Genomic DNA, 115,343 nt, shown 5'->3' with positions numbered 1-115,343 from the left:
TTCTGAAGGAACAGGGCTACGACGTCGTCGGCCTCTTCATGAAGAACTGGGAAGACGACGACGACGGCGAATACTGCTCGACCCGGCAGGACTGGATCGACGTGGTGTCCGTGGCGGACCTGATCGGCATCGATGTGGAAGCGGTGAACTTCGCGGCCGAATACAAGGATCGCGTGTTCGCCGAATTCCTGCGCGAGTATTCGGCGGGCCGCACGCCCAATCCCGATGTGCTCTGCAACGCCGAGATCAAGTTCAAGGCGTTCCTCGATCATGCGATGTCGCTCGGTGCGGAAACCATCGCGACGGGCCACTACGCGCGCGTGCGCGAGCATGAGGGGCTTTTCCAGTTGCTCAAGGCGACCGATTCGACCAAGGATCAGTCGTACTTCCTGCATCGGCTGAATCAGGCGCAATTGTCGAAGACGCTGTTCCCGCTCGGCGAAATTCCCAAGACCAAAGTGCGCGAGATCGCCGCGCAGATCGGCCTGCCGAACGCGAAGAAGAAGGATTCGACCGGTATCTGCTTCATCGGCGAACGGCCGTTCCGCGAATTCCTCAACCGTTATCTGCCGACCAAGCCCGGCCCGATGAAGACAGCAGAAGGGAAGGTCGTCGGCGAGCATATCGGTCTCGCGTTCTATACGTTCGGGCAGCGCAAGGGCATCGGCATCGGCGGAGCGAAGGACGGCAGCGGCGAGCCGTGGTTCGTCGCGGGCAAGGACATGGCGAGCAATACGCTCTATGTCGTGCAGGGCCACGATCATCCGTGGTTGCTGTCGCCGGAACTCGTCGCGGGCAATACGAGCTGGGTCGCGGGCTTCGCGCCAGAAGAAGGCGCAGCGTGCGGGGCGAAGACGCGCTATCGGCAGCAGGACGCGGCGTGCCGCTTCGCGCGTGCGGACGAAGGCCGCTTCGCGCTGCATTTCGACGACGCGCAATGGGCCGTGACGCCGGGGCAGTCCGCCGTGCTGTATCAGGGCGATGTCTGTCTCGGCGGAGGCGTCATCGAGCAGGCATCGGTTGGGCAGAATGCGGCGCAGGCGGCGGCCCTTTCGGCGGGGCGCTAGTCCGATACGGCGTCGGTTCGGAAAGAAAAAGCCCTGGCTTCGGCCGGGGCTTTTTCTTTCCGGCGCCGTCCTTCAAAAACCTATCGATCCGATAAAAGCTTTTTTGATACAAGCGTTTGACTGTCTATCTAGCGATAGATAAATTACGCAAGTCGCACGTGGATGGGGACATGGAAATGGACAGGAACACGGTACGCGAGGCGCTGCTTGAGCATGCCCAGACGCTGCTGATGACGCGCGGCTACAACGGTTTCAGCTATCGCGACTTGTCGGAGCGGGTCGGCGTGAAAACGTCGAGCATCCACTATTACTTCCCGGCCAAGGAAGATCTGGCGCTGGAAACCGTGAACGCTTACAGCGCGGACGTGATGTCGACCATCTACGCCATCGACAGCTCCGCTCCCGCCGACAAGAAGCTCGACCGCTATGCGAAGCTGTTCGGCCGGATCATCGGCGATGGCAATCAGATTTGCCTGTGCGGGATGCTGGCTTCGGACATCGATTCACTGCCTGAGAAGGTGCGGCACGCGGTTCAATCGTTCTACAAGGCGAACGAGAACTGGCTGGCCAAAGTGCTCGCGGAGGGCGAGGCGCAGGATACGCTCTACGCCGGCGGCAAGCCCGAGTCCACGGCGCGCGCGCTTTACGCGGCATTTCAGGGCAGCTTGCTGTCGAGCCGGCTGTTTCAGACCCGCGCGCGACTGGATGAAGTCGCGGACACGGTTCGGCGGTAGATAAGCCTGTGGATAACCATGTGAAAAAGCGCTGAATTGGCGGTTGATTATCTACTGATGAGTAGATAGATTTTGACCGGCAATTGAACTTCTAAGCGGGCCCGGATGGTTTCGTCCTTTGATATGTCCCGTTCTCGCAGCATTGTCGCAGTCGAACGCAGTGTTGGGCTCATCATATGGTTCGACCGTACGGATTCCTCTATCTAGTGATAGATGCAATTTGGCGGCTGATTTTTCTGAAATCTCATATTTTTCAGCCGATCTCTCGATGACAGATCGATACGCTCCCGCCGCGCGCGGGAGCACTCGAGCAGCAGATCAAACGGGCGCGGTATCGACGAACGACTGCCGCTGCGAGAGTCTGGCGAAATATTTGTCGAGACTCGGTTGCGCCTCGCGCCAGTTCAGCTCCGGCATGCGGAAATCGAGATAGCCGAGGGCGCAACCACACGCGATGTCCGCCAGCGTGAAGCGGTTCGCGGAGCACCATTGTTTCGCACCCAGGCCGCGCGCCATTGCCCGCAGGCCGTCTTCCACCTTGTGGCGCTGACGCTCGATCCATGCCTCGCTGCGATGCGCTTCGTCGCGCAGCACGCCTTCGAGGCGGATCAGCACGGCCGCGTCGAGCATGCCGTCGGCGAGCGCTTCCCAGCAGCGCACTTCGGTGCGTTCGCGACGCTCCTGCGGCAGCAGCTTGCCGACCGGCGTCAGCGTGTCCACGAACTCGCAGATGACGCGCGAATCGAACACGGCTTCCCCGTCGTCGAGAATGAGGCAGGGCACCTTGCCGAGCGGATTGTAGTCGTGGATCTTCGAATCCGATGCCCAGACGTCCTCGAGCACCAGTTCGCAGTCGATTTTCTTTTCCGCCATGACGATTCGTACCTTGCGGACGAATGGGCTGGGGCGCGAACCAATCAGTTTCATCATCTATTCTTTGCGGTTGATTCGGAATGCGGGCGACGACGATCTTAACCGGGCGCACCCGACGCATCGGCAAATTCGAGACAGCGGCGCGCGACAATGTCGCGAGCGGACAACATCACGCTCGCGAGCGCAACCTCACGCTTGTGAGAATTCGATGTGCGCCCGGCGCGAAGCCGGGCGCCGGAGCCGTCACTGCGCGCTGGCAGTCGCCGATGTGCTCGTGACCGGGCACGGCAAGACGGGCGCGACCGGGCTGCGCGTGCTCGCGCCGCCCCTGTTCTTCGCGGATGCGACCGGCGCGCCGGGCGCCGGAGGTGTCGCATGTAGTGCGCTCACGCTGCGCACGCCGGCGGAGATCGCCGAGGCGAGTTCGTCGACCGCCTTGCGATGGCCCGCGACGAGCGCGTCGTAGCCCGAACCGACGCGTTCCCGCGCGACCGTCCTGCAGGTCAGCACCGAATCCGATCCGGCGGCGCGCACGCTCCACACGGCATCGAGCAAGGCCTGCGAGCCCGGCCAGGACTCGAAGCGCTGCACGTTCACCTTCACGCGATACACCGGCACCGAAGCGGGACGCGGCGTGTTGTACACATCGATCGCGCCGAGCTGCTGCGTGAGATCGGCGGACAGCGCGCGCCGCACTTCGTCGCCCGGCAGCGACGCCCAGCGTTCTTCTTCCAGCACCTGCACCTGCGCGGGACTCGTCTGCACCACCAACTGATTCTTCGCGACCTGCTGCGGCATGTCGACGGGCGCGAGCTCGAAATAAAACGATGGCGCCGTGGACGGCGTCGGGCGCGCATCGTCGCCGCCGAGCGTGTAGAAACGGCTCGTCGGCGAAGCGCAGGCTGCGAGCATCGCGGCCGCGCCCAAAGTGATCAACGCGCCGAACTTCATGGTTTGTCTCCCGATTTACCGCGCAGCAACGATTCCGGATGGCGTTCCAGATAATCCGCCAGCGCATTGAGCGATTGCAGGGTGCGCGTCAGTTCCTGCAGCGCCTGATGCACGTCGGACTGGAGCGGCGAATCCTGCTGCAACGTGGATTGCGCGTCGCCGAAAGTCTTTTTCGCCTGCGTGAGGGTGTCGCGCATTTCCGGCAACACTTCGCGGTCGAGCTTGTCGAACAGCGCGTTGGCGTTCTTCAGCGAGCCGTTCAGGTTCGTGCCGATCTCGTCGAAAGGAATCTTGTCGATCTTGCGCGCGATGTCGGCGATCTGCAGCTGCAGCTCGTCGAGCGTGTTCGGCACGGTCGGCAATTCGAACGGATCGGCGCTCACGTTCACCTTGACGGGCGCCGCTTTCGGGAAGAAGTCGAGCGCGATGTACAGCTGGCTCGTCAGCAGATTGCCGGTACGCAACTGGCCACGCAGGCCGCGCTTCACGAGCAGTTCCAGCATGTCCTGGCTCGCCACCGAACCTTGCACCGGCAACGCGTTCTTGGCGCGCCTGCCGAGGCGATCCGGATAGAGATCGATCGTGACCGGCATCAGGAACGAATGCGACTTCGGATCGTATTGCACGCCGATGCCCGTGACCTGCCCGAGCACGATGCCGCGGAAATCGACCGGCGCGCCCACCGAAAGCCCGCGCAGCGACTGATTGAAGTTCATCACGACATGCACCGCCTGGCCGTCCGGATCGCGCATCGCGTCGGCCTGATCGCCGGCCAGACGGAAGGTCGCGTTGTTTTGCGCCTGCGGGCCGGACTGCTGATTCGGCGGCGTCTGGAACGCGATGCCGCCGAGCACGACCGTCGCGAGCGACTGCGTGTTGAGCGTGAACCCGCTCGAATCGAGGCGCAGGTCGACGCCGCTCGCGTGCCACCAGCGCGAGTTGGTGCCGACGTACTGATCGTAGGGCGAGGTGACGAACACTTGCAGGGTGACGCCGGTGCCGTCCTTGTCGAGCGAGAACGCGACCACCTGGCCCACCTGAACGCGCCGGTAATAGACCGGCGAGCCGATATCCAGCGAGCCGAGCGACTCGCCGTGCAGCGTGAAAGTGTGGCCCTTCTGATCGCCGGTGACGGCGGGCGGCGTCTCCAGGCCGACGAAGTAGGTCTGGTCCTCGGTCGACTTCCCGGCATCGACGCCGATGAATGCGCCGGACAACAGCGTCGAAAGCCCGGTCACGCCGCTCGCCGCCACGCGCGGACGCACGACCCAGAAGCGCGTGTCCTTCACGGCGAAATCGGTGGCTTCCTTGGTGAGCTGCACGTCGACCAGCACGCGCGAATGATCCTTCGACAACGTGATGGTCTTGACCGTGCCGATATCGACGTCCTTGAACTTCACCTTGGTCTTGCCGGGCTCGAGACCTTCCGCGCTGACGAAGCTGATGGTGACGGTCGGCCCGCGGCTCGACACCGTTTTCACGACCAGAATCACGCCGATCAGCGCCGCGACCAGCGGAATGACCCACACGAGCGAAGGGAGCCAGCGGCTGCGCGGCTCGATCACGGGCTCGGGCAGGTTCGGCGGCAGGCCGCCTCCGCCCTGGCCGCTGTTGCCGTTGCCGCTGTTTGCGGGCGGGGCGGGCGGCGCGGGCTGCTTCGGGTCGTTCGGACCTTGGGCGCTAGTCATATTTCTTTCCTGACGGTTCGATGTTGTCCCAGATGAGGCGCGGGTCGAATTGCATAGAGGCGATCATCGTGAGCACGACGACCGACGCGAACGCGAGCGCGCCCGGCCCCGGCGTGATGACGGCGAGCGACTTGAAGCGCACGAGCGCGATGGTGAGGGTGATCACGAAGACGTCGAGCATCGACCAGCGGCCGATGCCTTCGACGATGCGAAACAGCGTGGTGCGCTGACGCGGCCGCCATGTGGAGCGTCGCTGCACGGTGATGGTGAGAAAGGCGAGCGTGACGAGCTTCAGCATCGGCACCAGAATGCTGGCGATGAAGATGACCGCGGCGAGCGGATAGTCGCCGTCGTTCCAGAACAGCGCGACGCCGCTCATGATGGTGTCGTCCTCGGAGCCGAGAATCGACGACGTGTGCATGATCGGAAAGAGATTCGCCGGAATATAGAGAATCGCTGCGCTGATGAGCAGCGCCCACGTGCGCACGATGCTGTCCGGATGGCGCCGATGCACGACCGCGTCGCAACGCGTGCAGCGTTGCTTCTCGACGGTATGAGCGAGCGGCTGCACGAGCCCGCACGCGTGACAGGACACGCAATGCGCGCGCGACGCCGTAGTGTAGGCCGCGCTTGCGTATGGCTCGCCGGTTTTCGGATCGATGGAATCGCTCACGATTTCTGCCTCGCGTCGGAGTGGATGCGCGTCGCGCGTCTGGCTTCGCGTGGGCCGAGCCGGCTCGCGATGTCCCACAGCGCGCGCGGATCGAAACTCACGACGACGGCGAACATCAGCGTCAGCGCGCCGAACGCGAAAAGCGCCGCTTCGGGAATCACGCGCGCGATACTGACCATCTTCACGAGCGTGACCAGCACGCCGAGCATGAAGACTTCGATCATTCCCCACGGGCGCACGAACTGGATGCCGCGCAGAAGCCCGTTGAAGCCTGGCGGCACATAGCCCGCGCGCAGCGGAATCAGCACATAGAGCAGCGCAAGCAGTTCGCACAGCGGAAAGAGAATGGTCGAGCAGAAGACCAGCACGGCCATGATCTCCATCTGCTCGTTCCACAACGCGACGATCGCGCCGATGAGCGTCGTCTCCGAGGTAAGGCCATTGGCGTCCAGCTCGACGATGGGAAAGCCTTGCGCGATCACGAACGTGACGAGCGCGGCGAGCGTCATGGCGCAGATCTTGTCGAGATTCGACGAAATGCTTCGGTAAAGCAGCGACCCGCAGCGTGGGCATTTCGCCGACGTGCGCTGAGGCAGCTCGCGTTTTTGGAAAAGCGCGTCGCATTCGTGACACGCGATCAGATCATCCGGTTCGTTTGCGTTCATGAACGAGGCCCGAGGCTTGTCGAGCATAGAATTCGGGCGCCGCCAGAACCGGCTCCGACGGAGCTTAGCAAGCAGCGGGCCAGCGCGTTTGGTAGCAGCATGGTATCAAATGACGCGTTTACGGCGGTTCGTGCGGCAGGCTTCCTCGCATGCGGAATGAAATCGCCGTTTCGCTCGTTAATACGTCAAGGCCGTAATCGATCAGGGTTCGAGTCGCATAGTCGTGCCTTCATCGACCGTTGCACGCGTGGAATAGTTCGTTGCACACGTGGCACACGAGCTCGGCGCGAGCGGCATCGAGTACCCGCAAAGCCCCGTCTCATAAGGCTTTTTCGACCTTGCGCAGCCCTTTCGAGCGGCGCTGGCAAATGCACCGCGTTGCTGTAGCATGGCGGCCGTGAATATGTGTCGCCCGTCGAAGGCGGTCCGGACGGCATCGAACCTTGGGATGAAAGCACTATGGAAAGCAGCGCACGCATCGCGACGACAGCGCCGGCGCAACGATACAGCGCCACGGCGATCGGCCTTCACTGGCTGATCGCATTGTTGATCGTATGCGGGTTCTATCTCGGCTGGATCATGACCGACATTCCGGGCATCACGCCGACGAAGCTCCGCTACTTCTCGTATCACAAGTGGATTGGCGTGACGGTATTCGCGCTCGCCGTGCTTCGGCTCCTCTGGCGCGTCTCGCATCCGGGCCCGGCGATGCCCGAGGGCATGCCGCGCTGGCAGCAGGGCGCGGCGCATCTGACGCACTTTCTGCTTTATGTGCTGATGCTCGTCATTCCGGCTTCGGGCTATCTGTACAGTTCGGCCGCGGGCTTGCAGGTGGTCTATCTCGGCGTGCTGCCGTTGCCGACGATCATCGGTCCGGACAAGGCGCTCAAGGCGACGCTGCGCATCGTGCATATCGTGCTGAACTATACGCTGCTGTTCTTCGTCGTGATGCACGTGCTCGCCGCGCTCAAGCACCATTTCGTCGATCGCGACGGTTTGCTCGGACGCATGTTGCCGTTTCTCAGATAAGCGTCCCGATTGTTTCCTGGTCGTTGGCAGGGCGTTTCCCGGCGGCTGATTGTTCTCGCGTTCTTTTGATTTCCAATAGCGGTTTATTTCCGATGCCGGTTTATGACCGTTCGAACCGTTTGAATAGGGCACACATGAAAGTGAAACTGAATCGCTGGATGATGGTTACGGCGGCGTCGCTCGCCATGGTCGCGGCGGCGCACGCGCAAGTGGACATGAGCAAGAGCACGGTCATTGCCACGTCGAAGCAGATGAACGTGCCCACCGACGGCAAGTTCAACAAGTTCACCGCGCAGATCGCGTTCGATCCGGCAAAGCCCACGGCGGGCACGGCGAACATCACGATCGATACGGGTAGCTACGACCTCGGCGACGACGACTACAACAAGCAGGTGCGTGGCGCCGAATGGTTCGACGCGGCCAAGTATCCGACCGCGACCTTCGTGTCCAGCACGATCGCGCCGGCCGGCGCCAACAAGTACAACGTGACCGGCAAGATCACGATCAAGGGCAAGTCGCAGACCGTCACGGTGCCGGTCACCGTCACGCAGCAGGGCGCGACCGAGACCTTCGACGGCGTGCTGCCCGTCAAGCGCTCCCAGTTCGATGTCGGAACGGGCGAGTGGAAAGACACGTCGATCGTCGCCGACGATGTCGCCATCAAGTTTCATATCGTCGCCGCGAAGAAGTGAGTGGCGCGTTCAAACCCATCTCACGCATGGTTTGCGTATCTAGTCAGGAGAAGAACTTGAAAAAGCTTTCGATCATCGCTGCGGGCGCGCTCGCGCTGGGTCTGTCCGTCAGCGCATTTGCGGCCGACACGTACAAGCTCGACCCGAACCACACCTATCCGAGCTTCGAGGCCGACCACTTCGGCGGCATCTCGACGTGGCGCGGCAAGTTCAACAAAAGCAGCGGCGAAGTCGTGCTCGACCGCGCGGCCAAGACCGGCACGGTGAACGTGACGGTGGACATCGCTTCGGTGAATACGGGCAACGAGAAGCTCAACGAACATCTGCAAAAGGCCGAGTTCTTCGATGTCTCGAAGTACCCGACGGCGGAGTACAAGGGCACGTCGATCAAGTTCGACGGCGACACGCCGACTGAAGTGGTCGGTTCGCTGACCATGCACGGCGTGACCAAGCCGCTGAATCTGAAGATCGAGCACTTCAAGTGCTTCGTGAACCCGATGATGAAGAAGGAAGTGTGCGGCGTCGAAGCGACGACGACCTTCGATCGCGCCGACTTCGGCATGGACTGGGGCAAGTCGTATGGCTTCAGCACGAAGACGGTGCTGCATATTCAGTCGGAAGGCGTGAAGCAGTAAGCGCTTCAAAACGCATCGAGCGGTATGAAACCGCCTCGCGCGTCGTGCGCGAGGCGGTTTTTTTATGCGGCGGGCCGGCCGCGCGAGATCCGCCGATCGCACCGCGGCTGGCCCGCAAACGGTGAGCATCCAATCTTCGACCATGGATTCGCGGTTCGGCGTCCCGTCGAACGCGGCGGCGCACTATCTGATCAATGGTGCGATCGTCAAGAGCGGTTCCCCTGCAAAAATAGCAGTCACCTAGAACGGCGATGACGTCGAGATGACCCGCTTCGCCGCAGACGGCAGTACGCCCGTAGCAACCGTGCGTAGCACGAGCTACATGGCCGTCAAGCTGACCGGAGCTATTTCCGGTTTCCCAGACGAGTTGTTCAGGCGCACCGACGTGGGCGCGCTCACGAACACGATCAATGGAGCGCGGCTATACGACGCGAATGCGCAATGGCAGTCTGGCGCCGCGTATTTGAAGGAAACGGTGCGGTTCGTCGGCGATACCGTGCGGCTCGACAATTGCACGTTCGCCCAGCCAACAAGCAGTGACGTGCTTCCGTGCGAGAGCAGGGCGTCGAGGCTGGAAGATTTCTTTCCCCACTTGAGTCTTCTCGACGGCAAGAGATATACGCTTGACGACGGCCGGATCATGACGCTTGCTGGCAAGCGTGCATGGGTGGCCGGCGCTCAAGACGATCAGGCCGCCGTGTCAAGCCGCGTGTATTTCGAAAGTGAAGGGCGAATCTTCAGTGCGCTCCTGATGCGCGATGGCGCTTCGCCGAGTGCAACGCAGCCGGGCAGCACAGTATCCAACAACTCCGTTATCTACTTGAACAGCGCAGCCGTGAATTCAATCGCGAAAGCGATCACGTTCTGAGCGGCTCCAAAGCAAAACGGCCGGTCTTCCCAGACCGGCCGTCTTTTCACGTCCTCTTGAACCGTAGCGCAGCGCTCAAACCTGCGCGCCCGCGTTCGGATCGTTCGGGTCGTACTTGTCCTTCTTGTCCTTCACGAGGTCCTCGCGCTTCACGCCGAACCACATCGCCAGTGCCGCGGCAACGAACACCGACGAATAAATGCCGAACAAAATACCCACCGTCAGCGCCAGCGCGAAGTAATGCAGCGTCGGGCCGCCGAAGAAGAACATCGAGAGCACCATCATTTCCGTACAGCCGTGGGTGATGATGGTACGCGACATCGTCGAGGTAATCGCGTGGTCGATGACTTCCTTGACGGTCATCTTGCGCTGCTTGCGGAAGGTTTCACGAATCCGGTCGAAGATAACCACCGACTCGTTCACCGAATAACCGAGCACCGCGAGAATCGCCGCCAGCACCGAGAGCGAGAACTCCCACTGGAAGAACGCGAAGAAGCCGAGAATGATCACCACGTCGTGCAAGTTCGCGATGATGCCCGCCACCGCGTACTTCCATTCGAAGCGGAACGACAGATAAATCACGATGCCGATCACCACGCACGCGAGCGCGAGCAGGCCATTCGTCACCAGCTCCTTGCCTACTTGCGGTCCCACGAACTCGACGCGTTGCAGGTTCACCTGCGCATCTTCGGCCTTGAGTGCGGTCATCACCTGATCGCTCTGCTGCGCCGAGGTCAGGCCTTGCTTGAGCGGCAGACGGATCAGCACGTCGCGCGAGGTGCCGAAATTCTGCACCTGCGCGTCGGCATAGCCGAGCTTGGCCATGCTCGCGCGAATCGGCTCGGGCGAAATGGCTTGCGGATACTGCACCTCGACGACCGTGCCGCCGGTGAACTCCACCGACAGATGCAGGCCCCGATGCACGAGGAAAAACACGGCCACGAGGAACGTCACGAGCGAAATCACGTTGAAAATCAACGCGCGCTCCATGAACGGCAAGTCGCGGCGAATACGGAAGAATTCCATTTTCTAAATCTCCGGACGCAGCGGTTTCAGCGGGACTGGCCCGGCTTTTGTTGATCGATGCCCGGGCCCGAGCGACGGCGCACGGTCGGCTTGCCGGTGCGCGCGGGCGCCTGCTGGGCCGCCTGAGCGCGCGGTGCGGGCGCGGCGGTCTTCGTCTTGCCCTTCGCGGTCTTCACGATTTCGTCGACGGGCGATTCGTCGCCGCGCTGCGCCGCGAGATAGGCGGCCGCGGCAGCTTCGGCGTTGGTGCCTTCCGGGCGCCACACCTGGCCGATCGCCAGCGTCTTGAGCTTCTTCTTGCCGCCGTACCACAGGTTCACGAGGCCGCGCGAGAAGAACACCGCCGAGAACATCGACGTAAGAATGCCGATACAGTGCACGACCGCGAAGCCGCGCACCGGACCGGAACCGAACGCGAGCAGTGCGAGACCGGCGATCAGCGTGGTCACGTTCGAGTCCAGAATGGTGGCCCACGCGTGCTTGAAGCCTTCCTGGATCGCGGTCTGCGGCGGCGCGCCGTTACGCAGTTCCTCGCGGATACGCTCGTTGATCAGCACGTTCGCGTCGATCGCCATACCGAGCGCGAGCGCGATAGCCGCAATGCCAGGCAAAGTGAGCGTTGCCTGCAGCAGCGAAAGCACCGCGACCAGCAGCAGCAGGTTCACCGACAGCGAGATCATCGAGAACAGGCCGAACAGCAGGTAGTAGGCGATCATGAAGACGGCGATCGCGGCGAAACCGTACTGCACCGAATCGAAGCCCTTCTTGATGTTGTCCGCGCCGAGGCTCGGGCCGACCGTACGTTCCTCGATGATGTCCATCGGCGCGGCGAGCGAGCCCGCGCGCAACAGCAGCGCGAGGTCGGTTGCGGCCTGCGCGCTGCCCTGGCCGGTGATCTGGAAGCGGTCGCCCAGTTCGGACTGGATGTTCGCCACCGTCAGCACTTCACCCTTGCCCTTCTCGAACAGCACCATCGCCATCGGCTTGCCGATGTTGTCGCGCGACACGCTCGCGACCGCACGGCCGCCGGCCGAGTCGAGGCGGATGTTCACCGACGGACGCTGATGATCGTCGAAGCCCGTCGATGCGTCGATGATGCGGTCGCCGGTGAAGATCACCTGCTTGCGCACCAGCACGCGACGGTCGCCCTGCTTGAACGCTTCGTCGCCCGGCGGAACGGGATCGTTCGGACCGATGTAGGTATTGACCGGATCGGCGAGACGCGCTTCGAGCGTCGCCGTGCGGCCGATGATGTCCTTCGCCTTCGCCGTGTCCTGCACGCCCGGCAGCTCGACCACGATGCGGTCCGCGCCCTGTTGCTGGATCACCGGCTCCGCGACGCCCAGTTCGTTGACGCGGTTATGCAGCGTCGTGATGTTCTGCTTGAGCGCGCTGTCCTCGACCGCCTTCTGCGAGCCCGGTGCGAACGTGCCGACCACCTGGAAGCCGTCGCCGCCCTGACGCGTCGTCCATTGCAGTTCGGCGACGCCGGTCTGCAACAGCGTGCGCGCATTGTCCGCGGCCGCCTGATCCGAGAAATTCACGACGACCGATTGCCCAACGCGGTTCACGCCGCCGTCGCGGACGTTGCGGTCGCGCAGATAGGTGCGCGCGTCCGATGCGTCCGAGTCGAGCTTCTTGTTGAGCGCGCCGGCCATGTCCACTTGCAGCAGGAAGTGCACGCCGCCGCGCAGGTCGAGACCGAGGTACATCGGCAGCGCGTGCATGGCCGTCAGCCAGGCCGGCGAGGCGCTCTGCAGGTTCAGCGCGACGATGTACTGCGGGTCGGTCGGGTCGCTGTTGAGCGTCTTGCTGAGCAGGTCCTTCACGCGCAATTGCGTGTCGGTGTCTTTAAGGCGCACGCGGATGTTCGCGTTCAGCTGCGAATTATCGAAGCTGACTTCGTCGGCTTTGATGTTGTTCGCGGCGAGCGCGCCTTCGACGTTCGAAAGCGTCGTCGAATCGAGCTTGACGGTCGCCTTGCCGCTCGACACCTGAACGGCCGGCGCCTCACCGAAGAAATTGGGCAGCGTGTACACGAGGCCGATGACGAGCGCCACCAGCATCACGACATACTTCCAGAGGGGATAACGATTCATGGGGATGGCCGACCGGAAAGTTGGCTTCGGGGGAGAGAGCGTCCGGCGATGTGCGCGATGAGCCGTTCGGAAGACTCGGGTGGCTCGGTGAGCGAGGCCGCGCCGGACGCGAAAGAAACGAGTGGCCTTACAGCGACTTGATCGTGCCCTTCGGGAGAATGGTCGTCACGGAAGCCTTCTGCACGGTGATTTCCGTGCCTTCCGCGATTTCCACGCCGACATACGCATCCGACACCTTCGTGACCTTGCCCACGATGCCGCCGTTGGTCACGACTTCGTCGCCCTTCGCCATGGCGGAGAGCATGTTGCGATGCTCCTTCTGACGCTTCATCTGCGGACGGATCATGATGAAGTACAGCACCGCGAACATCAGGATCAGCGGCAGGAAGCTCATCAGCTGGCTTTCAGCGCCACCCGAGGTTGCGCCTTGTGCGAAGGCATTGGAAATGAACGACACGTTGGTCTCTCCGTTAAAACGTCAAAATACGTTCGAAAAACTTGAATGGAAATTAGCCCGACATTCTACCACTCGCCCACGCCGCGACACCCCGGGAATGCGCTTTGTCATCAAGCCGTTACGGGGCTCGCGCGGCGTCACGCGCAAGTAATGGAAAGGCGATTGTAATGCTTGTGGCGCCGTTTCGAGACCAGGCTCAATCGACGCCGCGCGCGCGGTTTTCGGCAAATGTCTTGCGGAACGCGTCGAACGTGTGATTTTCGATCGATTCGCGCACTTCGCCGATGAGTTGCAGGTAGTAATGCAGGTTGTGGATCGTGTTCAGCTGCGCGCCGAGAATTTCGCCCACGCGATGCAGGTGATGCAGATATCCGCGCGTGAAGTTCTGGCACGTGTAGCAGGTGCAGGACTCGTCGAGCGGCTTGAGCGAATTCTTGTGCGTCGCGTTCTTGATCTTGAGGTCGCCGAAACGCGTGAACAGCCAGCCGTTGCGCGCGTTGCGAGTGGGCATCACGCAGTCGAACATGTCGACGCCGGCCGCAACGCCCGCGACCAGATCTTCCGGGGTGCCGACGCCCATCAGGTAATGCGGCTTGTCGGCGGGCAGCTTCGGGCCGATGTGATTCAGCACGCGCATCATGTCTTCCTTCGGCTCGCCGACCGACAAGCCGCCGATCGCGAAGCCATGGAAACCGATGTCGGAGAGACCCGCGAGCGACTCGTCGCGCAAGTCTTCGAACATGCCGCCCTGCACGATGCCGAACAGCGCGTTCGGATTGCCGAGCCGGCTGAATTCATCGATCGAGCGCTGCGCCCAGCGCATCGACATGCGCATGGAATCGGCCGCGTCCTTGTGCGATGTGGGCACCCCGTTGGTGGCGTAGGGCGTGCATTCGTCGAACTGCATGACGATGTCGGAGTTCAGCACCTTCTGGATCTGCATCGACACTTCGGGCGACAGGAAGAGCTTGTCGCCATTGATAGGCGACGCGAACGTGACGCCATCTTCGGTAATCTTGCGAAGATCGCCCAGCGAAAAGACCTGAAAGCCGCCGGAGTCGGTCAGAATCGGCCGATTCCAGCCCATGAACTTGTGCAGGCCGCCGTGCGCGCCGATGACTTCCAGCCCCGGACGCAGCCACAGGTGAAACGTGTTGCCGAGAATGATCTGCGCGCGGATTTCTTCGAGTTCGCGCGGCTGGATCGCCTTGACGGTGCCGTAGGTGCCGACCGGCATGAAAATCGGCGTTTCTATGACGCCGTGGTTGAGCGTGAGACGGCCGCGGCGCGCCTGGCCGTCGGTGGTCAGCAGTTCGAACTTGAGCCCGTTCTCGGGCGGGGTATGGTGACCAGCGGTCATCTTTTTATGCTCCTGCAACCGGAGAACAGTCCGGCGCAAAGGGTTGAGAAAAACTTAGGACTTGCGCGTCAGCAGCATCGCGTCGCCGTAGCTGAAAAAGCGATAACGCTGCTTGATCGCATGACGATACGCGTCGCGGATCGTGTCCATGCCGGCGAACGCCGACACGAGCATCATCAGCGTCGACTTCGGCAGATGGAAATTCGTCACCAGCCGGTCGACCACGCGGAATTCATAGCCCGGCGTGATGAAGATATCGGTTTCGGCCTGCGTCGCGGATAACGGGCGTCCGGCTTCAGCGGCGTCGCGCGCGGCGGCTTCGAGCGCGCGCATCGAGGTCGTGCCGACCGCGATCACCTTGTTGCCGCGCGCTTTCACGGCCGCGATGCGGTCGACGAGCGACTGCGGCAGGTCGTACCACTCGCTGTGCATCTTGTGCTCGGCGATGTTCTCCACGCGCACCGGCTGGAACGTGCCCGCGCCGACGTGCAGTGTGAGCGTCGCGCGCTCGACGCCTTTCGCGTCCAGTGCGGCGAACAGCGCGTCGTCGAAATGCAGGCCGGCGGTGGGCGCGGCCACCGCGCCGGGATTCGCCGCGTACACCGTCTGATAGCGCGTTTCGTCGTAGGCGTCGGCGTCGTGCTCGATATACGGCGGCAGGGGCAGGCGTCCGTACTGCTCGATCAGCGTCAGGCATTCCGCCGGAAAGTGCAGCGTGTAGAACGGCTCGACGCGCTCGCCGACGGTCACGTCGAAAGCATCGGCCAGACGGATGGTGGTCCCGCCGACGGGACTCTTGCTCGCGCGGATCTGCGCGAGCGCCGTGGTCGCGCCGGTCAGGCGTTCGACCAGCACCTCGACGCGCCCGCCGCTGGCCTTCTGGCCGAAGAAGCGCGCCTTCAGGACTTTGGTATCGTTGAAGACGAGCAGGTCGCCCGCATCGAGCAGACCGGGAAGCTCGGAAAAACGCCGGTCGATGAACGTGGTGCCGGACACATCGAGCAGACGGCTCGCGCTGCGCTCGGCGAGCGCGCTCTGCGCGATCAGCTCGGGCGGCAGATTAAAATCGAAATCGGAAAGCGTGAACATGGCGTGAACAAAGCACGAACGAGGCGATAATTTTGCAAAAAGCGCGCCGAACAAACCTCACATTGTACTTGCGAAGAGATTAGATGCCCTTGTCCGACCGCCGCGTGGCCTCACACGATCCGCTGACCGAAGAGGAAAGCCCGGCGCCGCGCGCCGTCGCGCCGGCGCGAAAGAAGGCGAAAGCGGAGGAGAAGCCGAAGGAAAAAGCGAAGCCGGTCGTCAAGACCGCCGACAAGCTCGCCAAGCTCGGCCTGAAGTCCGACATCGATCTCGTCCTGCATCTGCCGATGCGCTACGAGGACGAAACGCAGCTCACGCCCATCGGCGAACTGATTCCCGGCGATATCGCGCAAACCGAAGGCGTCGTGTTCGACAACGAGATCGCCTATCGGCCGCGTCGCCAGTTGCTCGTGAAAATCCGCGACGACGCCGGCGACGAGCTCACGCTGCGCTTTCTCAACTTCTACGGCTCGCAGGTCAAGCAGATGGCCATCGGCGTGCGGCTGCGTGTACGCGGCGACGTGCGCGGCGGCTTTTTCGGGCTCGAGATGGTGCACCCGAGCGTGCGCCCGGTCGATGACGACACGCCGCTGCCGCAGGCGCTCACGCCGGTTTATCCATCGACGGCGGGGATTTCGCAGGGCTACTTGCGCAAGGCGATCGACAACGCGATCACGCGCGTCGATTTGCCGGAATTGCTGCCGGAACCGATCGCACGCGCGCATTTGCAGCCGCTCAACGTGCCCGGCCTGCTCGATGCCGTCAAGACGCTGCATCATCCGCGCGCGGATTCGGACGAAACCGCGCTCATCGACGGCACGCATCCGGCGTGGACGCGCATCAAGTTCGAGGAATTGCTCGCGCAGCAGTTGTCGCTCAAGCGTGCGCACGAAGAACGCCGCACGCGCGCCGCGCCCGCAATGCCGCGCCGCTTGCCGGACGACGAAGCATCGCTCGTCGTGCGTCTCTTGCGCGCGCTGCCGTTCGCGCTGACGGGCGCGCAGCAGCGCGTGGTCGCCGAAATCGCCGGCGAACTGACACTCGCGCATCCGATGCAGCGGCTCCTGCAAGGCGATGTCGGCAGCGGCAAGACCATCGTCGCGGCGCTGGCGGCGGCGCAAGCCATCGACGCGGGTTACCAGGCCGCGCTCATGGCGCCGACCGAAATCCTCGCGGAACAGCACGCGCGCAAGCTGCGCGGCTGGCTGGAGCCGCTGGGCGTCCAGGTCGCGTGGCTCGCGGGCAGTTTGAAGGCGAAGGAAAAGCGCGCTGCGATCGAAGCAGCGGCGCTCGGCACGGCGAAGCTCGTCATCGGCACGCACGCGATCATTCAGGATGCGGTGGAATTCGCGCGCCTGGGGCTCGTGATCGTCGACGAGCAACATCGCTTCGGCGTCGCACAGCGGCTTGCGTTGCGCGCGAAGGCGCTGAACGCGGCGGACGGCAAACAGGACTTCCAGCCGCATCAGCTGATGATGTCCGCCACGCCGATCCCGCGCACGCTCGCCATGACCTACTACGCGGACCTCGACGTTTCCACCATCGACGAATTGCCGCCCGGCCGCACGCCGATTCTGACGAAGGTCGTCTCCGACGGCCGCCGCGACGAGATTATCGGCCGCGTGCGCGAGGCGGCGCTGACCGGGCGTCAGGTGTACTGGGTGTGTCCGCTGATCGAGGAAAGCGAGACCCTGCAGCTTCAGACCGCGGTCGAGACTTACGAGACGCTCGTCGCTACGCTGCCTGAACTGCGCGTCGGTCTGGTTCACGGACGGCTCGCGCCGGCCGAGAAAGCCGCCGTCATGGACGCGTTTTCGCGTAACGAAGTGCAACTGCTCGTCGCGACGACGGTGATCGAAGTCGGCGTCGATGTGCCGAACGCATCGCTGATGGTGATCGAGCACGCGGAGCGCTTCGGCCTCGCGCAGTTGCATCAGTTGCGCGGACGCGTGGGGCGGGGCAGCGCCGCGTCCGTGTGCGTGCTGATGTATTCGAACCCGTTGTCGCAGACGGCGCGCGCGCGTCTGCAGACCATGCGCGAAACCACCGACGGCTTCGAGATCGCACGGCGCGACCTCGAAATACGCGGTCCCGGCGAATTTCTCGGCGCGCGGCAGTCGGGCGAGGCGATGCTGCGCTTCGCGAGCCTCGAAAACGATGGCTGGCTGATCGAGCCGGCGCGCGAAGCCGCCGCTCAGATGCTCAAGTCCTTTCCCGATGCCGTCACCCGTCATCTCGCGCGCTGGCTCGGTGCGCGCGAGCATTACTTGAAGGCCTGACTTTTGAACTCAGGCGGGGCTTGTCGGTCCCTATTTAGCCGACGCGCGCCCGCAATCCGGTAAAAGTTGTCGAACGGCGGTCCGCAGGTGTATAACTCAAACCTATTGAATCAATGTCTTTCATTGGCCTCCAATGACGCTCACTGAACTGAAGTACATCGTCGCGGTTGCGCGCGAACGGCATTTTGGCCGCGCCGCCGAGGCGTGCTTCGTCAGCCAGCCGACCCTGTCGGTGGCTATCAAGAAGCTCGAAGACGAACTGAACGTGCAGATCTTCGAGCGCGGCACGAGCGAAGTCAGCGTGACGCCCATCGGCGAGCAGATCGTCACGCAAGCGCAGCGCGTGCTCGAACAGACGCTCGCCATCAAGGAAATCGCCAAGCAGGGCAAGGATCCGCTCGTCGGGCCGCTGCGCCTGGGCGTCATCTACACGATCGGGCCGTATTTGCTGCCGACTCTGGTCAAGCAGATGATCAAGTCGGTTCCGCAGATGCCGCTGATGCTCCAGGAGAATTACACGCTGAAGCTGATCGAGCTGCTGAAGCAGGGCGAAATCGACGTCGCCATCATGGCGCTGCCGTTCCCCGAAACCGGTCTGATGGTGCGCGCGCTCTACGATGAACCGTTCGTCGTCGCGATGCCTTCCGGTCACGCGTGGGAGAACCGCCCGAAAATCGATCCCGACGATCTCAAACAGGAAACCATGCTGCTGCTCGGCAGCGGTCATTGCTTCCGCGACCACGTGCTCGGCGTGTGCCCGGAACTGATGCGCTTTTCGCAGAACGCGGACGGCATCCAGAAGACCTTCGAAGGCTCGTCTCTGGAAACGATTCGTCATATGGTGGCGAGCGGTGTCGGCATCACGGTGCTGCCGCGCATGTCGGTGAGCGAGGTGAAGCCGCACGCGCCGGGCATCGATTCCGGCCTGCTCAGCTACGTGCCGTTCGACGATCCGGTGCCCGACCGGCGCGTCGTGCTCGCGTGGCGCAAGAGCTTCACCCGCATGGCCGCCATCGACGCGATTTGCGAGGCGATCGCCAATTGCGATCTGCCAGGCGTCAAAAAACTCGATATGCCTGTCGCGGTCAACTGACCGCGTCATCCCGGTGCCCATCGCGCGCCGCGTCCGGCTTCCGGACGCGGCGCGCTGTCATTTGCAGTGCGCGATTGCGGTCATGACATTCTTTATCGAATAAATAAGATTTATTAACTTATAGAGATGGATAGTTTTAGTTAAGCTCCTCCCATCGGTCCGCGAGCACGACGGACACGACGGAACCACCACGCGCTTTGCCGTCCGCTGCGACGCGCTTCGACATGTCGCGGAAACGTGCCCGCCGATTTCGCCCGCGCCGCCGCCTGAGCGCGCCTGACATGATCCAACGCAAACGCATAAACAGGAGCTTTACGATGACGACTCAACGACTCACGACCGCCGCGGGCGCACCCGTCGGTGACAACCAGAACTCGCAAACCGCTGGTCCGCGCGGTCCGGTCACGCTTCAGGACTTTGGCTCATCGAGAAGCTCGCGCACTTCGACCGCGAAGTGATTCCCGAGCGTCGCGTACACGCTAAGGGCTCCGGCGCATTCGGCACGTTCCGCGTGACGCATGACATCTCGAAGTACACGAAGGCCAAACTGTTCGCGGAAATCGGCAAGGAAACACCGATCTTCATCCGTTTTTCCACGGTCGCGGGCGAACGCGGCGCGGCGGATGCCGAGCGCGACGTGCGCGGCTTTTCGATCAAGTTCTACACCGACGAAGGCAACTGGGACATGGTCGGCAACAACACGCCGATCTTCTTCATCCGCGATCCGCTGAAGTTTCCCGACTTCATCCACACGCAAAAGCGCGATCCGTACACCAACCTTCGCAGCAATATCGCGGCATGGGATTTCTGGTCGCGTCATCCGGAGTCGCTGCATCAGGTGACCATCCTGATGAGCGATCGCGGCATTCCGAAGAATTATCGGCAGATGCACGGCTTCGGCTCGCACGCGTTCTCGTTCATCAACAAAAACAACGAGCGTTTCTACGTGAAGTTCCACTTCAAGTCGCAGCAGCCGCTCGAGAACTACACAGATGCCGAAGCCGCCGCCGTCGTTGCGAACGATCGTGAAAGTGCGCAGCGCGATCTCGTCGCAAACATCGACAAAGGCAATTTCCCGCGCTGGAATTTCCGCATCCAGGTAATGACCGAAGAGCAAGCCGCGAAGTCGCAAGTGAACCCGTTCGACGTCACCAAGGTCTGGCCGCACAAGGACTATCCGCTGATCGACGTCGGCACGATCGAGCTGAACCGCAACGCGGAGAACTATTTCGCGGAAGTCGAGCAGGCTGCATTCACGCCGGCGAACGTGGTGCCGGGCATCGGCTTCTCGCCGGATCGTATGTTGCAGGGGCGTCTGTTCTCGTATGGCGACACGCAACGTTATCGACTGGGCATCAACCATCACCAGATTCCGGTGAATGCGCCGCGCGCGCCGATCGCGAACTCGTTCCATCGCGATGGCGCAATGCGCACCGACGGCAACCTCGGCGGCCGCGTGAACTACGAGCCGAACCGCTACGGCGAATTCGCGCAGGATCGCAACGCGGACGAGCCGCCGCTCGCGGGCGGCACGGTGTATCGCTACGATCATCGCGAGGACGAGGACTACTACAGCCAGCCGGCCGCGTTGTTCGCGCTGTTCGATGAAGCGCAGCGCGAGCGCTTCTTCGGCAACATCGCCCGGCATATTCACGGCGTGCCGAACGAGATCGTCGCGCGGCAGATCGGGCATTTCCGCCGTATCGATCCGGCTTACGCGCAGGGCGTCATCGACGCGCTCGCGAAGCTCGGCCAGCGAGTCGAAGAGCAGGACACCGCCGCCGTCTGACGTCGGCATACGCAAAACACGGGAGAAAACATCATGTCTCAAGCGTTGAACCACATCGCGACGGTCGTCGATCAGATCGAAGCGACCAGCCGCGGCGCCTCGCGCGGCGTGCGCGTTCGGCATCGTCGCGGCGGCTTATGGGATCGTCGTGGCAGGCGGTGTCGTCGGCGCTTGAGCGGCAATACGCGCAATGAATCGTTCCCCGTTTCTACGATAAACTGTCGAACGCTCGAAACGCCGCGCGGCAAGGCGAAGCGCGGCGTTCGCACCGTTCGAATCACTCTCTCACGGAGTCATCATGGCGAAGAAAGGCACGGCACCCGCCGTCAATATCGGCATCAGCGACAAGGACCGCAAGAAGATCGCCGACGGGCTGTCCCGGCTGTTGGCCGACACCTACACGCTGTACCTGAAGACCCACAACTTTCACTGGAACGTGACGGGCCCGATGTTCAACACGCTGCATCTGATGTTCGAGACGCAGTACACGGAACTCGCGCTCGCCGTTGATTCGATCGCGGAGCGCATCCGCGCGCTGGGCGTTCACGCGCCGGGCAGCTACAAGGAATTCGCGAAACTGTCGTCGATTCCGGAAGCCGACGGCGTGCCGGCGGCGGAAGAGATGATCCGCCAATTGGTGCAAGGCCAGGAAGCGGTGGTGCGCACGGCGCGCGAAATCTTCCCGGCAACGGAAGCCGCGAACGACGAGCCGACCGCCGACCTGCTCACGCAGCGCATGCAGACGCATGAAAAAACCGCGTGGATGCTGCGCGCGATGCTTGCCTGAAGCGCCTGCAGTTTTCGGTGCGATGAAACCCCGCTACTACGCGGGGTTTTTGCTTTTCAGGCGTCTTGAACGCGCTGTTCTAAAATAGCCGGATCGCGTTTCTCCGCTCCTTCCGCCATGCTCGCCCGCCTTCCGCTCTACATGCGCCTCGTGCGCCTCGACAAGCCCATCGGCAGTCTGCTGCTCTTGTGGCCAACGCTCAACGCGCTGTGGATCGCCTCCGAAGGCCGGCCATCGCCGATGCTGCTCGTCATCTTCATCGTCGGCACGATCCTGATGCGCTCGGCGGGTTGCGCGATCAACGATTACGCCGATCGCGATTTCGATCGTCATGTGAAGCGCACCGCCGAGCGTCCGATCACCTCGGGCAAGATCAAGGCCTGGGAGGCGGTCGCGCTTGCCGCTGCGCTGGCGCTCGTCGCATTCCTGCTGATTCTGCCGCTCAATGCGCTCACCAAGGAACTGTCGGTGTTCGCGCTGTTCGTCGCGGGCAGCTATCCGTTCACCAAGCGCTTTTTCGCGATTCCGCAGGCGTATCTCGGCATCGCGTTCGGCTTCGGCATTCCGATGGCCTTCGCCGCCGTGCTGAACCACGTGCCGATGCTCGCGTGGCTCATGCTCGCCGCCAATGTGTTCTGGTCGGTCGCCTACGACACCGAATACGCAATGGTCGATCGCGACGACGACATCAAGATCGGCATCCGCACGTCGGCGCTCACCTTCGGGCGGTACGACGTGGCCGCCGTCATGTTGTGCTACGCGGTGACGCTGGCGATCTATGTCGGCATTGGCGTGGCGCTCGGGTTCGGCTGGCTCTACTGGCTCGGCTGGCTCGCGGCGGCAGGCTGCGCGGTGTATCACTACGGGCTGATCCGCAATCGCGAGCGCATGGCGTGCTTCGCTGCGTTCCGGCACAACAACTGGCTGGGTGGCATGTTGTTCGCGGGTATCGCCCTGCATTACGCATTCTCGGGGTGACAGTGACCGCGCCCGGTTTCAGCGCGGCGCGTGCTTGCTATTTTTTGACATTCATCGGGTCGCTTTCGCATTGCATAGTGCCGGGCGAGCAATAGAATCATTGGTATTGCTTATCAATGGCCTATGCAATGTCCCTTCCCAATCGCCCTGTCGCGTTCGTTCTCGCTGCGTCGAACCACGGAACCATGATCGTCAACCGAAATGATGTTGCCGTTCAAGATGGCTTCGCCTATGGTGTCGGCCATCAATTGCTCAACACGTCCTGCTTCGATCCCGGCGAAGTCGCGTTCGTGCTGAAGTTGCTCGAGCTGCGTCGCCGTCATTTCGGCGATGAGGTATTCGCAATCGACGGCGGAGCGAACATCGGCGTGCACTCGATCGAATGGGCGCGTCACATGCACGGCTGGGGCAAGGTGCTGAGTTTCGAAGCGCAGGAAATCGTGTATTACGCGCTGGCGGGAAATCTCGCGCTGAATAATTGCCTGAATGCGCGCGCCAGACTGGCGGCGCTCGGCGACACACTTGGCGAAATCGTCATTCCGCAGCCGGACTATTATTCGGCGGGCAGCTTTGGCAGTCTCGAATTGCGCGAAACGAACAATGTGCTCGGCATTGGTCAGAACGTATCGTACGATCCCGAAAAAGGCGTCGCGGTGCCGATGATCAATATCGATTCCCTGAAACTCGAGCGCCTCGATTTTCTAAAAATCGATGTCGAAGGAATGGAAATGGACGTGCTGAGAGGCGCCGTGGGAACGCTGAAACGATGTGCGCCGATTCTGCTCGTGGAAACAATCAAGGGCGACGAAACAAGCATCCGCGAATTCCTGTCCGCGGCGGGTTACGCGGACTTTTACCGCGTTCATCCCAATGCGCTCGTCATCAGCGAGCGCGATCCGGTCCGTCAGCACGTCTCCGAGCGTGACGGCGTGGTTTATATCGGCGGCTGATTCCTCAGCCGCCCGTCAGTCCGAAGCGCAGCGATTTCTCAAGCCGCGCCCAGTTCATCCCCCATCTCTTTCGCGCGCGCCTCTGCCGCCAGCGCGCCGCGCACGATCGCGTCCTTCACGCCCTGCGCATCGAACGATGAGAGTGCCGCCGCCGTCGTGCCGCCCTTCGACGTCACGCGCTCGCGCAGCACGCTCGCGGGTTCACCCGATTGCGCCGCGAGTTGCGCCGCGCCGGTGAAGGTCGCGACGGCGAGCGCGCGACCTTGCTCCTCGTCCATGCCGAGCTGGCGCGCCGCTTCCTGCATCGCCTCGATGAAATAGAACACGTACGCCGGGCCGCTGCCGGAAATCGCGGTGACGGCGTCGAGCCTGGATTCGTCGTGGAACCAGACCGCCGTGCCGACCGCTTCCAGCACCTGCGATGCAAGCGCCTTCGCCGCATCCGAGACGCCGGGGAGGGCGGCCAGACCCGTCACGCCCATGCCGATGAGCGCGGGCGTGTTCGGCATCGTGCGCACGATTTGCGCGTAGCCGCCGAGCCAGCGCGAGAGATCCGTCGCGCGGATGCCCGCCGCGATGCTGATGATCGTCTGCTTCGACAGATGCGGCGCGAGCGCCTCCGCCACGCCCTTGAGCACTTGCGGCTTCACCGCGATCACGATGGCGTCGTAGCCGGCGAGTTTCTCGTCGATGGCGGCGCCGGTCGCGATGCCGAACTGCTTGCCGGTGCGCTCGCGCGCTTCGTCGTTGATGTCGATGGCGTAGATGCCGGCGGGCGCGACGCCGCGCTTGATGAGACCGCCGATGAGCGCCGCGGCCATGTTGCCGCCGCCGATGAATGCAATCTTCATGATGAGTGGAGTGGTCAGTTGGTGTAAGTACGCTTGCCGAAAATCGCGGTGCCGATGCGCACCAGCGTCGCGCCTTCGAGCACGGCGGCTTCGAGGTCGGCGGACATGCCCATCGAGAGCGTGTCGAGTTGAAGTCCGTCCGCGCGCAATGTGTCCATCAGTTCGCGCAGACGTGCGTGCGGCGCGCGTTGCGCATCGAGCGTCTCGGCGGGCTCGGGAATCGACATCAGGCCGCGCAGGCGCAGATTCGGCAGCGCGGCGACCGCATGCGCGAGCGCCGCGGCTTCGTCTGGCTCGACGCCGCTCTTCGACGCCTCGCCGCTGAGGTTCACCTGAATGCACACTTCGAGCGCGGGCGCGCCTTCGGGACGCTGTGCGGAAAGCCGCTCGGCGATCTTCAGGCGGTCGATGGAATGCACCCAGTCGAACTGCTCCGCGACGACCTTCGTCTTGTTCGATTGCAGCGGCCCGATGTAATGCCATTCGATCTCGCCGCGCACATCGGCGAGTTCGGCGATCTTGGCGATGCCTTCCTGCACGTAGTTTTCGCCGAACGCACGCTGGCCGGCTTCGAAGGCGGCGCGCACGTCGCTGGCGGGAAACGTCTTGGAGACGGCGAGCAGGTGCACGGAAGACGCATCGCGCGACGCGTCGTGCGCCGCTTTCGCGATGCGTTGCCGGACTTCTTCGAGTTGTTGAGCGATGGACATGCTTGGGCGTTCAGGGCGATCGAGCCACTCATTATACGAAGCGGCTTCAGCCGTATAGCAGATGCTCCAGCAACTGGATCCAGTGCGTCACGGGCGTCGACGTGCCGCTTTGCAGATGCGCGATGCAGCCGACGTTCGCCGACACGATCACTTGCGGCTCCAGCTTCTCCAGCCTGTCGAGCTTCTGATTGCGCAGCGTGTACGAGAGCTTCGGCTGCAGCACGGAATAGGTGCCCGCCGATCCGCAGCAGAGGTGGCTGTCCGCTGGCAGGCGTACTTCGAGCCCGAGCGCGGTCAGCAATTGCTCGACGCGTCCGCGAATCTGCTGCCCGTGCTGCAGCGTGCACGGCGGATGGAACGCGACCGTGTGGACGCCGCGACGGCGCGCGAGCGAGACGAGTTCTTCTTCGTACATCGGCAGGATTTCGGCCAGATCGCGCGTCAGATCGACGATCTTCTGCGCCTTTTCCGCGTACTTCGGATCGTTGCGCAACAGATGCGCGTACTCCTTCACCGTCGCGCCGCAGCCTGACGCGTTCATCACGATCGCCTCGACGCCGTCTTCCACATACGGCCACCATGCATCGATGTTGTTGCGCACGTCGTCGAGCGCGTCGTCGTTGTAGCCGAGATGCAGGCGGATCGCGCCGCAGCAGCCCGCGCCCGGCGCCGTGACGATCTCGATGCCGAGCGCGTCGAACACGCGCGCCGTCGCCGTGTTGACGTTGGGCATCATCGCCGGTTGCACGCAGCCCGCGAGCATCAGCATCTTGCGCTCGTGCTTGGCCGTCGGCGCGACGAGCGGCCGCTCGGGCACCGGAATCTTCGCGCGCAGCTTGCGCGGGAGGATGCCGCGAAACTGCTGGCCGAGCTTCATCGCTGGCGTGAAGAGCGTGCTATTGGGCAGGAAGCTCGCGAGCAGGCGCCGTTGCAGCCTATGCCGCATCGGCCGCTCGACCTTCTCCTCGACGACCTTGCGCCCGATCTCGACGAGCCGTCCGTATTGCACGCCCGACGGGCAGGTGCTCTCGCAATTGCGGCAGGTGAGGCAGCGGTCCAGATGCAGTTGCGTGCTCCGCGACACTGGCGCGCCTTCGAGCATCTGCTTCATCAGATAGATGCGCCCGCGCGGCCCGTCGAGCTCGTCGCCGAGCAACTGATACGTCGGGCAGGTCGCCGTGCAGAAACCGCAGTGCACGCACTTGCGCAGGATGGCGTCGGCCTCGTCGCCATCGGCCGTGCCGCGGATGAAATCGGCGAGATTGGTTTGCATCGAAGCGCCTGGAAGTCGGGAAGCTAAAAGTCGGGATACAAACGCGCGCGATTGAAGATGCGCGCCGGATCGAATGCGGCTTTCAATCCACGATGAATCTTCATCAGCGGCGCGGGCAGCGGCGTGAACACGCCCGCGTTGCGGTCGTAGGCGGAGCCGGCGCGGAAAATCGTCGCGTGGCCGCCCGCCTGCTTCGCGCTGATGCGTACGGTTTGCGGGTCGGTGTCGGTGATCCACCAGCGCTGCGCGCCGCCCCATTCCATCAACTGCGCGCCGGGCAGATGCAGCGGCTCCGCGATCGACGGCAGCGCGAGGCGCCACAGCGCCGAACGCGGCTCGATCACGGCGAAAAACGGGTCGGTCTGCTCGCGCATGCCGATCCAGAAACGGTCGGCCTCCACAGCATCGACCACTTCGCCGCCGAGCGTATTGCGCGCGGTTTTCACGGCGGCTTCGGCGCCCGCGAGACGCAGCGCCAGCGTACCGTCGCGCCACGCGCTGCCGGTGATCGGCAACGGATGGCCACCCCATTCGTTGAGCTTGCGCACGCCGTCGGTCGCGTGCATGTCGAATTTGAGGGTGGCTTCGGCGACCGGGCGCGGCAGCACCTTGATCGACAATTCGAGGATCAGCCCGAGCGTGCCGAGCGATCCGGCGAGCAGGCGCGAGACGTCATAGCCCGCGACGTTCTTCACCACCTGACCGCCGAAGTGCAGCACCTGACCGTTGCCGTTCATGACGACGGCGCCGAGCACGAAGTCGCGCGGCGCGCCGGTCCAGGCGCGGCGCGGCCCGGCGAGCCCGGCGGCGATGCAGCCGCCCAGCGTCGCGTTGCGCCCGAAGTGGGGCGGCTCGAATGGCAGACACTGGTTGTGCTCGCGCAGCGCGGCTTCGATTTCGGCCAGCGGCGTGCCGCTCTTCGCGGTGATGACCAGCTCCGCCGGATCGTAGGCGATGATGCCGCGCCAGGCTCGCGTGTCGAGGATCTCTCCCTGGAGCGTCTGGCCGTACCAGTCCTTCGTGCCGCCGCCGCGAATGCGCAGCAGCGTGCCGGTTTCGGTGGCCCGGGCGATCCTCTCCGACCAGCCGGCGACGATGTCGTCCTGTTCCATGGATGTTCCGCTTGTTCGTCGATTTCTGTATTCGACTTCGGTTTCGGCTGACTTACGGCTGTCCGGTCGATTGTACCGACCGCTTAACGCCGTCGCACTCGGACAAACGTGGATAGCGGAACGCGCGCCGGGCTTCGCGCGCCTTTTTTCGAAGGCTCAGAAGCGCGGCAATTCGGGATGCGGCAATAGCCCGCCCCGGATATGCATCTTGCCGTATTCTGCGCAGCGAGCGCGCGTCGGAATGCCTTTGTCGGGGTTCAGCAGGCCCGGTGGATCGAAGGCGCGCTTGACCGCGAAGAACGTGTCGCGCTCTTCCGGCGAGAATTGCACGCACATCGAATTGATCTTTTCGATGCCCACGCCGTGTTCGCCCGTCACCGTGCCGCCCAGCTCGACGCAGCATTCGAGAATGTCGCAGCCGAAAGCTTCCGCGCGATGCCATTCGTCGAGATCGTTGCCGTTGAAGAGGATCAGCGGGTGCATGTTGCCGTCGCCGGCATGGAACACGTTGATGCAGCGCAGCGCGTATTTCTTCTCCATCTCCTCGATGCGCTTGAGCAGCGGCCCGATCGCGCGGCGCGGCACGGTGCCGTCCATGCAGTAATAGTCCGGCGAGATGCGGCCCGCCGCCGGGAACGCGTTCTTGCGGCCCGACCAGAATTTGAGGCGCTCGGTCTCCGAGCGCGAAATCTGGATGCGCGCCGCGCCGTGCTCGCGCAGCACCGCCGTCATGCGGACGATTTCCTCGGCCACTTCGTCGTGCGTGCCGTCGGATTCGCACAGCAGGATCGCGGCGGCGTCGAGGTCGTAGCCGGCGTTGACGAACTCCTCGACCGCACGTGTCGCGGGTTTGTCCATCATTTCGAGGCCCGCAGGGATGATGCCTGCCGCGATGATCGCCGCGACCGCGTTGCCGCCTTTCACGACATCGTCGAAGCTCGCCATGATGACTTGCGCCGTCTGCGGCTTCGGGATCAGCTTGACGGTGATCTCGGTGACGATCGCGAACATGCCTTCGCTGCCGATCAGCACGGCGAGCAGATCGAGACCGGGCGCATCCGGCCCGAGCGAGCCGAACTCGACGACATCGCCGTCCATCGTCACCGCGCGCACGCGCATCACGTTGTGGACGGTGAGACCGTATTTCAGGCAGTGCACGCCGCCTGAGTTCTCGGACACATTGCCGCCGATCGTGCATGCGATCTGCGACGATGGATCGGGCGCGTAGTACAACCCGTACGGCGCGGCCGCTTCCGAAATGGCGAGATTGCGCACGCCGGGCTGCACGGTTGCCGTGCGCGCATACGGATCGACTTCGACGATCTTGCGGAAGCGCGCCAGCGACAACACGATGCCGTGACGGATCGGCATCGCGCCGCCGGACAGGCCGGTGCCCGCGCCGCGCGGCACAATCGGAATGGAAAGACGCGCGCAAATCTGCACGACGCGCTGCACCTGCGCCTCGGTTTCGGGCAGCGCTACCGCGAGCGGCAGACGCCGGTAAGCGGCGAGGCCATCGCATTCGTACGCGGCGGTATCTTCCTCGCGGAACAGCAGGCAATGCGTGGGCAACACCGCCATCAACGCCTGGACGACCTCGCGTTGACGCGCGGCGAGTTGATCCTCGGAGAGCGCGGGCGCTTCCTCGTGTGGCAGGTTGGGCGACATCTGCCCGGGTTTGAGCTCGTCGGGTGCGTTCATGTCTCCTCCTTTTCGTGCCTGCGCTGTCCGTGCTTTCAGTGCGCTTATCTCATGCGTGCATCTTGCGCGACTTCGTCAGCCTTCGAAAGTGAAGATTTTCCCCGGGTTCATCAGGTTCTTCGGATCGAGCGCCTGTTTGATGGCGCGCATCGTGTCGATGGCGTCGGCGCCGTGCTCGTCGATCAGAAAGCCCATCTTGTGCAGTCCCACGCCGTGTTCGCCGGTGCAGGTGCCACCCATTTTGAGCGCGCGCGCGACGACGCGCTGGTTCAGGCGCTCCGCTTCTTCCAGTTCCTCGGGCTTGTTCGGATCGAGCAGCATCGCGACGTGGAAATTGCCGTCGCCGACGTGGCCGACGATCGGACACGGCAGCGGCGATGCAATCAGATCCCTTTCCGTTTCCTCGACGCATTCGGCGAGGCGCGAGATCGGCACGCAGACGTCGGTGGTGACGGCGCGGCAGCCGGGCTTCAGTTGCAGCATCGCGAAGTAGGCGGAGTGGCGCGCGTTCCAGAGACGGCTGCGGTCTTCGGGGCGCGTGGCCCATTCGAAGTCTTCGCCCTTGTTGTCCGCGACGATGTCCTGCACCGTCTGCGCCTGTTCCTTGACGCCCGATTCGGTGCCGTGGAATTCGAAGAACAGCATCGGCGATTCGCGCAGCGTCAGGTTCGAGTGACGGTTGATCGCGCGCACCGCGAGCTTGTCGACGAATTCGACTCGCGCGATCGGCACGCCCATCTGGATCGTTTCGATGACGGCGCGCACGGCGTCGCCCATCGACGGGAACGCACAAACGGCCGCCGAGATCGCCTCGGGTTGCGGATAGAGACGCACGGTGATTTCGGTGATGACGCCGAGCGTGCCTTCCGAGCCGACGAACAGGCGCGTCAGGTCGTAGCCCGCCGACGATTTGCGCGCGCGCGTGCCGGTCTTGATGATGCGGCCATCGGCAAGGACGACGGTGAGCGCGAGGACGTTTTCGCGCATCGAGCCGTAGCGCACGGCGTTGGTGCCGGAGGCGCGCGTCGCGGACATGCCGCCGATGCTGGCGTCCGCGCCGGGATCGATCGGGAAGAAGAGGCCGGTGTCCTTGAGCGCTTCGTTGAGTTGCTTGCGAGAGATGCCGGGCTGGACCGTCACCGTGAGGTCTTCGGCGTTGATCGAGACGACCTGATTCATCTCGGACAGGTCGATGGAGACGCCGCCTTGAACCGCGAGCAGGTGTCCTTCGAGCGATGAGCCGTTGCCGTAGGGGATGATCGGCACGTTGTGCTCGGCGCAGAGCCTGACGATCGATTGCACTTCTTCCGTGCTGCGCGCGAAGACGACAGCGTCGGGGAGCTCGGGGTCGAACGGAGATTCGTCGCGGCCGTGGTGTTCGCGAACGGCCTGCGCGGTGGATACGCGGTCGGCGAATTTTTGCTTCAGGGCTTCGAGGAGCGCGGCGGGGAAGGGGCGCTTCTGGAGCGACTGGTGTTCGGTCGGGTGGTTCACGTGCGTGTCTCCGGGCGAGGCGGCTTTTGCGCTTTGTGTTGTTGGTTGTGCGGCTTGGTTCTGCGGTTGCGCTGGTCTTGCGTGCTTGCTTGACGGTCGCGCTTGGTATGGGTGTTGCGGGTTTCGCGTGATGTGGTCGGGTTCGCTGGGTTGAATACGGGGTGTGCTGCGTTTGGCGGGTTGTCGACTCTTGCCGGATTGCCGCTTTTTCGCCCTTTCTCCCGTCGTCTTTCCAACTCGCCGTTCTCGATTCGCGCGAAAGCTTTATCTCATTTTACGCGTTTGAGGCGTGGGTCGGCGGGGCGGGGTTTTGCCGGCGGAGGCGCGGCGGTTTGGGGCGATTTTCCGGACGCGGTTTTAGGGCGCTGGGGCGTGCCTATAATGGGTCGACCTTTTTGTCTGCTTTTCTTTGATTCGGGGAGTCTGTGATGGGTCACCGCTTGAGCAAGATCGCCACGCGCACCGGAGATGACGGTACGACTGGTTTGGGCGATGGTAGCCGCGTGCCGAAAGACGATGCGCGCATCGCCGCGATCGGAGATGTGGATGAGTTGAATTCTTGTATTGGCGTTCTGCTTTGTGAACCGATGCCTTCCGATGTCCGTGATGCATTGACGCGGATTCAGAACGATCTCTTCGATCTCGGTGGTGAGTTGTCAATTCCCGGACATTCGATGATTCAGGAATCGCATCTCGCACGCCTCGATACGTGGCTCGCGGAGTACAACGCGACGCTTCCGCCGTTAAAGGAGTTTATTTTGCCGGGCGGGTCGAGAGCGGCGGCCCTTGCTCACGTTGCGCGGACGGTTTGTCGGCGGGCGGAGAGGGTAATCGTGGCGCTGGGGCGCGTCGAGGCGGCGGGAGTGAATGAAGCGCCGCGGAGATATGTGAATCGGTTGTCGGATTTGCTATTCGTCTTCGCGCGGGTGTTGAATCGCGCGGATGGCGGCAAGGATGTTCAGTGGAAAACCCGACAAGGAACCGATGCCTGAATGTTCGCCGCCGCTTTCTGATAGTTTGCCGGGGAATAGCTGGCGGTCGCGAGACTTCCGCGACCGCATGCGCCGGTTAATTACCGCCGCCTCGCACCACCCGCCGCTGCTTAACGGCTTCCGCCAATCCCTCCAACACCCTCACGCTCTCATCCCACCCAATACAGGCATCCGTAATGCTCTGCCCGTAGATCAATTCGCATCCTTCCTTCAAATCCTGCCGCCCAGCAACAAGATGCGATTCCACCATCACTCCGACAATCCGTTCATCGCCTGCGGCGAGTTGACGGCCGATGTCTTCGCACACGGGAATCTGATTCTCATGCTTCTTCGAGCTATTAGCGTGACTCGCATCGATCATCAACCGCGCCGCTAATCCAGCCTTCCCGATATCGCTACAAGCAGCATCGACACTCGCCGCATCGTAGTTCGGCGCTTTACCGCCACGCAGAATAATGTGGCAATCCTCATTCCCCGCTGTCGAAACAATCGCCGAATGCCCGCCCTTCGTCACCGACAGGAAATGGTGAGGCTGCGACGCCGCCTTGATTGCATCGACGGCAATCTTCACATTCCCATCCGTGCCATTCTTGAACCCGACCGGGCAGGACAAACCAGAAGCCAACTCGCGGTGAACTTGAGATTCGGTCGTCCGCGCCCCAATCGCCCCCCACGAAATGAGGTCAGCGATGTACTGCGGACTGATCATATCGAGGTATTCCGTTCCAGCCGGAAGCCCCATCTCATTGATATTCATCAGAAGCTCGCGAGCCTTCCGCAAACCATCGTTGATCTTGAAGCTGTTATCCATATACGGATCATTGATCAGCCCCTTCCAGCCGACCGTCGTTCGCGGCTTCTCGAAGTACACCCGCATCACGATTTCCAGCTCACCGGCAAAGCGCTTGCGCTGCTCGATCAACCGTCCCGCGTACTCCATCGCCGCCTTCGGATCATGAATCGAGCACGGCCCGACGATCACGATCAACCGGTCATCCATCCCATGAAGAATGCGATGCATCGACTGTCGCGCGTTGTAGATCAGCTCGGAAACAGGCTCGGCGCAAGGGAACTCGCGGATCAGGTGCGCGGGCGGGGTCAGCTCTTTGAGCTCACGGATGCGTACGTCATCGGTATTGTGCGGGGGCATTTCTGTTCTCCTACAGCGCGTGTGATTCGAACTAAAAAGGGCGAAAGGGCGAAAAAAAACCGCCAGACTCGCTGGCGGTTTTTCGGGAATTCGGTCTGTTCGACCTGTGTAAGACTTACCCCTCTCGATCCGCCAGCGGCTTGAGATGCCAAAAGAAATAAAAATAAAACTTGGCGGACATGATGGATCGGAAAGGAATCGAACGTCGGTCGAAAAAGTTGTGACTGCTTTTATAACCGCAAACCTGCGGCGCTGACAACCCTGCAGTGGTGAAAACGCGGATATTCCGCATCGGAGCGAGCAAACACGCCAGAAATGCGCCCCGACAATGCGGAATTCCCGCGCAACCTGCAAAACCTCAAACAGTACCACCCACCGTCATCTTCTCGATGCGCAAGGTCGGCTGACCGACGCCCACCGGCACGCTCTGACCTTCCTTGCCGCAGACGCCCACGCCGCTATCCAGCGACATGTCGTTGCCGATCATCGTCACGTACTTGAGCGATTCCGGACCGCTGCCGATCAGCGTCGCGCCCTTCACCGGATACGTGATCTTGCCGTTCTCGATCATGTACGCCTCGGACGCCGAGAACACGAACTTGCCGTTGGTGATATCGACCTGACCGCCGCCGAAATTCACCGCGTACAAGCCGTTCTTCACCGACGCCAGAATCTCCTGCGGGTCCTTGTCGCCGTTGAGCATGTACGTGTTGGTCATGCGCGGCATCGGCAGCGCGGCATACGACTCGCGGCGCGCATTGCCCGTTACGGGCATCTTCATCAGGCGCGCGTTCAGAGAATCCTGAATGTAGCCCTTGAGAATGCCGTCCTCGATCAGCGTCGTGCATTGCGTGGGGTTGCCTTCATCGTCGATATTGAGCGAGCCGCGACGATTCGGCAGCGTGCCGTCATCCACGACCGTGACGCCCTTCGCCGCCACCTGCTCGCCGATGCGTCCCGCGAACGCCGACGATCCCTTGCGGTTGAAATCGCCTTCCAGACCATGTCCGACCGCTTCGTGCAACAGCACGCCCGGCCAGCCCGGCCCGAGCACGACGGTCATCGCGCCAGCCGGAGCGGGGCGCGCTTCGAGGTTCACGAGAGCGGCATGCACGGCGTCATCGACGTACTTCTGCAGGATCGCATCGGTGAAATAGCCGTAGTCGAAACGTCCGCCGCCACCTCCCGTGCCGATTTCGCGTCGTCCGTTCTGCTCGGCGATCACCGTCACCGACACGCGCACGAGCGGGCGCACATCCGCCGCGAGCGCGCCATCACTGCGCGCGACGAGCACGACGTCGTATTCGCCGGCCATGCCGGCCATCACCTGCGTGATGCGCGGATCTTTCGCGCGCGCCATCTGCTCGACGCGCTCCAGGAGCTTCACCTTCGCGGTGGCCTCGAGCGAATGCAGCGGATCGGCGGCCAGATAAAGATCGCGGCCCGACACGCCGGTGAGCGAACTCGCCGGTTTCACGCGATGCTTGCCGCCGCCGGCCTTGGCGATCGCGCGCGTGGCGATCGCCGCCTGGCGGATCGACTCGGGCGAGAGGTCATCGGAGTAAGCGAACGCGGTGCGCTCGCCGGACACGGCGCGCACGCCCACGCCCTGATCGATGCTGAAGCTGCCCGATTTGACGATGCCTTCCTCGAGGCTCCACGCTTCGCTGCGCGTGGACTGGAAATAGAGGTCGGCGTAATCGACGCGATGTTCGAAGATCTCCGCGAGCGTGCGCGTGATCAGCCCTTCGTCGAGGCCATAGGGCGTGAGCAAAACGTCCTTCGCCGTGACCAGGTTGCGAATGCCGGGTTCGATGATGTTCATGCGGTGCCTATTGCGAGTTCTGTGACGTTCGATGATATTTCAGACGAATTGCAGCCTATTCTAAGGGCTGATTCTGTCAGGGTGATGTGCGGGGGGAAACCCGCGTCTTCAAGTTGCGCTTCAGCCGATCACGCGATGCCGGTACGCCGGCAGGCTCTGCCGCACGGCGGCGATGCGTTCGAGGTCGATGCCGCCGATCACGACGCCCGGTCCCTCGTCCTTTACATCGACGATTTCGCCCCACGGATCGATCAGCATGCTGTGACCCCAGGTGCGTCGCCCGTTCTCATGATTGCCGCCTTGCGCCGCGGCGAGCACATAGCACTGGTTCTCGACGGCGCGCGCCTTGAGCAGCGTCTCCCAGTGCGCGCGTCCGGTCGTGTAGGTGAACGCGGACGGCACGACCATCAGCGCGCAATCGCCTAGCTTTCGATACAGCTCCGGAAAGCGCAGGTCGTAGCACACCGACAAGCCGACGCGCCCGAACGGCGCATCGAAGGTTCGCACTTCGCTGCCCGGGCGGATGGTGCGCGCTTCGTCGAACTTGTCTTCGCCTTTCTCGAAATTGAACAGATGAATCTTGTCGTAGCGCGCGACCTGCTTGCCGGACGGATCGAACACGAGCGTCGTGTTCAGCACGCGATCCGCTTCCTCGGATTGCAGCGGCAGCGTCCCGCCGATGATCCATACGCGATGCTCGCGCGCCGCGTCCGCAAGAAATTGCTGGATGGGACCTTTGCCCGGCGTCTCGCGGATCGCGAGTTTGTCGGTGTCCTTCATGCCCATGTAGCAGAAATATTCGGGCAGGAGCATCAGTTGCGCTCCGTCGCGCGCAGCCTGCGCGATGAGTTGTCCGGCGTCGGACAGATTGCGGTCACGATCCGGCGTGCTGACCATTTGCAGCGCGGCGACCTGAAACGGCTTGCCCGTGTTTTCGCTCGATCTTTCGCTCATGTGTGAAGTGCGCTGATAAAAATGGGGACGAAAACGGCGTCGCCGACGCGCTCGGTAACGCCCGTTTTTCAGCGGGCAGCGGACGGAGCCACGGCGGCGGCGGGTGTTTCGATCTTACCCTGATCGCCACCCAGCCGCTGGACGACGGGTTTGCTCCACGAGCCGGTGATCGAATAGTCGAGTGCGAAGGCTTTCTGAATCGATGCGGACAATGCGAGATCGGCGGCGAGCGCGCCCAGGCCCAGCAGCGGATTGATGACGGCCGCGCCCAGCGCGACCGCGCCTGCGCCCACTGTGGGGATCACCTTGACGTGCAGGTCTTGCGTTTCCTTCGGCATGTCGACGATGCCCTGCATCTGCACCCGCGCGGGCGAGGTGACCATCAGGAAGTCGTCCGTACGGCTGATGCCATCGGTGATTTTGGCGTTGCCGGTGATCTTCTCGAACGGCAGACCCTGCCCGACGACATCCTCGAAGTGCAACGTGAGCAGGTTCGTGAGGCTGCGCAGGCTGAAGATGCCGAGCCACTTCGCCGCGCCCGGCGCGCGCAGAATCTGGCCGTGGCGCAGATCGACCGCGACGTTGCCGTCGAGCGTGTTCACATCGACGGTGGTCGGCCCGCCGTTCCACGCGGCGTGCCCCGCGATCGTGCCGCTGCCCGAATTGACCACGTGTGGCGCGCCGAAGCGGTCGACCAACTGGCCGCCGTTCTTCACGTCGAGCTTGAAATCGAGCGAGGTGCGGCGCGCGATGCCATCGTCGGTGTCGTAGGGCATCGCGTTGTTGTCGGGTTGGGCGGCCTTCACCACACCGCCCGGCAGCGTGCGCCACGTCGCGTTCGCGGTGAGCGTCGCGTCAGGGTTGGCGAGCTCGAACTTGTCGAGTGTCCAGATCGGTTCGTCGGCGATGACTTCGTTGCGTGCGTCGACTTCGAGACGCCCGAGGCTGTGTCCGCGAAACACCAGCTCGTTGACGATCAGATCGATGGTCGGCATGTTGCGCGGCGGCCGGCGGACCACCTTGCCGACCAGATCGTTTTCCGTCTTCTCCGGAATCACGACCTTCGCGAAACGCGCCTGCAACGCGCCGGGGCTGTCCTTCGTCGCGCCGGGCATCCACGAGACGTAACCCGACACCTGATTCGACGCGACATTCGCCTGCCACTTGCGATCGGCCTCGCTCGCCCCGATCACGACATTCTCCCAGCGCCGGTCGAGCAGCCGCAGCGTCGTGACATGGACGGCGGCGCGCGTCGGGATGAACTGTTTGACGTTCTCGCTCAGCGGCGGGCGCGGCGCGTTCACGGCGGCGGCATCGGCAGGGGGCGCGGACGCGCTGATTTCGGCGAAGACCTTGCGCCATGCGTCGGCATCGAATTCGTTCAGGTCGGCGACCGCGCTCACGCCTTCGGCCGGCAGATCGGCCGGCTTGTTCACGGCGATCGCGCCACGCGCGACCTTCAGTTGCGCGCGCATGTTCATCGGCTCGGCGGCGTTCTCCGGATCGATCTTCACCTGCGCGCGGCCGATCTGCTGAAACAGGTAATGCGCCTGCACGGGCCCGAACACCAGTTTCGCGTCGTGCAGATCCGACGCCTCGCCCGGCGCGGGTCCGAAGGTGAACGAGAGCGGCATCGGCGCTCCTTGCGCCTTGCCGAACGGCGCAGGCAGATCGATGCCGAGTCCCGTCAGATCGGAGTTCGCCTGCACGGTCGGCAGCGCGTTCCTCGCGCCGCGCACGTGCAGATCATAAGGCGCGGCGCCGTTGATGCGCTTCATGAATTCGGCGGCCTGCGGCGGGATGCGCTTGTTGAGCCGCCCGGCCGCGTCGGCGCCGATGCGGCCGTTCACGTCGATCGCATAGCTGCCGTCCGGCTGCACGCCGCCTTTCGCGCGCACATCGCCGCCGAGCAGTTGCGCGCTCAGGCCGTCGAGCGTGACGGTCTTCGCGGCAAAATCGGCGCGGCCGCGCAGATGCGTGAGCGGCGGCAGATTGCCGTACGCGATCTCGTTGTCGGCGAACGTGAGCGAACCCTTGTATTCGGTCTTGATGGGCGGCTGCGGCGCGGGCGGGCGATAGCGGGGAATCCCGAGCGTGAGCGCGAGCGCGGCGTCGCCTTTCGCGTCGAGCTTGCGTGTCGCGTGCTTGGCCATCACGCCGAGCGAGCTGTCGTCGACGTACTGGAGCATGTCGGCGAGCGGGCCACGCGCCTTGCCGTCGATCCACAGCTTCGTCTCGCGATTGCCCGTATCGTCGATCCGTCCGACGACCTTCGAGACCTTCACGCCGCGATAGTGCCCCCGGTCGATGTCGAAGCCGAGCTTGTTCTGCGCGAGCGTGAAGGTGCCGTCGATGCCTTCGAACGCAGGCCAGAAATTCGGCACGCCGTTGGCCATCTTGCGCGGCGGGAAGGGCGTCGGATCGAACTTGCCGCCCGTGAAGGGCGCATTGATGCGGAAGATGCCCGCATCGGGAAACTTCGCGTAAGGGAAGCGCGTGAGGTCGCCATGCACTTCGATGGTCCCGTTCTTCGCGGTGCCCGCCTGCAGCGCGTGACCGAGATAGACGCGCACGCGCTCGTTGAGGCTCGTCGGCAGATAGCGCACGAGGCTCGTCACCTTCAGGTGCGCGACCTTCGCCTTCAGATCGAGATTGCCGCGCCCGTGGCCCTGATTCCAGTAATCGGCGGTGACTTCGCCTTCGGCGTCGGCGTTCTGTACGTGCAGCGTCTCGAGATGGATCGTGAACGCGCGGCGCAGTTCGCCCGGCGCGATTGCATCCGCCACGTTCCAGCGCGCGTTGCCGCGCAGCGTATCGAAGGTGAGGCGCGGATCGTCGAACGCGCCGGGAATGGTCACCGCCACATTCTTCGTGTCGATGGTGATCCGGCCTTCCTTCTCGTTCGCGTCGATATTGCCCCACAGATTCTCGACGCCCGGAATGCCCGCGCGCGGATGGTTGTTGATGGTGAGTCCGGGCGGCGGCTCCTGCGCCTGCACGCTGATGCCCTGAAGCTCGCCCTTGAATGCGTAGTGCAGAAGCGGCGCATCGCCTTTCTCGCGCTGGCGCTTCGCTTCTTCCTCGGTCTTCGGCGGCGCGCGCTCGGTGTAGATGGTGTAGTCGGCGATCTGCCCGCGCGGATTGAAGCGCACCAGTTCGTTGAGCACGCGCGCGGGCACGGGCAGCGCGCGCAGGAATTCCGCGAGCACGCCCAGATCCACGCGATCGCCTTTCACGTTGAACATCTGGCCGTGGCCGACCGACGCGGGCCGGTAGACGCCCGTGAGCGTATGCGAGGCGAGCAGGCGCGAGACAGGCGTATTGTCGAGCGGCGGCTGGCCGAGCTCCGCCTGGAGATCGCGCAGGACGAGCGTCCAGGTGCCGTCCTTGTTTTCCACGTTCCAGTTCAGGCGCGCGATCGGCAGATCCAGACGCGGTTGCGCCGCGCCCACGCGCAGCGCGATCTCGCCGCCGCTCAGTTCGCCGGCCGCGCTTTGCAGATGTCCGCGCGCGAAATTCACCCAGATGCGGTTGTCGATGCGCCCGCCGTACATGGTGAACGGCAGCTTCACATAGCGCGCGAGCGTCGGCAGATCGACCGGTCCCGTCGATACATAGACCTGGCCGGTCCAGTTCGCGGGCGCGCCCATCGCGCTGAAGGGTTCGTGGCGGAAGTCGGCGCGCAGATCGAGCGGGCCGTGCAGCACTTCGCCGTCGGCGGGCGCCTTGAGCGCGGCGCGATGGCGCGTGCCGTCGTTGACGATCGCCAGATGCAGCCGCTTGAACGCGATCTCGGGCGCCGTGCGTTCGGCGTCACGCCAGCGCAGCGTGCCGTCGCGCAGAAGAATGTGGTCCTGCCCGAGCAGCCAGGTCGTGAACGCGTTGGAGCCGGTGCGATGCGTCGGAATCGGCACGCCCGCGACGCTCAACGCGCCGTCTGGACCGCGCGCGATGATCACGTCGGGACCGTCGACGGTGAGTTCCGCGAGCTTGGGCCGCAGATGAATCAGCGAGCCCCATGCGATGCTCGCGCTCGCGTGCGGCACCGCGAGTCCGGGCGAGCCATCGGCGGCGTCGATGCGCAGGTTGTCGATATCGAGCGTCGGCGTAAGCCCCGACCAGCGCGCCGAAATCCGTCCGATGTGCAGTTGCGCGTGAATCTGCGACGAGACCATCTGCTCGATGCGCGGCCTGAACGAATCGACCTGCGGCATCACGAGATAGCGCAGACCGACATACACGCCCGCCACCACGAAGTACGCGATGGCCGCGATCACCAGAACGATTTTGAAGACGCGCGACAGCACGCGCTCGGCGTTGCCGCTGGGCTTGGCTTGTCCAACTTCGGTCGGGTCGACGGATCGTCTGCTGTCGGACATGCTGCGGCTGTTGGGCGATATGGTAGTTTTGTGTGTTAGACGGTGAAATGTAACACGGCGTCTTATGGACGACGGCGCTGCTGCGCGCGTGCGCGGGGCGCGTCACCGGAAGCGAAGAACCAAGCAACGAGCGAGCCAAACATTAAATGACCGACGCGACTCTTCTCAGTTCCAACTATTCCAACTATGCGGCGCGCGCGTATGCGGCGCGTCCCGAACTGGCGTCGGATGTCGCGCAGTGGGCGCAATCGCGTGTGACGCGCGAATGGATCGAAGCGCGGCTCGACGAGCACTGCGCGCCCTGCGCCAAAAACGGCGTGCTCGATGAAGCCGCGCTCAAGACCGCGCTGCGCCGCTTGCGCACCGACGTGTTCTGCACGGTGATGGAGCGCGATCTGGCCGGCGCGGCCGACGTCGCCGAAGTCACCGGCGCGATGACGGATCTCGCCGAAGTCACCGTGCAGCGCGCGCTCGCGGTGCTTTCTGCGGATCTCGAAGTGCTGTTCGGCGAACCGCGTGGGCCGAACGGCGAGCGCCTCACGCTCGGCGTCGTCGGCATGGGCAAGCTCGGCGGGCGCGAGCTGAACGCGTCGTCGGACATCGATCTGATCTTCGTCTATGAAGACGATGGCGAAACCTCGGGCGGCACGCGCTCGCCGCTCACGACGCAGGAATTCTTCACACGGCTCGGCCGCCGCCTGATCGGCGCGCTCGCGGAGATCACGCAGGACGGCTACGTGTTTCGCGTCGACATGCGGCTGCGGCCCAACGGCGATTCCGGTCCGCTCGTGTGCAGCCTCGGCATGCTCGAGGAATATTTCTACGTGCAGGGCCGCGAATGGGAACGCTACGCCTGGATCAAGGGGCGGCTCGTGTCGGAGACGCACAGCGATTCGGCGAAGCGCCTCGTCAAGCAGCTCGAATCGATCGCGACGCCGTTCATCTACCGGCGCTATCTCGACTACGGCGTGATCGCCGCGATCCGTTCGCTGCATCAGCAGATTCGCCAGGAAGCGCGGCGGCGCGCGTCCATGCGTCCCGATAAAGCCGACGACATCAAGCTCGGGCGTGGCGGCATTCGCGAGATCGAATTCAGCGCGCAAGTCTTCCAGTTGATTCGCGGCGGACAGGCAGCGGATTTCCGCATTCGGCCGACGCTCGCGGTGCTCGATCGCGCGGCCGCGCACGGCCTGCTCGCGCCGAACGTGTGCGCGGCGTTATCCGACGCGTATCTGTTCCTGCGCACGGTCGAGCATCGCCTGCAATATCGCAACGACGCGCAGACGCACGCGATGCCCGTCGCCGACGACGAACGCGCGCTGCTCGCGCAGTCGCTCGGCTTCGCGGACTACGCGGCGCTGATGCAAAAGCTCGACGCGCATCGCGAGCTGGTCGAGCAGCAGTTCGACGCGATCTTCGCCGACAAGGTGAGCGGGGAGGGTGGCTGCGGCGTCGCGGACGATTCGGCGGCGTCGTGGATCTGGAGCAGCGCGCTCGCGGATGAATCCGCGCAGGAAGAGCTCGCCGCGCGACTCATGGAACTCGGCTTCGCGGACCCGGCGCCGGTGCTTGCGCGCCTGACGGGCGTGTGGAATTCGGCGCGTTATGCGGGCTTGCCGTCGCGGAGCCGCGAGCGCTTCGACATCGTCGCGCAGCGCGCGCTCGAAGCCGCGCGGTCCGTCGATGCCGCGCGTCGCGGCGACACCATCACGCGTCTGTTCGATCTGCTCGAAGCCGTCAGCAAGCGCGGCGCGTATCTCGCGCTGCTGACCGAATATCCGGCGGCGCTGGAGCGCGTCCTTTCCGTGCTGTCGGGGTCGCGCTGGGCGGCGGGCTACCTGATCCGCCATCCGCAACTGCTCGACGAATTGCTCGACGATGAAGCCATCGCAAGCCCGTTCGACTGGGCGGTGTTCAAACGCTCGCTGCTCGCGCGGCTCGACGCCGACGAGGACGCGGAACATCAGATGGATTTACTGCGGCACGCGCATCAGGCCGAAGTGTTCCGCATTCTGCTGATCGATCTGGCCGGACGTCTTTCCGTCGAGCACGTGAGCGACCGGCTGTCCGAACTCGCCGACGCCGTGCTCGACGTGACCGTGCGGACCGTCTGGAAGCAGTTTCCGAAGCGGCATCGCGAGACGCCGCGCTTTTCGGTCATCGCGTATGGGAAGCTGGGCGGGAAGGAACTGGGCTATGCCTCGGACCTCGATCTGATCTTCCTCTACGACGACCCCGACGATTCCGCCTCCGACATCTACGCGATGTTCACGCGCCGTCTCATCACCTGGCTCACGGCGGCCACGGGCGCGGGCACGCTGTTCGATGTCGATCTGCGGCTGAGGCCCAACGGCGAATCGGGCCTGCTCGTGACCGATCTCGCATCCTTCCGCCGCTATCAGATTCGCGAAGGCGACGCGGCGAACACGGCGTGGGTCTGGGAACATCAGGCGCTCTCTCGCGCGCGATACAGCGCGGGCGATGCCGAAATCGGCGCGCAGTTCGAGGCGATCCGCGCCGACGTGCTCGTGATGGAACGCGACGCGGCCACGCTCGGGCGCGAGATCGTGTCGATGCGCCAGCGCGTCGCCGACGGCCATCCGAATCACAGCGAGTTGTTCGATCTGAAGCACGATCGCGGCGGCATGGTCGATATCGAATTCATCGTGCAGTACTGGGTGCTGCTGCACGCGCGCGAACATCGGGAGTTTTTGCGCAACGCGGGCAATATCACGCTGCTCAAGATCGCGGCGCAGAGCGGTCTGATCGCGGAAGAAGAGGCCGATGCGATCGGCGCGGCGTACCGGCACTATCGCAAGCTGCAGCACACGCTGCGGCTCGACGGCATGGAGAAGGCGCGCGTCGATCCTTCGGCGGTTCAGACCGAGCGCGACGCGGTGACGGCGTTGTGGGAGCGGGTGTTCGCGGTGGCGGCCGACGCCTGACGCTCAGGCCGCCAGCATTTCCTTCGCGTGCTTGCGCGTGGTCGCGGTGATTTCCAGGCCGCCGAGCATGCGCGCGACTTCCTCTATGCGCTTCGACTTGTCGAGCGGCGTGACGGTGCTGACGGTGCCGCCGGTGTCGTCCGGAGACTTCGCGACCTGAAAGTGCTGATCGCCGCGCGCGGCCACTTGCGGCAAGTGCGTGACGCACAATACCTGACGATCGCGCCCGAGCTGATGCAACAGCCGCCCGACCACTTCCGCGACGCCGCCGCCGATGCCCGTGTCCACTTCGTCGAAGATCAGCGTGGGCGTGGGGCTTGCGGTGCTGGCGATCACGGCGAGCGCGAGACTGATACGCGCCAGTTCGCCACCCGAGGCGACTTTCGCGAGCGGCCTGAGCGCGACGCCCGCATGACCCGCGACGCGGAATTCGATCTGCTCCAGCCCGTTCGCGCCGCCTTCGGCGAGCGGCACGAGCGCGACTTCGAAGCTGCCGCCCGCCATCGACAATTCCTGCATACCTTCGGTGACGGCCTTCGACAGATTCTTCGCCGCCTTGGCCCGCGCCTTCGACAGCACTTTGGCCTGTTCGAGATACGCGTTCTTCGCCTTGTCCGCGACGGCGTTGAGCGCGTCGAGATCGGCGGCGGCGTCGAGTTCGGCGAGTTGCTTGCGGCGCGCGTCGTGTTCTTCGGGCAGCGTTTCCGGCTGAAGGCGGAACTTGCGCGCGGTCGAATGCAATTGCTCCATGCGCTTTTCGACCTGGGCGAGCCGGTCCGGGTCGAGTTCCAGCCGCTGCGCGTAGTGCGACAGCGAATACGACGCTTCCTGCAACTGGATCTCCGCCGGTTCGAGCGACGCGAGCACGTCGGTCAGCGCTGGGTCGATGTCGGCCAGGCTGCGCACCTTCGAGATGATCGCGCCGAGCTGCGAGATCATCGCTTCGTCGGATTCGGAGAGCGCCCCGAGCGCGCCCTGCACGCCGTCGATGAGACTCGCCGAATGCGACAGCCGATGATGCTCCGCGCTCACTTCTTCCCATTCGCCCGGCTGGGGTGCGAGCTTGTCGAACTCGCTCAGTTGCCAGGCAAGACGCTCGCGTTCCAGCTGCAATTCGCGATCGCGGCTTTGCGCGGTTTCGACTGCCTGCTGCGCTTCGCGCCACGTGCGCCACGCGCGGTTCACCGCGTTTGCCGTGTCGAGCAATTGCGCGTGCGTGTCGAAGAGCTCGCGCTGCGCGTCGGGCCGCATCAGCAACTGGTGAGCGTGCTGGCCGTGGATATCGACGAGCATTTCGCCCACTTCACGCAGTTGCCCGAGCGTCGCGGGCGTGCCGTTGATGAACGCGCGCGAGCGGCCGCCCGAATCGATCACCCGGCGCAGCATCACCGAATCGCTGTCCTGCGACAGCGCGTGCTCCTCCAGCCAGCGCGCGACTTGAGCATGCGTGTCGAATTCCGCCGTGATGTCGGCGCGCTGCTGGCCGGTGCGCACGACGCTGGCGTCGCCGCGGGCGCCGAGAGTTAGCGCGAGGGCGTCGATCAGAATGGATTTGCCTGCGCCGGTTTCACCCGAAAAAACCGTGAAGCCTGGGTCGAAATCGATATCCAGCGTGGCGACGATGACGAAGTCTCGAATGGACAGATGACGGAGCATGGACGCTTCGGGAAGGAATTCTGGCGAATATTCGTGCGGTTCAGAGCGCGGACGAGTCCTGCGACGGATGCTCGTTCCAGTGCAGCTTCTTGCGCAGCGTGGCGTACGAGCTGTAGCCGACCGGATGCAGCACCGGCACCGTGTGCTTGGAGCGCCGCACCTCGATGGCGTCGTTCAGCTCGACGGCGGTGAACGACTGCATGTCGAAGTTCACGTTCACGTCGCGCCCGCCGATGATCTGAATGGTGACCTTGGAATCGTCGGGCAGCACGATCGGACGGTTGGAAAGCGAATGCGGCGCGATCGGCACGAGCACGAAGCCGCCCAGTTGCGGATGCAGAATCGGCCCCGCGGAGGACAGCGCGTAGGCGGTCGAACCGGTCGGCGTTGCGACGATCAGACCGTCCGAGCGCTGGTTGTACATGAAGTGGCCGTCCACTGAGACGCGCAGTTCCGCCATCCCGGAGAAGCCGCTGCGGTTCACCACCACGTCGTTGAACGCGAGCGCGTGATAGATGGGTTTGTCGTCGCGCACGATGCGCGCTTCGAGCAGGCTGCGCTCCTCGCGCTCGAACTGGCCGGCGAGCATTTGCGGCACGATCTCGCGCATGGCCTTCAGCGGAATGTCGGTGATGAAGCCGAGCCGCCCGTGATTCACGCCGATCAGCGGCGTCTTGTACGGCGCGAGCTGCCGGCCGATGCCGAGCATGGTGCCGTCGCCGCCGAGCACGATCGCGACATCCGCGCGCGCGCCCATTTCGGCGATGGAAAGCGCCGGGAATTCCGTCACGCCGACATCCTTCGCGGTGCCCGCCTCGAAGACGACTTCGAAGCCCTGGCTGCCGAGGAGATCGGCGAGCGCTCTCAGCGGCGCCTCGATGCCTGGCGTGTTGGTGCGCCCTACGAGCGCGACGGTCTTGAATTGGCCAATTTCCATGCCGGCATTACACCATAGTCAGAGAGCGAAAAGAACCGTGGGCGATGACGCGCGGGAGCGCCGCGCCGGAGCCTCGCGACGCCGCACCAGCGCGCGCGTTGTTTCTCGCTAGAATGGAGCGGACGTTGAACGCAGCGCACGCGGCGCGGCTGGCCGCCATCCGACTCGTTGAGCTAAAATTTCCCCATGCTAGACCCACGTGCACAAACCCTCCTCAAAACGTTGATCGAGCGCTACATCGCCGAAGGTCAGCCGGTCGGTTCGCGCACGTTATCACGTCATTCCGGTCTCGAACTGAGCCCCGCGACGATCCGCAACGTCATGTCGGATCTCGAGGAGCTCGGGCTCGTCGCCAGTCCGCATACCTCTGCGGGCCGCATTCCCACGCCGCGCGGTTATCGGCTCTTCGTCGACACCATGCTGACTGTGGAAGCCCCGCAAGACGAAGCGATGACAACGGCGGTCAAGACCCGCCTGCAGGGCGAGGAGCCGCAGAAGATCGTCGCGGCGGCCGCGAGCGTGCTGTCCAGCCTGTCGTCGTTCGCGGGCGTCGTGCTCACGCCGCGCCGCAGCCACATGTTCCGGCAGATCGAATTCATGCGGCTTTCGGACAAGCGCATTCTGCTGATCATCGTGACGCCCGAAGGCGACGTGCAGAACCGCATGATGGCCACGCAGCGCGACTATTCGCCCGCCCAGCTCGTCGAGGCCTCCAATTACATCAACGCGCATTTCGCGGGCCTGTCTTTCGACGAGGTGCGCCGCCGTCTGCGCGAGGAAATCGACCAGTTGCGCGGCGACATGACCGCGCTCATGCAGGCGGCCGTGGTCGCGAGCACGGCCGAGACGGACCCCACCGACACCGTGCTGATTTCCGGCGAGCGCAATCTGCTCGAAGTAGCGGACCTTTCCTCCGACATGGCGCGCTTGCGCAAGCTTTTCGACCTGTTCGACCAAAAGACCTCCCTCCTGCAATTGCTGGATGTATCGAGTCACGCGCAAGGCGTGCAGATTTTCATCGGCGGCGAGTCGAACCTCGTGCCGATCGAGGAAATGAGCGTCGTGACGGCGCCGTACGAAGTCAATGGGAAGATCGTCGGCACGCTCGGTGTGATCGGTCCGACGCGCATGGCCTACAACCGCGTGATCCCGATTGTCGATATCACAGCGCGCCTGCTCTCGATGTCGCTCAGCCATCAATAGCGCTGCATTCAGGTCTATCTTGGCGCGCCGGACACGGCCGCGCCACTAGGCCATTCGGCCAATGATGCGTTTTCGAGGCCGCCGCTATAATGGTCCTCACCTTTTCGACGCCTTTTCTCAGCCCGCCCGTTCCTATGCGTTTCGACCTCGAGTTGCCGTCGCAGCCCAGCGCTTCGCATCGCGTCGCGGTGCTGCTGATCAATCTCGGCACGCCGGACGCGCCTACGCCGCGGGCCGTGCGCAAGTATCTGGCGCAGTTTCTGTCCGACCCGCGGGTCGTCGAGATTCCTTCGTTTGTCTGGCAAATCATCTTGCGCGGGCTGATTTTGCCGTTGCGCGGCCGCGCGTCGGCGAAGAAATATGCGCAGGTCTGGATGCCCGAAGGTTCGCCGCTGCGCGTGTTCACGGTGCGACAGGTCGAGGGCTTGCGGCGGCTGTTCGCGGCAAACGACTATCACGTGATCGTCGACTACGCGATGCGCTACGGCACGCCCGGCATTGGCGCGATGCTCAATCAACTGAAGCTCGAGGGCGCCGATCGCATCCTGCTGCTGCCCATGTATCCGCAATATTCGTCGTCCACCACAGCCACCGCGTTCGACGACGCTTTCACGGCGCTCAGGCGTGTGCGTAACCAGCCGGAAATCCGCACGATCCGTCACTACGCTGATCATCCGGCGTATATCGGCGCGCTCGCCGAGCAGGTGCGCGATTACTGGCGGCATCACGGTGCACCGGATTTCGCCGCCGGCGACAAGCTCGTGCTGAGTTTTCACGGCGTGCCGAAGCGCACCATGGACCTGGGCGACCCGTATCACGACCAGTGCCAGCTGACCGGCTCGCTGCTGACCGCCGCGCTCGGCCTTACGCCGGTGGAGTGCCGCGTGACCTTCCAGTCGCGTTTCGGTAAAGCCGAGTGGCTTCAGCCGTACACCGCACCGACCCTCGCGGAGCTAGGTGCGGGAGGCGTCGGGCGCGTGGACGTGTTTTGTCCCGGTTTCACGGCGGATTGTCTCGAGACGATCGAGGAAATCGGCATCGAGGTGCGCGACGAATTTCTGAAGGCGGGCGGCAGGCATTTCCACCGGATTCCCTGCCTGAACGCGTCGCCGGCGTGGATCAAGGCGCTTGGCGAGATTGCGGCGCAGCATCTGCAGGGCTGGCCTGTGCAGACCGTCCAGCCGCTCACGGCGGTGGCGTGAGCCCGGCTTCAACCAGCATTGACCCATGAACTACAAGATTTCGACGGAACCCGGCGCGCGTTTGCGCATCGATAAATGGCTGTGGGCAGCGCGTTTCTTCAAGACGCGTTCGCTCGCGAGCGACGCGGTGGAAAAGGGTCGCGTGAAGATCGGCGGCGCAAATGTGAAGCCGTCGAAGGACGTTCGTGTGGGCGATATCGTCGAGATCGATATCGAGCGGCTCGTGTGGCAGGTGGAAGTGCTGGGTATTTGCGACGTGCGCGGCCCGGCGAGCGTCGCGCAGACGCTCTATGCCGAAACCGAGGAAGGGCGCGGGAAGCGCCTGGCCGAAGCCGAGCGCCGCAAGAACTTCCGTGAACCTGCTGCCGGCTTGCAGGGCAGGCCGACGAAGCGGGACCGGCGCGTCATCGACAAATTTGCTGGTTCGGATTAAAGAACTGTTCCATGGTCGCGTGTACGCCCCCGTACTCGGTGTTACGGTCGGTCACGGCGCCGGACATGCAGATTGTGGTCGTTCCCGCGACGAGTACCAGGGCGACCACCGCGATAGCAAAGGTCAGTTTCATGGTACCCCCGGAGAACGGGTTTGCCCGGTCGGGAAGTGGCCGGGTCAGGAAACGGGCATGCGCTGTAAGCGGATTGAAGCATTCGTAGGATTAGGGTAAACGTGCGTCCTGCGATGCTTGAACGAAGTTTAGGCGAGTCAGGGCTTTCCCTCAATCTGAATCTGCAGGGCGGCGCGAGGTGTGTGTTACCGGCTGTTTCGCGTACGCGCAAGCCACTGAATAAAGTCCGAAAAATTCGTCCCGAAGGCTTGAAAATGCCTTCGACGCCCCAATTTCCGCCGCTAGTGCGAAAAACGCGATCGAAAGGTCGCTTTCGCATCCGATTCAACTTTCAGCATTGCACATTCAGCGACATGGAAAACACGCAAGAGAATTCAGCGAGCCAGAACCCGACGCCCGCCGACGAAAACGCGCGCCAGGCCGCCGACCCGACCAACGCGGCGGCTCAGCCGGCTCAGGCCGCACAGGCGGAAGCCGCCGCGGCGGCTCAGCCCGCATCGAACGGAAGCGAAGCCGCGCTCGCCGAGGCACAGGCGACCATTGCGGCGCTCAAGGAAGATTTCCTGCGCGCCAAGGCTGAGACGGAGAATGTCCGTCGCCGCGGCCAGGAAGACGTCGCGAAAGCGCACAAATTCGCCATCGAAAACTTCGCGGAAAACCTGCTGCCGGTGCTCGACAGCCTGGAAGCGGCGCTCGCCGACCAGTCGACGGATGTCGCCAAGGTGCGCGAGGGCGTCGAACTGACGCTGCGCCAGTTGAGCGGCGCGCTGGAGAAGGGCCGTGTGGTCGCGGTCAATCCGATTGGCGAGAAATTCGATCCGCATCGTCATCAGGCCATTTCGATGGTGCCCGCCGAGCAGGATCCGAACACCGTTGTCTCCGTGCTGCAAAAGGGTTACATCATCTCCGACCGCGTATTGCGCCCGGCGCTCGTCACGGTCGCCGCGCCGAAGTAAGCGCACCACGACAAGACGCCGCCGGACGACCGGACGCGCTTCGGGCCTGGCCAACCGGCGTGAAAAAAGTTATAGACCGCATTGTGTTCAGGGTCTTGAAATCGAAATCGGCGCACTTATCTTGCGTACAGGTATGAATTTTGGGCATTCGGCCCGGTAAGCCGGCAGAAAGCCGGCGTATGGCAAGCCGCAACGCCACCGCGATCAAAGTTAGGAGAGTGATAAAAAATGGGCAAAATTATCGGCATCGACCTCGGCACCACGAACTCGTGCGTGGCGCTGATGGAAGGCAATCAGGTCAAGGTCATCGAGAACTCGGAAGGCGCGCGCACCACGCCGTCGATCATCGCTTACATGGATGACAACGAGATCCTCGTCGGCGCGCCCGCGAAGCGTCAGTCGGTCACCAACCCGCGCAACACGCTGTACGCGGTCAAGCGCCTGATCGGCCGTCGATTCGACGAGAAGGAAGTGCAGAAGGACATCGGCCTGATGCCGTACAAGATCGTCAAGCACGACAACGGCGATGCATGGGTCGAGGCGCATGGCTCGAAGCTCGCGCCGTCGCAGGTTTCCGCGGAAGTCCTGCGCAAGATGAAGAAGACCGCTGAAGACTACCTCGGCGAGCCGGTGACGGAAGCCGTCATCACGGTTCCGGCGTACTTCAACGACAGCCAGCGTCAGGCCACCAAGGACGCAGGCCGCATCGCCGGTCTGGAAGTCAAGCGCATCATCAACGAGCCGACGGCGGCAGCGCTCGCGTTCGGTCTCGACAAGGCCGAAAAGGGCGACCGCAAGATTGCCGTGTTCGACCTGGGCGGCGGCACGTTCGACATTTCGATCATCGAAATCGCGGACGTGGACGGCGAGATGCAGTTCGAAGTGCTCTCCACGAACGGCGACACGTTCCTGGGCGGTGAAGACTTCGACCAGCGCATCATCGATTACATCATCGGCGAGTTCAAGAAGGAGCAGGGCGTCGACCTGTCGAAGGACGTGCTCGCGCTGCAACGCCTGAAGGAAGCCGCTGAAAAGGCGAAGATCGAACTGTCGTCCACGCAGCAGACCGACATCAACCTGCCGTACATCACGGCAGATGCCTCCGGTCCGAAGCACCTGAACTTGAAGTTCACCCGTGCGAAGCTGGAAGCGCTGGTCGAAGAGCTGATCGAGCGCACGATCGAACCGTGCCGCACCGCGATCAAGGACGCAGGCGTGAAGGTCGGCGAAATCGACGACGTGATTCTCGTCGGCGGCATGACGCGTATGCCGAAGGTGCAGGAAAAGGTGAAGGAGTTCTTCGGCAAGGATCCGCGTCGTGACGTGAACCCGGACGAAGCCGTGGCCGTGGGCGCCGCGATTCAGGGTCAGGTTCTGTCGGGCGACCGCAAGGACGTTCTGCTGCTCGACGTGACGCCTCTGTCGCTCGGCATCGAAACGCTCGGCGGCGTGATGACGAAGATGATCAACAAGAACACCACGATCCCGACGAAGCACTCGCAGGTGTACTCGACGGCCGACGACAACCAGGGCGCCGTGACGATCAAGGTGTTCCAGGGCGAGCGTGAAATGGCCGCGGGCAACAAGCTGCTCGGCGAGTTCAACCTCGAAGGCATTCCGCCGGCGCCGCGCGGCACGCCGCAGATCGAAGTGACTTTCGACATCGACGCGAACGGCATTCTGCACGTGGGCGCGAAGGACAAGGCGACGGGCAAGGAAAACAAGATCACCATCAAGGCGAACTCGGGTCTGACCGACGCGGAAATCGACAAGATGGTGAAGGACGCCGAAGCCAACGCCGAGGAAGATCACAAGCTGCGCGAGCTGGCCGACACGCGTAACCAGGGCGACGCACTGGTCCACAGCACGAAGAAGGCGGTCGCGGAGTATGGCGACAAGGTGGACGCGGCCGAGAAGGAAAAGATCGAAGCGGCATTGAAGGACCTCGAAGACGCGCTGAAGGACAACGCGTCGGACAAGGCCACGCTCGAAGCGAAGGTCGAAGCGCTGGCGCAAGCCTCGCAGAAGCTCGGCGAAAAGATGTACGCCGACATGCAGGCGCAGCAGGGCGCGGCCGGCGCGGCTGCGGGTGCGGCAGGCGCGGGTGCATCGGCTGATGCGGGCGCGAGCCAGCATCACGACGACGTCGTCGACGCCGACTTCAAGGAAGTGAAGAAGGACTAAGCCGTTTGAGGCGCGTGAGTGGCGACATTCACGCGCCTTTTCGGTGGTATCACCGGGACGCGGGACGCGTCTGACGTGGAACGCGCCTGGCGAGCTTTTTGGCTCTCCGGGCACGTTGTTTTTAGAGGCGCGTCGCTTCGGGCGGGGCGCGAAAGGTTTACGCGCGGGTTGCAGCACGCAATCCGCAGCATCTGAGAGGAACCGTCGCGGGTCAAGCGCGGCGGCATCGAACCGACATGGCGAAACGGGATTACTACGACGTTCTGGGCGTCGCGAAAAACGCGAGCGACGACGAGATCAAGAAGGCGTATCGCAAGCTCGCGATGAAGTATCACCCCGACCGCAATCCGGACAACAAGAAGGCGGAAGAGAATTTCAAGGAGGCGAAGGAGGCCTATGAAATGCTCTCCGACCAGCAGAAGCGGGCGGCCTACGATCAGTACGGCCATGCGGGCGTCGATCCGAACATGGCGGGCGCGGGCGCGCAAGGCTTCGGTGGATTCGCCGATGCTTTCGGCGATATTTTCGGCGACATCTTCGGACAGGCGGCCGGCGGCGGCGGACGCGGCGGGCGTGCGGGTCCGCAGGTCTATCGCGGCGCGGACCTGCGCTACAGCATGGAAATCACGCTGGAGCAGGCGGCGCACGGCTATGACACGCAGATTCGCGTGCCGAGCTGGGTCAACTGTAATGTCTGCCACGGCTCGGGCGCGAAACCCGGCACGAAGCCCGAAACCTGCCCGACCTGTCATGGTCAGGGCCAGGTGCGCATGTCGCAGGGTTTCTTCAGCATCCAGCAGACGTGCCCGAAGTGTCACGGCAGCGGCTCCTACATTCCCGATCCGTGCGCGACCTGCCACGGCGCAGGCAAGGTGAAGGAAACCAAGACGCTGGAAGTGAAGATTCCGGCGGGCATCGACGACGGCATGCGTATCCGTTCGGCGGGCAACGGCGAGCCGGGCATCAACGGCGGCCCGAGCGGCGACCTGTATGTGGAGATCCACATCAAGCAGCACTCGGTGTTCGAGCGCGACGGCGACGACCTGCATTGCCAGATGCCGATTCCGTTCACCACGGCGGCGCTGGGCGGCGAGATCGAAGTGCCTACGCTCGCGGGCCGTGCGAGCTTCACCGTGCCGGAAGGCACACAGTCGGGCAAGACGTTCCGGCTGCGCGGCAAGGGCATCAAGGGCTTGCGTTCGAGCATTGCTGGCGACCTCTACGTGCATGTGCAGGTGGAAACGCCGGTCAAGCTCACCGAGCAGCAGCGCGATCTGCTCAAGCAGTTCGAGAAGTCGCTGGAGCAGGGCGGCGCGCGGCATAGTCCGCAAAGCAAGAGCTGGTTCGACCGCGTGAAGAGCTTCTTCGACTGATGCGGTCGATGGTGTTTTACGTCGTGCGAGCATGACGATGAAAGTGCAAGAGCGCGGCGCGGTATACGCGCTGCTCGACGATTGCGACGCGACCGCCGAAAGGCGGTCGAGTCGTTTGTACACGGACTTCGCGCACGAACGAGTGTGCGTGGACCCTCGTGCGCTCGACGAAGTCTGCGCAGATATCGAACGTGATCTGCAAGAAGGCCTGCACGCGGTCGTCGTCGCGGATTACGAGTTCGGGCGCAATTTGCAGTTCGCGCATATCGGCCGAGGCGAAGATCACGCGCTGCGAGTGCTGATGTTCCGCGATTGCGCGCATCTGTCGTGCGACGAAGTGGATGCCTGGCTTGCGTCGAAAGATTCCCTGAGCGATGTGGCCGGCGTGGCGGGCATGAGTTCGAGCGTCACGCGCGATGAATTCGATCAGGCCATCGCCGCCGTGCAGGACGCCTTGCGCGAAGGCGAGTCGTATCAGATCAACTACACGTATCGGCTGGACTTCGATGTCTTCGGCGCGCCCCTCGCGCTCTACCGCCGTCTGCGCGAGCGCCAGGCCGTGAAGTACGGCGCGTTCATCGCGTTGCCGGATGGCCGCTCGGTCGTGTCGTGCTCGCCGGAGCTGTTCATCGAAAAGCGAGGCGATCTGCTGCGCGCCCGGCCGATGAAAGGCACCGCGCCGCGCGACGCCGATCCCGAAACGCTGCGGCTCGACCCGAAGAATCGCGCCGAGAACGTGATGATCGTCGACCTGTTGCGCAACGACATGTCGCGCGTCGCGGTCACGGACTCGGTGAACGTGCCGGCGCTGTTTTCCGTCGAGCCTTATGCGTCGGTGTGGCAGATGACGTCCACCATCGAGGCGCGCGTGATTCCCGGCACGTCGTTCGCCGGCATCGTGCGCGCGCTTTTTCCGTGCGGCTCGATCACCGGCGCGCCGAAGTACCGCACGATGCAGTTGATCGATGAAATCGAGAGCACGCCGCGCGGCCTGTATACCGGCGCGATCGGCTGGCTCGACGCGGACGGCGACCTCTGTCTGTCGGTCGCGATTCGCACGCTCGTCGTCGATGCGGCGCAAAAGCGCGGCGAACTCGGCATCGGCGCGGGCATCGTGCTCGACAGCGTCGCCGCCGACGAATATCAAGAGTGTCTGTTGAAAGCGCGCTTTCTCACAGGCGCCGATCCGGGCTTCGAACTCTTCGAGACGACTTACGCCACGCGCGACGAAGGCGTGCGGCATTACGCGCGTCACGTGGCGCGCCTGCAGTCGAGCGCCGCATATCTCGGTTTCGCGTTCGATCAACACGCGCTCGATGCGCAAGTCGCGCAGCATTGCGCGGGACTCGACGCGGGGAAGCCGTATCGTCTGCGCGTCGCGCTGGACAAGAGCGGGCGCATCGCGATCACCGGTGCGCCGCTCGCGCCGTTGGCGTCGGATACGGTGAATGTGTTGCTCGCATCGGATCGCGGTTTTGCCCCGCAGTCGTCCGGCGACCCATTGCTCAGGCACAAAACGACGCGCCGCGCCGACTACGATCGCGCGTGGAAAGCCGCCGAAGTGGAAGGCGCGTTCGACATGCTGTTTGTCAACGAGCGCGGCGAACTCACCGAGGGCGGCCGCTCGAGCGTCTTCGTGCAACTCGACGGCAAGTGGTTCACGCCGCCCATCGACGCCGGCGTTCTGCCGGGCGTGATGCGCGCCGTGCTCAAGGAAGAACTCGGCGCCGTTGAACGCGTGCTGACGATCGACGACTTGCAGGCAGCCGAAGCCGTGCTCATCAGCAACGCGCTGCGCGGCGCGCTCAAAGCGAATCTGAAACGCTGACCGCGCAGTCCCACGCGCGGTCAGCCGAGGCGATCACCATTCGGCGACGCTGCCATCCGCATGCCGCCACACCGGATTACGCCACCGGTGCCCGACCTTCGCCATCTCGCGCACCTTTTCCTCGTTCACTTCGATGCCCAGCCCCGGCCCTTGCGGGATCGACACCATGCCGTCGTCGTACTTGAAGACTTCCGGATTCTTGATGTAATCGAGCAGGTCGTTGCCCTTGTTGTAGTGAATGCCGAGGCTCTGCTCCTGAATGAACGCGTTGTAGCTGATCGCGTCGATCTGCAGGCAGGTCGCGAGCGCGATCGGCCCGAGCGGGCAGTGGAGCGCGAGCGCGACGTCGTACGCTTCGGCCATCGTCGCGATCTTGCGGCATTCGGTCAGCCCGCCCGCGTGCGACGCGTCCGGCTGAATGATGTCCACATAACCGCCGGCCAGAATGTGCTTGAAGTCCCAGCGTGAATAGAGCCGCTCGCCGAGCGCGATCGGCGTGCTCGTCTGGTTGACGATATCGCGCAGCGCCTCGACGTTCTCCGAGAGCACCGGCTCCTCGATGAACATCAGCTTGTACGGATCGAGTTCGCGGGCGAGCACCTTCGCCATCGGCTTGTGCACGCGTCCGTGAAAATCGACGCCGATGCCCACGTTCGGCCCGACCGCCTCGCGCACGGCGCGCACGTTGTCGATCACGCCCTGCACCTTGTCGAACGTATCGATGATCTGCAGCTCTTCCGAGCCGTTCATCTTCACCGCCTTGAAGCCGCGTTCGACCACCGCGCGCGCGTTGTTCGCGACATCGCTCGGACGGTCGCCGCCGATCCACGAATACACCTTGATCTTGTCGCGCACCTGGCCGCCAAGCAGCGCATGCACCGGGACGCCGTGGAACTTGCCGAGAACGTCCCACAGCGCCTGATCGACGCCCGCGATCGCGCTCATGCCGACCGGCCCGCCGCGATAAAAGCCGGAGCGGTACATCACCTGCCACAAGTCTTCGATATGACGCGGGTCTTTGCCGACGAGATAGTCGGCGAGTTCATCGACGGCGGCAGCGACCGTATGCGCGCGGCCTTCGACAACCGGCTCGCCCCAACCGGTGATGCCTTCGTCGGTTTCGATCTTGAGGAAGCACCAGCGCGGCGGAACGATGAAGGTCTCGAGTTTCGTGATTTTCATTGAGCGTCTCCAGGAAGGATTTCGGCATGGTAGCAAAATCCTGCTGATTTAGCATATTAATAGTATTATTAAGGCGCAGCTTGGGCTTACAAAATATCAATTGAATGCCCGATAATCCTGCCCAAACCTGGGAGAACACCATCATCCACCGCGACTTGCATGGCCATGTAACGCACGAATTAGGCAAGGCGATCCTGCGCGGCGACGTTGCGCCCGGCTCGCCCTTGCCGCGCGAAGCGGAACTGATGGAGCGCTTCGGCGTGAGCCGCACGGTGCTTCGCGAGGCGTTGCGCACGCTCACGTCGAAAGGGCTGATCGAGTCGCGTCCGAAAGTGGGCACGCGCGTGCGCCCGCGCGAAGCGTGGAATCTGCTCGACGCCGACATGCTCGACTGGTACGCGCGCGTCGCGCCGCCGCTGCAATTCGCGCTCAAGCTGCAGGAAATGCGCGAGATGATCGAGCCGTACGCGGCGGCGCTCGCCGCCGACAATCACGAGGACAGCTCGCGCGAACGGCTCACACGCGCGCATCAGGCCATGGTCGACGCGCAGAATGTCGACGAATGGGTGCGGGCCGATCTCGACTTTCATCTGGGCGTGCTCGCCGCGTGCAGCAACGAATTGCTGATTCCGCTGGGCGCGCTGATCGAGCGCACGCTCGAAGGCCAGTTGCGCTTGAACGCGAAGCGCGCGGATGTCTACAACGCGTCGCTCGCGGAGCACACGGCGGTGTTCTACGCGATCCTCGCCCGCGATGCGAGCGCCGCGCGCCGCGCGATGGCCGATCTGCTCGGCGTGACGCGCGGAAGGATCGAAGCTTAGAGCGCGTTCAGCGGAATCTTGAGATATGTCGTGCCATTCTCGGCGGCTTGCGGAAACTGGCCGGCGCGAATGTTCACCTGAATCGCGGGCAGGATGAGCGTCGGCATGCCGAGCGTGGCGTCGCGCGCCTCGCGCATGACCACGAACTCGTCTTCGGTCTTGCCGCCGCCCACGTGAATGTTGTGCTCGCGCTGCTCGAGCACCGTGCTTTGCCAGCGCGGCTCACGCGTGGCCGGCGGATAGTCGTGACAGACGAACAGCCGCGTGTGTGGGTCGAGCGCGAGCAGGCGCTGAATCGAGCGATACAGCGTGCGCGCGCTGCCGCCCGGAAAATCGCAGCGCGCGGTGCCCAGGTCCGGCATGAAGAGCGTGTCGCCGACGAACACGGCGTCGCCGATCCGATACGCCATGTCGGCGGGCGTGTGGCCCGGCACGAACAGCGCGCAGGCCTCCAGTTCGCCGATCATGAAGCGCTCGCCGTCGCTGAACAGGTGATCGAACTGCGAGCCGTCGAGTTGAAACTCGCGCTCGAGATCGAAGATTTTCTTGAACACGCCCTGCACCGTGCGTATCGATTCGCCGATGCCGATCTTCCCGCCCAGTTCGCGCTTCAGATACGGAGCCGCCGAGAGATGGTCGGCGTGCGCGTGCGTCTCCAGAATCCATTCGACCTGAAGCCGCTGCTCGCGCACGAACGCGATGACCGCATCGGCGGATGTCGTCGAGGTGCGTGCGGCCTTCGGATCGTAGTCGAGCACGGGATCGACGATGGCCGCCGCCGAGCCGGTCGCGCCGAAGACGACGTAGGTCATCGTGCCCGTGTTGATGTCGAAGAAAGGCTGAATCGTCGGTTGCATGCTGGTTCCCCCGGACGCCGTGCGATGCGTGACCTCGTGTTCTTCGCCGCTGCTCTGTCGCCGGTGGATTGGGCGTTTTTGGCGGCTTCGCGATACAGTGTAACCCTTTGCGCCGGCGCTCTCGCGCGGGCGTCACCTCCCCGAAAGCTCGCTCAAAGAGGTTCGAATGCCGCTGGTCCCGACTTCGCTCGCGTCGTCGTGGGGCGCGTGGGCCGTCTTCGTCAGCGTGCTGGCGACGCAGCTCGGCGTGCCCATTCCCGCCGCGCCGATGCTGATTCTCGCCGGCACGCTCGTCGCCGACGGCAACGCACCGTTCTGGCAGATGCTCGCGGCCGCCGTGCTCGCGGTGCTCATCGCCGACTCGTTGTGGTTCGCCGCAGGCCGCCTGTATGGACGGCGCTTTCTCAATTCGCTCGTGCGCTTTTCGCTGTCGATCGATACGACCCTGCGCACCGCGCGCCGCTGGTTCGAGCGCTTCGGCGTGCCGCTGCTCGCGCTGTCGAAGTTCGTGCCGGGACTCGGACTCGTATCCGCGCCGCTGCTCGGGACGACGCAAATCGAAGTGCGCGTGTTCGTGCTGTGGGACCTGATCGGCGCGACGGCGTGGGCGAGCTTCTGGATGCTCGGCGGCGCGGCCCTGCAGGAACAGATTGGCAAGCTGGTCGCGCTGGTGCGCGCCAACGGCACGACGGTCATCGACATCCTCGTGATGGTCGCGCTCGGCTTTCTGCTGTATCGATGGATCCGGCGCGTGCAGTTCCGCCAGTGGCTCGAGAAGTATCACATCACGCCCGATCAGCTCGACGAGATGATGCGCTCCGACACGCCGCCCGTGATCTACGACGCGCGCCCGCAGGAGATTCGCCGGCGCGAGCCGTATCGGATCGCGGGCGCGGTATCGCTCGATCTCGATTCGCCCGATCGCTTCGATCAGTTGTACGCGGAGCACGAAGTGGTGGTGTATTGCGTGTGCCCGAACGAAGCAACCGCGAAGACGATCGCGCGGCAGTTGCGCGCGAAGGGTTTCACGCACGTGCGGCCGCTCAAGGGCGGGCTCGATGCGTGGGAGAAGCACGGCTATCCGGTCGAGCCGATTCCCGCCGAGCACATGCTCGCGCCGGCGGACCACGACGACATCGATCACGACATGGTGACGATTCGCGCGGCCGCGCCGGAATGAACTACGTGCGCCGCGCCGGACGATTGACCAGCGCGATGCCCGCGAGCACCATCGCCGCGGCGACCATGAAGCGCACGCTGAAGTGCTCGCCGAGCAGCATCACGCCGAAGGTGACGCCGAAGATCGGCGTGAGAAACGAAAACACCGAAAGGCGCGACGCCATATAGCGCGTGAGCAGCCAGAACCACGTCAGATAGCTGATGAACGCGACGACGATCGCCTGATACGCAAGACTCGCGAGCGCGAGCGGCGACACGGCTTCGACATGCGTCTGCCCGATGCCCACCGCCAGCGCGAGCAGTAACACCGCCGACACCGCCAGTTGATAGAACAGCGTCTTGCTCGCGCTCGCATGCGCAAGCGTCGACGCGCGCACGACCACCGTCGTCGCTGCCCAGAATATGCCGGCCATGATGCCGAGCGCATCGCCCGCGATGCCCTGAAGCGTCGATGCGCTGTTCGGATTGCCGTGCAGGAAACCATCCGCGAACGCGAACGCTATGCCGCAGAACGCGAGCGCGATGCCGCACCATTGCGCGCGCGAAAGCCGCTCGCCGGCGACGAACCAGTGCAGCCCGAGCGCCGTGAAGCAGGGCGCGGTGTAGAGGAACACGGCCATGCGCGTCGCGGTCGTGAGGCTCAGGCCGAAGAAGATGCAGACGAACTCGCCGCCGAAGAGAATGCCCGCGAGCAGGCCGGCGGGCAGCGTGTCGTCGCGCTGAAAGAGCGGCACGCCGCGCGTGCGCGTCCAGATCCAGACGAGCAGGGTCGCGATCAGCGAGCGGATGCCGGCTTGCAGCATCGGCGGAATGGATGCGTTCGCTTCCTTGATGGCGACTTGCTGGAATCCCCACGCGCCGCACAACGCGATCATCACGATGACAGCGGTAGCGTCGGGGGCGCGGCGCAGCGAAAGGGAAGACGTGCTCATCGGCGGGCTCGTGGGCGTGGCGGCGGATGGACGACGCGCGGCGCGCATCGCCATGCACTGATTTGGAGCGTCGATTGTGCCAGCGAACGGGCCGGATGAGCGAATGGTCCGGACGGGACCGTGGAGATTCGAAGCGCGCCGGCATGAAGGCGACGCGCGCGGGCTCGAATCAGGAATGCTTTTCGATCAGCTCGACCTTGTAGCCGTCCGGATCTTCGACGAATGCGATCACTGTCGTGCCGCCTTTCACCGGGCCTGCTTCGCGCGTGACCTTGCCGCCTGCCTGGCGGATGCGCTCGCAGGCATCGGCGGCGTTCTCGACTTCGAGCGCGATATGGCCATAAGCCGTACCGAGGTCGTACTTCTCGGTGCCCCAGTTGTAGGTCAGTTCGAGCACGCTGTTCTCACTTTCCGGGCCGTAGCCGACGAACGCGAGCGTGTACTTGTACTCGGTGTTTTCGCTTTGACGCAGCACGTGCATGCCGAGAATGCGCGTGTAGAAATCAATGGAACGCTGCAGGTCGCCGACGCGCAGCATCGTGTGGAGGAGTCGCATGGTGGAGTTCCTGTTGTGTGTTTGCGGGGGACAGGAAATTGTACCGTCGGCGCTGCGGGCGTGCCGGCGACGCCTCAGAGCGCCGGCAGCAGATCCGGCGGATGATGCTTGAGCGTGTGCCGCGCCTCGCGGAACTCGGGGAAGATGGATTCCACCGTCCGCCAGAAGCGCGGGCTGTGATTCATCTCGCGCAGATGCGCGAGCTCGTGCGCGACCACGTAATCGATGATCGACATCGGAAAATGGATGAGCCGCCAGTTCAGGCGGATCTTGCCGTCGCTCGAACAACTGCCCCAGCGCGTCGCCGCCGAAGACAGCGCATACGCGCGATATTCGACGCCGAGCTTGGCCGCGTACACCGCGAGCCGCTCGCCGAAAATGCGCTTCGCTTCGCTCTGCAGCCAGCCTTGCACGCGGTCCTTGATCTGCTGCACATCCGCGAAGGCGGGCAGGGCGAGCGTGAGCACGTTGGTCTGGTCATCGAACGAAAGGGTGCGCGCCGCCGAGAGCGACACGCTGATCGTCTTGCCGAGATACGGAAACTGCGCGCCGTCCTTCCATTCGATGCGCGGCAGCGCGCGCTGTTCGACGCGCGTCTGCCATTCGGTGATCTTCTTGACGATCCAGTTCTGTTTGTCGAGGATCGCGCTTTCGATATCGGCGATGGTCACCCAGCGCGGCGCGGTGATCGCGAGCCCGGTGCCGTCGATGCAAAAGCCGATCGTGCGCCGCGCCGAGCGCTTTAGCCGGTATTCGAGCGCGCCCGCCTTGAGCACGATGCGGCGCAGGCGCACGCCGTCGGGCAGCGGCGCCGGAGGTGCTTGCTGCGCATTGGGTGCACCGGGCGCGGCGGGCGAGCGGACGGGAACGGGTTCCGCGGTGGGCACGTCGCCGCGCAGCGGCGCCGGTGCGCTCGCGGGCTGCGCGCCGGAGTAAGCCGGTGCATGCTCGAACGGCAGATCGAGTTGCAGGGTATCGAGCGCGACGGCGGGGCGCTGTCGCGATGGGGCTTTCTGCATCGGCTCGGCTTTGCGCTCACGGCGCAGGAATGACGAGAAGAATGAGTAAGGCACGCCGCGGCTCGATATGAAGCGTGAGCCGCTCAGCGGCCCGCGCCCGCGGCGCCGGCCTGGCGGGGTTGCGTGTACGGCGCGGTGTAGGCGTGCGGATCGATGCGGCGCATTTCCGTTTCGATCCAGCTTTCGACGCGCGTATTCACTTCCTCGGGCGTGAGACCGGCAGTATCGATCGGCTGGCCGATCGACACCGTGACTATACCCGGATATTTGATGAAGGAATTGCGTGGCCAGACATGACCGGCGTTGTGCGCAATCGGCACGACCGGTGCGCCGGTCGCAACCGCGAAGCGCGCGCCGCCCGTCTTGTACTTTCCCTGGCTGCCTACACGCGTGCGCGTGCCTTCGGGAAACATGATGACCCACGCGCCTTCGTCCATGCGCGCACGGCCTTGCCGCGTGACCGAGACGAACGCGTCGCGTCCTTGCTTGCGATCGATGTGCACCATCTTGAGCAGTCCGAGCGCCCAGCCGAAGAACGGCACATAGAGCAACTCGCGCTTGAAAACATAGCAGAGCGGGCGCGGCATCAGAGCCGGAAACGCGAGCGTCTCCCAGGCGGACTGATGTTTCGAGAGCAGCACGGCCGGACCATTCGGCAGGTTCTCCATGCCTTCGATCCGGTAGCGGATGCCGATCAGATAGCGCAGCACCACGATGGTGGACTTGCACCAGCCCGCCGCCATCCAGTAGCGCTTGTCGGCGCGCATGAACGGAAACGCGATGAAGCACGCGATCGCGTACGGCACCGTGTACACGATGAAGTAGAGCATCAACAGCAACGAACGGATGAAGCGCATGGAGTTTCAGTGATACGGACTGCCGGTCAGTCTTGATGTCGCGCGAGGAAGTCGAGCGCGAACGCGCGCAAGTCCTTGTGAACGACGGTGCCTTCGGGCAGATTGCCTTCCTTCAGGGTCTTTTCGCCTTTGCCGGTGAGCACGAGATGCGTCGGAAAGCCGAGCGTCTCGCCCGCCTGCAGATCGCGCAGCGAATCGCCGACCACGGGCGTGTCGCGCGGATCGATCTCGAAGCGGTCGATGATCTGCTGCAGCATGCCGGGCTTCGGCTTTCTGCAATCGCACTGATCTTCTGCCGTGTGCGGGCAGAAGAACACCGCGTCGATGCGTCCGCCGACTGCCGCCACCGCGCGATTCATCTTCTGATGCATCGCGTTGAGCGCGGCCATGTCGAACAGGCCGCGCCCGATGCCCGACTGATTCGATGCGATCGCCACGCGATAGCCCGCCTGATTCAGCCGCGCGATGGCTTCGAGGCTGCCGGGAATGGCGACCCATTCGTCCGGCGACTTGATGAACGCATCGGAATCGACGTTGACGACGCCGTCGCGATCGAGGATGACCAGTTTTCGGTTCATGACCATGGCGGCGCCTTATGCGGCGAGCTTGGAGATGTCCGCGACGCAGTTCATCTGCTGATGCAGCGCATTCAGCAGCGCGAGACGATTGTTGCGCAACGCCGGGTCTTCCGCGTTCACCATGACGTCGTTGAAGAAGGTATCGACCGATTCGCGCAACGCGGCGAGCGCGGTCAGCGCTTCCGTGTAATTGCGCGCGGCAAGCGTGCTCTGCACACGCGGCGTCACCTGCTCGATCTGTGCGTAGAGGTTCTTCTCCGCGTCTTCGATCAGCAGTTCCTTGTTCACCGACGCAGGCGCGCCTTGCTCGGACTTCTTCAGGATGTTCGAGATGCGCTTGTTGGCCGCCGCGAGCGCCGCGGCTTCGGGCAGCGCGGCGAACTCGCGCACCGCGTCGAGGCGCGCGACGATGTCGTCGAGGCGCGTCGGATTCAGGCTCAGTACCGCTTCGATGTCGTTCGCCTCGAAGCCGCGTTCGCGCAGCAGGCCGCGCAGGCGATCGAGGAAGAACGCGTAGATGGCTTCGGTCGAATCGGCGACTTGCGGCATGCCCGCGAACTGGCGCTGCGCCGCGTTCACGAGATCGCGCAGGTCGATGGCAAGTTTCTTTTCCAGCAGGATGCGCAGCACGCCGAGCGCGTGACGGCGCAGCGCGAACGGGTCTTTCTCGCCGGTCGGCGCGAGACCGATGCCCCAGATGCCGACGATGGTCTCCAGCTTGTCCGCCAGCGCGACCGCGCAGCCGACGCCGGTGGAGGGCGTTTCATCGCCCGAGAAGCGTGGCTGATAGTGCTCCGAGCACGCGAGCGCGACTTCTTCCGGCTCGCCGTCGTGACGTGCGTAGTACGTGCCCATCGTGCCCTGCAACTCGGGGAATTCGCCGACCATGTCGGTCAGCAGATCTGCCTTGGCGAGACGCGCGGCGCGGCGCGTGAGGGCGGCATCGACGCCGATCATCGGCGCGATTTCGCCCGCGAGCGCTTCGAGTCGCTCCACACGTTGCAGCGCGGAGCCGAGCTTGTTGTGATACACGACGTTCGCGAGCAGCGGCACGCGGTCTTCGAGGCGCTTCTTCTTGTCCTGCGTGAAGAAGAATTTCGCGTCGGCGAGACGCGGGCGCACGACGCGCTCGTTGCCTTCGACGATCTCGCCCGGCGTCTTCGTGTCGATATTCGACACGATCAGGAAGCGCGAGCGCAGCTTGCCGTTCTGGTCGGTGAGCGCGAAATACTTCTGGTTGGTCTGCATCGTGAGGATCAGGCATTCCTGCGGCACTTGCAGGAATTCCTCGTCGAAGCGGCATTCGTACACGACCGGCCATTCGACCAGCGCGTTCACTTCGTCCAGCAGCGCTTCGGGCATCACGACGCGGTCTTCGTCCGCGAATGCCTGCAGTTGCGTACGAATCGATTCGCGGCGATCGTCGAAATTCGCGATGACGCGGCCACGGCCACGCAGCGTTTCGGCGTACTCGTCCGCGTGCGCAATCGCGACGAAGCCTTCCGACATGAAACGATGACCGATGGTCGTATCGCCTGAATCGACGCCGAGCGCGCTCACCGGCACCACGTCGCGGCCATGCATTGCGACCAGGCGCTGCACCGGACGCACGAACTGCACGCTGGTGCCGTCCGGACGCTGATAGGTCATCACCTTCGGGATCGGCAGCTTGCCGAGGGTTTCGTCGAGCGCGGCTTGCAGGCCGTCGGCGAGCGTGGCGCCGGGCGCGGCATAGCGCAGGAAGAAGGCTTCGGCCTTGCCGTCCTGGGCGCGTTCGAGCTCGGACAGCGGGAAGTCAGGGAAGCCGAGCGCGGCGAGCTTCTTCGCGAGCGGCGGCGTGGGATTGCCTTCCTTGTCGAGCGCGACCGCAACCGGCAGAACTTTCTCGCGCACCTGCTTTTCGGGCGCCACATCGCGCACGTTCCTGATGAGCACGGCGAGACGGCGCGGTGTTGCGTATTTTTCGAACGAAGGCGTGCCGTCGATCAGATCGCGTGCCGCCAGACGCTCGACGATACCGTCGGCGAAAGCAGTGCCGAGACGCGCGAGCGCCTTCGGCGGCAGTTCTTCGGTGAGCAGCTCGACGAGCAGGGATGCGTGTTTGGATTGCGTCATTTGTTCTGTCGAGCCTCGTCAAGCCTGTTCGTTGTTGCTGGTTTCACCGGGGGGCGTGCTCTCCACCTTGAGCGGCGGCGCCCATGCGGGACGCTGCGCTTCCTGCTCGTCGGTGACGAGATCGCGATCGCCCCTGACCGGGTTGCCGAGCATCGGGAAGCCGAGTGCTTCGCGCGAATCGTAGTAAGCCTGCGCGACCAGACGCGACAACGCACGAATGCGGCCGATATACGCCGCGCGCTCCGTCACGGAGATGGCGCCGCGCGCATCGAGCAGGTTGAAGGTGTGGCCGGCCTTCAGCACCAGTTCGTACGCGGGCAGCGCGAGCTTCGCGTCGATCATCTTCTTCGCTTCTTCTTCGTAGCTCTTGAAGAAGGTGAAGAGCAGATCGACGTTCGCGTGCTCGAAGTTGTAGGTGGACTGCTCGACTTCGTTCTGGTGATACACATCGCCGTAAGTCAGGCGACGCAATTCCTTGCCGTTCGGGCCGTCTTCTTCCCACTCGGTCCAGATGAGGTCGTATACGTTCTCGACCTTCTGCAGATACATCGCGAGACGTTCGAGACCGTAGGTGATTTCGCCGAGCACCGGCTTGCAGTCGAGGCCGCCCGCCTGCTGGAAATAGGTGAACTGCGTCACTTCCATGCCGTTGAGCCACACTTCCCAGCCGAGGCCCCACGCGCCGAGCGTCGGGTTTTCCCAGTCGTCTTCGACGAAGCGCACGTCGTTCTGCTTCAGGTCGAAGCCAAGTGCTTCGAGCGAGCCGAGATACAGATCGAGGATGTTTTCAGGCGCGGGTTTCAGCACGACCTGATACTGATAGTAGTGCTGCAGGCGGTTGGGGTTCTCGCCGTAACGGCCGTCCTTCGGGCGGCGCGACGGTTGAACGTAGGCCGCGCGCCACGGCTCGGGGCCGATCGCGCGCAGGAACGTGTGGACGTGCGAGGTGCCCGCGCCGACTTCCATGTCGATCGGCTGAAGGAGGGCGCAGCCCTTCTCGTTCCAGTAGGACTGCAGCGTCAGAATGATTTGCTGGAAAGTGAGCATGATTGCCTTGTGCGGGGCGAACGTGGCGCGGCCATCGTCGCGACGATGCGGCTCGGAGGCGCGGCCGAAGTGCTGAAACGTTGAATTTTAGCCGAACGGAGGGCGGGTGCGGCTTTTTGGGCGTCGCGCGCCCTGAAGGAGTGGATGCGCGGACCGCGTCGCGTAGGGCGACGCGGCTTTGTTTCACGCGATGTTCAACGCGTGCCCGAACGTTTCCGGTTGGGCGCGAACGCAAACCCAAACGCCAGCAGGATCAGCGATACCGCGATCACCGTCATGTTCCCGCTTGTCACATAAGGCGTGGCGCCGCTCGTGCCTTGCACGCGCGCTTCGAGCACGCCGGTGGTGAACACCGGCAGTTTCGACACGACATCGCCGTTCGCCGCGATTACCGCCGTCATGCCGGTGTTGGTCGAGCGCAGCATCGGCCGGCCGGTTTCGATGGAACGCATGCGTGCGATCTGCAAATGCTGATCGAGCGCGATCGTGTTGCCAAACCACGCGAGATTCGTCGAGTTGACGAGAATGCCCGCGGGCGTTTCCTGCTCGCGGATCGTGCGCGCGATCTCTTCGCCGAAGATGTCCTCGTAGCAGATATCGACCGCGACCGGCTGGTTATGCACGATGAACGCCTTCTGCGCGATCGGCCCGCGCGCGAGATCGCCGAGCGGAATGCCCATCAGGCGCACGAACCAGTGAAAGCCGAGCGGCACGAATTCGCCGAAGGGCACGAGATGATGCTTGTCGTAGCGATACACGCCGTTCACGTGCGGCGTGACGCCGAAGAGGCTGTTGGTGAAATCGGTCGCGCGGCCGTCGGGGAGAATCGTGACGCCGATCGCGCCGAAGAGGATCGACGAGTTCGTCGTGTCGGCGAAATTGCGGATCGCCACGGCGAAGTCCTGCGGAATCTGCACCGACAACACAGGCAACGCGGTTTCCGGCGTGACGATCAGATCGGCGGGCTTCTCGGTGATGAGCCGTTGATACAGCGCGAGCGACTGATCGACGCCCGCCTGCTCGAACTTCATTTCCTGCTTCACGTTGCCTTGCAGGAGACGCACGTCGAGCGGCGCGTTGGCGGGCGTCGTCCATTCGACGAGCGACAGCAGCATGCCCGCGACGATCAGCCCGAGCGCGACGACGCCCGGCGCGACACGCGCCACTGACGTGCGCGCGTGACGCCAGTTGAACAGCGTCTGCACGATCAGCGCCGCGACCAGCGCGAGCACCCAGCCGATGCCGTACACGCCGACGATCGAGCCGAAGCCCTTCAGCGGCCCGTCGACCTGCGCATAGCCGCTCGCGAGCCACGGAAAACCGGTGAACACGAGACCGCGCAACCACTCGCCGAGCGCCCACGCGCTCGCGAAGGCGAACGCGCCGTGCCAGGTCGGCGCGTATCGCGGCGACGCGTCGATGTCGCTTGCGGTGACCGTGTCTTCATCGCCGAAGCGCGCTTGCCCCGCGACGAACGACCAGACCACGCTCGACAAGGCCGGGTAGATCGCGAGATACAGGGAGAACAGCGCAACGGCTGCCGCGGCAAGCGGCGCGGCCATGCCGCCGTAAACGTGCATGCTGACATAGAGCCACCACACGCCCGTCACGAAGTTGCCGAAGCCGAACGCCCAGCCGGTCAGCGCGGCGCCGCGCCAGCCGCTCGTGCGCGAGAGCCACGCGAAGAACAGCGCGAACACGACGAGCTCGATCCAGCCGCCATGCGGCGTCGGCGCGAAGGAAAGCGTATTGATTGCGCCGAGCACGGCGGCGGCGAGGTAATGCCAGAAGGGCAGCGCGCGCGGCGCTTCGGCGGCCGCAGCGCTCACGGATGCATTGCGCTTACGGGAAAAAAAGCGAGACGATGAATCGGCCATTGATGACGGTCGGGGATCAAGCTGATGCGGGCGGGACGGAACATCGCGGGCGCCGTTCGATGCCGGCGCCCGCGAGAGCGCTTAGTCGCGCAGTTCGTCTTCGTCGTCGCCCGCGTGGTGATGTTGCTGCGCGAGATTCGGCACGCGCCGCACAAGGAGAACGTGAATCTGCCGCGCGTCGCCGCGCTGGATCTCGAACACGAAATCGTCGATGCGCACCTTCTCGCCGCGATGCGGCACGCGCCCGAAACGATGCGTGACGAGGCCGCCGATGGTATCGACTTCGTCGTCGGAGAATTCGGTGCCGAACTCCTCGTTGAACTGTTCGATGCCGGTGAGCGCGCGCACGCGATATTTGCCGTCGGGCGTCGCGATGATGTTGCCGGCTTCCTCGTCGAAGTCGTATTCGTCCTCGATGTCGCCAACGATCTGCTCCAGCACGTCCTCGATCGTGATGAGACCTGCCACGCCGCCGTATTCGTCGACGACGATCGCGATGTGATTGCGGTTCACGCGGAAGTCGTGCAGCAGCACGTTCAGGCGCTTGGACTCCGGAATGAAGACGGCGGGGCGCAGCATGCCGCGCACGTCGAACTCCTCTTCGGCGTAGTAGCGCAACAGGTCTTTCGCGAGCAGCACGCCGATGACGTTGTCGCGGTTGCCTTCGAAGACCGGATAGCGCGAGTGTGCCTTTTCCAGCACGAATGGGATGAATTCGGCGGGGGTTTCCGCGATGTTGATGGCGTCCATCTGGGCGCGCGGCACCATGATGTCGCGCGCGCAGAGATCGGACACCTGGAAGACGCCTTCGATCATTGAGAGCGAGTCGGCGTCGAGCAGGTTGCGCTCGTGCGCGTCCTGTAGGACTTCGAGAAGTTCATCGCGCGATTCGGGCTCGTGCGAGATGAAATCGGTCAGGCGTTCGAGAAGTGAGCGCTTTTCCTGCGGTTTGTCGGCATGGCGTCGACTGGGATAGGGTTCGTTCATAGCGGAGCGCCCGGGAGTTCCCGGGCGCGGGTTAGCGGAAAGTTAAGCATACACCAAGGAAAAACGCGGGCAGTGGGGTGCTGCGCGCAGTCCATGAGCCATGCTAGTCGATAAATATGCGAGAAGTATGTCGAGCCCGAAGCGTTGGCCGAACGGACGATGGCAAAGCGAAAAAATCATACGGAAACAGAAAGCACGCGCTTCACTTGCCGCCCTGTGCCCAGCAACGCTGCAACAATGCTTCGAGCGCGCGATCCGGCATGCCGCTTTCGCGCAGCGCTTCGACCGTCCGGCTGACGTAATCCAGCGTGGTGCCGTATCGGCCGCTCGCGCAGCCGAACACCGTGCGTACGATCGGGTCCGCGAGCTTTCCCGTGTAAGACGACGCCTCGCGCCGCATGACGAACGCGAGCGCGTCCACGCGCCGCCCGTCCGCGAGCGTGCAGGGCAGCCACGCCGGACGGTAGGAGCCCATCGCCATTTCGCGGCGCCATAGCACTTCGAGATGTTCGGTCGCATCGGCGCCCGCGAGACGGAACGCCATGCCGGTGCACGAGCCGCCTCGATCGAGCGCGAGCACGAGGCCCGGCTGCTCCGGCGTGCCGCGATTCACACGCGACCACAGATAAAGCCCGCGATGATAGCCGTGCACCTTGCCGCGCACGGCTTCGAGCGTCGGCAGCCCGGGATTCCAGATCAGCGAGCCGTAACCGAACAGCCACAAATCCGACTTCCGATCCCAGTGCGCGAGCGACGCCTCGCGCGACGCCGCGAGTTCCTCTTCAGTCAGCAACGCGGATTCGCCGAGCATGGGCGGATAGTCCGGGCAGTCCGGGCAGTCCGGGCAGTCCGGACGCGGCGGCGCGGGCGCTTTCTCCGCCAGAGATTCAAGTGAGGGATTGGATTCGGGCGTCTTGTCGTTCACGGCGCGTTCAGGACATCGGACCGGCTTCAGGGCAAAGGCACATAAGGATCGGAAAATCCCAGAGACTGCATGATATCCGTCTCGATCGATTCCATCTCTTGCGCTTCGCTTTCGATCTCGTGATCGTAACCCTGCGCATGCAGCGTGCCATGCACGATCAGATGCGCGTAGTGCGCGGCGAGCGGCTTGCCTTGCTCCGTCGCCTCGCGCTCGACCACCGGGCAGCACAGGATCAGATCGCCCGCGACCGGATCGTCCTCCGATTCGGCGTAGGCGAAGGTCAGCACGTTCGTCGCGTAGTCCTTCTGCCGATACGTGCGGTTGAGCATGCGTCCTTCGTCTTCATCGACGAAGCGCACGGTCAGCTCGGCATCCGCGAACAGCGATGCCTTGATCCAGCGCGCGACGGTTGCGCGCGGCAGGATCGCCTTGTGCGACGGATACGCCTTGGCGGCCGGGAACTGCAGCGTCAGGGTGAGGCGCGGGGTCATTCGGGTTTCTGCTGCGATTGCTGCGACAGACGCGCGGCCTCCGCGAGCGCCGCGTCCTTCTGCGACTGCGCGTCGTAAGCCTCGACGATGCGCGCGACCAGCGGATGCCGCACCACGTCCGCCGAGGTGAAGTGCGTGATCGCGATGCCGCGCACTTCCGACAGCACATGCTGCGCTTCGATCAGGCCGCTCTTGTGGCCGCGCGGCAAGTCGACCTGCGTCGTGTCGCCGGTAACGACCGCCTTCGAACCGAAGCCGATACGCGTGAGGAACATCTTCATCTGCTCGGGCGTCGTGTTCTGCGCCTCGTCGAGAATGATGAACGCGTGGTTCAGCGTGCGGCCGCGCATGTACGCGAGCGGCGCGATTTCGATCATCTGGCGCTCGAACATCTTTGCGGTCTTGTCGAAGCCGAGCAGATCGTAGAGCGCGTCATACAGCGGACGCAGATACGGATCGACTTTCTGGGCGAGATCGCCCGGCAAGAAGCCGAGCCGTTCGCCCGCCTCGACGGCCGGCCGCGTCAGCACGATGCGTTTGACCTGATCGCGCTCCAGCGCATCGACGGCGCACGCGACCGCGAGATACGTCTTGCCCGTGCCCGCCGGCCCGATGCCGAAGGTCACGTCATGCTGCAGGATCTGCTTCAGATACTCGCGCTGCGCGGGCGTGCGGCCGCGCAGGTCGGCGCGGCGCGTGTACAGCTTCGGACCGTGATCTTCGTCTTCGCCGAGATCGATCGTCGCGCTGGGTTCGTCGAACGGATGATCGGGGTCGCCGCGAAAACGCGGATCGACCTCGCCGTCTTCGCCGTTTGCGTCACGCGCATCTCTCGCGCGACGCGTCGCGTGGCGCGCTTCGACCAGCGCGAGCTGGATGTCATCGACGGAAATCGGATCGCGCGCGCGGTTGTAGAAGTTCTCGAGCGCCGCGAGCGCCACCCGCGCGCCACGGCCGCGAATCGAAATCTTGTGGCCGCGACGCGAAAGTGTCACGTCGAGCGCCTGCTCGATCTGCCGCAGGTTTTCGTCGAGCGGGCCGCAGAGGTTGGCGAGCCGCGCGTTGTCGTCGCGCGGTGCGGTGAATTCCAGATGCTGCGTAGGAGCGTTCTTCAAAGTGTCCCGTCTTTAATTAGCGATTGCGGACGTCTCTGGCACGAGCACCAGCTCGCCGCGCAGCGAATGCGGATACGCGTGCACGATCTTCACGTCGATCATCTGGCCGATCAGACGCGCGTGCGACGAAACCGGCGCCGGGAAATTGACGACGCGGTTGTTCTCCGTGCGGCCCGCGAGCTCGTTCGGGTCCTTGCGCGCCGGGCGCTCGACCAGAATCCGCTCGACCTTTCCGACCATCGATTCGCTGATGCGCTGCACGTTTTCTTCGATGGTCGCCTGCAGATGTTGCAGACGCTTGAGCTTCACTTCGCGCGGCGTGTCGTCGTGCAGATTTGCGGCGGGCGTGCCGGGACGCGGGCTGTAGATGAACGAGAAGCTCGTGTCGTAGCTCATCTCGTCGACGAGCGTCATCATCTTGTTGAAGTCGTCTTCGGTCTCGCCGGGGAAGCCGACAATAAAGTCCGTCGACAGCGACAGGTCCGGGCGGATCGCGCGCAATTTGCGAATCACCGACTTGTATTCGAGCACGGTGTAGCCGCGCTTCATCGCCATCAGGATGCGATCCGAGCCGTGCTGCACCGGCAAATGCAGATGCGAAACGAGCTTGGGCACCTTCGCGTAGGTGTCGATCAGGCGCTGCGTGAATTCCTTCGGATGCGACGTGGTGTAGCGAATGCGCTCGATACCCGGCACTTCCGCGACGTATTCGATGAGCGTCGCGAAGTCCGCGATTTCGCTCGAACCGAGCGTCAGCGCGCCACGATAGGCGTTCACGTTCTGCCCGAGCAGCGTGACTTCGCGCACGCCCTGATCGGCGAGGCCGGCGATTTCGGTGAGCACGTCGTCGAGCGGACGGGACACTTCCTCGCCGCGCGTGTACGGCACGACGCAATAGCTGCAGTACTTCGAGCAGCCTTCCATGATCGACACGAACGCGCTCGGACCGTCCACGCGCGCGGGCGGCAGGTGGTCGAACTTCTCGATTTCCGGGAACGTGATGTCGACCTGCGCGCGGCCGGTGGCGCGGCGCTGATCGATCATCGCGGGCAGGCGATGCAGCGTCTGCGGGCCGAACACGAGATCGACATACGGCGCTCGCGCGACGATCGACGCGCCTTCCTGACTCGCGACGCAACCGCCGACGCCGATCAGCAGATTCGGATTCGCTTCCTTGAGTTCGCGCACGCGGCCGAGATCGGAGAAGACTTTCTCCTGGGCCTTTTCGCGCACCGAGCACGTGTTGAACAGAATGACGTCCGCGTCTTCGGGCGTGTCCGTCTTGACGAGTCCTTCCGCCGCGCCGAGCACGTCGACCATCTTGTCGGAGTCGTACTCGTTCATCTGGCAGCCGAAGGTCTTTACATAAACTTTCTTGGTCATGAATCGTCGCCGGTCGCAGTGGTTAACCTGGGGGCGCTATAAAAGAGATTGAAAAAGGGGTTCGCGGGGCTCGAAAGGGCGTTTTCAGGCGCCTTCGCGGAAATTTCCGCAGACGCGTTTTACGCCGATCTGCACCGCTTTTTGCTGTAATTTAGCCCGATATTATAGCTCCGACGGCCATTCCTGACGTTCGCGCCTACGGTCGGGCGGATACGCCAGATCGCCGAGCAGTTCCGCCGTGGTCTTTTCGAAGCGTTCGACGAGAAAATCCAGCAGCGCCCGCACGCGCGGCGCCATGTAGCGGTTCGCATGAAAGAGCGCGTGCACGGCGGCTTCGTGCGTGCACCAGTCGGGCAGCACCATCTGGAGCGTGCCGGCGCGCACGTCGGCGGCGATATCCCAGATCGATTTATGCGCGATGCCGTGACCCGCGCGCGCCCACGCATGAACGAGCGCGCCGTCGTTCGCTTCCCAGGAATCCGCGACGGGCATCGAAAAAGCGTAGCGCTCCTCGCCGCGCACGAAGTTCAGTTCGGAGAGCGGCCCGGACGACGTGACCACCACGACGAAATCGTGCCCGAGCAGATCGGCGGGCGTTTTCGGCGTGCCCTTACGCGCGAGATATTCCGGCGATGCGCACAACACGCGCCGGTTCGGCGCCAGCACGCGCGCGGCGAGCCCGCTGTCGGGCGGCGCGCCGAAGCGGATCGCCAGATCGATTTCTTCCAGCATGAAGTTCGACACCGAATCCGACAGCGTCAGCGCGAAGCTCACCTCCGGATGCCGCGCGCCGAATTCGTCGAGCCAGCCGCTCAGCATGTGACGCCCGAAATCCGATGTCGCCGACACGCGCACCTTGCCGCGCACGACGTTCTGACCGGCCTGCAGCGCGGCTTCGGCGTCGTCAATCGCCTGCAGTGCGATGCGGCAATGCTGCAGATACAGCCGGCCTTCATCGGTGACGCGTAACTGGCGCGTCGTGCGCTCGAACAGCCGCGTGTGCAGCGCTTTCTCGAGCTTCATGAGGCGCGCACTCGCCGCCGCCGGCGACAAACCGAGCTTGCGCCCCGCCGCCGACAGGCTGCCGGCCGCCGCCGCTTCCACGAACAGGCGCATGTCGCCGAGCCGATCCATCGTCATTTTCAAATTCCGTTTGAGAATGATTCAAAGACTAGCCCAATTCTCAAACGATTGCCGCATCCGGAAAATGTCGTTCAACCGACTGGGAGTTCGAAACCATGCAGCTCGATCACGTCACCATCGTCGCGCCGGATTGCGACGCGCTCATGCGCTTTTTCGTCGATATCGGAGGGATGCGCGTCGGCCCGCGGCCGCCGTTCGGCGTAGGCGGCTACTGGCTCTATCTCGGCGCGCGGCCAGTGGTGCATCTGATTGCATCGCGCGCGGCGTCGGCATCGATGGAAGGGCGCGGCGCGACGCGCATCGATCATCTGGCGCTGCGCATCGACGACGAAACCGAATGGCGGGCGCTGCTCGAACGCCTCGACTGCCACGGCTACGCGTATCAGCTCGCCGAAGTGCCGATCGCCCGAGAGCTTCAGCTCTTCGTGCGGCTCGCGCTGGCCGTGGTCGTCGAATTCGTGGTCGCCCGGCCCCTCGCTCAATCCTGATCTGGAGTCATCATGCCTCTTCCGCTTCTCGCGCTGGCGATCAGCGCTTTCGCCATCGGCACGACGGAGTTCGTCATCATGGGCCTGTTGCCCAATGTCGCGCGCGATCTTTCTGTTTCGATTCCTTCAGCAGGCCTGCTCGTCACCGGCTACGCGCTCGGCGTGGCGGTCGGCGCGCCGCTGCTCGCCGTGCTCACCAGCAAAATGCCGCGCAAGCTCGCGCTGCAATTGCTAATGCTCGTGTTCATCGTCGGCAACGTGTTTTGCGCGCTCGCGCCGAACTACGAACTGCTGATGGTGGCGCGCGTCGTCACGTCGTTCGCGCATGGCTCGTTCTTCGGCATCGGCGCGGTCGTCGCGGCTTCGCTCGTGCCGGCGGAAAAGCGCGCAAGCGCCATCGCGCTGATGTTCACCGGCCTCACTCTCGCCAACGTGCTGGGGGTGCCGTTCGGCACTTTCATCGGCCAGGAGCTCGGCTGGCGCGCGACATTCTGGATCGTCGCCGGGTTCGGCGTGCTGTCCGCGCTCGGCGTGACGGCGCTCGTGCCGAATCGCCATGACGCCGCGCCCAGCGGCCTGTCGCACGAAGTGCGCGTGCTGCGCGACCCGCAAGTGTGGCTCGCGCTTACGATGACCGTGCTCGGTTTCGGCGGCGTGTTCGTTGTGTTCACCTATATCGCGCCGATTCTCGAACAGGTCAGCGGCTTCTCGCCGCGCGCCGTCACGCTGATTCTGGTGCTGTTCGGCATCGGCCTGACGATCGGCAATACGATCGGCGGCAGGCTCGCCGACCGCGCGCTGATGCGCTCGCTCATGGGCATTCTGTTCGCGCTGGCCGTCGTCATGGCGGTGTTCGCCGGGACGAGTCACAGCCAGATCGGCGCGATCGTGACGATCTTCGTCTGGGGCATCGCGGCGTTCGCGACGGTGCCCCCGCTGCAGACGCGCGTCGTCGAGAAGGCGAAAGACGCGCCGAATCTGGCGTCGACGCTCAATATCGGCGCGTTCAATGTCGGCAACGCGGGCGGCGCGTGGCTCGGCGGCGCGGTGCTCACGCACGGCCACGGGCTCGATATGCTGCCGTGGGCCGCCGCCGTGGTCGCGCTCGCCGCGCTCGCGGTGACGTGGTTCGCCGCGCGGCTGGATGCGCCGCGCGTGCGCCGCAGCCTTAAAACAGACGTAAAGGCAGCCGACGCTTGCTGAGCGCTTATCATGTCGGCTCAACGTAATTCGAGCCAACATGATCGATCATCTCATCTGCGATTGCGACGGCGTGCTCGTCGACAGCGAAGTCATCGCGGATCGCGTGATGCTGGACGTGCTCACCGAGACGTTTCCCGGCATCGACTTCAAACCGGTCGTCAAGACGGCCTTCGGACAACAAACCTCGCGCTTTCTGGCCAATCTGGAGACGACGTTCGGCATCGCGATGCCGCCGAACTTCGTTGAGACGATCGAGGCGCGCGTGTCCGTGGAACTAGCACGCTCGCTCGGACCGATCGCGGGCGTGCGTGTTGCTCTGGAAGGGTGCGGCCTGCCGGTGGCGGTGGTCTCGAATAGCCGCATGGAGCGCGTGCGCGCTTCGGTGCGGCGCGCGGGGCTGGATGCAATCGTCGGCGAGCGCGTGTTCAGCGCGCAGCAGGTCGAACGGCCGAAGCCTTATCCCGATGTCTATCTGCTCGCGGCGCGCACGCTCGGAATCGATCCGGCGCGCTGCCTCGTCGTGGAAGACAGCGTCGCCGGCCTGACAGCGGCGCGCGCGGCGGGTATGAAAACCATCGCGTTCGTCGGCGCGAGCCATATACCGTCCGGCTACGCGCAGGTGCTGCGCGAAACCGGCATCACGCGAATCATGGAGCACATGGACGAACTGCCGGCGCTGGTCGCGGCCGGCGTGCGCGGAGATTTCGGCGACGTGCTTTCCTGAAGCGGCGGTGGATCAGACCGCTTCTTCCACGACTTCTTCCACCGATTTGCGCGCGGCGGAGAGCGTCGCGCGGAAGTCGGCCAGTTCCTCGATGGTCAAAAGCGGCAAGCCGTGTTCCTTCGCGAAGCGTTCGATTTGCTCGCCGCGCGCCATCGTGCCGTCGGCGTTCATCAGCTCGCACAGCACGCCCGCGGGCTTGAGGCCGGCAAGAATCGCCAGATCGACTGTGCCTTCCGTGTGACCGCGCCGCGCGAGCACGCCGCCCGGCATCGCCCGCAGCGGGAACACGTGACCGGGACTGACGATATCGTCCGGCGTGGCGTGATCGGCAATGGCCGCACGGATCGTCGTCACGCGGTCGGCCGCCGAAACACCCGTCGTCACGCCTTCGCGCGCCTCGATCGACACGGTGAACGCGGTCCCGTAGCGGCTGCCGTTCGCGGCGGCCATTGGCGGAAGTTCGAGCGCGCGGACTCGCTCGTCGGGCAGGCACAGACAGACGATGCCGCTGCACTCGCGGATCAGGAGCGCCATGGTGGCGTCGGTGAGCTTTTCGGCCGCGACGATCAGATCGGCTTCGTTCTCGCGATCGTCGTCGTCCTGCAGGACGACCGGGCGGCCTGCACGCATGGCGTCGAGTGCGGCGGCGATGCGCGGCGGAATCTCGAAATCGGACAGTTGCGGGAGATCGGCGAACGCGTCATCTGCGATGACGGCGGGCGCGGGGAAAGACAGATTGCTGGTGATTCGGCTCTGGGACATGTGAAACGCTCTCGCGAAAAATGGGCGAAAAACGTTTCAGGGCATTGCAAACAGACAGAACGGCACCCCGCGGCGGCGCGCCAGGGGGCGCGGCGTCGTCCGGTTCGGCGCGATGCTTGAATCGCCAGGGGGAACGGACGTGACCATCTGCACATCTTCTCTCATCCGGACTATGACCGTCGGCTCTGGCGTCTCACCAGATCTGCTGACCCCGCGCATGATGCTCGCGCGGGCGCTCGCGGGCTCATGGTCCGGCCATCAAGCCTCGCCACACACCGCCGGTGGGGAATTGCACCCCGCCCTGAAGACGTACTGGATGCCGACGGGCCGATAAACCCGTCAGCTTTTTTAGGATACCGCACGCGTACGGTTTTTGCACCGCCGCATGCGTCGTGGACGTTGTGTGAAGCGACATCCGCGAGTTTGCGCGACTATCCGGCTAACTGTCTGCCCACGCCTTCGCGGCATTCACCGCGCGCCGCCACCCTGCGATGCAGGATTCGACTTCCCGCTCGGGCAGCGATGGCGCGAAACGACGCTCCAGTTGCCACTGCGCCTTGAGTTCGTCGACATCTTTCCAGTAGCCGACGGCCAGTCCCGCGAGATAAGCGGCGCCGAGCGCCGTCGTTTCCGCGATGCGCGGGCGCGCGACATCGACGCCGAGGATGTCGGCCTGGAACTGCATCAGAAGGTCGTTCGCGCAAGCGCCGCCGTCGACGCGCAACTGCGCGATGCGCATGCCCGAGTCAGCTTCCATTGCCTTGAGCACGTCGAGCGATTGATAGGCGATGGAGTCGAGCGCCGCGCGCGCGATATGGCCCGACGTGGTGCCGCGCGTCACACCGAAAAGCGTGCCGCGTGCGCGCGCATTCCAGTGCGGCGCCCCGAGTCCGGCGAACGCGGGCACGAGATAGACGCCGTCGCTGTGCCGAACGCCGCGCGCGAGCGTTTCCACTTCACTCGCGCGACGGATGATGCCGAGGCCGTCGCGCAGCCATTGCACGACGGCGCCCGCAATGAAAATGCTGCCTTCCAGCGCATAATTGACTTGATCGCCGATCTGCCAGGCGATCGTGGTGACGAGATTGTTGCGCGATTCGATCGGCTTTTCGCCCGTGTTCATGACGAGAAAGCAGCCGGTGCCGTAGGTGTTCTTCACCATGCCGGAGTCGGTGCACATCTGGCCGAAGAGCGCGGCGTGCTGGTCGCCAGCGAGCGAAGCGATCGGGATGTCCGTGGAGAACACGCCTTGCGTCGTGCCATACACCTCGGCGGAGGTACGCACTTCAGGCAGCATGCTGCGCGGAATATCGAGCGCGTCGAGCAGTTCGTCGTCCCAGCGCCGCTCATGGATGTTGAAGAGCATGGTGCGCGAGGCATTGGTGATGTCGGTGACATGCAGGCCCCGCCGCGTGAAGTTCCACACGAGCCAGCTATCGACGGTGCCGAAGGCGAGGCGTCCCTGCTTCGCCTTGTCGCGCGCACCTTCCACGTTGTCCAGGATCCAGCGGATCTTGGTCGCGGAGAAATACGAGTCGATGGGCAGGCCGGTCTTCGCGCGCACCCTCGCCTCGAGGCCGCGCGCCTTGAGCTCGTCGCAGAAGGCCGCGGTGCGCCGGTCCTGCCAGACGATCGCGTTGTAGACCGGCTTGCCCGTCTCCCGGTCCCACACGATCGTGGTTTCCCGCTGGTTCGTTACGCCGAGAGCGGCGATCGACGAAGCGCTCGCGCCCGCACGGGTCACCGCTTCCGCGGCGACGCCCGCCTGCGTGGACCAGATTTCCTGCGGATCGTGTTCGACCCAGCCCGCTTCCGGATAAATCTGCTGAAACTCCTTCTGAGCGACGGACACGACGTTGCCGCTGCGGTCGAACAGCATGGCGCGGGAGCTGGTGGTGCCCTGGTCGAGCGCGAGAACGTACTGATCCTGCATGGTCTCCTCCGGTTTGAGCGGACGCCGCGCGCCGGCGGTACTTCGAGCGATGTCCGTCTGCGCAATCTATCGGAGCGGGCTCGCGTGGACAACCTGGCCGAATGGGATAAGCCGCGTGACATCTCTGGCCTGGGAATCTGCCTATGCCATTCGGCTGAGTGGCGCGCCGCCTGTGTTCGTCCGATACTGGCGGCACGAATTCCAACGAAAGGTGAGTGCGATGCGAATGCTGCTGGTTTCAGGCGTGCTGGGCGCGGCGTTGCTGGCGGGCTGCGTGGGCACGCCTAGCCTCGATGGTACAGCGAGGGCGCCATCGTTCAGTGCGCTGCAAGGCATGTGCGGCGCCTCGCCGGTCGATTACGGCGCGGATGCGCAATCCGTCTACTCGGCGTTTTATGACGCCTACGTTGCCGAGCGGCGCGGCGGCCTGTCGAAGGAGCGTTTCTGCGCCTTTCAGGTGGTGATCGCCGAACGATATCGCGCATATCGCGCCAATCCGGGCCCGGAAACGCAAAGCGCCTGGGCGAATTTCTTCCTGGATCAGCGGGCTCGGGCGCTGAGCTGGCGTGCCGCAGTCGACCCGACGCTGCGCGCCGGATGAAGTGAGTCGATCGGAGAAGGAATGTGCGAAATGGGCGCGGCGTGCTGACCGCGCCCGGAGTCCTGCCGCGCTTGCTACGAGTACCGCTTGAAAGCCTTGACGGTGGAGTCACCGGTGGCGGTGAGGCGCCATTGCTGGCGTCCGGAGGCGAGATTTTCGAGTTGAACGAGCTGGCGTTCGAGCAAGGCGTCGAGTTCCTCGCGTTGCATGTCGACCTGATTAGGTGCTTCCTGAACCAATAGCAGCGTGGCGAATTCGTGCGGACTCAGCATTGTGTTCTCCATGACGACCGAACGGCATAAGCAGCCGGCTTTGTAAGCCGGATCTTTTTGCTTCGAAGCGTTGTACGGGGAAACTGAAAAACCGCCGGGCAGTTGCGATGATTGTGTACTGCGCGTGCCGGGAATTGGGATTGTAGGCAAGCGTCTGACAAGTGCCAAACCTTGTAGTGAAAATTTTGGCTTTGACTTTTTTGCCCAGCGAAGGCGGTCCGGTGCACATAAGGATTTGCAGAATCCACTTGAGGTTCGTGCGGCGGCGCACACAAAACGTGGCACGCGTCAGACTGTGCCCGTCACGCGCAGGCAATCGACTCATGCTCGATTCTCATTAATTTATTAGATAAATGAATTTGTTTTGGATTAAGCGGACAATGCAATATTCCCCTTTTGCCTGACTGGCCCGGAGCTTCGCCCGGGTTCGTCTGCCCGCTGGTATTTCGGACTTCAATCAATGACTCGCTTCAACTGGCAAAACCCGTATCCCACGCCGCGCCTGCCGGTGTTCGCCCGCAATATCGTTTCGACGTCGCATCCGCTCGCCGCGCAAGCAGGTTTGCGCATGCTCTGGAAAGGCGGCAACGCCGTCGACGCCGCCATTGCCGCGGCGGCTGCGATCACGGTGGTCGAGCCGGTTTCGTGTGGACTGGGCGGCGACGCGTTCGCGCTTGTCTGGGACGGCAAAAAGCTGCACGGGTTGAATGCGTCGGGCGTGTCGCCGGCGGCGTGGAACGTCGATTATTTCCGCAACAAATACGGCGAAGAAAGCGGCCTTGCGCGCCAGCCCAAGCGCGGCTGGGACACGGTCACGGTGCCGGGCGTCATAGCTGGCTGGGAAGCGTTGCATGCGAAGTTCGGCTCGCTGCCATTCGCCGACCTGATGGAACCGGCCATCGAGATCGCCGAGCGCGGTCATGCGGTAGCGAGCATCGTCGCCTATAAATGGGCGGCGGCGGTGCCGGAACTCAAGGATCAGCCGGGCTTCGCCGAAGTCTTCATGCCACGCGGCCGCGCGCCCGAAGTGAGCGAACTCGTGCGCTTTCCCGGCCACGCGAAAACGTTGCGCATGCTTGCGCAGCACGGTCCGCGCGCGTTCTACGAAGGCGAAGCCGCCGAGCGGATCGCCGCGTTCGCGCGCCAGGGCGGCGCGGCCCTCACCATGAACGATCTGCGCAATTACCGCGCGGATTGGGTCGAGCCGATCAGCAAGGACTATCGCGGCTACACGGTGCACGAGATTCCGCCGAACGGGCAGGGCATCGCCGCGCTGATCGCGCTCGGCATTCTGGACAAATTCGACGTGAGCGCGCTCACCGTCGATCGCATCGAATCGCAGCATTTGCAGATCGAGGCGATGAAGCTCGCATTCGCCGATGTCTATCGCTACGTCGCCGATCCGCGCTCGATGGAAGTCACGCCCGAGCAGATGCTGGACGACGCCTACCTCGCGGAGCGCGCGAAGCTCATCGACCCGTCGAAGGCCACGCAATTCGACTTCGGCATGCCGAAGGCGGGCGGCACCATCTATATGTCCGTGGCCGACGAGCGCGGCATGATGGTGAGCTTCATCCAGTCGAATTACATGGGTTTCGGTTCTGGCGTCGTCGTGCCGGATACCGGCATCGCGCTGCAGAACCGCGGCTGCGGCTTCTCCATGGATCCGAAGTCCGCGAATGTCGTGGAAGGCGGCAAGCGCCCGTTCCATACCATCATTCCGGCGTTCCTCACACAGGAAGTCGACGGCAATCGCGAAGCCGTGATGAGCTTCGGCGTGATGGGCGGCGACATGCAGCCGCAAGGCCATCTGCAATCCATCGTGCGAATGCTCGATTACGGCCAGCAGCCGCAGGCCGCTTGCGACGCGCCGCGCTGGAAGGTCAATCGCGATTTCACGATCGATATCGAGGCCACGCTCGACCTCGAAACCGCGCGCGCGCTCGAAGGTCTGGGCCATACGATCAAATCGGTCGATGACCCGTACATGGACTTCGGCTCGGGTCAATACATCTGGAAGCTGGATCGCAACGACCCCGAGCGCGGTTACGTCGCGGCAAGCGACAGCCGGCGCGACGGGCTCGCCGCCGGGTTCTGACGCAATTATCGGAGGCCGTGCCGTCAGGCCGGTCTCCAATCACAAAAATAATCAACGTCTCTTCGCTGCCGTCGGCATGCGAAGCGGACGCGCACGTCCGCAGCCGGCGAAACGCGGCGAGCGGGCAGGGAAGGGAGGCAGCATGAGTGAACAGGCGTATCGGGCGACGGATGCACAGAACCCGACAGCGGCGAACGCGGAGTCCGCCGCATCAAAAGCGCCGCTGTCGAAGGCGATGATCCGGCGCATCGTGTTTTCGTCGTCGATCGGCAATGCGCTCGAGTGGTTCGATTTTCTCGTCTACGGTTATTTCGCGACGGTCATCGCCAAGGCGTTCTTTCCGTCGCACGACGAGTGGCTTTCGACAATGCTCGCCATCGGCACGTTCGGCATCTCATTCCTGATGCGGCCGCTCGGCGCGATCGTGCTGGGCGTCTACGGTGACCGCAAAGGACGCAAGGCCGCGCTCACGCTTGCCATTCTGCTGATGATGGTCGGCACGCTCACGATGGCCGTGATGCCGACGTACGCGCACATCGGCATCGCGGCGCCGTTGCTGATCCTGCTGGCGCGCCTCGTTCAGGGCTTCGCTGTCGGCGGCGAGTTCGGCAGCGCGACCGCCTTCATGGTCGAGCACAGCGAGGCGCGGCGTGGCTATTACGCGAGCTGGCAGTTCGCGAGCCAAGGGCTTGCGGCAATCCTGGCCGCGTCGTTCGGCTCGGTGCTGAACGCGTGGCTGCCGCAGCCGGAACTGGAGAGCTGGGGCTGGCGCATTCCGTTCGTCTTCGGTCTGCTGGTCGGTCCGGTCGGCTATTACATTCGTTCGCACCTGGACGAGACGCCGGAGTTTCTCGCAATGCGGCCCGCGCGAAAAGAAAGCGCGCCCGCTGTGTCGTTCTCAAATCAATGGCTGAATTTGCTGCTCGCCGTCGGCATCGTGGCGCAGTCCACTGTCGGCGTGTATGTCTTGCAGCTCTACATGCCGCTGTACGCGGTCAAGCAATTGCATCTGCCCGCCACGGCGTCGTTCGCTGTCGTCGTGCTCAATGGCGGACTTCAGTTCATTCTTTCGCCGGTGATGGGGGCGCTGTCCGACCGGCTCGGGCGCATCCGCATCATGCTCGGCACGTCGATTTTCATGGGCGTCGCGATTTATCCGATGTTTGCGTGGCTGCAGACGCACCCGACGGTAGCCTCGCTCGTCGTGCTGCAAGCCGTCGCGGGCATTCTCAAGGCTGCGTACTCCGGGCCGATGCCCGCGCTCATGTCCGAGATATTCCCCACGCGCGTGCGCTCTACGGGTCTGTCGATCGGCTATGCGCTCGGCGTCACGCTGTTCGGCGGGTTTGCGCCGACGATCGTCGAAGCCTTCATCCATGTCACCGGCGATAAACTCGCGCCCAGCTATTACGTGCTGCTCGCGGCGGTTCTGTCCGGAGTATCCCTCGCGGTCGTTGCGTATCGCATGCGTTTCGCACGACGCCCGGCATAGCGCGCTCGCAAAGAGCATCAGGACGAGGCGGCTTCGGTCGCCTTTTTGCGTTCCGGCGTTGCCGTGCCGACGTCAGAAGAAACCGGCATGCTTCATGCTGCAGTGCACAGATGCCCCTTGCCCGAGTCGTAAGAAATTGGCGCAGACGGAACCGTGGCCGCGCGTACGAGTCTGTCCCCCATGTCTGCAAACTCATTGCAGGGCGGCTAAGATGACTGAACAAGCCGTCAACACCGGAAGTCGATGACGCCGCAACCGCCTCGTTCGCGGCGTCGCCTGAACCTCGGCCCTCTCTTGCAGGCCGAAGGCGCGTTCAGCCCAGCCAGGAGCGCGATACATGTACGCAGACAGTACCCACGTGATGCCGTGGCGCATCGAGGACATCGATCTCAGCCGGATCGACCGTCAGAAGGCGCAATCTAACGAGCATCTTCTCTTGCTGTTGTGCGCGTGCTCGTTCATCGAGAGCGGCACCGACCTCTACACCAGCAATCTCAGCAAGTATTTTCACGACGACCCTGAGATCTCCGCATGGCTCAACAATGAATGGGAGCCCGAGGAGATGCAGCATGGCCGGGCGCTCAAGACCTATATCAATCACGTATGGCCCGAGTTCGACTGGGACACGGCCTTCAAGAACTTCTTCGACGAATACTCGCTCACCTGTTCTTACGAAGAATTCGAAAAGAAGCGAGCGCTCGAGATGGTGGCGCGCTGCGTCGTGGAGACGGGCACCGCCACGCTTTACCGGGCCATCAACGATTGCTCGGATGAGCCGGTTCTCAAAGAGATCACCGACAACATCCGAACGGACGAAGTGCGGCACTACAAGCACTTCTTCGCGTTCTTCAAGAAGTGGAACCAGATCGAGGGCAACGGTCGCATCGCCGTGCTGGGCGCGCTCGTGCGGCGGGTGGCGGAACTGAAGAGCGAGGATTCGGAGATCGCGCTGCGGCATGTTTTCGCGATTCGTTATCCTGAGCGTGCGCAGGATTCCGAATACAACCGAGAGCTGTCCGCGCGCGTGAATGCGCTGGTGCGGCGCAATCTGTCGGCGGATCAGGCGATCAAGATGCTGCTCAAGCCGCTCGACTTGCCGGCGCGCATTCAGCCCGGAGTGCACTATCCGCTTTCGAAGATGACGCAGTTGTTCTTCCGCTGAACCTTTCCGTCGATGCCGGCCCGCGCCGGCGTCCTTCCATGACCGATTTCAACGCGGCACACCCGTCCCTCTCTTCGCATTCGGCCTTCGATGAATGGCCGCCCGAACTGCGCGCGCTCTTCGACGGCACGCTCGCGAATGCCGACGGCGGCTTCACCGCATCGCTAAGCGCCGCCGACGATGCGCATCGCGTGCGTACGGCGTTGTTGAGCGCCGGCGAGTTGCTCGCGTCCGACGCGCGCACGCTGGCCTTCGCGCTGTGGCCGTCGTCACGGACGGCGCAAGCCGTGGCCGCGCGCGGACGCGCGACGCTCGCCTTCGTTTTCGACGGGGCGTTCTATCAGGTACATCTGGATGCGCGGCGCGTGCTGCTGGACGATGTGCCACTCGCGTGTTTCGTCGGCACGATCGAAACGGGGGAGATGCAGCGGGTAGCGTATGCGCGACTCACGAGCGGAATCGCGTTCGAACTGACTGATGCGCATTCGGTGCTCGCGCGCTGGCGCGAGCAACTCGAATGGCTGATGCGGGCGGCGAGCGCCGCCGCATGAAGCTCCGGCGCGGCGCGCCGGGTTACATCGAAGGCTTGAGACGTCAGCGGCTGCGATCGCCCGAGCGCTGGGCATCGCGCCGGCCGCCGAGCAACGCGCCGGGGTTGGCCGCGGGCTGACGCCGATTGTCGACATGACTCGCCTGCGCGGGTTCTGTGCGTCGCGGCGCGGAGCCTGCAGCGGGCTTCGCGGCGGGCTTGCCGTGATTGCGCCCGTCGCGCGAAGGCTGACCGCCGTTGCCGCCGTTGCCGCCGTTGCCAGCATTACCGCCATTCGACGGCCTCGCACCACGCGCCTCGCCATTCGGCCGGCCGCCGTCACGGCGCGGCTCGCCGCTGCGTCGACCTTCGCCGGCCGGACGTGCGTCGCCATTCCCGCGCGCCGCGCCATTGCGCGGGCTCTGACGCCCCTGGCCCTGACCCTGGCCTTGCCCCTGACCGCGCCCCTGGCTGCGACGCTGGATCGGCTCCGGCTTCGCGTTCGGATCCGGCTCGAAGCCCGGAATGACCTCGCGCGGAATCGGCCGCTTGATGAGGCGCTCGATGTCCTTCAGCAATTGATGCTCGTCCACGCAAACCAGCGACACAGCTTCGCCGTCCGCGCCCGCGCGCCCGGTGCGGCCGATGCGGTGCACGTAATCTTCCGGCACGTTCGGCAGATCGAAGTTGACGACGTGCGGCAACTGGTCGATATCGATGCCGCGCGCGGCGATATCCGTCGCGACCAGCACCTGCAGCGTCTCGGCCTTGAACTCGCTGAGCGCGCGCGTACGCGCCGACTGGCTCTTGTTGCCGTGAATGGCGAGCGCGCTGATGCCATCCTTTTCGAGTTGCTCGGCAAGACGGTTGGCGCCGTGCTTGGTGCGCGTGAACACGAGCACCTGGAACCAGTTGTTGCTGCGGATCAGATGCGTGAGCATTTCACGCTTGCGATCGCGATCGACCGGATGGATCTTCTGATCGACGGTTTCCGCGGTCGTGTTGCGGCGCGCGACTTCGATCAACGCGGGCGAATCGAGCAGGCTGTCGGCGAGCGCCTTGATTTCATCGGAGAAAGTGGCCGAGAACAGCAGGTTCTGACGCTTCGCGGGCAGACGCGCGAGCACGCGCTTGATGTCATGGATGAAGCCCATGTCGAGCATGCGGTCGGCTTCGTCCAGCACGAGAATTTCGAGTTGCGAAACGTCGATGGTCTTTTGTTGCATGTGATCGAGCAGACGGCCCGGCGTCGCCACGACGATATCCACGCCGCGCCGCAGCGCGTCGATCTGCGGATTGATGCCGACGCCGCCGAACATGACCGTGGAGCGCAGCTTCAGGTACTTGCCGTACGCGCGCACGCTTTCCTCGACCTGCGCGGCGAGTTCGCGCGTCGGCGTGAGGATCAGCGCGCGCACCGGACGCTTCGCGCCGCCGGCGACGGGCGCGAGCTGCGACAGGCGTTGCAGGATCGGCAGCGTGAAGCCGGCGGTCTTGCCCGTGCCGGTTTGCGCGCCCGCGAGCAGGTCGCCGCCTTTCAGGACGGCGGGAATGGCCTGAAGCTGGATCGGGGTGGGACTGGAATAGCCGAGTTCGTTGACGGCTCGAAGCAAAGGTTCGGACAGACCGAGTGAATCAAAGGACATAAATGGACGTTCAATTCGTTATGTCGAACGGCGCGCATGCGAACAAGACCGCGGCGAACGGGGTTCAGCCGGCAGAGCGCATGCATGACGCTCGGAAATAAATCGGGCGGCGGGCCGTTTCGCGTTTCAGCGAGCGACGGGCCATTGCCGCGAGGTTCGACGTGCTATCAAGACACGTCATCTGGCGCTAAGTTGCATCGACGCCATGTCGACGCTGCCGCACCCGCTCAGTCCGGCTCACGCGACATAGCGCGCGACGCTCACGAACTGACACAGGCTGCCTGCGAGCACGAACAGATGCCAGATTCCATGTCCGTGCCGGATGCGCTCGTCGTTGATGAAAAACCAGATACCGGCGGTGTACACGACACCGCCCGCCACCAGCCACGCAGTGCCTGCGGGCGGCAGCGCCGTCACGAGCGGATGAACGGCTACGAGCGCGAGCCATCCCATCAGCACGTAGAGCACCATCGACACGCTGCGGGTGCGACGCCCGAGCGTGAGTTCCTGCGTGATCCCGAGCGCGGCGAGCCCCCAGCTCACGCCGAAGAGCGACCAGCCCCAGGGACCTCGCAAGGTCACCAGTGTATACGGCGTGTAGCTGCCGGCTATCAACAAGTAGATAGCCGAGTGATCGCACTTCTGCAGTATCGACTTGAGGCGCGGCGTGCGCGCCCAGTGATACAGCGTCGAGATGATGTAGAGCGCGCAGAGCATTGCGCCGTAGACCGCGAAGCTCACGACCTTGTACGCATCGCCATCGAGCGCGCCCATTGTGACGAGCGCCGCCAGCCCCGCCACCGACAGCAGCGCGCCGATCAGATGACTGATGCTGTTGAAACGCTCACCCGCGTGCATGAAACCCATCCACCAAAACGACCCGCGCAAAACGAACGCGCAAAAAGACAAAGGGCGCGGCCCCAACTACGAAGGCTGCGCCCCAAGTGCGTATTGTACGCTGTCTTGGCCGATGGTCGCCCGGCGCTCAGTCGAGCGGCGCCGAACGCAGGTTGCTGACCTGCTGCGGCGACACCGGCGTACCGTGGTTGCCCCACGACATACGGATGTACGTCACGACCGCGGCCACTTCCGTATCCGACAGCGCCTGCGCGAACGGCGGCATGCCGTGCGGCATCGGGTTGCCTTCCGTGCTCGGCGGATAGCCGCCGTTGAGCGTCATGCGGATCGGGTTGACGGCCGAAGGCATCTGGATCGACTGGTTGTTGGCCAGCGGCGGATACGCCGGCGGCTTGCCCAGACCGTTTTCCTGGTGGCACTTCGCGCAGTTCTCGGTGTAGACCTTCTTGCCGAGCGTCTGCAATTCGCCGCCGAACTTCTCGGAGGTTTCGAGTTGCATGACTTCCGGCGCTTCCTTCTTCTGCGGAATCGACTTGAGGTAAGTCGAGATCGCGTTGATGTCGCCGTCGTTCATGTACTGCAGGCTGTTGTGGACGACTTCCGCCATCGGGCCGAACACCGCGCCGCGCTGCGACACGCCGGTCTTCAGCAGGTCGTTGATGTCCTTCAGGTCCCAGTCGCCGAGGCCCGCTTCCTTATTCGACGTGAGCGACGGCGCGTACCAGTTCTGCAGCGGGATCAGGCCGCCGGCGAAGGCCGCCGAGTTGACCGGACCGCCCATCGCGTTGATGGACGTGTGGCACATGCCGCAGTGACCGAGGCCTTCGACGAGATACGCGCCGCGGTTCCATTCGACCGACTTGGTCGGATCCGGCTTGTACTCGCCTTCCGAGAAGAACAGGGTGCGCCAGCCGATCAGCAGGTTGCGGTTGTTGAACGGGAAGCGCAGTTCATGCGGACGGCTCGGTTCGGACACCGGCGCGACCGAGCGCAGGTACGCGTAGATCGCGTCGGAGTCGGCGCGCGTGACCTTCGTGTAGCTCGTGAACGGGAAGCCCGGATAGAGCAGCGAACCGTCTTTCGAGCGGCCCGTGTGCATCGCGCGATAGAAGTCGTCCGAGGTCCATTTGCCGATGCCGTACTGATCGTCCGGCGTGATGTTCGGCGTGAACATGGTGCCGAAGGGCGTTGCCATCGGCAGGCCGCCGGCGAATTCCTTGCCGCCGCGCACCGTGTGGCAGGCGATACAGTCGCCGGCGCGCGCGAGGTATTCACCTTGCTTGATGAGCGCCGCTTTGTCGGCCGGCGTCGCCGCGATGGCGCCGCCCGAATGCAGGTTGTCGCCGCCGGACCAGAGGACTGCGCCAGCTGCGACGGCTGCCACCACGACAGCCGAGGAAAGTGCGAACAGGGACTTGCGTTTCATTGTGTTGTCGCTCCAGACGCCTTATTGCAGTTCGCTGCCGCACTTGAGCGGCATCTTCAACGAGCCAGCAGGCGCGGGCACCGGGTTGGCGGGTGCGGTTTGCGTGGACAGCCAGGCGGCGACGGCGGTCACGTCGTCGTCCGTCAGGCGCGAGGCGATCTGCTGCATGCAATCGGGTGCTTTCGCGTGACGCGTGCCCGACTTCCATGCGCCGACCTGCGCGCTGATGTAGTCCGAATGCAGGCCGACGAGACCCGGAATGGCCGGCTGCATGCCGGTCAGACCCTTGCCGTGGCAGGCCGCGCACGCGGGAATGTTCTTCGAGGCGTCGCCGTTCAGCACGATCTGCTGGCCGCGCGCGAGCGTGGAAGGCGAAACGTTCGACTTCGCCGGCGCCGGATACGGCGGACGCTGATCCGAGAAGTACTTGGCGATCTGGTGAAGGTAATCGTCCGAGAGATACGTGACGAGATAGTTCATCGGCGGGTACTTGCGCCGACCTTCACGGAAATTCTGCAGCTGGTTGTACAGATAGTCGGCGGGTTTGCCGGCCAGACGCGGGAAGTAGTCGTTATCCGTGCCTTCACCATGAACGCCGTGACAGGCCGTGCAGCCTTGCACGCGCGCCGCCATCGTATCCGGTGCGATCGGCTGATTCTGCGCCTGCGCGGCGGAGCTGAAAACGCCAGCGCTGCCTACGAGAGCCGAAGCAAAAGCCACAGCGAGCAGCGGACGAAAAATGCGTCTTGAAAACACGCGACACTCCATGAAATTCGGGGACCTGCCGAGCTTCGTGCGGCTCGGTGCGAAGGTGGCGAACCACGGCCACGCAGGGGGCGGTGGGTGGCGGACCACGGCCACAGCGGCTCGACGAGCCTCTGATGCGACGCGGCATTCTATCATCGATGCATGATGATGACTATTTGACACAATCTCGCTCTAAGTCCCGCTGCAGCGCATTCGCGACAATTTGCCGCGCGTCTATTGACCACTCGTCGCGAACCTCTTAAGCGCGGGTAGTTCGCTGCCTTTCGACAAATAGTCGACCCGGCAGGATGCGTCCACCCGAAGTGCTTCAAGCAGTTTCGGAAGCGTGCGGCAAAAATTCAAGGCGTTTCGATCGCGTTCGATGCTGTGCTGCACCGTGCGCGTTCGATTAGACTCCGCAGACTTCCTTCGATGATCTTCCTTTCAGCGCGCCGCGTGCACTTCGCGGCCGGTTCCGCATGATGAACGACGATTCTCTCTGGTTTGCGCAGACCGCATTCGCGGCGCTTGCCGATCTGGCCTTCGCGTGCGCGCTCGGCGCGTTGCTCCTGAACGGCTGGCTGTCGCGCGAACAGGCGTTCGCGCCGGTGTCGCCCGCGCGCTACGGCTGGCGGCGCGCGTCGCGTGGCGGGCTGGCCGCCGCGCTCGTTCTTGTGCTGTGCAACTTCGTTTCCCTGTGGCTGCAGTCGGCGGCGATGAGCGGCGCGCCGGTCGCGCAAGCCGGAGCGTCGTTGTGGCTGGTCGCGACGGGCACGCACGCGGGCATCGGCTGGTCGGTGGCGCTGGCGGGAAGCGTGCTGCTGCTGGTCGCGGCGGGCGCGAGCGGGGAGTTCCCGGCTGCGCGCGCGGTGCTGGCGACGCTTGCCGCGCTGATCGTCGCGGCGGGCAAGTCGGCGGTGGGCCACGCGGCGGATGCAGGCGCGTTCTCCTTACCCGAAGCGGTTCAGACGCTGCACCTGCTCGCGACGGGCGTGTGGGGCGGGATCGTGGTCGCGGGCGCTTTCGTGCTGCCTGCCCTCGATACATCGGTGGCGCGGGCGTTCCTGATCCGCACGGTCGCGCGCCTGTCGCGCACGGCGTCGATCGCGGTGGCGTTCGTCATCGTGACGGGCATGTTCAATGCGTGGCGCGGCGCCGGCGGGTCGCCCGCGGTGCTGGCGGCGAGTGTGTGGGGGCATGCGCTGATCGTGAAGCTGGCGCTGGTCGCCGTGGCGCTAGTGTTCGGCGCGCTGAACCGGTGGCTTGGGCTGCCGCGCCTGCAACGCTCGGCATCGACGATGGATGCGCACACGGTCATCAACGTGATGCGTATCGAGGCGGTGACGATGGCGGGGGTGTTCGTGGCGGCGGCCGTGCTGTCGCACAGCGTGCCCGGAGCGGCGCTCGCGGGCTGACGGAAGAAAAAACGCTTATTCGTAGCCGAGCTTGTGACTGACGATCGGCGCGCAAAACAGCGCCACCGCACAGCCGATGATCTTGCCTTGCAGTTCGATGAACGCCGTATGCGAGTCGGCCACGAAGATTGTTTCGAGTAGTTGCGGCAGGCAGAAAACCACCGCCGCGCCGATGAACCAGCGCGTCACGACCGAAATCCGCCAGCCGTGCTGCGCGCCGATTCCCGCCGCCACCACGCGCGCCACGCCCAGCGCGACGAGCGAGCCGACGGCCAACTGGGCGCGGACGTATTCATCGGGAAGGGTGTGCCACATGATTTTCTCGCTCTTATTGGTGACTTGGCCCAAGCGTATTCGCAAGAAGCTCGCCAGTATGTACGAGAAAACGCAGATCGTGGCCGCGCGCCCTCAGAATGTGTGCTCGGGCCCGGGGAAACTGCCGTCCTTCACTGCGCGCACATAGGCTTCGACGGCCGCGAAAATGCTCGGCTGCCCCTGCATGAAATCCTTGACGAAGCGCGGTCGCTTGCCGTGGTAGATGCCGAGCATGTCATGCAGCACGAGCACCTGTCCCGAACAATCGATACCCGCGCCAATGCCGATAGTCGGAATCGCGAGCGTTTCGGTGACTTCGCGCGCGAGCAGCGTCGGCACGGCCTCGATCACGAGCAGTTGCGCGCCCGCGTCCTGCAGCGCGATGGCGTCGCGCTTCATCTGCTCGGCTGCGGCTTCGGACTTGCCCTGCACCTTGAAGCCGCCGAATGCGTGCACCGATTGCGGCGTGAGGCCCACGTGCCCGCACACCGGAATCGAGCGCTCGACGAGAAAGCGCACCGTCTCCGCGAGCCATTCGCCGCCTTCGATCTTCACCATCTGCGCGCCGGCGCGCATCAGTTGCACGGCGTTCGCGTAGGCGTCCTCTTTCGAACCGATGGTGCCGAACGGCATGTCCGCGACAATCAGCGCGCTGCGGTTGCCGCGCGCCACCGACGCCGTGTGATACGCAATGTCCGCGAGCGTGACGGGCAGCGTCGTGCCGTGCCCCTGCAGCACGTTGCCGAGCGAGTCGCCGATCAGCATGACATCGACGCCCGCGCGTTCGAGCAGCGCGGCGAAGCTCGCGTCGTAGCAGGTGAGCATCGTGATGCGCTCGCCTGCTTCGCGCATGGCCTGGAGTTTGGGGACGGTGACCGTCGAGCGATTCGTTTCCTGCAGGTACGTCATGATGGTTTCGCTGAAAAGAGGCGAGGGCTTTATGCCGAAACGCCTTTGACAAAGAATTCCTTGCGCCCGCGCATGGTCCCGATGCGCTCGATGAGCAGCGCGAGATCCTCGTCCGATGTGAGCGGGTTCAGGTGTTCGGCATTCACCGTGAGCAACGGCGTCGCGTCATAGTGATAGAAGAACTCGTTATAGGCGTCGCAGAGCGCGCGCAGATAAGAATCCGAGATTTGCAGTTCCATTGGAAGTGCACGTTTCTGAATGCGCGAGAACAGCACTTCGGGGCTCGCCTGCAAGTAGATGACGAGATCGGGCGCGGGGCCGCTCGCGTGAATGCGCGAAGCGATTTCCCTGTACAGCGCGAACTCGTCGTCGGGCAGCGTAAGGCGTGCGAAAAGCTCGCTCTTCTGCGTGACGAAGTCCGCTATCAACGGCGCACCGGACGCGACGATATCGGCTGCCTCCGCCGCCTGCGAGGCGCGTTGCAACGCGAAGCTCAACTGCGTGGCGAGCGCGTGACGCGTGGTGTCGCGATAGAAGCGTTCGAGAAACGGATTGTCCTGTGGCCGCTCGAGCAGCGTGCGCATCGACCAGCGCTCGGCGAGCAGGGTCGCCAGCGTGGTCTTGCCCACGCCGATCGGCCCTTCGATCGCGATGTAACGATGCGGCGGCCGCAGTTGCGGCGCGGTGACGGTGAGTGGCGGAACGCTCATCGGCAGTCTGTCTTGTTAGGGGCGGTGGATTGCGGCGTCTGCGTTTGCGCGCCGGTCATGCACTGGCACGTCGCCACTTTCTCGATGCGCTGATCGGCGACGCCCGCGATGAACGCATCCGCGCGGCCGCGTTGTGGAAGGATGAGATCCGGTTCGAGCTCGACGAGCGGCACGAGCACGAAGGCGCGCTCGGTCATGCGGGGATGCGGCACGACGAGGTCGGCTTCATCGATGCTCGATGCGCCATACAGCAGGATGTCGAGATCGAGCGTGCGCGGCGCGTTGCGATAGGGCCGCTCGCGCCCGAACTGAATCTCGATGTGATGACACAGGCGCAGCAGCGCCCGCGCGGGCAGGCTCGTCTCGAGCTTGACGACGCAATTGAAGTAGTCGTCGCCGCTCGAATCGATCGGCGCGGTGCGATAAAGGCTCGATTTCGCGAGCACGGTGATCGTGTGCTGCTGGGCGAGACACACGACTGCGTCTTTCAGGGTCTGGCGCGCATCGCCGAGATTCGCTCCCAGGCCCAGATAAGCAATCGTCATGGCAGAAGTCCTACGCGTGGGTCGCAGCGAAAAGCGAAAAGCAGGAAAAACGAACATCGCTCTTCGCTACTGTAACCAAAACCGGCCTTACTCGTTGTCCGCGTCCTCGCGCTTGTGTTCGCGCGTGCCTTCGCGTTTCCTTGCCGGACTCGATACCGCGTTGTCGTCGCCGTCCTGCGCGGCCTGGGCGCCTTGCTCGCCTTCGCCTGAGCGACGCTTGGCGTTGCTGCGGCGGCGCCGCTTCTTCGGGCCGTTGCGTTCCTTGCCGCCTTGCGAAAGCAACTCTTCGCGCCCGGCATGATCGCCGCCGATGAACTCGGTCCACCATTGACCGATGGCCGCATCGAGCTCGCCCGATTCGCAACGCAGTAGCAGGAAATCATACCCCGCTCTGAATCTTTGGTGTTCCAGCAGCTTGAGCGCGCTGCGGCCGCGCTTTTCCAGCCGATGCTGAAGGCCCCAGATCTCGCGCATGTCCGACGAGTAGCGCTTGTGGATCGCGAGCTTTTCGGTCTGCATGTCGAGGACGTCGTCCATCGCGCGATGCAGCGCGGGCACCGGATAGTCGCCGTTCGCCGTGTATTGCTGCCAGCGCGTCTGCACGTCGTGCCATAGCAGCGTGGCGAACAGAAAGCCGGGCGACACGGGCTTGCTTGCGCGCACGCGTTCGTCGGTGCTGGTGAGCGCGAGCGTGACGAACTTCTCGCCGTGGGGCTGTTCGAGCACGACATCGAGCAGGGGCAGCACGCCGTGATGCAGGCCTTCCTGACGCAGGCGCGTGAGACACGCGAGCGCATGGCCCGAGAGCAGCAGCTTCAGCATCTCGTCGAACAGACGCGCGGCCGGCACGTTGTTCATGAGGTCGGCGAGATCCTTGATCGGCGCGCGCGTGGCTTCGTCGATCTCGAAGCCGAGCTTCGCCGCGAAACGCACGACGCGCAGCATGCGCACCGGATCTTCGCGATAACGCGTGGCCGGATCGCCGATCATGCGCAAGAGGCGCGCGCGGATGTCGGCCATGCCGTCGTGATAATCCAGCACGGTTTGCGTGGCCGGATCGTAGTACATCGCGTTGATGGTGAAGTCGCGCCGCGTGGCGTCTTCGTGCTGCTCGCCCCAGACGTTGTCGCGCAGCACGCGACCGCTGGCATCGACGGCATGCGTGCGGCCGTCGAGCTCGCCGCGTTTCAGGCGGCGCGGCGGTTCGGCTGCCGGCTCCGGCGGCGCATCCATCAGCGCACGGAAGGTCGAGGTCTCGATGATCTCCTGCCCGAACTGCACGTGGACGATCTGAAAGCGCCGTCCGATGATGCGCGCGCGGCGGAACAGCTTCTGCACTTCGTCGGGCGTGGCGTCCGTTGCGACGTCGAAATCCTTGGGCGCGACGCCGAGCAGCAGATCGCGCACCGCGCCGCCGACGATGAACGCGCGATGTCCCGCCTGCTGCAGGCCGTCCGTCACGCGCACGGCGTTCTTCGAGATCAGCGACGGATCGATGCCATGAATCTCCGACGACAGGATGACCGGCACGTTCGGATCGCGCTTCGCGGGCGCGGCTGCTTTCTTGCGCGTGCTTTTGCGGGCCGGTTTGGCGTCGGCTTCGGATGCAGCGGCGGGAACGTCGTTCGAATCGGCGTCTTCTTGCCCGAACAGCTTGCGGATGAGTTTTTTAATCACGTGTGTCGAAGAGATTCAGAATGCGCCAGCCGTGGGCTTGCGCATGCGCGCGCAGGGTGTCGTCGGGATTGGTCGCGACCGGGTCGGTGACGCGCTCGAGCAGCGGAATGTCGTTGTGCGAGTCGCTGTAGAAATAGCTGTGTTTGAAGTCGTCGAGTTTCTTGCCGAGCGTCGCGAGCCATTGCTCCACGCGCACGATCTTGCCTTCGCGGTAGCTCGGCGTGCCGCTTGGCCGGCCGGTGAGCGGGCCTTGTGGATGGTTGTCCACGGTCTCGACTTCGCACGCGATCAGCGTTTCGATGCCGAATGCTTCCGCGATCGGCGCGGTGATGAACGCGTTGGTCGCGGTGACCATGCAGCAGAGATCGCCTTCGTCCTGATGCTCGCGCACCAGCGTGACGGCGGCCGGCACGATGCGCGGATTGATCACCTCGCGCATGAACTGCGCGTGCCAGTCGGTGAGCTGCTCGCGCGAGTATTTCGAGAGCGGCGTGAGCATGGCGTGCAGATAGGCGTTGATGTCGAGCACGCCCGCCTTGTAGTCGGCGTAGAAGGCGTCGTTCTGACGCGCGAAGCTTTCCGCGTCGACGATGCCCAGCTTCACCATGAAGCGGCCCCATTCGTGGTCGCTGTCGGTGGGAATGAGCGTGTGATCGAGATCAAAGAGGGCGAGGTTCATGGGTGCGCATTTTACTTGAAGCGGGTCGGATCGTTGTCCGGCGCGGCCGGAGCGACAGCGGGGCCGGCCGGTTCCGCGGACGATTCTTCCGTTGGCACGAAGGCGAGCGGGGCGGCGCGGCCGGTTCGCTGCAGCATGGTGAGCAGGAGGGCGCGCGTCACCGCGCGTTTCTGTTCCAGCGAGAAGCGGTCGAGCTCGTCGAGCAGCGCCATCAGGCTCGGCATGTCGCGGCGGTAGTGCGTGAGCAGGTAGGCGGGGACGTCGTCCGCGAGCACGATGCCGCGCTCGCGCGCCGCGTGCTTCAGCACCGACGCCTTGACCTCGTCGGTGAGCGGCTGGAGATGAAACACCAAACCCCAGCCGAGCCGCGTGCGCAGGTCCTCGCGCACGGTGAGCGCGAGCGGCGCGTCGTTGCCCGTTGCGACCAGCGCGCTCGTAGGGTGTGCGCGCACTTCGTTGAAAAGATTGAACAGTGCGATCTGCTGTGCGGCCGAGAGCCGGTCGCAGTCGTCGACGGCATAGAGCGAGACGCGCGGGTCGAAGCCGAACGCGTTGAGCGCGCTCTGCGGGCTGAGATAGCGCGCGTGGCCGTCGGCTTCATGCGTAAGCGCCTGCAGCAGGTGGCTGCGGCCGCTGCCCGGCTCGCCCCACACATAGAACGTGCGGTCCGCGACTGGTCCGGCCGCGAGCGCGCCTTCGAGTTCGCGCAGCCGCGTGATCAGTTCATGATTGCCGGCGGCGAAGAAGTTGTCGAAGGTGGCGGGCGGCGGCGTGCCGAGATCGAGCGTCAGTTGGCGTTGCACGGGAGATCGGTGTCGTCGGGCCTGAGTCGGGCGTATTGAATCGGGCGTATCTTGAATTCTGGCCGATGAATCGGGCGAAAGCGTGCGCGGCCGCCACCGGCGGCCTTGCGCGCGTTTCGCGGGAGCGCTCGTTCGTTCGGATTCGATCTCGAAAAGAGCGGCGCCGCGGAATTTCTCGCGCGCGGGAAATCCGGCCGACGGGTCATCATCGGGTAAAATCGCATTTTACCGACCTTCTTGCACTCCCCTCCAATGAATCAACCGAAATCCGCCTCTGACGCCCAAGGTTTGTCGTATCGCGACGCGGGCGTGGACATCGACGCGGGCGACGCGCTCGTCGATCGCATCAAGCCCTTTGCCAAGAAAACCTTGCGCGACGGCGTGCTGGGCGGCATCGGCGGATTCGGCGCGTTGTTTGAAGTGCCGAAGAAGTATAAGGAGCCGGTGCTCGTGTCGGGCACGGACGGCGTCGGCACCAAGCTGCGCCTCGCGTTCACGCTGAACCGGCATGACACGGTCGGTCAGGATCTGGTCGCGATGAGCGTCAACGACATTCTCGTGCAGGGCGCCGAGCCGTTGTTTTTCCTCGACTATTTCGCGTGCGGCAAGCTGGATGTGGACACCGCCGCGGACGTCGTGAAGGGCATCGCGACGGGCTGCGAGCTGTCGGGCTGCGCGCTGATCGGCGGCGAGACGGCGGAAATGCCGGGCATGTATCCGGACGGCGAATACGATCTCGCCGGTTTCGCGGTGGGCGCGGTGGAGAAGAGCAAGATCATCGACGGCAGCACGATCAAGCCGGGCGATGTCGTGCTGGGCCTGGCGTCGAGCGGCATCCATTCGAACGGATATTCGCTGGTGCGCAAGATCATCGAGCGCGCGAATCCGGATCTGAACGCCGATTTCGACGGCCGTTCGCTCGCCGATGCCCTGATGGCGCCCACGCGCATCTACGTGAAGCCGCTGCTCGCCGCGATGCAGAGCGTGACGGTGAAGGGCATGGCGCACATCACGGGCGGCGGTCTGGTCGAGAACATTCCGCGCGTGCTGCGCGAAGGGCTGACGGCGGAGCTGGATCATCGCGCGTGGCCGCTGCCGCCGCTGTTCGCATGGCTGCAGAAGCACGGCGGCGTGGCGGATGCGGAGATGCATCGCGTGTTCAACTGCGGCATCGGCATGGCGGTGATCGTCGCGGCGGAAGATGCGGATGCGGCGACCGGTCTGCTGTCGGCTGCGGGCGAGCAGGTCTGGAAGATCGGCGTAGTGCGGGAAAGCAAGGAAGGCGAGGCGCAGACGGTGGTGGTTTGAGGTCTGGGCGGTTTTGCTGGCGGTTCTGCTGAATGGAAGAGAAACCCCCGCTTCGTGCGGGGGTTTTTGTTTGCGAAGCTGTTTTCGGCCCGCGAGGATCTGAAATCCTGGTGTGGCCGGGCATCAGACGGCGAGCACGGTCTGAAGCGCCCCCACCACGCGCTCTGTCGCATCTCCCGCGCAGCAATCCACGACGATCCGCTCTGGCATCGCCCGTAGCCACGTCAACTGCCGCTTGCACAACTGCCGCGTCGCGAACACGCCCTTGTCGCGCATTTCGTCGTAGCCGTAAGCGCCGTCCAGGTATTCCCACGCCTGCCGATATCCCACACAACGCATCGACGGCATCGACAGATTCAGGTCGCCGCGCGCGCGCAGCCGCTTCACTTCGTCGATGAAACCGTGCGCGAGCATCGCATCGAAGCGCGCGGCGATTCGTGCATGCAGCACCGCGCGATCCGAAGGCTCCAGCGCGACCGGAACGAAGCGATACGGCGCATCCGCGTCCTGAAGACGCGGCGCGGCAAGCAGCGCGGACATCGGCTGCCCGGTCAGCATGAAGATTTCGAGCGCGCGCTGGATGCGCTGCGAGTCGTTCGGCGCGAGGCGCGCGGCCGTTTCCGGATCGACCGCCGCGAGCCGCGCGTGCAGCGCGGGCCAGCCGTCGCGGGCGGCGTCGGCATCGAGCGCGGCGCGCACGTCGGCGTCGGCGGTGGGGAGATCGTTCAGGCCTTGCGTCAGTGCCTTGTAGTACAGCATCGTGCCGCCGACCAGCAGCGGTACATTCCCGCGCGCGACGATCTCGCCGACCACGCGCAGCGCATCCGCGCGAAACTGCGCGGCGGAATACGTATCGGCCGGATCGATGATGTCGATCAGATGATGCGGCGCCGCCGCGCGCTCTTCGGCGCTCGGCTTGGCCGTGCCGATATCCATCTCGCGATACACCAGCGCCGAATCCACGCTGACGATCTCCACCGGATGACGCGCCGCGAACGCAAGCGCCGCCGCCGTCTTGCCGGATGCCGTCGGCCCGAGCAGGCACGCCACTGGAAGCATCGGCCGGGTCATTGTCCGCGCATGAAAAGGCGGTCGAGATCGGCGAGCGTGAGCTGATACCAGGTCGGCCGGCCGTGATTGCACTGGTCGGCGCGCTCGGTCGCTTCCATCTGGCGCAGGAGCGCGTTCATCTCGTCGAGCGTCAGACGCCGGTTCGCGCGCACCGCGTTGTGACACGCGAGCGTGCCGAGCAACTCGTGCGTGCGCTCGGTCAGCACGCGCGAGCCGCCGTACGCGTGCAGATCCGCGAGCACGGCGCGCGCGAGCGATTGCAGATCGGCGTCCTTCAAAAGCGCGGGCACGGCGCGGATCGCGATCGACGTCGGCGAAAGCACGGCGAGGTCGAAGCCGAGCGCATCGAGCGTTGCTTTCTCTTCCTCGACGATGCCGATCTCAACCGGTTCCGCCGTCATCGACACGGGAATCAGAAGCGGCTGCACGGCGATCGCGCGATCGGCGAGCGCGTGCTTGAACTGCTCGTACAGAATGCGCTCGTGCGCGGCATGCATGTCGACGATGACGAGCCCGCGCGCGTTCTGCGCCAGCACGTAGATGCCGTGAATCTGCCCGACGGCGAAGCCGAGCGGGTGTTCCGCCGCGTGATCCAGCGCGCTGTCGTTCGCCATGACCGGCGGCGCTGGACGCTCGTGCAAGGTCGGATAGGGCGTGTCGAGGGCGGTCGTCGCGTCGGGCGTGCCCGCGTTGACATCCTTGCGGCCGAACAGCGCGTCGTAGAGCGCGAGCGGCTGGGCGACCGGCAAGCTGCCTTGCGTCATGCGCGACTGGCGCATCCAGTTCGTGCCGTTTTCGCTTTTCAGATTGAGCGCGTCCGGCGCGCCGACGAACGGCTTCGCGCTGAACGACGCCGGTCCGGTCGGCTGCAACTGCGCGGCGTGCCCGCCCGAAGTCGTTTCAGGCGACGCGCCCGCGTGCCGCGCGAGCGCACGCTGAACGGCGTGGAAAACGTACTGGTGAATCGAGCGCGAGTCGCGAAAGCGCACCTCGATCTTCGACGGATGCACGTTCACATCGACGGATTCGGGCGGCAGATCGAGAAACAGCACGTACGCTGGATAGCGGTTGCCATGCAGCACGTCCTCGTACGCGGCGCGCACGGCGTGCGTGAGCAGTTTGTCACGCACAAAGCGGCCGTTGACGAAGAAATACTGCTGGTCCGCGCGGCCACGGCTCGCGGTCGGCAGGCCCGCACAGCCGTACACGGCGAGCGGCCCCGCGCGTTCGTCGAGCGGCAGATGGGCAGTTTCGAACACCTCGCCGAGAATTTTCGCGACGCGCGTTTGCGGATCGGTCGCGTTCCAGTGCTCGACGGCACGGCCGTTGTGCATCACCGAAATCGCGACGTCCGGGCGCGCCAGCGCCGTGCGGCGGATCACGTCGAGGCAATGTCCGAGCTCGGTCTGCTCGCTTTTGAGGAACTTGCGCCGCGCGGGCGTGTTGAAGTACAGCTCGCGCACTTCCATGGTCGTGCCGACGGTGCCCGCGGCGGGCGAGAGCGCGCCGGTCTGCGCGTCGATGCGCGTCGCGTGCGGACAGCTCTCGGTGCGGCTCGTGATGAACAACTCGGCCACCGAGGCGATCGAGGCGATCGCCTCGCCGCGAAACCCGAGCGTGGCGACGGCTTCGAGGTCCGCGAGCGAGCGGATCTTGCTTGTCGCGTGGCGCATGAGCGCGAGCGGAAGTTCGTTGGGCGGGATGCCGTAGCCGTCGTCCGCGATCACGATTCGTTTCACGCCGCCTTCGTCGAGCGTGATGCGCAGGGTGCGCGCGCCCGCGTCGAGCGCGTTCTCGAGCAATTCCTTGACGACCGACGCCGGCCGCTCCACGACCTCGCCCGCTGCGATCTGGCTGATGAGCTGGTCGGGTAGCGCGGCGATGGCGCGCGAACGGCGTGCGCCAGCGACGGTCAAATCGGCTGCGGAGACGTCTGCTCTGGCGCCGGCGGAAGTTTCGTTGAGTTCGGCCATGGTGAAATTATAACGATTCGCACCGGCGCGCCCTGGTCGGACCGATCCGCCAACTCGGGGCAGGATTGGCGCCGGATTGCTTGCTTTTTAACCGTTCCGACGCGCCACTTCGGTATCATGGCGCGACTCCGATGTTCATTGCCGATGCGCCGCCCTGTCCGGCCGCCGGCCTATTTTTGAGGAAAGATTTTTGGACACGCTGCTGCAATTCCTGGGACTCATCCTTCACATCGACAAGTCGCTCGGTGTCTTTATCCAGAATTACGGCGCCTGGGTCTACGCGGTCTTGTTCCTGATTGTGTTCTGCGAAACAGGGCTCGTCGTGTTTCCGTTCCTGCCGGGCGATTCGCTGCTGTTCATCGGCGGCGCGTTCGCGGCTTCCCACGAAATGGATCTGTTCGCGCTGATCGCGCTGTTGCTGATCGCGGCGGTCACGGGCAATACGGTGAATTACTGGATCGGCCGTGCGATCGGGCCGAAGGTGTTCGACACCAAGATTCCAGTGCTCGAACGCTTTCTCGACCGCGCCGCGCTGCAGAAAACGCACAACTTCTATGAAAAGCACGGCGGCAAGACCATCGTGATCGCGCGCTTCGTGCCGGTGGTGCGGACCTTCGCGCCGTTCGTCGCGGGCGTGTCGGGCATGACGCACTCGCGCTTTCAGCTCTTCAACGTGCTGGGCGCGCTGATCTGGGTGCTCTTGCTGGTTTTGCTGGGATACTTCTTCGGCAACATTCCGTTCATCAAACAATATCTGAACGTGATCGTGCTGGTCGGGATCGGCGCGGCGATCGTGCCGGTCGCCATCGGTGCGCTGTGGAAGATGAGCCGTCGCAATTCGAAGGCTTGAATCGGTGAAGTTTCGTGAGGCCGCCATGCGACGGCCTCACGACTGCGGAAACGCGTTAGCGCCGGCGGAACAGGCGGATGACGAACAGCAGCACGACCGCGCCGATGACGGCCGTCAGCAAGGTGCCGAGAATGCCGCCGCCGAACGAGATGCCGATCGCGCCGAACAGCCAGTTGCCGATCACGCCGCCTACTATGCCGACGATGATGTCCACGATCACGCCGAAGCCGCTGCCGTTCATGATCAGGCCGGCAAGCCAGCCGGCCACGCCGCCGATGATCAGGCTGAGAATGATTCCATGTTGCAGGATTTGCATGCGCTGAAACTCCTTTCGAATTGAGGATTGCGGGACGCAGAAGGAGCCTGCGTCCGGGCGCGGGCAATGTAGCGGAAACGATGGCGGCGCGGGTTCGCCAACTGTCAAGGATTGTGGACGGCGCGTGGCGCGAAACGGCTGAGAAGCAGGCGCCTGCTGGACTCTCCCGGTTGCGTCAAAAATTTAGAATCCCAAAAAATCCCGCCGATGCGTCGCTCGACGGCGACACGCGGTGTGTCGTTTAAGTCACGCGAACGAATTTGCTTATGTAATGTTTTATGCTTGCGGGTTGTGTTTCCTTCAAAATGCGGGATTGAAAGCGCTTAAAACGAGCGCGGCCAAAACGTTAGAAAAGTTCAAGACGAAAAGCATGGAAAAGCTGGTGGTGGGCAGGGAAAAATTCGAATCGAATCCTCGGTCGGCGATCGCGACCCTGGCGCTCGTGGCCGGAATGGCCGCAGGATTGGCAGCATGTTCCTCGACGCCGCGCACGCCGGCGCCGATCGTCGAAAGCTCGGCGCTGAGCGCGCCGCCGGTCGTGCAGAGCACGTCACCCATCGTGACGCCCGTGCCGGTGGTGCCGGTGACGCCGGGCATGTCCGTCGCCGCCCCGCCCGTCGAGCCGGGCTTTTATCGCGTGAAGCCGGGTGACACGCTTTACGCCATATCGCGCACCTACAAGCAGAAGCCGGACGATCTGGCGAAGTGGAACAGTCTGCCCGAGAGCAAGCAAGTGAATGTCGGGCAGGTGTTGCGCGTCGTTCCGCCCGGTGCGTCCGCGCCGGCGACCGCGACCGCATCATCGAAAATGGGGCAGCCGCCGCTCATCGGCGTGCCGGAGAAATCGCTGGCGCAGAAGCCGGCGGCCGAAAAGCCCGCTGCGTCCGCACCCGAAAAGCCCGCTGCGAGCGAAGAACATCAGCCCGCCGTCGCCGCGACCGCGCCGAAGGGCACCTTCGTCTGGCCCGCGCACGGCGAAGTCGTGCGCAAGTTCGGGGCGAGCGGCAACAAGGGCATCGACATCGGAGGCAAGGTCGGGCAGCCGGTCAAGGCGGCGGCTTCCGGCAAGGTCGTGTACGCCGGCAGCGGTCTGCGCTCGTATGGGCGCATGATCATCGTCAAGCACGGCCACGACTATCTCACGGCCTACGCGTACAACGAGAAACTGCTCGTCAAGGAAGGCGACACGGTCAAGCAGGGCGCCATCATCGCGGATATGGGCACGGCGCCGAGCGGCACGGCGTCGTTGCATTTCGAAGTCAGAAAATCGGGCGCCGCGGTCGATCCGATGCCGCTGCTCGGCGCAGCCGGCGGCTGAACCGGCGCACGCGAAGGGAGCCTGGGGTGAAGAAGATCGTGTCCGCCGCGCTGATCGCGGTGTCGTTGACTCCGATGCTGTCCGGCTGCGATCAGCAGCAGAGCGAGGAAGCGTTGAACAAGCTCAAGGCGTTTTTCAATGCGGTGAAGCCGGACAATCTGCTGCTCAAGAACCTGCAGCCGGGCGTGACGACCGAGGCGCAGATTCGTGACCAGATGGGCGAGCCGGAGACCGAGCGCACTTTCACCGACGGCAGCAAGCGGCTCGAATATCCGCGCGGCCCGGCGGGTACGAATACCTACATGGTCGATCTCGACGCGAACGGCCGCTTCGTCTCGGTCACGCAGGTGCTGACCGCCGCGAACTTCGCGAAGGTGCGGCCCGGCATGACGATGGACGAAGTGCGCCGGCTCCTCGGCAAGCCGACCGAAGTCGCGGAATACCGGCTGAAGCGGGAGCGCGTCTGGAGCTGGCACTGGCTCGAGGACGGCGTGAATCAGGAAGCGATGTTCAACGCACATTTCGGACCGGATGGCACCGTCGTGACCACTTCACGCTCCGAGGCGATCCGCGGCGGCCAGCGCTGATTCAGGAACGGTGATGAGCGATTCCGAGATCTGCAACGTGCGCCGTCTTCTGATCGAAGAGGCCGCACGCTATCGCGACAAGGCCATGAACGAAGCGGACGGCGCGCCGATGGCCCGCTGGGAATGCGGCCGCGGCCACAGCTGGGACAAGACGCTCGATGTCGCGCAGAACGTGCGCTGCATGAACTGCGCGGTGGAGCGGCGCGAGCTGGAAACCCGGCGCTTGCGCGAGTTCGCTCGGCTACGCGGTGGTGCGCTGCTGTCGCACGGCTATGTGGACGCCATCACGCCGCTGCGCTGGAGGTGCGCCTGGGACCATACCTGGGACGCGCGCCCCGCGGCCGCATCGCGGGACTGGTGCGGCGAGTGCGCGCGGACGGTGTTCGCGGGTTACCGCTGAGCCGCTGATTGCTTTAAGCGCCGCTTAGCGCGCCACCGGTTCCTCCGTCGTCAGCAGCGCGTGCGCGCAGGTGCGGGCGTTGATCTCGTGAGCCGCGTGCAGCGCTTCATCGGAGAAGGCGGCGGTGGCGTCGCGCATAAGCGTGACGCGATGAACCCGGGCATCCCGAGCGCGCGCACAGCCGATGTCACGCGCCTCAGGCTTTCGTGCAGATCAATGACTGAATACCGCAAAAGAAAAAGCCGGCGAATGCCGGCTTTTGAGCTTCGTTATTGGAGCGCTGGCTTTCCTTCGCCTGCGACTCGCCGCGTTGTTGGCAAAAGCGTGCGCTTATGTTTTTCTTTTCCGCGCCCGGCTTTTACCCACAACTCGGCGGAGTGCCGCCCATCCTGTTTTTCGGTCTCTCTCAGCGCGCTTGGCTACATCCCCCCGTACGCTGTAACAAAGTATTACTGGCGTACATTCTTCTGAATGTACGCTCGCAAACACTTGCACAGATTGATAAGCGTATTGAGGGAAAGCCCGAGATCGATGTATCAGTTTTGCGACACCGCGGCCTGCGCCTGACCGACGCCCGAACGCATGTTCGCGGCGACGATCGATTGCGTGACCATGCGCGCTTCCGCCTGCGCGATATGCTCGAGCGTCGCTTCTTCCAGTTGCTCCGCGAACACGGCGAGCGCCGTGCAAAGACGCGTGTAGCCGGTTTCCTCGAGCGACCACGCGCCTTCAGGCGAGTGACGCGTATCGAGTTCGACCAGCGCTTCGTGCGCGAGCGTGATGTCGTTCTCGCAATCGGTCGCGTGGCCGAACTGACACAATTCCTCAGCGACCAGCATGTGACGGCACAGCGTCATGAATAGCGGCTGCGAGCCGTGCCCGCGCCGGAATGCGTCGAGCGCGGCATAGCATTGCAGCAGCATCGCGTCGATCATCGGTTCGCGCGCCGCGCGGCTGTACGTGAGCGCGCGCAGCAGCGGCGACATCGCGGGACGGGCGGATTTCATGTTCGTCGATTTCTTCTTCACGGCAGTACTCCCAAAAGAGGGTTCGCGTGGGCCGGGGCGTTCCCCCGCGGCGCAACGCGTGATGCGCTGGATGCCTGTAACGTGAACGGCATCATCGCACCGAAAAATTAGCGTTGTCTTAAAGCGCTCGCCGCGTGACTCACGCGGGCGTCAGTGTGTCGCCCGCCACGCGCACCTTCTGTCCGATCGCGACACCCGGCGCGCCTTCATAGTTGAAATTGCGCACGCTGCCGTCGTTCATGCGGACCTGTACCTGATACGTCGTCGCCTTGTGAACGACGTGCTCGATCTGATTGCCCGCGAGCCCGCCGCCGATAGCGCCGATGATCGTCGCGGCCGTGCGTCCGCGCCCCTGGCCGATCTGCGTGCCGGCCAGCCCGCCCACCACCGCGCCGCCGATCGCGCCGATGCCGGTCGTCGGCTGAGCGGACTGCACGGTGTTCACGGCGGTGACTTCGCCGGCATAGGGGTCGTAGGCGGACGCGGCGGGCGGCGCGTAGGAAGCATCTTCCTGCACGGGCGCGGGCCGGTGCGCCGGCATAGGATGATGGCCGCGCACGGCGCGCGGCAACGATGCAGGCTGTTGCGTCGCGGGCTGCGTCACGGCTTGTGTCGATTGCGCGACGGGCTGCGCTTTCGCCGTTTGCGTATCGACGAGCGGCGACGCCGTGACCGTCGTGGCGGTCGCCTTCGACGACGGCAAGAGACCCGTCATTGCCGCGACGCCCGTGCCGCACGCGAGAATGACCGACACGGCGGCTGCCGCGACGAGCGGATGAATGCGGGACGGCTTCGTTTGAATCTCGGGAACGGCGTTCATGGCAGCGACTCCTGTAGGTGCCTGCCAGCTATAACGCCGCCCGGCGCGCGCGGTGGACGCGATTGCTGTGACATTTGTAAGCAAAAATCGCAGGCGCGTGGCGCATGAATCGGGCTAGGGTGAATACATATGTTGCGCGTATTTTGTCGATGGCAACATATGTATCATTCCAGTCAAAAGAGGACGCCATGAAATCCACGTCGCTGTTCGCATCGTCTGTCGCGTTCGCTGCGCTGTCGCTCGTCTCGGGAGCGAGCTACGCCCAGAACGGCCAGACGACGCTCGCCAAGATCCAGAGCGTCAACCTGATCGCGATCGGGCATCGCGAGACCTCAGTGCCGTTTTCGTATGTCGATGCGAACAATGAAGTCGTCGGCTTTTCGCAGGACCTGTGCAACAAGGTGATCGACGCCGTGAAGGCAAAGACGAAGCATCCGGACTTGCGCGTGCGCTTCATTCCGGTGACGTCGCAGAACCGTATCTCGCTGGTGCAGAACGGCACGGTCGACCTCGAATGCGGCGTGACGACGAATCTGACGTCGCGACAGAATCAGGTCGCGTTCTCGGACACCTTTTTCGTCGCGACCACGCGTCTGCTCACGAAGAAAGATTCGGGCATCAAGGACTTTCCGGATCTCGCCGGCAAGACCGTCGTGACGAATCAGGGCACGACGTCCGAGCGCATTCTCCGCAAGATGAACGAGGAGAAGAAGATGAACATGAGCATCATCAGCGCGAAGGATTACGGCGAAGGACGCGCGACGCTGGAGACCGGTCGCGCGGTCGCCTACATGATGGATGACGTGCTGCTCGCGGGCACGCGCTCGCTGACGGCGAAGCCTTCGGACTGGGTGCTGGTCGGCACGCCGCAGTCGTCGGAGGCGTACGGCTTCATGATGCGCAAGGACGATCCCGAATTCAAAAAGCTCGTCGACGACGCAATGAGCCAGGTGATGAAGAGCCCCGAAATCAAGACGATGTACGACAAGTGGTTCATGAAACCCGTGCCGCCGAAGAACATCAACTTCGATTTCCCGATGAGCGAGACGATGCAGAAGCTCTACGCCGAGCCGAACGACAAGGCGTTCGAGTAATAGCGCTTCCGCATCCTCGCGTCACTCCTCGAAGGGCAGCGCCGTCTGCCCTTCGGCGCGCATGCCGAAGGTGTTGAGCGTCATCGCGACGAGCGCGTAATAACCCAGCAGGCCGACGAGATTCACCACGACCGTATGGCCGAAGCGCGCGACGGCGGCGTCATAGGTTGCATCGCTCACGCGTTTCGTTTCGTAGAGCTCGGTTGCGAAGTCGTGGATGAGCTTGTCGTCGGCATCCGCGAAATGCGGGGTTTGACCGGTGCGCAGGGCTTCGGCGAGATCGGCGGGCAGACCTGCTTCGAGCGCGATCGGATGATGAATGTGCCATTCCGCCTGCGAGCGCCAGCGCGCCGCCGTCACGAGAATCGCGAGCTCCGACAGCCGCAGCGGCAGGCCTGTCTTGTAGCGGCAGAACGCGCCGAGTTTCTGTGCGTTCTGCGCGAGTTCCGGGCTGAAGATCCAGCCGAGGAACGGACCGTTGAGATTGCCGCGCGGGCCGCTCAGGATGTCCTGCAGCACGGCTTTTTGTTCGTGGGACGCGCTCTCGACGCTGAATTCGGGAAGTCTCTTGCTCATGGTGCGCTCGCGTTCCTCAATGGTGGCCGATGGCGGCATCGATCGCATCGGACAGGCGCTCGACGATGGTTTCGATTTGCGCGCTGGTCGTAATGAATGGCGGCGCGATGAGCACGTGATCGCCGATGCGGCCATCGACGGTGCCGCCCATCGGATACACCATCAGGCCGCGCTTCATCGCCTCGCTCTTGATGAGCGCGTGCAGCCTGAGCTTCGGATCGAAGGGCGTTTTACCGGCGCGATCCTGCACGAGCTCGACGCCGGTGAAGAGGCCGCGCCCGCGCACGTCGCCGATGAACGGATGATTTGCATGCTGCTCGCGTAGCAGCGCGCGCAGTTGCTCGCCGCGCGCCTTGACGTTGTCGAGCAGCTTGTCTTCGGCGATGACCTTCTGCACTTCGAGCGCCGCCGCGCACGCCGTCGCATGACCGATATACGTGTGGCCGTGCTGAAAAAAGCCGGAGCCGCCGACGATCGTATCGAAAATCTCGTTGCTGACGAGCGTCGCGCCGATCGGCTGGTAGCCTGCGCCGAGTCCCTTCGCGATGGCGAGAATGTCCGGCGCGACGCCGTCTTCGTCGCACGCGAACAGATAGCCGGTGCGGCCCATGCCGGACATGACTTCGTCGAGGATCAGCAACACGCCGTATTTGTCGCAGACCGCGCGAATCTTGCGGAAGTACTCGCGCACCGGCGGCACCGCGCCCGCCGTCGCGCCGACGACCGTTTCCGCGACGAACGCCGCGACCGTTTCCGCGCCAAGTTCGAGAATCTTCGCTTCGAGTTCGTCGGCGAGACGTTGCGCAAAGGCTTCCTCGGTTTCATCGGCGCGCTGTTCGCGATACGCGAAGCAGGGCGTCACGTGATGCGCTTCGATCAGGATCGGCAGGAACGGCTCGCGACGCCACGCGTTCCCGCCGATGGCGAGCGCGCCGAGCGTGTTGCCGTGATAGCTCTGTCGCCGCGCGATGAAATGCCGCCGCGCGGTCTCGCCCTTTTCGACGAAGTACTGGCGCGCGAGCTTGAGCGCGGCTTCCATCGCCTCCGATCCGCCGGAAACGAAATAGACGTGACCGAGGTTCTTCGGCGCGGCTTCGACGAGCAGGTCGGCGAGTTCCTCGGCGGGCTCGGTCGTGAAGAAGGACGTGTGCGCGTAGGGCAATTGCTGAACCTGCCGCTGAATTGCTTCGATCACGCGCGGATGGCTGTGGCCGAGGCACGAGACGGCCGCGCCGCCGCACGCGTCGATATAACGCTTGCCGGTCGAATCGACGATTTCGATGCCGTCGCCACGCACGGCGACGGGGAGCTGGGCGCGCGGCGCGCGATGGAAGACCGTGGACATGATTGCTGCCTGTGGAATGCGTGAACAACACGCGATGTATCATTCTACATCTTTGACAACATCTGTTGTCAATTGGGCTATCCATGACAACGAAGCGGATTCAGCTCGCGGCGTAGGCGCCTTGCGAGTGCAGTGCGGCTTCGGCCTGCTCGAGGTTGGCGATCGCGTCGCGGCCTTCGAGCGCGAGCAGATGCGCGACGAGCATTTCGGCCAGCGCCGACGCCGCGACGAGCGACGGAAAGAACGACGGCGAATCGTGCGAGAAGATCAGCGTGTGGTCGGCGTTGAGCGCGATGGGCGACACGGCGCTGTCGGTGAGTGCGATCAGCTTCGCGCCGCGCTCGACGGCCGCCTGCGCGACGCGCACCGCCTCGATCGAATACGGCGCAAAGCTGACGACGACCGTCGCGTGCTTCTTCTCGATGCCGCGCAGTTGCATTTCGAGCGTGCCGGCTTCGCCCGAGACGAGGCTGACGGAAGGGCGAAACAGCCGATAGCCGTAGAGCAGGCTGAACGCGACGGGATAGCACGAGCGAAAGCCCGCGACGTGCACGTGCGGCGCCTTCTTCAGCGTCTTCGCCGCCTCGACGATGCCGTCGCCGTTTTGTGAGAGCGTGAGGTCGAGATTATGCGACTGGGCTTGCGCGAGGTCGCGGCTCAGGTGATTGTCCGAGCCACCCTTGATGAGCGATCGCGCGCGCGTGGTCAGCGGTTCGGGTCGCGTGCGTACGCGGCTCACGAAGATTTCGCGCAGTTCGTTCCAGCCGGGAAAGCCGAGTTGCTGCGACAGGCGCACCATCGCGGCGGGCTGGACCTTCGCGCGTTCGGCGACCTTGCGCATCGAGAGGACGGCGACTTCGTCGGGATAGTCGAGCAGGAAAGCAGCGCCAGCCTGGAATTGCGGGCTCAGGTCGGGGAAGCGATCGCGAATGGTCGCGGCGAGTTGGTCGAAGGTGAGCACGTTGCGATGCGGATGAAGGCGGACGCGCTATTTAAGCATGAGCGAGGCGTTGCCTCGTGAGGACAATTCGCGGGCCCAAAGCAAAAAGCCGCTGTCCTTGAGAGACAGCGGCTTTTTGATGAAGCTGGTGGCGAATCAGGGACTCGAACCCCGGACCTGCGGATTATGATTCCGTCGCTCTAACCGACTGAGCTAATTCGCCGAAAGGAGACGAGATTATGGCGAGCGTCGAAGCGGGTGTCAACCCCTTCTGCGCGATTTATTCAACAAAAGAACAAACCGCGCGCAGAAGCTCGTGGGTCAGTCCTCGTGATACACATTCGACTTGCGCGTGTCCTTCACGGACAGCATGCCGATCACGAAGGTCGCCAGCGCGATGACGATCGGATACCACAAGCCCGAATAGATATCGCCCTTGGCCGCGACGATCGCGAACGCGGTGGCCGGCAGGAACCCGCCGAACCAGCCATTGCCGATGTGATACGGCAGCGACATCGACGTGTAGCGAATCCGCGCCGGGAACATCTCGACCAGCATCGCCGCGATCGGGCCGTACACCATCGTCACGAAGATCACGAGGATGGTCAGGATCACGATCGCCATCGGCCAGTTGATCAGCGCCGGATCGGCCTTCGCCGGATAACCCGCGCTCTTCAGCGTACCCGCCAGCGTCTTGTCGAACGCGGCGCCTTGCGCCTTGGCGTCCGCGGCCTTGCCGTCATACGTGTTGATCACGGTCTCGCCGACCTTGATCTGCGCGAGCGTCCCGGCCGGCGCGGCCACGTTCTCATAGTTCAGGCCCGCCTTCGACAGCGCGCCCTTCGCGATATCGCACGACGACGTGAACTTCGACGTGCCCACCGGATTGAACTGGAATGAGCACTCGTCCGGATTCGCGATCACGACGATCGGCGACTTCTGCGTCGCGGCTTCGAGCGTCGGATTCGTATAGTGCGCGAGCGCCTTGAACAGCGGGAAGAAGGAGAGCGCCGCGATCAGGCAGCCCGCCATGATGATCGGCTTGCGTCCGATACGATCCGAGAGCGAACCGAAGAACACGAAGAACGGCGTGCCGATCAAAAGCGCCACCGCGACCATGATGTTCGCGCTGGTGCCATCGACCTTGAGCGTCTGCGTGAGGAAGAACAGCGAATAGAACTGGCCCGTGTACCACACGACCGCCTGGCCCGCCGTCAGACCGAACAGCGCGAGCAGCACGATCTTGAGGTTCTTCCACTCGCCGAACGCTTCGGTGAGCGGCGCCTTCGAGGTCTTGCCTTCCGCCTTGATGCGCTCGAACACCGGCGATTCATGCAGCTTCATGCGAATCCACACCGATACGGCGAGCAGCAGGATCGACACGAGGAACGGAATGCGCCACGCCCATGCGCCGAACTGCTCCTCGCCCACGGCCGTGCGTACCGCCAGAATCACGATCAGCGAGATGAAAAGGCCGAGCGTCGCCGTGGTCTGGATCCACGCGGTCCACGCGCCGCGCTTGTTCGATGGCGCGTGCTCCGCGACATAGGTCGCCGCGCCGCCGTACTCGCCGCCGAGCGCGAGACCTTGCAGGAGCCGCATCGCGATGAAGATGACCGGCGCCGCGATGCCGATCGTCGCGTAGCCGGGCAGGAAGCCGATCAGGAACGTCGACAGACCCATGATCACGATGGTCACGAGGAACGTGTACTTGCGTCCGACCATGTCTCCGAGCCGCCCGAAAACGATCGCGCCGAACGGACGCACCGCGAAGCCCGCCGCGAAACCCAGCAGGGTGAAGATGAAGCCGGCCGTTGGATTGACGCCTGAGAAGAAGGTCTTGCTGATATAGACGGCGAGCGAGCCCGCCAGATAGAAGTCGTACCACTCGAACACCGTGCCGAGCGACGAGGCGAAGATGACTTTCTTCTCCTCCGCCGTCATCGGCGCGTGCGAAACGCGCCCCTCAACCGTAGCCATGCATCGTCTCCTGATTTGATTTTCGAATACATCGGTCCGCGACTAGGCGGCTCCGGTGTAAATGATTATTGGAACGAAAACTTACGGCGTTCTGACGCGGGATGTAATGGACGCGCCGCCGGGAAAAATGGCGATTTGTGCGGATTTCACGGGGAATGGATTAGAACGATCGTTTAAGTTCGGCTAATGTCGCGCTTCTTGCGGGCTTCGTCCGCGCGCGCGAAACTTGCGCTCAGGGTTTGTCCCGGGCAGGAAAAACCCGCTGAAGGCTGATCCTGACGAGCGTTCCCGCGAGTCGCGGGCTCTCCTGGTACACGTGATCTTCGATCGCGAGCGCGCCGCCGTGCATCGCCGCGATCTCCTTGACGATGGCAAGTCCAAGTCCGCTGCCGTCGCCTTCGCGCCCGAGAATGCGATAGAAGCGCTCGACCACGCGTGCGCGCTCCGCCGGCGGAATGCCGAGGCCCGTGTCTTCCACCTCCAGATGCACGAGATCGAGATCGTGCTCATCGGTTCGCACGCGGACCGTGATGCGGCCGCCCGCGGGCGTGTAGCGGATCGCGTTGTCGATCAGGTTCGACAGCATCTCGCGCAGCATCACGACATTGCCTTCGACTTCGACCGGATAGGGCGGCTCTTCGTAACCGAGGTCCATGCGCTTGGCGAGCGCGGCCTGCACCCAGTCGCGCACCGCAAGCCGCGCGAGCGATGTCAGTTCGATGCGCGTGAAAATTTGCCCCGCCGCGCGATTTTCCGCGCGCGCGAGCGCGAGCAGTTGCGTGACGAGGCGCGCCGCGTGCTCGGAGCTCGTCGCGATCTGTTCGAGCGAGCGCTGCACTTCCATCGACACGTCCTGGCGCATCGCCAGTTCCGCCTGCATGCGCAGGCCGGCGAGCGGCGTCTTCATCTGATGCGCGGCATCGGCGATGAAGCGCTTCTGAAACTCCATGTTCTGTTCGAGACGCGTGAGCAGATCGTTGAACGATGCGACCAGCGGCGCGATCTCCGGCGGCGCGCTGCCTGCCTGAAGCGGCGAGAGGTCGTCGGGCCGGCGCGCGCGAATGTTCGACTGCAGCGCATGCAGCGGCGCGAGCCCGCGCGAGAGCCCGAACCACACGAGCACGATCGCGAGCGGCAGGATCACGAACTGCGGCAGGATCACACCCTTGATGATGTCGTTGGCGAGCTGGCTGCGGCGGTCGAGCGTCTCGGCGACCTGCACGAGCACCGGCTGCGTGCTTTCCGGTTCGCGCCCCGGCGCAAGTCCGGGCAGATCCACTGTCGTATACGCGACGCGAATGTCGTTGCCGCGCAGCACGTCGTCGCGAAATTCGACGATGCCCGCCTGCGGCCGGTCGTCGTCGTGAGGCAAGGGCATGTCGCGGTCGCCGCCGACGAGTTCGCCGCGCGTGCCCAGCACCTGGAAGAACACGCTGTCGGGATTGTCGGCGCGCAGGAAATCGCGTGTGGCGTCGGGCAGGCGCAATTCGGCGACGCCGTTCACCGGCTGGATCTGGCGTGCGAGCACATAGGCGTCGGCTTCGAGCGCGCGATCGAACGGACCGTTGGCGATCGACTTCGCGACGAGATACGTCACCGCGATGCTCATCGGCCAGAGCAGCAGCAGCGGCGCGAGCATCCAGTCGAGAATTTCGCCGAACAGCGAGCGCGGATGCGTCTCGCGATCCGGCTCGAGCTCGTCGGGCGGCGCGAACGGATTGGCGTAGCGCGCGTCGCGCAGGGCGTCGGAGTCGGCGTTCGCGTCCCGATGTGTTTCAGTGGAAGCGTGCGACGCCATGCTGCTCGACTTCAGTGATGGCTGGCGGATTCGCCGGCGTGCTGCGCAGCCGCGCCGTTCCCGGCTGGCGTCGCCTTCTCCAGCGTGTAACCAAGACCGCGTACCGTGATGATCTTCGCGCCGCTCGGCTCGATCTTCTTCCTGAGTCGATGCACGTAGACCTCGATCGCGTTGTTGCTGACTTCCTCGCCCCATTCGCACAGATGGTTGACGAGCTGCTCCTTCGAGACGAGCCGGCCGGTCCGTTGCAGCAGCACTTCGAGCACGCCGAGCTCGCGCGCCGACAAGTCGATGACCAGATCGCCGATCGTCGCGATGCGCCCGACCTGATCGAAGGAGAGCGAGCCGTGCTTCACGACTGTCGGGCCGCCGCCGGCGCCGCGCCTCGTCAACGCCCTGACGCGCGCTTCGAGCTCGTTGAGCGCGAAGGGTTTGGCCATATAGTCATCCGCGCCGAGGTCGAGTCCCTTCACCCGTTCGTCGACGGAATCGGCGGCGGTGAGGATCAGGACGGGCATCTGCGAATTGCGTGCGCGCAGGCGCCGGAGCACTTCCAGACCGGGCATCAGCGGCAGGCCGAGATCGAGGATCAGCAGGTCGAAAGTCTGCAGCGAAAGAGCGGTATCGGCCTCGACGCCGTGCTTCACATGGTCGACGGCGTATCCCGATTGGCGGAGTGATCGGACGAGCCCGTCCGCGAGTATGCTGTCGTCTTCGGCAATGAGGATTCGCATCGTTTTGTGCGCCTTTGTGTGCCCGATGTGCGCGATGAAGCGCATCGGCATTGCCGGCACCGTTGTCGCCCGGC

The 115,343-nt window shown here is 64.1% G+C and carries 100 protein-coding genes, 1 tRNA gene, 2 pseudogenes and 1 riboswitch (1 of these 104 only partly in view); of the genes and pseudogenes, 38 read left to right on the top strand and 65 right to left on the bottom strand.

The genetic code is table 11. The annotated features are described in order from the left end of the window. Positions 1-1,067, top strand: partial view of a tRNA 2-thiouridine(34) synthase MnmA gene (gene mnmA / locus AWB79_RS00750; protein WP_061165471.1) — the 3' portion only. It extends 64 nt beyond the left edge of the window; the window shows 1,067 of its 1,131 coding nt (coding positions 65-1,131); the start codon falls outside the window, past its left edge; its stop codon occupies positions 1,065-1,067. A gap of 176 nt (positions 1,068-1,243) precedes the next feature. After that, a complete protein-coding gene (locus AWB79_RS00745) occupies positions 1,244-1,801 on the top strand; it encodes a TetR/AcrR family transcriptional regulator (RefSeq protein ID WP_096031496.1) in 558 nt (185 codons plus the stop codon). 318 nt (positions 1,802-2,119) lie between these two features. Here the strand turns inward: AWB79_RS00745 and AWB79_RS00740 are convergent, their stop codons facing one another. From AWB79_RS00740 to AWB79_RS00720, 5 genes are all read right to left on the bottom strand, one after another. Continuing rightward, positions 2,120-2,731 carry a glutathione S-transferase N-terminal domain-containing protein gene (locus tag AWB79_RS00740; RefSeq protein ID WP_198398953.1) on the bottom strand — a complete coding sequence of 204 codons (612 nt, stop codon included), beginning with the start codon at positions 2,729-2,731 and terminating at the stop codon, positions 2,120-2,122. A gap of 186 nt (positions 2,732-2,917) precedes the next feature. Next, positions 2,918-3,625, bottom strand: coding sequence for a PqiC family protein (locus AWB79_RS00735; protein ID WP_061165469.1), 708 nt, complete (start codon positions 3,623-3,625; stop codon positions 2,918-2,920). Further along, on the bottom strand, positions 3,622-5,313 hold the full coding sequence (locus AWB79_RS00730) for a PqiB family protein (protein WP_061165468.1): 1,692 nt from the start codon (positions 5,311-5,313) through the stop codon (positions 3,622-3,624). Before AWB79_RS00730 ends, AWB79_RS00735 begins: the two co-directional genes overlap by 4 nt. Continuing rightward, the gene (locus AWB79_RS00725; RefSeq protein ID WP_061165467.1) at positions 5,306-5,986 is read right to left on the bottom strand and encodes a paraquat-inducible protein A; all 681 of its coding nucleotides are present in this window, start codon (positions 5,984-5,986) and stop codon (positions 5,306-5,308) included. The genes AWB79_RS00730 and AWB79_RS00725 overlap by 8 nt, the downstream gene beginning before the upstream one ends. Continuing rightward, positions 5,983-6,651: a paraquat-inducible protein A gene (locus AWB79_RS00720; protein ID WP_061165466.1), complete on the bottom strand. Its 669-nt coding sequence runs from the start codon at positions 6,649-6,651 to the stop codon at positions 5,983-5,985. The genes AWB79_RS00725 and AWB79_RS00720 overlap by 4 nt, the downstream gene beginning before the upstream one ends. Before the next feature lie 459 nt (positions 6,652-7,110). On the opposite strand from AWB79_RS00720, the gene AWB79_RS00715 reads away from it, so the two are divergent. The 4 genes from AWB79_RS00715 to AWB79_RS00700 all read left to right on the top strand — a co-directional run bounded on the left by AWB79_RS00715 (position 7,111) and on the right by AWB79_RS00700 (position 9,875). Beyond that, complete coding sequence (locus AWB79_RS00715; protein ID WP_061165465.1) at positions 7,111-7,680, top strand: cytochrome b; 570 nt, start codon at positions 7,111-7,113, stop codon at positions 7,678-7,680. 134 nt (positions 7,681-7,814) lie between these two features. Further along, entirely contained in the window at positions 7,815-8,372 is a 558-nt protein-coding gene (locus AWB79_RS00710) for a YceI family protein (RefSeq protein WP_061165464.1), read from the top strand. Between the two features lie 26 nt (positions 8,373-8,398). Continuing rightward, positions 8,399-9,007 (top strand): YceI family protein, encoded by a 609-nt coding sequence (locus AWB79_RS00705; protein WP_374728514.1) that lies wholly within the window; start codon positions 8,399-8,401, stop codon positions 9,005-9,007. A gap of 322 nt (positions 9,008-9,329) precedes the next feature. Then, positions 9,330-9,875: a hypothetical protein gene (locus AWB79_RS00700; protein ID WP_157695673.1), complete on the top strand. Its 546-nt coding sequence runs from the start codon at positions 9,330-9,332 to the stop codon at positions 9,873-9,875. Positions 9,876-9,950: 75 nt separating this feature from the next. Here AWB79_RS00700 and secF read toward each other — a convergent pair whose 3' ends face one another. The 5 genes from secF to queA form a co-directional block, all read right to left on the bottom strand. Then, complete coding sequence (secF, locus tag AWB79_RS00695; RefSeq protein WP_061165461.1) at positions 9,951-10,901, bottom strand: protein translocase subunit SecF; 951 nt, start codon at positions 10,899-10,901, stop codon at positions 9,951-9,953. Positions 10,902-10,927: 26 nt separating this feature from the next. Continuing rightward, on the bottom strand, positions 10,928-13,000 hold the full coding sequence (gene secD, locus AWB79_RS00690; RefSeq protein WP_061165460.1) for a protein translocase subunit SecD: 2,073 nt from the start codon (positions 12,998-13,000) through the stop codon (positions 10,928-10,930). A gap of 127 nt (positions 13,001-13,127) precedes the next feature. After that, positions 13,128-13,457: a preprotein translocase subunit YajC gene (gene yajC, locus AWB79_RS00685; protein WP_061165459.1), complete on the bottom strand. Its 330-nt coding sequence runs from the start codon at positions 13,455-13,457 to the stop codon at positions 13,128-13,130. 196 nt (positions 13,458-13,653) lie between these two features. Further along, positions 13,654-14,817, bottom strand: coding sequence for a tRNA guanosine(34) transglycosylase Tgt (gene tgt, locus AWB79_RS00680; RefSeq protein ID WP_061165458.1), 1,164 nt, complete (start codon positions 14,815-14,817; stop codon positions 13,654-13,656). A 54-nt stretch (positions 14,818-14,871) separates the two neighbouring features. Further along, on the bottom strand, positions 14,872-15,906 hold the full coding sequence (gene queA, locus AWB79_RS00675) for a tRNA preQ1(34) S-adenosylmethionine ribosyltransferase-isomerase QueA (RefSeq protein WP_061165457.1): 1,035 nt from the start codon (positions 15,904-15,906) through the stop codon (positions 14,872-14,874). A gap of 83 nt (positions 15,907-15,989) precedes the next feature. Between queA and recG the strand changes: the two genes are divergently transcribed. The 6 genes and pseudogenes from recG (at position 15,990) to AWB79_RS00645 (ending at position 23,782) form a co-directional block, all read left to right on the top strand. Then, entirely contained in the window at positions 15,990-18,185 is a 2,196-nt protein-coding gene (recG, locus tag AWB79_RS00670) for an ATP-dependent DNA helicase RecG (RefSeq protein WP_061165456.1), read from the top strand. 133 nt (positions 18,186-18,318) lie between these two features. Further along, entirely contained in the window at positions 18,319-19,278 is a 960-nt protein-coding gene (locus AWB79_RS00665) for a hydrogen peroxide-inducible genes activator (RefSeq protein WP_061165455.1), read from the top strand. Between the two features lie 317 nt (positions 19,279-19,595). Further along, positions 19,596-21,067 (top strand): annotated as a pseudogene (locus tag AWB79_RS00660) (catalase). Positions 21,068-21,365: 298 nt separating this feature from the next. Then, on the top strand, positions 21,366-21,854 hold the full coding sequence (locus tag AWB79_RS00655; protein WP_061165454.1) for a Dps family protein: 489 nt from the start codon (positions 21,366-21,368) through the stop codon (positions 21,852-21,854). 117 nt (positions 21,855-21,971) lie between these two features. Next, entirely contained in the window at positions 21,972-22,832 is an 861-nt protein-coding gene (gene ubiA, locus AWB79_RS00650) for a 4-hydroxybenzoate octaprenyltransferase (RefSeq protein WP_061165453.1), read from the top strand. 185 nt (positions 22,833-23,017) lie between these two features. Further along, a complete protein-coding gene (locus AWB79_RS00645) occupies positions 23,018-23,782 on the top strand; it encodes an FkbM family methyltransferase (protein ID WP_232470779.1) in 765 nt (254 codons plus the stop codon). Between the two features lie 38 nt (positions 23,783-23,820). On the opposite strand, the gene proC is transcribed toward AWB79_RS00645, so the two are convergent. The 6 genes from proC to AWB79_RS00615 form a co-directional block, all read right to left on the bottom strand. Further along, positions 23,821-24,633: a pyrroline-5-carboxylate reductase gene (proC, locus tag AWB79_RS00640; RefSeq protein WP_061165451.1), complete on the bottom strand. Its 813-nt coding sequence runs from the start codon at positions 24,631-24,633 to the stop codon at positions 23,821-23,823. A 14-nt stretch (positions 24,634-24,647) separates the two neighbouring features. Then, the gene (locus tag AWB79_RS00635) at positions 24,648-25,343 is read right to left on the bottom strand and encodes a YggS family pyridoxal phosphate-dependent enzyme (RefSeq protein ID WP_061165450.1); all 696 of its coding nucleotides are present in this window, start codon (positions 25,341-25,343) and stop codon (positions 24,648-24,650) included. Between the two features lie 46 nt (positions 25,344-25,389). Beyond that, entirely contained in the window at positions 25,390-26,616 is a 1,227-nt protein-coding gene (gene glcF / locus AWB79_RS00630) for a glycolate oxidase subunit GlcF (RefSeq protein WP_061165449.1), read from the bottom strand. Between the two features lie 23 nt (positions 26,617-26,639). Further along, positions 26,640-27,728 carry a glycolate oxidase subunit GlcE gene (gene glcE / locus AWB79_RS00625; RefSeq protein WP_061165448.1) on the bottom strand — a complete coding sequence of 363 codons (1,089 nt, stop codon included), beginning with the start codon at positions 27,726-27,728 and terminating at the stop codon, positions 26,640-26,642. Positions 27,729-27,884: 156 nt separating this feature from the next. Next, complete coding sequence (locus tag AWB79_RS00620; RefSeq protein WP_061165447.1) at positions 27,885-29,429, bottom strand: FAD-linked oxidase C-terminal domain-containing protein; 1,545 nt, start codon at positions 29,427-29,429, stop codon at positions 27,885-27,887. A gap of 75 nt (positions 29,430-29,504) precedes the next feature. Continuing rightward, on the bottom strand, positions 29,505-30,923 hold the full coding sequence (locus AWB79_RS00615; protein ID WP_061165446.1) for an FAD-binding oxidoreductase: 1,419 nt from the start codon (positions 30,921-30,923) through the stop codon (positions 29,505-29,507). 428 nt (positions 30,924-31,351) lie between these two features. On the opposite strand from AWB79_RS00615, the gene AWB79_RS00610 reads away from it, so the two are divergent. After that, a complete protein-coding gene (locus tag AWB79_RS00610; protein WP_061165445.1) occupies positions 31,352-31,915 on the top strand; it encodes a cob(I)yrinic acid a,c-diamide adenosyltransferase in 564 nt (187 codons plus the stop codon). 76 nt (positions 31,916-31,991) lie between these two features. Here AWB79_RS00610 and aroG read toward each other — a convergent pair whose 3' ends face one another. The 4 genes from aroG to AWB79_RS00590 all read right to left on the bottom strand — a co-directional run bounded on the left by aroG (position 31,992) and on the right by AWB79_RS00590 (position 40,223). Then, positions 31,992-33,065, bottom strand: a complete 1,074-nt coding sequence (gene aroG / locus AWB79_RS00605; RefSeq protein WP_061165444.1) for a 3-deoxy-7-phosphoheptulonate synthase AroG — start codon at positions 33,063-33,065, stop codon at positions 31,992-31,994. Between the two features lie 358 nt (positions 33,066-33,423). Next, positions 33,424-34,890 carry a metalloprotease TldD gene (tldD, locus tag AWB79_RS00600; RefSeq protein WP_061165443.1) on the bottom strand — a complete coding sequence of 489 codons (1,467 nt, stop codon included), beginning with the start codon at positions 34,888-34,890 and terminating at the stop codon, positions 33,424-33,426. Between the two features lie 120 nt (positions 34,891-35,010). Next, positions 35,011-35,844 carry a carbon-nitrogen hydrolase family protein gene (locus AWB79_RS00595; RefSeq protein WP_061165442.1) on the bottom strand — a complete coding sequence of 278 codons (834 nt, stop codon included), beginning with the start codon at positions 35,842-35,844 and terminating at the stop codon, positions 35,011-35,013. A gap of 68 nt (positions 35,845-35,912) precedes the next feature. Beyond that, positions 35,913-40,223, bottom strand: a complete 4,311-nt coding sequence (locus tag AWB79_RS00590; protein ID WP_061165441.1) for a YhdP family phospholipid transporter — start codon at positions 40,221-40,223, stop codon at positions 35,913-35,915. A gap of 146 nt (positions 40,224-40,369) precedes the next feature. Between AWB79_RS00590 and glnE the strand changes: the two genes are divergently transcribed. Then, positions 40,370-43,168 (top strand): bifunctional [glutamate--ammonia ligase]-adenylyl-L-tyrosine phosphorylase/[glutamate--ammonia-ligase] adenylyltransferase, encoded by a 2,799-nt coding sequence (gene glnE, locus AWB79_RS00585; RefSeq protein ID WP_061165440.1) that lies wholly within the window; start codon positions 40,370-40,372, stop codon positions 43,166-43,168. Between the two features lie 3 nt (positions 43,169-43,171). On the opposite strand, the gene recN is transcribed toward glnE, so the two are convergent. Both recN and AWB79_RS00575 read right to left on the bottom strand, forming a co-directional pair. Then, complete coding sequence (gene recN, locus AWB79_RS00580; protein ID WP_061165439.1) at positions 43,172-44,824, bottom strand: DNA repair protein RecN; 1,653 nt, start codon at positions 44,822-44,824, stop codon at positions 43,172-43,174. A 40-nt stretch (positions 44,825-44,864) separates the two neighbouring features. Then, positions 44,865-45,851 (bottom strand): annotated as a pseudogene (locus AWB79_RS00575) (NAD kinase). A 96-nt stretch (positions 45,852-45,947) separates the two neighbouring features. Between AWB79_RS00575 and hrcA the strand changes: the two are divergent. The 7 genes from hrcA (at position 45,948) to pabB (ending at position 55,073) form a co-directional block, all read left to right on the top strand. After that, positions 45,948-46,964 (top strand): heat-inducible transcriptional repressor HrcA, encoded by a 1,017-nt coding sequence (hrcA, locus tag AWB79_RS00570; RefSeq protein WP_061165437.1) that lies wholly within the window; start codon positions 45,948-45,950, stop codon positions 46,962-46,964. Between the two features lie 134 nt (positions 46,965-47,098). Continuing rightward, positions 47,099-48,166: a ferrochelatase gene (gene hemH / locus AWB79_RS00565; RefSeq protein ID WP_061165436.1), complete on the top strand. Its 1,068-nt coding sequence runs from the start codon at positions 47,099-47,101 to the stop codon at positions 48,164-48,166. A 25-nt stretch (positions 48,167-48,191) separates the two neighbouring features. After that, complete coding sequence (locus AWB79_RS00560) at positions 48,192-48,599, top strand: Hsp15 family ribosome-associated heat shock protein (protein ID WP_061165435.1); 408 nt, start codon at positions 48,192-48,194, stop codon at positions 48,597-48,599. Between the two features lie 486 nt (positions 48,600-49,085). Next, positions 49,086-49,688, top strand: a complete 603-nt coding sequence (grpE, locus tag AWB79_RS00555) for a nucleotide exchange factor GrpE (RefSeq protein WP_061165434.1) — start codon at positions 49,086-49,088, stop codon at positions 49,686-49,688. Between the two features lie 228 nt (positions 49,689-49,916). Next, positions 49,917-51,872, top strand: coding sequence for a molecular chaperone DnaK (gene dnaK, locus AWB79_RS00550; RefSeq protein WP_061165433.1), 1,956 nt, complete (start codon positions 49,917-49,919; stop codon positions 51,870-51,872). A 236-nt stretch (positions 51,873-52,108) separates the two neighbouring features. Next, positions 52,109-53,245: a molecular chaperone DnaJ gene (gene dnaJ / locus AWB79_RS00545; RefSeq protein ID WP_061165432.1), complete on the top strand. Its 1,137-nt coding sequence runs from the start codon at positions 52,109-52,111 to the stop codon at positions 53,243-53,245. Positions 53,246-53,282: 37 nt separating this feature from the next. After that, positions 53,283-55,073: an aminodeoxychorismate synthase component I gene (gene pabB / locus AWB79_RS00540; RefSeq protein ID WP_374728513.1), complete on the top strand. Its 1,791-nt coding sequence runs from the start codon at positions 53,283-53,285 to the stop codon at positions 55,071-55,073. A 33-nt stretch (positions 55,074-55,106) separates the two neighbouring features. Here pabB and dgoD read toward each other — a convergent pair whose 3' ends face one another. Continuing rightward, positions 55,107-56,255: a galactonate dehydratase gene (gene dgoD / locus AWB79_RS00535; RefSeq protein ID WP_061165430.1), complete on the bottom strand. Its 1,149-nt coding sequence runs from the start codon at positions 56,253-56,255 to the stop codon at positions 55,107-55,109. 104 nt (positions 56,256-56,359) lie between these two features. On the opposite strand from dgoD, the gene AWB79_RS00530 reads away from it, so the two are divergent. Then, positions 56,360-57,076, top strand: a complete 717-nt coding sequence (locus AWB79_RS00530) for a FadR/GntR family transcriptional regulator (RefSeq protein ID WP_061165429.1) — start codon at positions 56,360-56,362, stop codon at positions 57,074-57,076. Here AWB79_RS00530 and AWB79_RS00525 read toward each other — a convergent pair. Beyond that, the gene (locus AWB79_RS00525; RefSeq protein WP_061165428.1) at positions 57,073-57,933 is read right to left on the bottom strand and encodes an MBL fold metallo-hydrolase; all 861 of its coding nucleotides are present in this window, start codon (positions 57,931-57,933) and stop codon (positions 57,073-57,075) included. The two genes, AWB79_RS00530 and AWB79_RS00525, sit on opposite strands and share 4 nt — an antisense overlap. Positions 57,934-58,099: 166 nt before the next feature. On the opposite strand from AWB79_RS00525, the gene AWB79_RS00520 reads away from it, so the two are divergent. Next, positions 58,100-59,113 (top strand): DedA family protein/thiosulfate sulfurtransferase GlpE, encoded by a 1,014-nt coding sequence (locus tag AWB79_RS00520; RefSeq protein WP_061165427.1) that lies wholly within the window; start codon positions 58,100-58,102, stop codon positions 59,111-59,113. Position 59,114: 1 nt separating this feature from the next. Here the strand turns inward: AWB79_RS00520 and AWB79_RS00515 are convergent, their stop codons facing one another. The 14 genes from AWB79_RS00515 to AWB79_RS00450 all read right to left on the bottom strand — a co-directional run bounded on the left by AWB79_RS00515 (position 59,115) and on the right by AWB79_RS00450 (position 74,128). Next, positions 59,115-60,044, bottom strand: coding sequence for a DMT family transporter (locus tag AWB79_RS00515; protein ID WP_061165904.1), 930 nt, complete (start codon positions 60,042-60,044; stop codon positions 59,115-59,117). A 169-nt stretch (positions 60,045-60,213) separates the two neighbouring features. Beyond that, a complete protein-coding gene (gene gloA / locus AWB79_RS00510) occupies positions 60,214-60,600 on the bottom strand; it encodes a lactoylglutathione lyase (RefSeq protein ID WP_061165426.1) in 387 nt (128 codons plus the stop codon). 74 nt (positions 60,601-60,674) lie between these two features. Then, entirely contained in the window at positions 60,675-61,619 is a 945-nt protein-coding gene (locus AWB79_RS00505; protein ID WP_061165903.1) for a M48 family metallopeptidase, read from the bottom strand. Between the two features lie 83 nt (positions 61,620-61,702). Further along, complete coding sequence (locus AWB79_RS00500; protein ID WP_061165425.1) at positions 61,703-62,476, bottom strand: lysophospholipid acyltransferase family protein; 774 nt, start codon at positions 62,474-62,476, stop codon at positions 61,703-61,705. Positions 62,477-62,502: 26 nt separating this feature from the next. Next, a complete protein-coding gene (gmhB, locus tag AWB79_RS00495; RefSeq protein WP_061165424.1) occupies positions 62,503-63,060 on the bottom strand; it encodes a D-glycero-beta-D-manno-heptose 1,7-bisphosphate 7-phosphatase in 558 nt (185 codons plus the stop codon). Between the two features lie 9 nt (positions 63,061-63,069). Next, positions 63,070-65,169: a glycine--tRNA ligase subunit beta gene (glyS, locus tag AWB79_RS00490; protein WP_061165423.1), complete on the bottom strand. Its 2,100-nt coding sequence runs from the start codon at positions 65,167-65,169 to the stop codon at positions 63,070-63,072. Positions 65,170-65,187: 18 nt separating this feature from the next. Beyond that, the gene (glyQ, locus tag AWB79_RS00485) at positions 65,188-66,216 is read right to left on the bottom strand and encodes a glycine--tRNA ligase subunit alpha (RefSeq protein ID WP_074169312.1); all 1,029 of its coding nucleotides are present in this window, start codon (positions 66,214-66,216) and stop codon (positions 65,188-65,190) included. Positions 66,217-66,410: 194 nt separating this feature from the next. After that, positions 66,411-68,093, bottom strand: a complete 1,683-nt coding sequence (lnt, locus tag AWB79_RS00480; protein WP_082862244.1) for an apolipoprotein N-acyltransferase — start codon at positions 68,091-68,093, stop codon at positions 66,411-66,413. 81 nt (positions 68,094-68,174) lie between these two features. Further along, positions 68,175-69,080, bottom strand: a complete 906-nt coding sequence (locus AWB79_RS00475) for a CorC family transporter (protein ID WP_061165421.1) — start codon at positions 69,078-69,080, stop codon at positions 68,175-68,177. Between the two features lie 202 nt (positions 69,081-69,282). Then, positions 69,283-70,005 (bottom strand): gamma-glutamylcyclotransferase, encoded by a 723-nt coding sequence (locus AWB79_RS00470; RefSeq protein ID WP_061165420.1) that lies wholly within the window; start codon positions 70,003-70,005, stop codon positions 69,283-69,285. 26 nt (positions 70,006-70,031) lie between these two features. Beyond that, on the bottom strand, positions 70,032-70,496 hold the full coding sequence (ybeY, locus tag AWB79_RS00465; RefSeq protein WP_061165419.1) for an rRNA maturation RNase YbeY: 465 nt from the start codon (positions 70,494-70,496) through the stop codon (positions 70,032-70,034). Further along, entirely contained in the window at positions 70,493-71,611 is a 1,119-nt protein-coding gene (locus tag AWB79_RS00460; RefSeq protein WP_061165418.1) for a PhoH family protein, read from the bottom strand. Before AWB79_RS00460 ends, ybeY begins: the two co-directional genes overlap by 4 nt. A 12-nt stretch (positions 71,612-71,623) precedes the next feature. Beyond that, positions 71,624-72,994: a tRNA (N6-isopentenyl adenosine(37)-C2)-methylthiotransferase MiaB gene (gene miaB / locus AWB79_RS00455; protein WP_061165417.1), complete on the bottom strand. Its 1,371-nt coding sequence runs from the start codon at positions 72,992-72,994 to the stop codon at positions 71,624-71,626. A gap of 162 nt (positions 72,995-73,156) precedes the next feature. Then, positions 73,157-74,128, bottom strand: coding sequence for a LysR family transcriptional regulator (locus tag AWB79_RS00450; protein WP_198398958.1), 972 nt, complete (start codon positions 74,126-74,128; stop codon positions 73,157-73,159). 104 nt (positions 74,129-74,232) lie between these two features. Between AWB79_RS00450 and AWB79_RS00445 the strand changes: the two genes are divergently transcribed. The 3 genes from AWB79_RS00445 to AWB79_RS00435 are packed head-to-tail and all read left to right on the top strand — an operon-like array spanning position 74,233 to position 76,552. Further along, positions 74,233-74,625, top strand: coding sequence for a VOC family protein (locus AWB79_RS00445; RefSeq protein ID WP_061165415.1), 393 nt, complete (start codon positions 74,233-74,235; stop codon positions 74,623-74,625). Between the two features lie 12 nt (positions 74,626-74,637). Further along, entirely contained in the window at positions 74,638-75,828 is a 1,191-nt protein-coding gene (locus tag AWB79_RS00440; RefSeq protein WP_061165414.1) for an MFS transporter, read from the top strand. A 37-nt stretch (positions 75,829-75,865) separates the two neighbouring features. Next, positions 75,866-76,552 carry an HAD family hydrolase gene (locus tag AWB79_RS00435; RefSeq protein ID WP_061165413.1) on the top strand — a complete coding sequence of 229 codons (687 nt, stop codon included), beginning with the start codon at positions 75,866-75,868 and terminating at the stop codon, positions 76,550-76,552. Between the two features lie 12 nt (positions 76,553-76,564). Here AWB79_RS00435 and ribB read toward each other — a convergent pair whose 3' ends face one another. After that, entirely contained in the window at positions 76,565-77,314 is a 750-nt protein-coding gene (ribB, locus tag AWB79_RS00430) for a 3,4-dihydroxy-2-butanone-4-phosphate synthase (protein WP_061165412.1), read from the bottom strand. Between the two features lie 149 nt (positions 77,315-77,463). Then, a riboswitch (FMN riboswitch) is annotated at positions 77,464-77,627 on the bottom strand. A gap of 126 nt (positions 77,628-77,753) precedes the next feature. Beyond that, a complete protein-coding gene (gene glpK / locus AWB79_RS00425) occupies positions 77,754-79,247 on the bottom strand; it encodes a glycerol kinase GlpK (protein ID WP_061165411.1) in 1,494 nt (497 codons plus the stop codon). 220 nt (positions 79,248-79,467) lie between these two features. Here glpK and AWB79_RS00420 point away from each other — a divergent pair, with 220 nt between their 5' ends. Further along, a complete protein-coding gene (locus AWB79_RS00420; RefSeq protein ID WP_061165410.1) occupies positions 79,468-79,848 on the top strand; it encodes a hypothetical protein in 381 nt (126 codons plus the stop codon). A gap of 74 nt (positions 79,849-79,922) precedes the next feature. Here AWB79_RS00420 and AWB79_RS00415 read toward each other — a convergent pair whose 3' ends face one another. Beyond that, a complete protein-coding gene (locus AWB79_RS00415) occupies positions 79,923-80,120 on the bottom strand; it encodes a hypothetical protein (protein ID WP_061165902.1) in 198 nt (65 codons plus the stop codon). Between the two features lie 460 nt (positions 80,121-80,580). On the opposite strand from AWB79_RS00415, the gene ggt reads away from it, so the two are divergent. From ggt to AWB79_RS00395, 4 genes are all read left to right on the top strand, one after another. Continuing rightward, positions 80,581-82,218 (top strand): gamma-glutamyltransferase, encoded by a 1,638-nt coding sequence (gene ggt / locus AWB79_RS00410; protein WP_061165409.1) that lies wholly within the window; start codon positions 80,581-80,583, stop codon positions 82,216-82,218. Positions 82,219-82,453: 235 nt separating this feature from the next. Continuing rightward, the gene (locus AWB79_RS00405; RefSeq protein ID WP_232470795.1) at positions 82,454-83,710 is read left to right on the top strand and encodes an MFS transporter; all 1,257 of its coding nucleotides are present in this window, start codon (positions 82,454-82,456) and stop codon (positions 83,708-83,710) included. A gap of 337 nt (positions 83,711-84,047) precedes the next feature. Then, positions 84,048-84,872, top strand: a complete 825-nt coding sequence (locus tag AWB79_RS00400) for a ferritin-like domain-containing protein (protein WP_061165408.1) — start codon at positions 84,048-84,050, stop codon at positions 84,870-84,872. A 38-nt stretch (positions 84,873-84,910) separates the two neighbouring features. Beyond that, a complete protein-coding gene (locus tag AWB79_RS00395; RefSeq protein ID WP_061165407.1) occupies positions 84,911-85,423 on the top strand; it encodes a hypothetical protein in 513 nt (170 codons plus the stop codon). A gap of 43 nt (positions 85,424-85,466) precedes the next feature. On the opposite strand, the gene AWB79_RS00390 is transcribed toward AWB79_RS00395, so the two are convergent. From AWB79_RS00390 to AWB79_RS00375, 4 genes are all read right to left on the bottom strand, one after another. Then, a complete protein-coding gene (locus AWB79_RS00390) occupies positions 85,467-87,047 on the bottom strand; it encodes a DEAD/DEAH box helicase (RefSeq protein ID WP_061165406.1) in 1,581 nt (526 codons plus the stop codon). 237 nt (positions 87,048-87,284) lie between these two features. Further along, positions 87,285-87,905 carry a PAQR family membrane homeostasis protein TrhA gene (gene trhA / locus AWB79_RS00385; RefSeq protein WP_061165900.1) on the bottom strand — a complete coding sequence of 207 codons (621 nt, stop codon included), beginning with the start codon at positions 87,903-87,905 and terminating at the stop codon, positions 87,285-87,287. A gap of 127 nt (positions 87,906-88,032) precedes the next feature. Continuing rightward, a complete protein-coding gene (locus tag AWB79_RS00380) occupies positions 88,033-89,331 on the bottom strand; it encodes a cytochrome c (RefSeq protein ID WP_061165405.1) in 1,299 nt (432 codons plus the stop codon). A gap of 21 nt (positions 89,332-89,352) precedes the next feature. Then, positions 89,353-90,099, bottom strand: coding sequence for a c-type cytochrome (locus AWB79_RS00375; protein ID WP_061165404.1), 747 nt, complete (start codon positions 90,097-90,099; stop codon positions 89,353-89,355). A gap of 461 nt (positions 90,100-90,560) precedes the next feature. Between AWB79_RS00375 and AWB79_RS00370 the strand changes: the two genes are divergently transcribed. Further along, positions 90,561-91,493 (top strand): CopD family protein, encoded by a 933-nt coding sequence (locus AWB79_RS00370; RefSeq protein WP_061165899.1) that lies wholly within the window; start codon positions 90,561-90,563, stop codon positions 91,491-91,493. A 15-nt stretch (positions 91,494-91,508) separates the two neighbouring features. On the opposite strand, the gene AWB79_RS00365 is transcribed toward AWB79_RS00370, so the two are convergent. The 7 genes from AWB79_RS00365 to hda all read right to left on the bottom strand — a co-directional run bounded on the left by AWB79_RS00365 (position 91,509) and on the right by hda (position 97,131). Beyond that, positions 91,509-91,808, bottom strand: a complete 300-nt coding sequence (locus tag AWB79_RS00365) for a hypothetical protein (RefSeq protein ID WP_061165898.1) — start codon at positions 91,806-91,808, stop codon at positions 91,509-91,511. 93 nt (positions 91,809-91,901) lie between these two features. Beyond that, positions 91,902-92,717: a 3-methyl-2-oxobutanoate hydroxymethyltransferase gene (panB, locus tag AWB79_RS00360; protein WP_061165403.1), complete on the bottom strand. Its 816-nt coding sequence runs from the start codon at positions 92,715-92,717 to the stop codon at positions 91,902-91,904. A 29-nt stretch (positions 92,718-92,746) separates the two neighbouring features. After that, on the bottom strand, positions 92,747-93,427 hold the full coding sequence (locus AWB79_RS00355; RefSeq protein ID WP_061165402.1) for a deoxynucleoside kinase: 681 nt from the start codon (positions 93,425-93,427) through the stop codon (positions 92,747-92,749). Further along, positions 93,424-93,972, bottom strand: a complete 549-nt coding sequence (gene folK / locus AWB79_RS00350; RefSeq protein ID WP_061165401.1) for a 2-amino-4-hydroxy-6-hydroxymethyldihydropteridine diphosphokinase — start codon at positions 93,970-93,972, stop codon at positions 93,424-93,426. Before folK ends, AWB79_RS00355 begins: the two co-directional genes overlap by 4 nt. An 87-nt stretch (positions 93,973-94,059) precedes the next feature. Beyond that, on the bottom strand, positions 94,060-95,649 hold the full coding sequence (gene pcnB, locus AWB79_RS00345; protein ID WP_061165400.1) for a polynucleotide adenylyltransferase PcnB: 1,590 nt from the start codon (positions 95,647-95,649) through the stop codon (positions 94,060-94,062). Next, on the bottom strand, positions 95,642-96,328 hold the full coding sequence (locus tag AWB79_RS00340) for a histidinol-phosphatase (RefSeq protein ID WP_061165399.1): 687 nt from the start codon (positions 96,326-96,328) through the stop codon (positions 95,642-95,644). Before AWB79_RS00340 ends, pcnB begins: the two co-directional genes overlap by 8 nt. 11 nt (positions 96,329-96,339) lie before the next feature. After that, positions 96,340-97,131: a DnaA regulatory inactivator Hda gene (gene hda, locus AWB79_RS00335; protein WP_061165398.1), complete on the bottom strand. Its 792-nt coding sequence runs from the start codon at positions 97,129-97,131 to the stop codon at positions 96,340-96,342. Positions 97,132-97,383: 252 nt separating this feature from the next. Between hda and purM the strand changes: the two genes are divergently transcribed. Then, complete coding sequence (gene purM, locus AWB79_RS00330; RefSeq protein WP_061165397.1) at positions 97,384-98,439, top strand: phosphoribosylformylglycinamidine cyclo-ligase; 1,056 nt, start codon at positions 97,384-97,386, stop codon at positions 98,437-98,439. A gap of 123 nt (positions 98,440-98,562) precedes the next feature. Here the strand turns inward: purM and miaA are convergent, their stop codons facing one another. Further along, positions 98,563-99,510: a tRNA (adenosine(37)-N6)-dimethylallyltransferase MiaA gene (gene miaA / locus AWB79_RS00325; RefSeq protein WP_061165396.1), complete on the bottom strand. Its 948-nt coding sequence runs from the start codon at positions 99,508-99,510 to the stop codon at positions 98,563-98,565. Further along, positions 99,507-101,483 (bottom strand): DNA mismatch repair endonuclease MutL, encoded by a 1,977-nt coding sequence (gene mutL / locus AWB79_RS00320; RefSeq protein ID WP_061165395.1) that lies wholly within the window; start codon positions 101,481-101,483, stop codon positions 99,507-99,509. Before mutL ends, miaA begins: the two co-directional genes overlap by 4 nt. 190 nt (positions 101,484-101,673) lie before the next feature. Between mutL and AWB79_RS00315 the strand changes: the two genes are divergently transcribed. Next, complete coding sequence (locus AWB79_RS00315) at positions 101,674-102,333, top strand: DedA family protein (protein ID WP_061165394.1); 660 nt, start codon at positions 101,674-101,676, stop codon at positions 102,331-102,333. 55 nt (positions 102,334-102,388) lie between these two features. Here the strand turns inward: AWB79_RS00315 and AWB79_RS00310 are convergent, their stop codons facing one another. Both AWB79_RS00310 and AWB79_RS40320 read right to left on the bottom strand, forming a co-directional pair. Further along, a complete protein-coding gene (locus tag AWB79_RS00310; RefSeq protein ID WP_061165897.1) occupies positions 102,389-102,640 on the bottom strand; it encodes a GlsB/YeaQ/YmgE family stress response membrane protein in 252 nt (83 codons plus the stop codon). Between the two features lie 309 nt (positions 102,641-102,949). Continuing rightward, positions 102,950-103,246: a hypothetical protein gene (locus AWB79_RS40320; RefSeq protein ID WP_232470778.1), complete on the bottom strand. Its 297-nt coding sequence runs from the start codon at positions 103,244-103,246 to the stop codon at positions 102,950-102,952. On the opposite strand from AWB79_RS40320, the gene AWB79_RS00305 reads away from it, so the two are divergent. The 3 genes from AWB79_RS00305 to AWB79_RS00295 all read left to right on the top strand — a co-directional run bounded on the left by AWB79_RS00305 (position 103,245) and on the right by AWB79_RS00295 (position 104,954). After that, positions 103,245-103,967, top strand: coding sequence for a peptidoglycan DD-metalloendopeptidase family protein (locus tag AWB79_RS00305; RefSeq protein WP_232470777.1), 723 nt, complete (start codon positions 103,245-103,247; stop codon positions 103,965-103,967). The two genes, AWB79_RS40320 and AWB79_RS00305, sit on opposite strands and share 2 nt — an antisense overlap. A gap of 74 nt (positions 103,968-104,041) precedes the next feature. Next, complete coding sequence (gene bamE, locus AWB79_RS00300) at positions 104,042-104,554, top strand: outer membrane protein assembly factor BamE domain-containing protein (protein ID WP_061165896.1); 513 nt, start codon at positions 104,042-104,044, stop codon at positions 104,552-104,554. Between the two features lie 13 nt (positions 104,555-104,567). After that, positions 104,568-104,954 (top strand): hypothetical protein, encoded by a 387-nt coding sequence (locus tag AWB79_RS00295; protein ID WP_061165392.1) that lies wholly within the window; start codon positions 104,568-104,570, stop codon positions 104,952-104,954. 536 nt (positions 104,955-105,490) lie between these two features. Here AWB79_RS00295 and AWB79_RS00290 read toward each other — a convergent pair. Both AWB79_RS00290 and AWB79_RS00285 read right to left on the bottom strand, forming a co-directional pair. Next, positions 105,491-105,982 (bottom strand): hypothetical protein, encoded by a 492-nt coding sequence (locus tag AWB79_RS00290; RefSeq protein ID WP_082862243.1) that lies wholly within the window; start codon positions 105,980-105,982, stop codon positions 105,491-105,493. Between the two features lie 139 nt (positions 105,983-106,121). Continuing rightward, positions 106,122-106,802, bottom strand: coding sequence for a glycine zipper 2TM domain-containing protein (locus AWB79_RS00285; RefSeq protein ID WP_061165391.1), 681 nt, complete (start codon positions 106,800-106,802; stop codon positions 106,122-106,124). Positions 106,803-106,990: 188 nt separating this feature from the next. Between AWB79_RS00285 and AWB79_RS00280 the strand changes: the two genes are divergently transcribed. After that, on the top strand, positions 106,991-107,896 hold the full coding sequence (locus AWB79_RS00280) for a glutamate/aspartate ABC transporter substrate-binding protein (protein ID WP_061165390.1): 906 nt from the start codon (positions 106,991-106,993) through the stop codon (positions 107,894-107,896). Between the two features lie 21 nt (positions 107,897-107,917). Here AWB79_RS00280 and AWB79_RS00275 read toward each other — a convergent pair whose 3' ends face one another. The 7 genes from AWB79_RS00275 to AWB79_RS00245 all read right to left on the bottom strand — a co-directional run bounded on the left by AWB79_RS00275 (position 107,918) and on the right by AWB79_RS00245 (position 115,269). After that, on the bottom strand, positions 107,918-108,472 hold the full coding sequence (locus tag AWB79_RS00275; RefSeq protein ID WP_061165894.1) for a carboxymuconolactone decarboxylase family protein: 555 nt from the start codon (positions 108,470-108,472) through the stop codon (positions 107,918-107,920). A gap of 16 nt (positions 108,473-108,488) precedes the next feature. Continuing rightward, on the bottom strand, positions 108,489-109,817 hold the full coding sequence (locus AWB79_RS00270; protein ID WP_061165389.1) for an aspartate aminotransferase family protein: 1,329 nt from the start codon (positions 109,815-109,817) through the stop codon (positions 108,489-108,491). Between the two features lie 100 nt (positions 109,818-109,917). Next, on the bottom strand, positions 109,918-110,778 hold the full coding sequence (locus tag AWB79_RS00265; RefSeq protein ID WP_061165388.1) for a MurR/RpiR family transcriptional regulator: 861 nt from the start codon (positions 110,776-110,778) through the stop codon (positions 109,918-109,920). A 125-nt stretch (positions 110,779-110,903) separates the two neighbouring features. After that, a tRNA-Met gene (locus tag AWB79_RS00260) sits at positions 110,904-110,980 on the bottom strand. A 98-nt stretch (positions 110,981-111,078) separates the two neighbouring features. Beyond that, positions 111,079-112,737 carry an MFS transporter gene (locus AWB79_RS00255; RefSeq protein ID WP_061165387.1) on the bottom strand — a complete coding sequence of 553 codons (1,659 nt, stop codon included), beginning with the start codon at positions 112,735-112,737 and terminating at the stop codon, positions 111,079-111,081. 232 nt (positions 112,738-112,969) lie between these two features. Beyond that, positions 112,970-114,535: a sensor histidine kinase gene (locus AWB79_RS00250; RefSeq protein ID WP_061165386.1), complete on the bottom strand. Its 1,566-nt coding sequence runs from the start codon at positions 114,533-114,535 to the stop codon at positions 112,970-112,972. An 11-nt stretch (positions 114,536-114,546) separates the two neighbouring features. Beyond that, on the bottom strand, positions 114,547-115,269 hold the full coding sequence (locus AWB79_RS00245) for a response regulator transcription factor (RefSeq protein WP_061165893.1): 723 nt from the start codon (positions 115,267-115,269) through the stop codon (positions 114,547-114,549). Between the last annotated feature and the right edge of the window lie 74 nt (positions 115,270-115,343).

It is taken from the genome of Caballeronia hypogeia, assembly GCF_001544875.2.
GTDB classification, from domain to species: domain Bacteria; phylum Pseudomonadota; class Gammaproteobacteria; order Burkholderiales; family Burkholderiaceae; genus Caballeronia; species Caballeronia hypogeia.
The sequence above is the reverse complement of the archived record's forward strand: the minus strand, read 5'-3'. Positions and strand labels throughout refer to the sequence as shown.

Bases quoted from the DNA above. Each gene is read 5' to 3' on its own strand.
- ubiA (WP_061165453.1), top strand. From the start codon at position 21,972: ATGCTCGCCCGCCTTCCGCTCTACATGCGCCTCGTGCGCCTCGACAAG.
- proC (WP_061165451.1), bottom strand. From the start codon at position 24,633: ATGAAGATTGCATTCATCGGCGGCGGCAACATGGCCGCGGCGCTCATC.
- AWB79_RS00435 (WP_061165413.1), top strand. From the start codon at position 75,866: ATGATCGATCATCTCATCTGCGATTGCGACGGCGTGCTCGTCGACAGC.
- AWB79_RS00665 (WP_061165455.1), top strand. From the start codon at position 18,319: ATGACGCTCACTGAACTGAAGTACATCGTCGCGGTTGCGCGCGAACGG.
- AWB79_RS00255 (WP_061165387.1), bottom strand. From the start codon at position 112,737: ATGGCTACGGTTGAGGGGCGCGTTTCGCACGCGCCGATGACGGCGGAG.
- recN (WP_061165439.1), bottom strand. From the start codon at position 44,824: ATGCTCCGTCATCTGTCCATTCGAGACTTCGTCATCGTCGCCACGCTG.
- ribB (WP_061165412.1), bottom strand. From the start codon at position 77,314: ATGTCCCAGAGCCGAATCACCAGCAATCTGTCTTTCCCCGCGCCCGCC.
- grpE (WP_061165434.1), top strand. From the start codon at position 49,086: ATGGAAAACACGCAAGAGAATTCAGCGAGCCAGAACCCGACGCCCGCC.
- AWB79_RS00395 (WP_061165407.1), top strand. From the start codon at position 84,911: ATGACCGATTTCAACGCGGCACACCCGTCCCTCTCTTCGCATTCGGCC.
- AWB79_RS00530 (WP_061165429.1), top strand. From the start codon at position 56,360: ATGCCCGATAATCCTGCCCAAACCTGGGAGAACACCATCATCCACCGC.
- glcE (WP_061165448.1), bottom strand. From the start codon at position 27,728: ATGGAACAGGACGACATCGTCGCCGGCTGGTCGGAGAGGATCGCCCGG.
- dgoD (WP_061165430.1), bottom strand. From the start codon at position 56,255: ATGAAAATCACGAAACTCGAGACCTTCATCGTTCCGCCGCGCTGGTGC.
- AWB79_RS00250 (WP_061165386.1), bottom strand. From the start codon at position 114,535: ATGGCGTCGCACGCTTCCACTGAAACACATCGGGACGCGAACGCCGAC.
- AWB79_RS00285 (WP_061165391.1), bottom strand. From the start codon at position 106,802: ATGAACGCCGTTCCCGAGATTCAAACGAAGCCGTCCCGCATTCATCCG.
- AWB79_RS00275 (WP_061165894.1), bottom strand. From the start codon at position 108,472: ATGAGCAAGAGACTTCCCGAATTCAGCGTCGAGAGCGCGTCCCACGAA.
- tldD (WP_061165443.1), bottom strand. From the start codon at position 34,890: ATGAACATCATCGAACCCGGCATTCGCAACCTGGTCACGGCGAAGGAC.
- AWB79_RS00245 (WP_061165893.1), bottom strand. From the start codon at position 115,269: ATGCGAATCCTCATTGCCGAAGACGACAGCATACTCGCGGACGGGCTC.
- recG (WP_061165456.1), top strand. From the start codon at position 15,990: ATGCCCTTGTCCGACCGCCGCGTGGCCTCACACGATCCGCTGACCGAA.
- secF (WP_061165461.1), bottom strand. From the start codon at position 10,901: ATGGAATTCTTCCGTATTCGCCGCGACTTGCCGTTCATGGAGCGCGCG.
- AWB79_RS00445 (WP_061165415.1), top strand. From the start codon at position 74,233: ATGCAGCTCGATCACGTCACCATCGTCGCGCCGGATTGCGACGCGCTC.
- AWB79_RS00270 (WP_061165389.1), bottom strand. From the start codon at position 109,817: ATGTCCACGGTCTTCCATCGCGCGCCGCGCGCCCAGCTCCCCGTCGCC.
- AWB79_RS00475 (WP_061165421.1), bottom strand. From the start codon at position 69,080: ATGAACGAACCCTATCCCAGTCGACGCCATGCCGACAAACCGCAGGAA.
- glyS (WP_061165423.1), bottom strand. From the start codon at position 65,169: ATGACGCAATCCAAACACGCATCCCTGCTCGTCGAGCTGCTCACCGAA.
- AWB79_RS00745 (WP_096031496.1), top strand. From the start codon at position 1,244: ATGGACAGGAACACGGTACGCGAGGCGCTGCTTGAGCATGCCCAGACG.
- AWB79_RS00715 (WP_061165465.1), top strand. From the start codon at position 7,111: ATGGAAAGCAGCGCACGCATCGCGACGACAGCGCCGGCGCAACGATAC.
- panB (WP_061165403.1), bottom strand. From the start codon at position 92,717: ATGACGTACCTGCAGGAAACGAATCGCTCGACGGTCACCGTCCCCAAA.
- tgt (WP_061165458.1), bottom strand. From the start codon at position 14,817: ATGACCGCTGGTCACCATACCCCGCCCGAGAACGGGCTCAAGTTCGAA.
- AWB79_RS00505 (WP_061165903.1), bottom strand. From the start codon at position 61,619: ATGCAGAAAGCCCCATCGCGACAGCGCCCCGCCGTCGCGCTCGATACC.
- AWB79_RS00595 (WP_061165442.1), bottom strand. From the start codon at position 35,844: ATGAGCGAAAGATCGAGCGAAAACACGGGCAAGCCGTTTCAGGTCGCC.
- AWB79_RS00730 (WP_061165468.1), bottom strand. From the start codon at position 5,313: ATGACTAGCGCCCAAGGTCCGAACGACCCGAAGCAGCCCGCGCCGCCC.
- AWB79_RS00645 (WP_232470779.1), top strand. From the start codon at position 23,018: ATGATCGTCAACCGAAATGATGTTGCCGTTCAAGATGGCTTCGCCTAT.
- AWB79_RS00655 (WP_061165454.1), top strand. From the start codon at position 21,366: ATGGCGAAGAAAGGCACGGCACCCGCCGTCAATATCGGCATCAGCGAC.
- AWB79_RS00735 (WP_061165469.1), bottom strand. From the start codon at position 3,625: ATGAAGTTCGGCGCGTTGATCACTTTGGGCGCGGCCGCGATGCTCGCA.
- folK (WP_061165401.1), bottom strand. From the start codon at position 93,972: ATGACGATTGCTTATCTGGGCCTGGGAGCGAATCTCGGCGATGCGCGC.
- AWB79_RS00740 (WP_198398953.1), bottom strand. From the start codon at position 2,731: ATGATGAAACTGATTGGTTCGCGCCCCAGCCCATTCGTCCGCAAGGTA.
- queA (WP_061165457.1), bottom strand. From the start codon at position 15,906: ATGTTCACGCTTTCCGATTTCGATTTTAATCTGCCGCCCGAGCTGATC.
- AWB79_RS00400 (WP_061165408.1), top strand. From the start codon at position 84,048: ATGTACGCAGACAGTACCCACGTGATGCCGTGGCGCATCGAGGACATC.
- AWB79_RS00450 (WP_198398958.1), bottom strand. From the start codon at position 74,128: ATGGATCGGCTCGGCGACATGCGCCTGTTCGTGGAAGCGGCGGCGGCC.
- pabB (WP_374728513.1), top strand. From the start codon at position 53,283: ATGAAAGTGCAAGAGCGCGGCGCGGTATACGCGCTGCTCGACGATTGC.
- glnE (WP_061165440.1), top strand. From the start codon at position 40,370: ATGACCGACGCGACTCTTCTCAGTTCCAACTATTCCAACTATGCGGCG.
- AWB79_RS00355 (WP_061165402.1), bottom strand. From the start codon at position 93,427: ATGAGCGTTCCGCCACTCACCGTCACCGCGCCGCAACTGCGGCCGCCG.
- glpK (WP_061165411.1), bottom strand. From the start codon at position 79,247: ATGCAGGATCAGTACGTTCTCGCGCTCGACCAGGGCACCACCAGCTCC.
- hrcA (WP_061165437.1), top strand. From the start codon at position 45,948: ATGCTAGACCCACGTGCACAAACCCTCCTCAAAACGTTGATCGAGCGC.
- dnaJ (WP_061165432.1), top strand. From the start codon at position 52,109: ATGGCGAAACGGGATTACTACGACGTTCTGGGCGTCGCGAAAAACGCG.
- AWB79_RS00375 (WP_061165404.1), bottom strand. From the start codon at position 90,099: ATGGAGTGTCGCGTGTTTTCAAGACGCATTTTTCGTCCGCTGCTCGCT.
- miaB (WP_061165417.1), bottom strand. From the start codon at position 72,994: ATGACCAAGAAAGTTTATGTAAAGACCTTCGGCTGCCAGATGAACGAG.
- dnaK (WP_061165433.1), top strand. From the start codon at position 49,917: ATGGGCAAAATTATCGGCATCGACCTCGGCACCACGAACTCGTGCGTG.
- AWB79_RS00620 (WP_061165447.1), bottom strand. From the start codon at position 29,429: ATGAACGCACCCGACGAGCTCAAACCCGGGCAGATGTCGCCCAACCTG.
- aroG (WP_061165444.1), bottom strand. From the start codon at position 33,065: ATGCCCCCGCACAATACCGATGACGTACGCATCCGTGAGCTCAAAGAG.
- AWB79_RS00705 (WP_374728514.1), top strand. From the start codon at position 8,399: ATGGTTTGCGTATCTAGTCAGGAGAAGAACTTGAAAAAGCTTTCGATC.
- trhA (WP_061165900.1), bottom strand. From the start codon at position 87,905: ATGCACGCGGGTGAGCGTTTCAACAGCATCAGTCATCTGATCGGCGCG.
- AWB79_RS00520 (WP_061165427.1), top strand. From the start codon at position 58,100: ATGCCGCTGGTCCCGACTTCGCTCGCGTCGTCGTGGGGCGCGTGGGCC.
- AWB79_RS00515 (WP_061165904.1), bottom strand. From the start codon at position 60,044: ATGAGCACGTCTTCCCTTTCGCTGCGCCGCGCCCCCGACGCTACCGCT.
- mutL (WP_061165395.1), bottom strand. From the start codon at position 101,483: ATGGCCGAACTCAACGAAACTTCCGCCGGCGCCAGAGCAGACGTCTCC.
- AWB79_RS00415 (WP_061165902.1), bottom strand. From the start codon at position 80,120: ATGCTGAGTCCGCACGAATTCGCCACGCTGCTATTGGTTCAGGAAGCA.
- bamE (WP_061165896.1), top strand. From the start codon at position 104,042: ATGCTGTCCGGCTGCGATCAGCAGCAGAGCGAGGAAGCGTTGAACAAG.
- AWB79_RS00405 (WP_232470795.1), top strand. From the start codon at position 82,454: ATGATCCGGCGCATCGTGTTTTCGTCGTCGATCGGCAATGCGCTCGAG.
- AWB79_RS00390 (WP_061165406.1), bottom strand. From the start codon at position 87,047: ATGTCCTTTGATTCACTCGGTCTGTCCGAACCTTTGCTTCGAGCCGTC.
- AWB79_RS00720 (WP_061165466.1), bottom strand. From the start codon at position 6,651: ATGAACGCAAACGAACCGGATGATCTGATCGCGTGTCACGAATGCGAC.
- AWB79_RS00525 (WP_061165428.1), bottom strand. From the start codon at position 57,933: ATGCAACCGACGATTCAGCCTTTCTTCGACATCAACACGGGCACGATG.
- secD (WP_061165460.1), bottom strand. From the start codon at position 13,000: ATGAATCGTTATCCCCTCTGGAAGTATGTCGTGATGCTGGTGGCGCTC.
- AWB79_RS00610 (WP_061165445.1), top strand. From the start codon at position 31,352: ATGGGTCACCGCTTGAGCAAGATCGCCACGCGCACCGGAGATGACGGT.
- AWB79_RS00305 (WP_232470777.1), top strand. From the start codon at position 103,245: ATGTCCGTCGCCGCCCCGCCCGTCGAGCCGGGCTTTTATCGCGTGAAG.
- glcF (WP_061165449.1), bottom strand. From the start codon at position 26,616: ATGCAAACCAATCTCGCCGATTTCATCCGCGGCACGGCCGATGGCGAC.
- AWB79_RS00370 (WP_061165899.1), top strand. From the start codon at position 90,561: ATGAACGACGATTCTCTCTGGTTTGCGCAGACCGCATTCGCGGCGCTT.
- AWB79_RS00440 (WP_061165414.1), top strand. From the start codon at position 74,638: ATGCCTCTTCCGCTTCTCGCGCTGGCGATCAGCGCTTTCGCCATCGGC.
- AWB79_RS00590 (WP_061165441.1), bottom strand. From the start codon at position 40,223: ATGTCCGACAGCAGACGATCCGTCGACCCGACCGAAGTTGGACAAGCC.
- gloA (WP_061165426.1), bottom strand. From the start codon at position 60,600: ATGCGACTCCTCCACACGATGCTGCGCGTCGGCGACCTGCAGCGTTCC.
- ggt (WP_061165409.1), top strand. From the start codon at position 80,581: ATGACTCGCTTCAACTGGCAAAACCCGTATCCCACGCCGCGCCTGCCG.
- AWB79_RS00700 (WP_157695673.1), top strand. From the start codon at position 9,330: ATGGCCGTCAAGCTGACCGGAGCTATTTCCGGTTTCCCAGACGAGTTG.
- AWB79_RS00365 (WP_061165898.1), bottom strand. From the start codon at position 91,808: ATGTGGCACACCCTTCCCGATGAATACGTCCGCGCCCAGTTGGCCGTC.
- ybeY (WP_061165419.1), bottom strand. From the start codon at position 70,496: ATGACCCCGCGCCTCACCCTGACGCTGCAGTTCCCGGCCGCCAAGGCG.
- AWB79_RS00340 (WP_061165399.1), bottom strand. From the start codon at position 96,328: ATGAACCTCGCCCTCTTTGATCTCGATCACACGCTCATTCCCACCGAC.
- glyQ (WP_074169312.1), bottom strand. From the start codon at position 66,216: ATGCTCACTTTCCAGCAAATCATTCTGACGCTGCAGTCCTACTGGAAC.
- AWB79_RS00560 (WP_061165435.1), top strand. From the start codon at position 48,192: ATGAACTACAAGATTTCGACGGAACCCGGCGCGCGTTTGCGCATCGAT.
- AWB79_RS40320 (WP_232470778.1), bottom strand. From the start codon at position 103,246: ATGCCCGGCGTCACCGGCACCACCGGCACGGGCGTCACGATGGGTGAC.
- AWB79_RS00710 (WP_061165464.1), top strand. From the start codon at position 7,815: ATGAAAGTGAAACTGAATCGCTGGATGATGGTTACGGCGGCGTCGCTC.
- AWB79_RS00280 (WP_061165390.1), top strand. From the start codon at position 106,991: ATGAAATCCACGTCGCTGTTCGCATCGTCTGTCGCGTTCGCTGCGCTG.
- AWB79_RS00380 (WP_061165405.1), bottom strand. From the start codon at position 89,331: ATGAAACGCAAGTCCCTGTTCGCACTTTCCTCGGCTGTCGTGGTGGCA.
- hemH (WP_061165436.1), top strand. From the start codon at position 47,099: ATGCGTTTCGACCTCGAGTTGCCGTCGCAGCCCAGCGCTTCGCATCGC.
- gmhB (WP_061165424.1), bottom strand. From the start codon at position 63,060: ATGGTCATGAACCGAAAACTGGTCATCCTCGATCGCGACGGCGTCGTC.
- miaA (WP_061165396.1), bottom strand. From the start codon at position 99,510: ATGACCCGGCCGATGCTTCCAGTGGCGTGCCTGCTCGGGCCGACGGCA.
- AWB79_RS00500 (WP_061165425.1), bottom strand. From the start codon at position 62,476: ATGCGCTTCATCCGTTCGTTGCTGTTGATGCTCTACTTCATCGTGTAC.
- lnt (WP_082862244.1), bottom strand. From the start codon at position 68,093: ATGGCCGATTCATCGTCTCGCTTTTTTTCCCGTAAGCGCAATGCATCC.
- AWB79_RS00420 (WP_061165410.1), top strand. From the start codon at position 79,468: ATGCGAATGCTGCTGGTTTCAGGCGTGCTGGGCGCGGCGTTGCTGGCG.
- AWB79_RS00295 (WP_061165392.1), top strand. From the start codon at position 104,568: ATGAGCGATTCCGAGATCTGCAACGTGCGCCGTCTTCTGATCGAAGAG.
- AWB79_RS00635 (WP_061165450.1), bottom strand. From the start codon at position 25,343: ATGTCCATCGCTCAACAACTCGAAGAAGTCCGGCAACGCATCGCGAAA.
- purM (WP_061165397.1), top strand. From the start codon at position 97,384: ATGAATCAACCGAAATCCGCCTCTGACGCCCAAGGTTTGTCGTATCGC.